At 48.4% G+C, this 84,715-nt stretch carries 69 protein-coding genes and 1 tRNA gene (1 of these 70 cut by a window edge); 21 read left to right on the plus strand and 49 right to left on the minus strand.

Features of this window, described 5'->3' with window-relative positions; all coding sequences use genetic code 11:
* On the plus strand, window positions 1-724 hold the 3' end of the coding sequence (gene dtpB, locus RSC70_RS04910) for a dipeptide/tripeptide permease DtpB (protein WP_063586198.1). Its footprint begins 755 nt before the window's first position; 724 of the gene's 1,479 nt are visible here — the last part of the coding sequence; the start codon falls outside the window, past its left edge; the stop codon is at window positions 722-724.
* A 223-nt stretch (window positions 725-947) separates the two neighbouring features.
* Window positions 948-2,291, plus strand: a complete 1,344-nt coding sequence (gene gdhA / locus RSC70_RS04915; RefSeq protein WP_282807575.1) for an NADP-specific glutamate dehydrogenase — start codon at window positions 948-950, stop codon at window positions 2,289-2,291.
* A gap of 167 nt (window positions 2,292-2,458) precedes the next feature.
* Here the strand turns inward: gdhA and ampC are convergent, their stop codons facing one another.
* Window positions 2,459-3,628 carry a class C beta-lactamase gene (ampC, locus tag RSC70_RS04920; RefSeq protein ID WP_234619221.1) on the minus strand — a complete coding sequence of 390 codons (1,170 nt, stop codon included), beginning with the start codon at window positions 3,626-3,628 and terminating at the stop codon, window positions 2,459-2,461.
* Between the two features lie 226 nt (window positions 3,629-3,854).
* Here ampC and RSC70_RS04925 point away from each other — a divergent pair, with 226 nt between their 5' ends.
* Entirely contained in the window at window positions 3,855-4,721 is an 867-nt protein-coding gene (locus RSC70_RS04925) for a LysR family transcriptional regulator (RefSeq protein ID WP_149227786.1), read from the plus strand.
* Between the two features lie 208 nt (window positions 4,722-4,929).
* Window positions 4,930-6,282, plus strand: a complete 1,353-nt coding sequence (gene gorA, locus RSC70_RS04930) for a glutathione-disulfide reductase (protein WP_046458419.1) — start codon at window positions 4,930-4,932, stop codon at window positions 6,280-6,282.
* 87 nt (window positions 6,283-6,369) lie between these two features.
* Here the strand turns inward: gorA and RSC70_RS04935 are convergent, their stop codons facing one another.
* Window positions 6,370-6,999 carry a response regulator transcription factor gene (locus RSC70_RS04935; RefSeq protein ID WP_046360043.1) on the minus strand — a complete coding sequence of 210 codons (630 nt, stop codon included), beginning with the start codon at window positions 6,997-6,999 and terminating at the stop codon, window positions 6,370-6,372.
* A gap of 750 nt (window positions 7,000-7,749) precedes the next feature.
* Window positions 7,750-8,646 (minus strand): LysR family transcriptional regulator, encoded by an 897-nt coding sequence (locus RSC70_RS04940; protein ID WP_043489704.1) that lies wholly within the window; start codon window positions 8,644-8,646, stop codon window positions 7,750-7,752.
* A gap of 556 nt (window positions 8,647-9,202) precedes the next feature.
* Between RSC70_RS04940 and yhjD the strand changes: the two genes are divergently transcribed.
* The gene (yhjD, locus tag RSC70_RS04945; RefSeq protein ID WP_040044445.1) at window positions 9,203-10,186 is read left to right on the plus strand and encodes an inner membrane protein YhjD; all 984 of its coding nucleotides are present in this window, start codon (window positions 9,203-9,205) and stop codon (window positions 10,184-10,186) included.
* Window positions 10,187-10,249: 63 nt separating this feature from the next.
* Here the strand turns inward: yhjD and RSC70_RS04950 are convergent, their stop codons facing one another.
* Window positions 10,250-11,143 carry a LysR family transcriptional regulator gene (locus RSC70_RS04950; RefSeq protein WP_063586194.1) on the minus strand — a complete coding sequence of 298 codons (894 nt, stop codon included), beginning with the start codon at window positions 11,141-11,143 and terminating at the stop codon, window positions 10,250-10,252.
* 153 nt (window positions 11,144-11,296) lie between these two features.
* On the opposite strand from RSC70_RS04950, the gene RSC70_RS04955 reads away from it, so the two are divergent.
* The 3 genes from RSC70_RS04955 (at window position 11,297) to RSC70_RS04965 (ending at window position 14,042) form a co-directional block, all read left to right on the plus strand.
* Window positions 11,297-12,466: an MFS transporter gene (locus RSC70_RS04955; RefSeq protein WP_025799500.1), complete on the plus strand. Its 1,170-nt coding sequence runs from the start codon at window positions 11,297-11,299 to the stop codon at window positions 12,464-12,466.
* A gap of 43 nt (window positions 12,467-12,509) precedes the next feature.
* The gene (locus tag RSC70_RS04960) at window positions 12,510-13,286 is read left to right on the plus strand and encodes a CDP-diacylglycerol diphosphatase (protein WP_332541910.1); all 777 of its coding nucleotides are present in this window, start codon (window positions 12,510-12,512) and stop codon (window positions 13,284-13,286) included.
* A gap of 105 nt (window positions 13,287-13,391) precedes the next feature.
* The gene (locus tag RSC70_RS04965) at window positions 13,392-14,042 is read left to right on the plus strand and encodes a DUF421 domain-containing protein (protein WP_040044481.1); all 651 of its coding nucleotides are present in this window, start codon (window positions 13,392-13,394) and stop codon (window positions 14,040-14,042) included.
* A gap of 41 nt (window positions 14,043-14,083) precedes the next feature.
* On the opposite strand, the gene RSC70_RS04970 is transcribed toward RSC70_RS04965, so the two are convergent.
* The 4 genes from RSC70_RS04970 to pdeH all read right to left on the minus strand — a co-directional run bounded on the left by RSC70_RS04970 (window position 14,084) and on the right by pdeH (window position 17,974).
* A complete protein-coding gene (locus RSC70_RS04970; protein WP_025799506.1) occupies window positions 14,084-14,332 on the minus strand; it encodes a GlsB/YeaQ/YmgE family stress response membrane protein in 249 nt (82 codons plus the stop codon).
* Between the two features lie 66 nt (window positions 14,333-14,398).
* The gene (locus RSC70_RS04975; protein ID WP_040044480.1) at window positions 14,399-14,911 is read right to left on the minus strand and encodes an E3 ubiquitin--protein ligase; all 513 of its coding nucleotides are present in this window, start codon (window positions 14,909-14,911) and stop codon (window positions 14,399-14,401) included.
* Window positions 14,912-15,025: 114 nt separating this feature from the next.
* Entirely contained in the window at window positions 15,026-17,077 is a 2,052-nt protein-coding gene (locus RSC70_RS04980; protein ID WP_332541875.1) for an AsmA family protein, read from the minus strand.
* A 114-nt stretch (window positions 17,078-17,191) separates the two neighbouring features.
* Entirely contained in the window at window positions 17,192-17,974 is a 783-nt protein-coding gene (pdeH, locus tag RSC70_RS04985; RefSeq protein ID WP_332541877.1) for a cyclic-guanylate-specific phosphodiesterase, read from the minus strand.
* A gap of 235 nt (window positions 17,975-18,209) precedes the next feature.
* On the opposite strand from pdeH, the gene RSC70_RS04990 reads away from it, so the two are divergent.
* Both RSC70_RS04990 and RSC70_RS04995 read left to right on the plus strand, forming a co-directional pair.
* Window positions 18,210-18,410: a 2-hydroxymuconate tautomerase family protein gene (locus RSC70_RS04990; protein ID WP_025799514.1), complete on the plus strand. Its 201-nt coding sequence runs from the start codon at window positions 18,210-18,212 to the stop codon at window positions 18,408-18,410.
* A gap of 352 nt (window positions 18,411-18,762) precedes the next feature.
* Window positions 18,763-19,707, plus strand: a complete 945-nt coding sequence (locus tag RSC70_RS04995; RefSeq protein WP_332541879.1) for a sugar kinase — start codon at window positions 18,763-18,765, stop codon at window positions 19,705-19,707.
* 81 nt (window positions 19,708-19,788) lie between these two features.
* Here the strand turns inward: RSC70_RS04995 and RSC70_RS05000 are convergent, their stop codons facing one another.
* The 9 genes from RSC70_RS05000 to bcsR all read right to left on the minus strand — a co-directional run bounded on the left by RSC70_RS05000 (window position 19,789) and on the right by bcsR (window position 36,200).
* Entirely contained in the window at window positions 19,789-21,327 is a 1,539-nt protein-coding gene (locus RSC70_RS05000) for a M16 family metallopeptidase (RefSeq protein WP_040044439.1), read from the minus strand.
* A 353-nt stretch (window positions 21,328-21,680) separates the two neighbouring features.
* A complete protein-coding gene (locus RSC70_RS05005; RefSeq protein WP_040044438.1) occupies window positions 21,681-22,964 on the minus strand; it encodes a dicarboxylate/amino acid:cation symporter in 1,284 nt (427 codons plus the stop codon).
* A 293-nt stretch (window positions 22,965-23,257) separates the two neighbouring features.
* Entirely contained in the window at window positions 23,258-25,267 is a 2,010-nt protein-coding gene (gene hmsP, locus RSC70_RS05010; protein ID WP_230599725.1) for a biofilm formation regulator HmsP, read from the minus strand.
* A 304-nt stretch (window positions 25,268-25,571) separates the two neighbouring features.
* Window positions 25,572-29,078 carry a cellulose synthase complex outer membrane protein BcsC gene (bcsC, locus tag RSC70_RS05015; RefSeq protein ID WP_332541880.1) on the minus strand — a complete coding sequence of 1,169 codons (3,507 nt, stop codon included), beginning with the start codon at window positions 29,076-29,078 and terminating at the stop codon, window positions 25,572-25,574.
* Window positions 29,051-30,235, minus strand: coding sequence for a cellulose synthase complex periplasmic endoglucanase BcsZ (gene bcsZ / locus RSC70_RS05020; RefSeq protein WP_332541882.1), 1,185 nt, complete (start codon window positions 30,233-30,235; stop codon window positions 29,051-29,053). The genes bcsC and bcsZ overlap by 28 nt, the downstream gene beginning before the upstream one ends.
* Window positions 30,235-32,541 (minus strand): cellulose biosynthesis cyclic di-GMP-binding regulatory protein BcsB, encoded by a 2,307-nt coding sequence (gene bcsB / locus RSC70_RS05025; RefSeq protein WP_332541911.1) that lies wholly within the window; start codon window positions 32,539-32,541, stop codon window positions 30,235-30,237. The genes bcsZ and bcsB overlap by 1 nt, the downstream gene beginning before the upstream one ends.
* A gap of 136 nt (window positions 32,542-32,677) precedes the next feature.
* A complete protein-coding gene (bcsA, locus tag RSC70_RS05030; RefSeq protein ID WP_063586185.1) occupies window positions 32,678-35,251 on the minus strand; it encodes a UDP-forming cellulose synthase catalytic subunit in 2,574 nt (857 codons plus the stop codon).
* Window positions 35,248-36,003 carry a cellulose biosynthesis protein BcsQ gene (gene bcsQ / locus RSC70_RS05035; RefSeq protein WP_040044435.1) on the minus strand — a complete coding sequence of 252 codons (756 nt, stop codon included), beginning with the start codon at window positions 36,001-36,003 and terminating at the stop codon, window positions 35,248-35,250. The genes bcsA and bcsQ overlap by 4 nt, the downstream gene beginning before the upstream one ends.
* Window positions 36,003-36,200 (minus strand): cellulose biosynthesis protein BcsR, encoded by a 198-nt coding sequence (gene bcsR, locus RSC70_RS05040; RefSeq protein WP_025799534.1) that lies wholly within the window; start codon window positions 36,198-36,200, stop codon window positions 36,003-36,005. The genes bcsQ and bcsR overlap by 1 nt, the downstream gene beginning before the upstream one ends.
* Window positions 36,201-36,489: 289 nt before the next feature.
* Between bcsR and bcsE the strand changes: the two genes are divergently transcribed.
* From bcsE to bcsG, 3 genes are read left to right on the plus strand one after another with little or no spacing between them, the layout of a single operon-like run.
* The gene (gene bcsE / locus RSC70_RS05045) at window positions 36,490-38,052 is read left to right on the plus strand and encodes a cellulose biosynthesis protein BcsE (protein ID WP_332541884.1); all 1,563 of its coding nucleotides are present in this window, start codon (window positions 36,490-36,492) and stop codon (window positions 38,050-38,052) included.
* Window positions 38,049-38,270 carry a cellulose biosynthesis protein BcsF gene (gene bcsF, locus RSC70_RS05050; RefSeq protein ID WP_040044433.1) on the plus strand — a complete coding sequence of 74 codons (222 nt, stop codon included), beginning with the start codon at window positions 38,049-38,051 and terminating at the stop codon, window positions 38,268-38,270. Before bcsE ends, bcsF begins: the two co-directional genes overlap by 4 nt.
* On the plus strand, window positions 38,257-39,924 hold the full coding sequence (bcsG, locus tag RSC70_RS05055; protein ID WP_332541886.1) for a cellulose biosynthesis protein BcsG: 1,668 nt from the start codon (window positions 38,257-38,259) through the stop codon (window positions 39,922-39,924). Before bcsF ends, bcsG begins: the two co-directional genes overlap by 14 nt.
* Before the next feature lie 440 nt (window positions 39,925-40,364).
* On the opposite strand, the gene dppF is transcribed toward bcsG, so the two are convergent.
* The 5 genes from dppF to dppA form a co-directional block, all read right to left on the minus strand.
* On the minus strand, window positions 40,365-41,372 hold the full coding sequence (gene dppF, locus RSC70_RS05060) for a dipeptide ABC transporter ATP-binding subunit DppF (protein ID WP_038502544.1): 1,008 nt from the start codon (window positions 41,370-41,372) through the stop codon (window positions 40,365-40,367).
* Window positions 41,369-42,349 (minus strand): dipeptide ABC transporter ATP-binding protein, encoded by a 981-nt coding sequence (gene dppD / locus RSC70_RS05065; RefSeq protein ID WP_040044431.1) that lies wholly within the window; start codon window positions 42,347-42,349, stop codon window positions 41,369-41,371. Before dppD ends, dppF begins: the two co-directional genes overlap by 4 nt.
* A gap of 69 nt (window positions 42,350-42,418) precedes the next feature.
* Window positions 42,419-43,324: a dipeptide ABC transporter permease DppC gene (gene dppC, locus RSC70_RS05070; RefSeq protein WP_040044430.1), complete on the minus strand. Its 906-nt coding sequence runs from the start codon at window positions 43,322-43,324 to the stop codon at window positions 42,419-42,421.
* Window positions 43,325-43,335: 11 nt separating this feature from the next.
* Window positions 43,336-44,355, minus strand: a complete 1,020-nt coding sequence (gene dppB, locus RSC70_RS05075) for a dipeptide ABC transporter permease DppB (RefSeq protein ID WP_040044429.1) — start codon at window positions 44,353-44,355, stop codon at window positions 43,336-43,338.
* A 164-nt stretch (window positions 44,356-44,519) separates the two neighbouring features.
* Entirely contained in the window at window positions 44,520-46,148 is a 1,629-nt protein-coding gene (gene dppA / locus RSC70_RS05080) for a dipeptide ABC transporter periplasmic-binding protein DppA (RefSeq protein WP_052439854.1), read from the minus strand.
* A 567-nt stretch (window positions 46,149-46,715) separates the two neighbouring features.
* Between dppA and RSC70_RS05085 the strand changes: the two genes are divergently transcribed.
* Entirely contained in the window at window positions 46,716-47,204 is a 489-nt protein-coding gene (locus tag RSC70_RS05085; RefSeq protein ID WP_282807565.1) for a YbaK/prolyl-tRNA synthetase associated domain-containing protein, read from the plus strand.
* Window positions 47,205-47,259: 55 nt separating this feature from the next.
* On the opposite strand, the gene RSC70_RS05090 is transcribed toward RSC70_RS05085, so the two are convergent.
* From RSC70_RS05090 to idi, 5 genes are all read right to left on the minus strand, one after another.
* Window positions 47,260-48,825: a methyl-accepting chemotaxis protein gene (locus RSC70_RS05090; protein ID WP_332541889.1), complete on the minus strand. Its 1,566-nt coding sequence runs from the start codon at window positions 48,823-48,825 to the stop codon at window positions 47,260-47,262.
* Window positions 48,826-49,077: 252 nt separating this feature from the next.
* Entirely contained in the window at window positions 49,078-50,745 is a 1,668-nt protein-coding gene (gene eptB / locus RSC70_RS05095; RefSeq protein ID WP_282807563.1) for a kdo(2)-lipid A phosphoethanolamine 7''-transferase, read from the minus strand.
* A gap of 243 nt (window positions 50,746-50,988) precedes the next feature.
* Window positions 50,989-51,852 (minus strand): pyrroline-5-carboxylate reductase, encoded by an 864-nt coding sequence (proC, locus tag RSC70_RS05100; RefSeq protein ID WP_332520894.1) that lies wholly within the window; start codon window positions 51,850-51,852, stop codon window positions 50,989-50,991.
* A gap of 169 nt (window positions 51,853-52,021) precedes the next feature.
* Window positions 52,022-52,279: a multiple stress resistance protein BhsA gene (gene bhsA / locus RSC70_RS05105; RefSeq protein ID WP_025799557.1), complete on the minus strand. Its 258-nt coding sequence runs from the start codon at window positions 52,277-52,279 to the stop codon at window positions 52,022-52,024.
* A gap of 320 nt (window positions 52,280-52,599) precedes the next feature.
* Window positions 52,600-53,109 (minus strand): isopentenyl-diphosphate Delta-isomerase, encoded by a 510-nt coding sequence (idi, locus tag RSC70_RS05110; RefSeq protein ID WP_130998342.1) that lies wholly within the window; start codon window positions 53,107-53,109, stop codon window positions 52,600-52,602.
* 129 nt (window positions 53,110-53,238) lie between these two features.
* Between idi and RSC70_RS05115 the strand changes: the two genes are divergently transcribed.
* A complete protein-coding gene (locus RSC70_RS05115) occupies window positions 53,239-53,652 on the plus strand; it encodes an ACT domain-containing protein (protein WP_063586180.1) in 414 nt (137 codons plus the stop codon).
* Between the two features lie 68 nt (window positions 53,653-53,720).
* Here the strand turns inward: RSC70_RS05115 and adiC are convergent, their stop codons facing one another.
* The 3 genes from adiC to adiA form a co-directional block, all read right to left on the minus strand.
* Window positions 53,721-55,082 carry an arginine/agmatine antiporter gene (gene adiC / locus RSC70_RS05120; protein WP_332541893.1) on the minus strand — a complete coding sequence of 454 codons (1,362 nt, stop codon included), beginning with the start codon at window positions 55,080-55,082 and terminating at the stop codon, window positions 53,721-53,723.
* Between the two features lie 355 nt (window positions 55,083-55,437).
* Window positions 55,438-56,199: an AraC family transcriptional regulator gene (locus tag RSC70_RS05125; protein ID WP_040044421.1), complete on the minus strand. Its 762-nt coding sequence runs from the start codon at window positions 56,197-56,199 to the stop codon at window positions 55,438-55,440.
* A gap of 323 nt (window positions 56,200-56,522) precedes the next feature.
* Window positions 56,523-58,793, minus strand: a complete 2,271-nt coding sequence (adiA, locus tag RSC70_RS05130) for an arginine decarboxylase (protein WP_332541912.1) — start codon at window positions 58,791-58,793, stop codon at window positions 56,523-56,525.
* Between the two features lie 655 nt (window positions 58,794-59,448).
* Between adiA and RSC70_RS05135 the strand changes: the two genes are divergently transcribed.
* Complete coding sequence (locus RSC70_RS05135) at window positions 59,449-60,003, plus strand: class IV adenylate cyclase (RefSeq protein WP_282807562.1); 555 nt, start codon at window positions 59,449-59,451, stop codon at window positions 60,001-60,003.
* A gap of 48 nt (window positions 60,004-60,051) precedes the next feature.
* On the opposite strand, the gene RSC70_RS05140 is transcribed toward RSC70_RS05135, so the two are convergent.
* From RSC70_RS05140 to tdcB, 5 genes are all read right to left on the minus strand, one after another.
* Window positions 60,052-60,480 carry a universal stress protein gene (locus RSC70_RS05140; RefSeq protein WP_040044473.1) on the minus strand — a complete coding sequence of 143 codons (429 nt, stop codon included), beginning with the start codon at window positions 60,478-60,480 and terminating at the stop codon, window positions 60,052-60,054.
* A gap of 163 nt (window positions 60,481-60,643) precedes the next feature.
* On the minus strand, window positions 60,644-62,938 hold the full coding sequence (pflB, locus tag RSC70_RS05145; protein WP_040044418.1) for a formate C-acetyltransferase: 2,295 nt from the start codon (window positions 62,936-62,938) through the stop codon (window positions 60,644-60,646).
* A 94-nt stretch (window positions 62,939-63,032) separates the two neighbouring features.
* Window positions 63,033-64,241 (minus strand): propionate kinase, encoded by a 1,209-nt coding sequence (gene tdcD, locus RSC70_RS05150; protein ID WP_282807561.1) that lies wholly within the window; start codon window positions 64,239-64,241, stop codon window positions 63,033-63,035.
* Between the two features lie 60 nt (window positions 64,242-64,301).
* Window positions 64,302-65,627 carry a threonine/serine transporter TdcC gene (gene tdcC, locus RSC70_RS05155; protein WP_040044416.1) on the minus strand — a complete coding sequence of 442 codons (1,326 nt, stop codon included), beginning with the start codon at window positions 65,625-65,627 and terminating at the stop codon, window positions 64,302-64,304.
* Window positions 65,628-65,718: 91 nt separating this feature from the next.
* A complete protein-coding gene (gene tdcB, locus RSC70_RS05160; protein WP_040044415.1) occupies window positions 65,719-66,711 on the minus strand; it encodes a bifunctional threonine ammonia-lyase/L-serine ammonia-lyase TdcB in 993 nt (330 codons plus the stop codon).
* Window positions 66,712-67,168: 457 nt separating this feature from the next.
* Here tdcB and RSC70_RS05165 point away from each other — a divergent pair, with 457 nt between their 5' ends.
* A complete protein-coding gene (locus RSC70_RS05165) occupies window positions 67,169-67,510 on the plus strand; it encodes a hypothetical protein (RefSeq protein WP_332541895.1) in 342 nt (113 codons plus the stop codon).
* Between the two features lie 40 nt (window positions 67,511-67,550).
* On the opposite strand, the gene RSC70_RS05170 is transcribed toward RSC70_RS05165, so the two are convergent.
* Window positions 67,551-68,150, minus strand: coding sequence for a DNA-3-methyladenine glycosylase (locus RSC70_RS05170; RefSeq protein ID WP_332541896.1), 600 nt, complete (start codon window positions 68,148-68,150; stop codon window positions 67,551-67,553).
* Window positions 68,151-68,422: 272 nt separating this feature from the next.
* Between RSC70_RS05170 and RSC70_RS05175 the strand changes: the two genes are divergently transcribed.
* On the plus strand, window positions 68,423-69,391 hold the full coding sequence (locus RSC70_RS05175) for a chemotaxis protein (protein WP_025799585.1): 969 nt from the start codon (window positions 68,423-68,425) through the stop codon (window positions 69,389-69,391).
* Between the two features lie 62 nt (window positions 69,392-69,453).
* Here the strand turns inward: RSC70_RS05175 and RSC70_RS05180 are convergent, their stop codons facing one another.
* From RSC70_RS05180 to RSC70_RS05230, 11 genes are all read right to left on the minus strand, one after another.
* A complete protein-coding gene (locus RSC70_RS05180) occupies window positions 69,454-69,651 on the minus strand; it encodes a hypothetical protein (protein WP_025799586.1) in 198 nt (65 codons plus the stop codon).
* A 42-nt stretch (window positions 69,652-69,693) separates the two neighbouring features.
* The gene (locus RSC70_RS05185) at window positions 69,694-70,023 is read right to left on the minus strand and encodes a DUF1622 domain-containing protein (protein WP_038502556.1); all 330 of its coding nucleotides are present in this window, start codon (window positions 70,021-70,023) and stop codon (window positions 69,694-69,696) included.
* Window positions 70,024-70,034: 11 nt separating this feature from the next.
* Window positions 70,035-71,105, minus strand: coding sequence for a linear amide C-N hydrolase (locus RSC70_RS05190; RefSeq protein ID WP_418910022.1), 1,071 nt, complete (start codon window positions 71,103-71,105; stop codon window positions 70,035-70,037).
* Between the two features lie 166 nt (window positions 71,106-71,271).
* A complete protein-coding gene (gene chbG / locus RSC70_RS05195; protein WP_332541897.1) occupies window positions 71,272-72,033 on the minus strand; it encodes a chitin disaccharide deacetylase in 762 nt (253 codons plus the stop codon).
* A gap of 45 nt (window positions 72,034-72,078) precedes the next feature.
* Window positions 72,079-73,422 (minus strand): 6-phospho-beta-glucosidase, encoded by a 1,344-nt coding sequence (locus RSC70_RS05200; protein WP_332541899.1) that lies wholly within the window; start codon window positions 73,420-73,422, stop codon window positions 72,079-72,081.
* Window positions 73,423-73,605: 183 nt separating this feature from the next.
* On the minus strand, window positions 73,606-74,442 hold the full coding sequence (gene chbR / locus RSC70_RS05205) for a transcriptional regulator ChbR (RefSeq protein WP_025799591.1): 837 nt from the start codon (window positions 74,440-74,442) through the stop codon (window positions 73,606-73,608).
* 14 nt (window positions 74,443-74,456) lie between these two features.
* Window positions 74,457-74,804, minus strand: coding sequence for a PTS N,N'-diacetylchitobiose transporter subunit IIA (gene chbA / locus RSC70_RS05210; protein WP_040044408.1), 348 nt, complete (start codon window positions 74,802-74,804; stop codon window positions 74,457-74,459).
* Window positions 74,805-74,866: 62 nt separating this feature from the next.
* The gene (gene chbC / locus RSC70_RS05215; RefSeq protein ID WP_282807557.1) at window positions 74,867-76,225 is read right to left on the minus strand and encodes a PTS N,N'-diacetylchitobiose transporter subunit IIC; all 1,359 of its coding nucleotides are present in this window, start codon (window positions 76,223-76,225) and stop codon (window positions 74,867-74,869) included.
* 123 nt (window positions 76,226-76,348) lie between these two features.
* Complete coding sequence (locus RSC70_RS05220; protein WP_025799598.1) at window positions 76,349-76,672, minus strand: PTS sugar transporter subunit IIB; 324 nt, start codon at window positions 76,670-76,672, stop codon at window positions 76,349-76,351.
* Between the two features lie 293 nt (window positions 76,673-76,965).
* Window positions 76,966-77,853 carry an SMP-30/gluconolactonase/LRE family protein gene (locus tag RSC70_RS05225; RefSeq protein ID WP_332541915.1) on the minus strand — a complete coding sequence of 296 codons (888 nt, stop codon included), beginning with the start codon at window positions 77,851-77,853 and terminating at the stop codon, window positions 76,966-76,968.
* Between the two features lie 127 nt (window positions 77,854-77,980).
* Window positions 77,981-78,075 (minus strand) — tRNA-Sec (locus tag RSC70_RS05230).
* A gap of 173 nt (window positions 78,076-78,248) precedes the next feature.
* Between RSC70_RS05230 and RSC70_RS05235 the strand changes: the two genes are divergently transcribed.
* The 3 genes from RSC70_RS05235 (at window position 78,249) to yicI (ending at window position 82,736) form a co-directional block, all read left to right on the plus strand.
* On the plus strand, window positions 78,249-78,824 hold the full coding sequence (locus tag RSC70_RS05235) for a DJ-1/PfpI family protein (RefSeq protein WP_061553234.1): 576 nt from the start codon (window positions 78,249-78,251) through the stop codon (window positions 78,822-78,824).
* A gap of 191 nt (window positions 78,825-79,015) precedes the next feature.
* Window positions 79,016-80,425, plus strand: coding sequence for a glycoside-pentoside-hexuronide family transporter (locus RSC70_RS05240; RefSeq protein ID WP_234619257.1), 1,410 nt, complete (start codon window positions 79,016-79,018; stop codon window positions 80,423-80,425).
* Window positions 80,412-82,736, plus strand: a complete 2,325-nt coding sequence (gene yicI, locus RSC70_RS05245) for an alpha-xylosidase (protein ID WP_332541903.1) — start codon at window positions 80,412-80,414, stop codon at window positions 82,734-82,736. The genes RSC70_RS05240 and yicI overlap by 14 nt, the downstream gene beginning before the upstream one ends.
* A 55-nt stretch (window positions 82,737-82,791) precedes the next feature.
* On the opposite strand, the gene RSC70_RS05250 is transcribed toward yicI, so the two are convergent.
* Window positions 82,792-83,961: a cyanate transporter gene (locus RSC70_RS05250; protein ID WP_234619265.1), complete on the minus strand. Its 1,170-nt coding sequence runs from the start codon at window positions 83,959-83,961 to the stop codon at window positions 82,792-82,794.
* Between the two features lie 23 nt (window positions 83,962-83,984).
* Complete coding sequence (locus RSC70_RS05255) at window positions 83,985-84,443, minus strand: nucleoside deaminase (RefSeq protein WP_046360014.1); 459 nt, start codon at window positions 84,441-84,443, stop codon at window positions 83,985-83,987.
* Between the last annotated feature and the right edge of the window lie 272 nt (window positions 84,444-84,715).

The raw sequence follows: 84,715 nt of genomic DNA on the forward strand, positions 1-84,715 counted from the left end.
CTTCTTCCGTGAAGCGTTTAAGCAGAACAAAAGCGACCGCAACCGCATGTACGTGGCTTTCGTTTTAATGATTGAAGCCGTGCTGTTTTATATTCTGTATGCCCAGATGCCTACCTCGCTGAACTTCTTTGCGATTAACAACGTACACCATGAAATCCTTGGTATCGCAATTAACCCAGTCAGCTTCCAGGCACTAAACCCATTCTGGGTGGTCGTTGCCAGCCCGATTTTGGCCTCACTCTATACGCGTTTCGGCGCTAAAGGCAAAGACCTGACTATGCCTGCTAAATTTACGCTGGGTATGTTCCTGTGCTCGCTGGGCTTCCTAACTGCCGCAGCGGCTGGACTCTGGTTTGCCGATGCGCAGGGGCTGACGTCTCCGTGGTTTATTGTGCTGGTTTATCTGTTCCAAAGTCTGGGTGAGCTGATGATCAGCGCCTTAGGTTTAGCAATGGTGGCTGCGCTGGTACCTCAATATTTGATGGGCTTCATTCTTGGGATGTGGTTCCTGACTCAGGCCGCCGCCTTCCTGCTTGGTGGCTATGTGGCAACCTTTACCGCCGTACCTGAAGGTATTAGCGATCCGCTGCAAACCCTGCCAATTTATACCGGCGTATTCAGCAAAATCGGCATCGCCACCTTTGTTATTGCCATCATTATGGCCGCGATGGTGCCATGGCTAAACCGCATGATGAATACCCAACCGGAAAGCCAAAAAGCATAAATACACGTCTTCTTGTCATTTCCCCTAACGCCTCCATCTGGAGGCGTTTTTATTTGCTACGTGATAATAAATCGCTTGATTAAAAGCCTATTCCCAGTGATATAGTCAAAAAGCAAACACAAAGCATAATTGCATTTATAACCATAAAAAACGCATAAAACATCAACCACACCCTCTAAATAATTCACGTGAAGGATTACAGGGGAATAAGGAGTACCAAACTATGGAGCAACTATTGTCTCTGGAAAACTTTCTCGCCAGCGTACAAAAACGCGATCCCAACCAACCCGAATTCTTGCAGGCCGTGCGAGAAGTAATGACCACCCTGTGGCCGTTTCTAGAGAAAAATCCACGCTATCGTGACGCCGCCCTGCTAGAACGCCTGATCGAGCCTGAACGTGTGATTCAGTTCCGCGTCACATGGGTTGACGATCGCGGGCAGGTTCAGGTCAACCGCGCATGGCGCGTACAGTTCAGCTCGGCCATTGGGCCATTTAAGGGCGGAATGCGCTTCCATCCTTCGGTTAATCTGTCGATCCTGAAATTCCTCGGCTTTGAGCAAACGTTTAAAAACGCGCTCACCACGCTGCCGATGGGTGGGGGTAAAGGCGGTAGCGATTTCAATCCAAAAGGAAAAAGCGACGGCGAAATCATGCGCTTCTGCCAAGCCTTAATGACTGAGCTTTACCGTCATTTAGGGGCCGACACCGACGTTCCCGCGGGTGATATCGGCGTGGGTGGACGAGAAGTGGGCTTTATGGCCGGCATGATGAAAAAGCTGTCGAACAACACCGCATGCGTATTCACCGGAAAAGGGCTGTCGTTTGGCGGCAGTTTAATCCGTCCTGAAGCGACGGGCTATGGCCTGGTCTACTTCACCGACGCCATGCTAAAACGCCATGGTTTAGGTTTTGAAGGAATGAAGGTCGCGGTATCAGGTTCGGGCAACGTGGCTCAATACGCCATCGAGAAAGCAATGGAACTGGGTGCGCGCGTCGTCACCGCTTCAGACTCTAACGGCACCGTGGTTGATGAAGCTGGCTTTACGCCGGAAAAACTGGCGCGTCTGTGCCAGATAAAATCTCAGCAGGATGGGCGCATTGCCGACTATGCCAAAGAGTTCGACCTCACCTATCTTGAAGGCCAGCAGCCTTGGGGCATCAGCGTTGATATCGCTCTGCCTTGCGCCACCCAGAACGAACTGGATGCACCAGCCGCACGTCAGTTGATCGCCAACGGAGTCAAAGCGGTGGCCGAAGGCGCAAATATGCCAACCACAATTGAAGCCACGGATCTCTTCCTTGAAGCGGGTGTTTTATTTGCGCCGGGTAAAGCGGCTAACGCCGGTGGCGTAGCAACATCTGGTTTAGAAATGGCGCAGAACGCGGCACGCATGGGTTGGAAGGCGGAGAAAGTGGATTTGCGCCTGCACCACATCATGCTAGATATTCACCAAGCCTGCGTGGAATATGGCGGTGAAGATAAACAAACAAACTATGTGCGCGGGGCGAATATTGCAGGATTCGTGAAAGTCGCCGATGCCATGCTGGCACAGGGCGTTTTATAAGTTTTGACAGAAGTTACCCCACCCCAGCCCTCCCCTTCGCAGGGGAGGGAGCCGAACGGTGCTCAATCAAAGATTCGAACTGCTAACGATCGATGCTGATTAGGTACTCGGCCTGCTCCACCCCCTGTCAAGGGGGAGGCTGGGAGGGGTTTGTACAACCGAACTGATTACTTCCCTTCCAACTCGCTTAAGATTTTATACGCCACCGTTACACGCTGATCGATAGAGTAGTTCTTGTTCGCCAGCATCACGATACCCATCTTTTTAGCTGGAACAAACGCGATATAGGCACCAAAACCATTGGTGGAACCGGTCTTGTTAATCCATACTTTTTCTTGCGGTGGCAACGGTGGAACAATCGGCGTAGCAACGCTTTTTGTCATCGCCATATCGTTACCTGTGAGCAGATCCGGCAGAGAAACCGGATATGGCAGCTGTTCCCACATCAGATCCTGCGTGATTTTGCCTGACTTAAAGTAACCGGTGTGCGTGTCGGTTAGCGCTTTTTGCAGCGTCGAATTTCCATCAAGTTTTAGTTGTCCCATATTGGCTTGCACGTAGCGGATCAGGTCACTCGCGTTAGTTCTAATGCCATACGCTTCGTTGCCCAAGACTTCCATATTAACGTGGATCGGCTCATTCTTTTTGTTGTAGCCCCAAGCATAATTTTCCGCTTGGTCTGCTGGAACATTAAGGTAGGTATGCGTCATACCCAACTTAGGAAGAAGCGTCTTCTCAATCGCGTCTTCGTAGGTCATTCCCATACTTTGCGCGGCAATCATGCCCAACAAACCGGTACCGATATTGGAATAAACACGGTGAGTCCCCGCAGGATCGGCAGGTTTCCACGCTTTCAGATAAGCCATCAACTGATCGGTATTTTTCACTTCTTCAGGCATGAACAGCGCTAAACCTGTGGTATGCGTTCCCGCATTCAGCACGCTGATGTGATCGAAACTACTGCCGCGCAGTTCTGGCACATAGTGGCTAATGCTTTTATCCAGCGATAATTTGCCGCTGACCTGTGCATAAGACGCCAGCGTCGCTGCAAAGGTTTTGCTCAACGAGCCAACTTCAAAAAGCGTGTTGTCCGTTACGGGTTGCTGTGGCTGTTTGGAGGCTAAGCCATAGTTATAAATATAATCTTTGCCGTTCAGCGTTACTGCCACCGACATGCCCGGAATATTGTTCTTCTGCATCAACGGCTGGATCAGGCTATCAACGGTGTCTTTAATTTTGGCCTGATCCATTTCTGACGCCATGGCGCCCTGAGCCGTTACCGCCAGACAGGTAATCACGGATAACAGCTTCAATGTGCTCTGCATTTTTTTACGCATATTAAATGACCTTTTAATCGGAGATATTTTGAATCTTGCACGCCTATCAGCATGCAAAAGAAAAAGTTTAGCGAAATAATCATTCACACGATGAGGCTATGGCACCACTACGCCAAACTCATCGTGGCGGCAGGAATATCCGCTATCACCCGTAGATTGACAAGCGAGATTAAATTCCCTTAGGGTAAAGAAAAACTTATAGCTAGCTTCATTAAGGGCCATCATCATGCGTTCCCATCTCCCGCTTAACGCGCTTCGCGCCTTTGAAGCCTCTGCCCGCCACCTTAGTTTTACTCGTGCTGGACTGGAGCTCAGCGTGACGCAGGCAGCCGTTAGCCAGCAAGTTCGAACTCTCGAGGCGCGGTTAGGAACGCAGCTGTTTAAACGCCTACCGCGAGGATTAGAACTCACCGATGAAGCTCATGTATTGATGCCGGTGCTTAGCGAAGCATTTAGCCAGATTGAGGCGGTGCTTAAACAGTTTGACGGCGGTCATTTCCATGAGGTGCTGACCGTCGCCGCGGTGGGCACCTTTGCCGTGGGCTGGCTGATGCCTCGTTTGCAAAGCTTTAACGCTGACCATCCCTTTGTTGAGCTTAGACTGCTCACCAATAACAATCTGGTTAATTTAGCCGGAGAGGGTTTAGATTTTGCCATACGCTTTGGTAACGGCATGTGGCCAGCGACCCATAACGTTCGGCTATTTGATGCCCCCCTCAGCGTACTGTGTGCTCCCAGCGTAGCTCAGCGATTAGAGCAGCCTCAAGATTTAGCCAAAGAAACGCTTATGCGCTCTTATCGAGCCGAAGAGTGGAACAACTGGTTTGTTGCGGCGGGTATTGAGCCAATAAGAATTAACGGGCCTATTTTTGATTCATCACGCCTGATGGTTGAAGCTGCCGTTCAAAATGGGGGCGTCGCGTTGGCTCCGGCCAAAATGTTCGAACACGAACTGCAAAATGGCATATTAGTGAGCCCCTTTGATATCAACGTTGAAATCGGCAGTTATTGGTTAACATGGCTAAAATCCAAACCGCTATCTCCCGCCATGCAGCAGTTTCAGCAATGGCTTGTGGCACAAGCCAACGAGTAGCGACGCCCAACGATTACCAACGCAAAACCGTGGCCTATCACAACCATAGACGCAACCTTTGCGGCAATAGCGTGAGTAGCGTTACACTCTAAGGCAATTTTCTCACTGGCAGTGATTAGCTTTGCACCGCCGGTATATACCCTAAATAATTCAAGTTGCATCGATGCGGCTTGAAGTATGACGGGTACACAACTCATGGAACTCCCTGATGACTAAACATTATGACTATCTCGCAATTGGCGGTGGCAGCGGCGGTATTGCTTCCATCAACCGTGCGGCCATGTATGGCCAAAAATGTGCGCTGGTTGAAGCCAAGTATCTGGGCGGCACCTGCGTAAACGTGGGTTGTGTGCCGAAAAAAGTAATGTGGCACGCCGCGCAAATCGCGGAAGCAATCCATTTGTATGGCCCTGATTATGGTTTTGATACCACGGTGAATAAGTTCGATTGGGGCAAACTGATCGAAAGCCGCACCGCCTATATCGACCGTATCCATCAGTCCTATGAACGTGGACTGGGCAACAATAAAGTTGACGTGATCCACGGCTTTGCCAAATTTATTGATGCGCATACCGTTGAAGTGAACGGCGAAACCATCACCGCCGATCATATCCTGATCGCAACCGGTGGCCGCCCTTCTCGCCCGAATATTCCAGGGGCAGAATACGGCATTAACTCCGATGGCTTCTTTGAGTTAGATGCACTGCCAAAACGCGTGGCAGTGGTCGGCGCTGGCTATATTGCCGTTGAAATTGCCGGTGTGCTGAATGGCTTGGGCTCTGAAACCCATCTGTTTGTGCGTAAACACGCGCCTCTGCGTACCTTTGACCCAATGATTGTTGAAGCGCTGGTTGAAGTGATGAACGCCGAAGGCCCGCAGCTGCACACCCAGTCGGTTCCAAAATCCGTGGTTAAAAATAGCGATGGTAGCCTCACGCTAACGCTGGAAAATGGCAAAACGTTTGAAGTTGACTGCCTGATTTGGGCCATTGGCCGTGAACCCGCTAACGACAATATCAACCTGAGCGCCGCGGGTGTCAAAACCAACGATAAAGGCTACATCACCGTTGATAAATATCAGAATACCAACGTAAAAGGCATTTATGCCGTTGGTGATAACACCGGTGCCGTTGAGCTAACACCGGTTGCCGTTGCTGCTGGCCGTCGTTTATCTGAGCGTTTGTTTAACAACAAGCCGGATGAGCATCTCGACTACAGCAATATTCCAACCGTAGTATTCAGCCATCCGCCAATTGGCACCGTTGGTTTGACTGAAGAGCAGGCGAAAGAGCAGCACGGCGAAGACAACGTGAAGGTGTACAAATCCTCCTTCACCGCAATGTATACCGCTGTGACTCAGCACCGCCAACCGTGCCGCATGAAGCTGGTATGTGCAGGTAAAGATGAGAAGATCGTTGGCATTCACGGTATTGGCTACGGCATGGATGAAATGCTACAGGGCTTTGCCGTTGCACTGAAAATGGGTGCAACCAAAAAAGACTTCGACAACACCGTAGCAATCCACCCAACAGGCTCGGAAGAGTTTGTGACCATGCGCTAATCATTGATAGCGCAGTAACAGAAAAGGCCGAAGATCTCTCTTCGGCCTTTTGTTTATCTTTCTCTCAGGCTTGATGTTATTGCACGATCACGAAATATCGTGAATAAAGCTCAAAAAGTCGCTTTTACGCAGCAAAGATAGACGTTCACGGAACTGACGCAGCTTGCTGTAGATCGACTTGTCCGCAGTATGTAGCTTGGCGGCGATACACTTCACACGCATGCCGCTCATCATGTCATCTAAGATCGTGAACGTTTCTTCAGTGACGCGACCCGGACCATTGGATGTCTGGAACGTATGCTGAACTTCTTGCGTCACAAAACGACCACCGCGCAGGACTTCCTGCACCGCTGATTCTACCGACTCAAGGGACGCTTTCTTGTTAATAAAACTTGCGTTATCAATGAGTCGAACGAAATTCAGCGTATGCTCTGCCTGATTCGATGTCCAAAATACGGTGCGATAAGCATCATACGAACGTAAACCGGCCAGAGTACGAACCACCTGAAAAATAGATTGATTCAAGCTGTCTAAATCAACCATAACAATTTTGGCTCTATCAGAATCAATCACAGCCCCTTGGCCTAGAGGTGCAATTTTCTTCAATAGGCTTTTTACTCCCGCAGCAAACATAGGATCGTCAGATAAAATAGCGATCACCGCGTTATCAATATTAATGACTTCAAGCTCAGATGATGATGTGGATAATGAATTCACTTTTTATTACCTTAAATATCATCGGCAACACCACTGCGGGGTATCTTGCCTAGTAGTACATCCTTGTGATAACTCCAATCCGACGCTATGCAGCTGCAATATAAAATCAAGCAGTCATGAGATAAGAACGCAATAGGATGATTTTCAATATCATCCACAAATACCAAATGAGTGCCTTTCACCCCCGTTACGTTTATTCAATCAAACGTAAACAGATAGAAAGTAAAGTGCATCGTAATTAGGGAGGACTAATAACCAAGACATCCTCAATGCAGAATAACAGCAAGCTGAATATGATTCGGTATATCTTGGGTACAAGTTAGGCAGAAAGAAGACTCTTAACAATAACCGTGGGCGGAAATGCCTTTTGCGCAAAACGAAATGTAGTCTTTTTGTGTCTGTCATGTAGGTGAACGAAAGCAAAAATCAGATTAATAAGATATAAAAAATCATTTAACTTCATTAACTTACTAAACATTTTTAACATGTGTTCGTTTTTTGATAGCTTTAAGACTATTCACAGCACAACTTCAGTTATGTTACCTAGATCACAAAAAAAGCACTAAATGTTCAGAGTAAAACGTGTATAGATATGCGATATTTTGCTTGCTAAACGCTAATAGTTCTCTATTGAAGAAATAAAAATGGATAACACTTTAGTTATCCATTTTTATATATGAACAAATAAATGTAATTTTAAGCTGAAAAAAGAATTTATAGGAATTAACTATCAGTTAATTCCTATTGTTTTTATTCGTGTAAAGCCCCAGCCTTAATTTTATTAATCAGGTTAACGATATTAACGTCCGTCGCTCGGCTCTTATGATAATGGGCATAAATGGTTCCCATCGGCTTTGCGTGTGGGAATTCGAGAACCTGCACATCAACCAATTTTTCAAATTCACGCGCAAAAGGTTGGCCACAAATCAGAATATAGTCTGTGGTAGCCGTCATCATCATCAAATTGAGTACCGAGGTGCTTGAATAAATAGGCGCTTTGTTATGCGGATTCAGCACAATGTTATCTTCAAACAAAGATGGCCACATCGTTGGGCTTAAATACTCTTCCCGCTCAAGCTCCTGTAAGCTAAATCCGGCTTTAATTCGCGGGTGATCCTTGCGGCACATTACCACCGGCACTAGATCGAAAAGCGGCACATTGGTTATCATCCAATCTGCATATTTTTGCGGTGTAAAGCTAATGTCGATTTTGCGGGTACGTAGCCGTGTGATGTCTTTGGTCAAATCACCGTCATGGGTTTCATTAGTTAGGGCGACATCGTCAAAAGGATACCCTTGATGCTGCAATATGCTCGTCAGGTAATATTCAAGCATCGGAGACAAGCTTAACTTTAAACGCGTCTGACGATTATCACCATTGCGCAGAGTAGTCGAAACACTCACCGCGCTCTGAATACTATTCAGAGCCAGCGCTAAATTGGGCGTAATGTTATAGGCCAGAGCGGTGGGTTCTAATCCTTTCTTCGTACGAATAAAAAGTGGATCGTTAAAACTATCACGCATTTTCTTGAGGGCACGACTAACCGACGCCGTTGAACTATTCAGCAGCTCTGCCGCTAAGGTGACACTGCGTGTATCCATCACCGTTAGAAAAATTCGGATAACGCTAACATCAATATCGAGCATGCCTTTACCTTGAATCGTTAGCTGAGGACGAATATAAATCAAAAACTATTTCCTATTCGTCTATACCCTAAATAATTTAAGTTGCTTGAAGGCTGCAAACCGGTAAATTCTTGTCGGCTCACCCAAGTCTGTGAATTGGTTGATTATGCATGACCAACACACATCTTACTAAGAGTTGAAAAATAGTAATTGAACGGTCTAATTATGCCATAACATACTGAATTGCACTCATTAAATAAAAAACCTGCTTCACAGATTCTTTGTTTAATTTTTAGCTTAACCCCGATATTACGCTCTATTTTTTCGTCATATTATGCAATCTATGTCGTAATTTACTCAGTTCGAGTTAAATTAGCAGAATATTCTTAATACTCACGGCTCAATGACGAAAAAAATGGCATTAAAAGCCATCAGAAAATATTTATTAACCTAGATTTTCTCTTCACCTATTTTGCCTTACAGCTCGACTCTGCTAGGATCTAGATTATTCGCCCATCCTGACGTGAGAAATTAAGCGCCTGAATTTGCCTATGTTCCCAAACGCAGACAGGTGAAAATGCTTATGCCAAAAGAATTAGACCACAAAAGCAGTAAAGCAACCGTCACCACCCAAGTGGCGAAAACGCTGGATAAAGCCAATGGCGTCATGGACTGGTTCAAAGCCATTCCCAGCGTGGCCCATGTTATCCGCGCAGTTGATCGTTTTAATGACCGACTGGGCAGTCAGTTCGGGGCAGCGATTACCTACTTTTCGTTTTTATCTCTTATCCCTATTTTGATGGTGTCGTTTGCCGCCGTCGGTTTTGTACTTGCCTCAAATCCCGATTTGCTTACTGAGTTGATTAACAAAATAGTCAGCAGTATCAGCGATCCCAACTTGGCGACGACCCTGAAAAATACCGTGAATACCGCCATCCAGCAGCGCACCACCGTGGGATTAACCGGTTTAGCCATTGCGCTCTATTCAGGTATTAGTTGGATGGGAAATCTGCGTGAGGCGATTCGCGCGCAGTCTCGAGAGGTTTGGGAGCGCAATCCACAGGATCAGGAAAAATTCTACTTCCGCTACCTGCGCGATTTTATCTCGCTAACGGGTCTAGTGATTGCGTTAATCGTTTCACTTTCTTTTACGTCTATCGCCGGTGCCGCGCAGGCTTCTATTGTTCGCGCCTTAGGTTTAGACGGCATTGAATGGTTACGCCCCGTAATGACGGCAATTGCGCTGTCTATTTCGATCATGGCTAACTATCTGTTGTTTCTTTGGATTTTCTTAGTATTGCCGCGTCATAAGCCAAAGAAAAAAGCGTTGCTCCGTGGAACCTTAATTGCGGCTATTGGCTTTGAAGTGATTAAATTTGTGATGACGTGGACGCTGCCTAGCCTTGCGCGTTCACCTTCTGGGGCGGCGTTTGGCTCGGTCATTGGTCTGATGGCTTTCTTCTATTTCTTCGCCCGCTTAACGCTATTTTGCGCCGCGTGGATTGCCACCGCTAACTATGACGGCGACACCACCGTCGAACGCAAAAAGCCGCAGCCATAAGTTATCCCACTCCAAGCTTCCCTCTGCAAAGGGGGAAGCTTGGCAGATATCTTAACCGCTCAGTCACTTGTGCAGCGGATATCTCTCCGCCAAAAAATCCAGAAAACAGCGAATACGTGCCGAAAGCTGACTATTTCGATAATACACCGCATGAATTGACTGATATGTCTCCAAGGTGTGCTCGGCAAGCACCTGTACCAAACGCCCTTCAGCGATATCCTGATGCGTCATAAAATCAGAAAGACATACAATACCCCGCCCGTTTATCGCCAAATGACGCAGCGTTTCACCGCTCGACGCTGCAATGTTAGGCGTAACGGAAAATGTCGCACACTGGCTCTGCTTAAGCGGCCACTGGTTAAGCGATTGTGGCTGGGTAAAGCCTAACAGCCGATGTTCACTCAGTTCTTCTACCCGCTCTGGAGTACCAAATTTTTGCAGGTATTCCGGCGCTGCCAGCACCTTCAATCCCGAACGCCCAATAGGACGCGCGTGCAGACTTGAGTCTTGCAGAGTCCCAATGCGGATCGCCACATCGGTGCGCTGTTCCAGCAAATCGATAATTTGGTCGCTGGTATTGAGTTCCAGATCAATCTCTGGAAACTGTGCGGTGAACTCTTCAATCAAAGGAACCACCACATGCAGCATAAACGGCGATGCGGCGTTTATACGCAGACGACCAGCCGGGCGATGCCGCTGCAAGGCCAACTGCTCTTCAGCTTCTTCAATCGCTTCAAGAATTGCACGGGCGCGCTCGAGAAAAATTCGCCCCTCTTCGGTTAAATCAATACGCCGCGTGGTGCGGTTAAGCAGCGTGGTTTCCAGCTTTTGTTCTAAGCGCCCTAGCGCACGGCTAATACCGCTAGGCGTTTGACCTAACTGCTCTGCGGCACCGGTCAGGCTTCCCGCATCGACAACGGCGACAAAAGCCACCAGCTCTTCGGTTGTTGTTTTCATTGTTGCTCACCAATCAATTATCTTGTGAGTATAGACCTATTTTTCTGCAAAAATAATCCGTGCAAACTCAGCGCCATCAATTATTCATACCCAAGAGATTTCAAACCCCGCTGTCTGTGGCTTGAAAGATGAAGAGGATAGGAGTTTGCAGTTATGCCATTAGCTCTGTTTGCACTGACCATCAGTGCGTTTGCCATCGGCACCACGGAGTTTGTTATCGTGGGCCTGATCCCAACTATCGCCGCAGATTTACAGGTTTCCCTGCCGTCTGCTGGCCTGCTTGTGAGTTTATATGCGCTCGGCGTTGCCATCGGCGCACCGGTGCTCACCGCGTTAACCGGCCGTATGCCGCGTAAAACGCTGCTGATTGGCCTGATGGTGCTGTTTACCCTCGGTAACCTGTTAGCGTGGAAAGCGCCCGGCTATATGTCGCTGATGACCGCTCGCGTACTGACCGGCTTAGCCCATGGGGTCTTTTTCTCTATAGGCTCAACGCTGGCCACCAGCCTAGTGCCGAAAGAAAAAGCCGCCAGCGCCATCGCGATTATGTTCACCGGTTTAACCGTGGCGTTAGTTACCGGCGTACCTTTAGGGACGTTCATTGGTCAACATTTCGGCTGGCATGAAACTTTCTTAGCGGTTTCTCTGCTGGGGATTATCGCCCTTATTGGTAGCCTGATTTTTGTCCCTAACGGTTTAAAACATACACCACCGGCGTCCATCGCTCGCCAGTTAACCATCTTAAAACAGCCACGCTTGTTGATGGTCTATGCGAAAACTGCATTGGGCTACGGCGGTAACTTTGTCGTCTTCACCTTCCTTGCGCCTATTTTGCAGCAGGTCAGTGGATTTAGCGCCAGTGCCGTAACGTGGGTAATGCTAATTTACGGAGTATCTGTGGCAGCAGGTAACCTGTGGGGTGGACGCTTAGCTGACCGCATGGGCCCAATCAAAGCACTACAAATTATTTTCTTACTGTTAGCCGCCGTACTTGCCGTGTTCAGCTTCACCGCACACAGCCCAGTGCTGGCCTTGATTACCGTGTTGTTCTGGGGTGCTGTCGCCTTTGGTAACGTCCCTGGTTTGCAGGTTTACGTAGTTCAGCAGGCAGAACGCTATGCCCCTCACGCCGTTGACGTAGCTTCTGGTTTGAACATCGCAGCATTTAACCTCGGCATCGCCGGTGGTGCATGGGTCGGCGGTATGATCGTTGAGAACTATGGCCTGATGGTGACACCGTGGGTTGGCGCAATTGTGGTTCTGCTCGCATTTGGTATGACTCGCTGGAGCGGCGCATTAGACAAACGGGCATGTGCTCAGTAAGGTAAGCGTCCTTTAGACGACTTTATTGGGAAGTATGGTAATGATGAGATTTCAGCGCAAAACAGGATTCATCGTACTGCTTGTTATTGTGCTCCTCGTCATTACCAGCTTCTTTTTCCTTCGGCCTTCGCATCCTGATGCACTGTGGAAAATTGTTAGCCAGCAGTGTGTTCCGCATCAGCAACAACGACAAAACCCAAGTCCCTGTGCCGAGGTCAACCTTGCACAGAGATTTGTGGTATTTAAAGACCGCAATGGCCCTCTGCAATATCTATTGATGCCAACCGCCAAGGTCACCGGCATTGAATCGCCCCTCTTGTTAAACCCACAGCAACCCAACTATTTTGCCGCCGCATGGCAACAGCGCGATTGGCTGTCAACGCGTTATGGCAAGCCAGTGCCGGATGACCTGCTGTCATTCACCATTAATTCTGAATATGGTCGAACGCAAAATCAGCTGCATATCCATATGTCCTGCACTAAACCCAAGGTACTTGCGCGGATTGCATCTTTGGCCCCCTCACTGTCATCACAATGGCAGCCGGTACAGATTGGGATCAATCACCACAGCTACTGGGCGCGAACGCTCGACAGAAACTCTCTGGGAAAAAACAGCCCGTTCATCCTGTTAGCCGAGGGCTTACCGCAGGCGCGGGAAAACATGGGAGCGTTTGGATTGGCATTGATCCCCAGTGCTGAGGGCAACTTTGTGCTGTTAGCAACCCAACGTGAATGGTGGCGATTGAATTTGGCCTCTATCGAGGAAATACAAGATCACAGCTGTGCAAGCCTGACTCCCCGCGTAAATAATCCTCAATAAACTTAAGCTCATCCGCAAGCTTTCTTGTATAAAAAGAAAGCTTCTGTTTTTATGATTAAGAAATATAAAGGTAATCTTATTGTTTTAATCGCTTTGGGAGGGCGTATGGAATACTACGGATACGTTTTGGTGAAATTTATTTTGGGATTCGCCATTGTCATTACGCATCTGAATTTTTCAGGTAAAACTCAGCTATCGCAAATGACGCCTGTTGATTTTATCGGCAACTTTGTATTAGGTGGCATTATTGGCGGCGTTATCTACAGCGATGCTATTCCTCTTTACCAATACATTATCGTGCTGCTCATCGGCGTAGGTTTAATCTCATTGCTGAATGCAATCAGTAAGCATGTCTATTTCTTTCGTTCAGTCACCATCGGCGATCCCATTCCTATCATTAAAAAGGGGCGTTTTCTGATGGAGAATATCCTGACTAAGAAAAACAAAATCGATATTTTAAACGTGTCATCGCAGCTACACGCTCAAGGTATTCATTCGTTCCAAGAAATCAACTATGCCCAAATAGAGCCAAGCGGACAGCTAACCGTAGTATGTGAAGGGGCTCAAATGCCGTCGATCATTCTCATGAAAGATGGGCGCTTACGTTCTTATGAGCTGAACCAAATAGAAAAAGACGAGGCATGGATAGAACAAGAACTAGAACGCTGCGGTATCAAAGCTGAAGACGTGTTTATCGCGGAATTTTGGGACGGGAAACTGATGTTTATTCTTCGTGATGGCGAAATCGTACGTTAACCCATAAAACATCGGGGCGGAAATCCGCCCCGAGAGTACATCTAGCTGCGGATCTTACGGTAGATAAACAACACCACCAGAGCACCAATAACGGCAACGATAAAGCTGCCAAAATTAAAGCCATCCACTCTACCGTAGCCAAAGAAGGTGCTGATATAGCCACCGACAACGGCACCCACAACCCCAAGGATCACGGTAACAATAAACCCACCGCCGTCTTTCCCCGGCATAATCCATTTAGCCAGAATACCGGCAATAAGACCGAAAATAATCCACGAAAGGATACCCATATACTCCCCCTAAATTTACTGATTAAAAATAATCTTACCCACACCTAAATTATAGTGCGCCTTACGCTACGGGTTGGCATTTGTCTTTGGCGTTTCATTTGACGCTGGAGCCGCACCATTCTGAGCCGGTGGGTTTTGCTTCATGCTGTCTTTAATCGCCTGAGTTTTGTTTTGAGCATCGGCGGAAAGATCGTTCGCACCGCTGATGGCGCTCTCTTTAATCGTCTTAGCCTGATCGATTATTTGATCGCTCTGCTGCTTGGCCTGCTGCTCTATGGATTTGGCCTTAGCTTTCGCATCATCCGTAAGGGCATCGGCGCGTTTTTCGGCCTCACTTTTAATCGCTTTAGCTTTATCGCTGAGCTGATCGGCCTGCACATCCGCTTCTTTCTTCAGCTCATTGGCTTTTTGCTTAGCGGCATCGGTAATTTGATCGGCCTTATTATCCGCAGCGTCTTTAATTTGTTCCGCGTTATCTTTTGCTTTATCAAGATTGGCATCAACTTTAGTGGAATCGTCACAACCCGCGACAACCAACCCAATAAAAGAAGCTAACAGGACTTTATTCCATACTTTCATCATCCGTTTTCCTTGATATCTGTGTGTATTAAAAATGAACAACACAATCATGTTGTTACACCCAGAAAGCATAGTATAAATTCTATGCCTCGCCAGTTATGGCGAGGCGATTGGCTATTTTTTCATCCCTTTCAGCATGCCGCCGCACTGATTAGAGTCCACATCGCTTGGTGAAATCAACGCCAGCAAAGCTGCTGCGGGTGCAACCACAGCGCCAAGCGCCACGGCAGCAACGCCGCGCGCAATCAGCGGCCCAGCTTTAACGCCCACATCAGGATGCTTGAATGTACCCTTCACATACAACGGTGAACGCAGGGTCAGAACCCGCATGCCTTTGCTTTCGGGATCGACAGACAAATCCATACGTTCGGTAGCCAAATTGACGTTACCCGAAATATTGATCACCGCATTTTCGGTGTCGAACACAAACAGGCGAGTTGCGGCTAAACCATTTTTAATGCCGATATCTGCTGCCGCGCAGTTGATCTTCACCTCATCATCACCAAACAGCTTACCCACCAGATAATTACCCACGTTCAGGCCTGCAATTTCCATCAGGTTGCGACTTATCACACCATCGTTGATTAGGAGACGTACATCACCGTTGCTGGTACCTAGCAAGTCAGCCACCGAGTTGCCCGTTCCGCTGATTTTGGCATCGCCGTTGAGCTGTCCTAAGCTACGGCGCATCGACTCAACGTTAGGCAACAGCTTTTGTAACTGGAAACCACGCGCATGCAAATCCGCCATACCGCGCATTGGCGTACGTTGTCCTTCCAAGCGAATTGTCGAATTCAAATTACCGCCAGCAACGCCAAAACGCAGCGGGTCCATTAACAACGTGCCATTGTTGAGCACCAAATGGGTGTAAAGATCGCTCAGCGGCAAGGACTCACCGTGTTCAATCCGTTTGGCGGTAAACTTAACGCCGGCATCCATCGTCGACCACTGCTTGGTATCAAATTTATCAGCGGGTAAAACTTTGTCAGACGGCTGTGTGGCTTTATCGCCTCGGTTCACCTTTTCCTGATTGGAATCGGCACCGATCAGCGGCGCTAAATCAGCAAAACGGAGCTGGTTAGACACCAGTTCACCGTTCAGTGAAGGACGTGGCTTGCTCACTTGATAGGTAAGGCTACCGTGAATATCACTATCGCCAATTTTACCGTTAAAGTTTTGATAGCGATAAATCGCGCCTTTAGCGCGTTTAAGCTCTGCGCTTAAATGGCCATCGGTGGAATAAGGCGGGGTATCAGGTAACACGATTCCTGTCAGTTTATGCAGCTGACTTAAGCTCTGGCCAGAGAATTGTAATCGTAGATCCAACGCACCTAAATTCAGCGGATCGCTGAGCGTTCCGGCAACTGCAACCCGTGTTTTGCCTGAACGTACATCGGCCTGGAGTGGGAATAAGCCGTCAGGATCGCGCAGCGCAAGCATCCCGCCTATTTTGCCGCTGCCCGAGAGCGATTCACCGTTGTACGTCCCATCGACTTTCCAGCCAAAGACATAATCAGGCGCTTTCTTACTGGCGACTTTTTTCGCCGCACCGCTGTTTCCCATCACCTCACTAAACGGCAACGGTTTCCCCAACGGATCGACGGTGGCTTTAAATTTTGCATGAGCGATCGCATCGTCATAGGCGATCACGCCCTGATCAAACACAATGTCATCGATCTTAAAAGACCACGCTGACTTTTGATCTTTCGCTTGATCGTCCGTTGATGAATTGGCGAGTTCAAACGTCCAGTTATTCTTACTATTCGCAAGCCTACGCAGCGAAGCATCTGGCTGTTTGAGTTTAATGCGGGGGATATAAACCTGCTTGCCGAGTAGCGCTAGCGGGGCGAGGCTGGCATCAACCCGTTCTAGCGTAACCATCGAGACCGCGGGGATCTCCGGCGGATTACCGAGCACAATATCTTCGGCGTGAATATGTGGCCAAGGCACCCAAGAGCGCCAACCCGTTTCATCGGTTGGGCGTGCCCAATCCACGCCAAGATCGCCTCGAATAGCGAACGGTCGATTAAGTTCTGTAGAGACTTTCTTATTGATCGTCGGCTTGAGGCGGTTCCAATCAAAGGTCATTACAAAGACAACGATCCCAACGATCAATACCACTAAGATCCCTGCTAACCAGCTAAATGCTTTTCCTGTTCTGGTCATGGCATATCCTAAATATTTAATCTAATTGATGATGTTTCCCACACATAACCATAGGTTAAATATTAAAGATATGCCCGTTTACGGGCAAAACAGAAGGCTTGCTACCCGTAAAAACTATTCGCGAAAGAACGTGGGTAACTGGTGCAGAGAGTCGAACCGATTTGGGCGAGAGAGGTAGAAACCCTGTGCAGCACAGGCCTCTGAACGTTTTACCAACATCCATTCCTGAGGGGTTTCAACGCCCTCGACAATAACGCCTTTGGTATAGCGACTCATCAGCGCCACTAATGCATAAAATAGCCGAACGCCCTCATGGCTTTCGCGTAAAAACGAGAACAGCGCGCGATCGAGTTTGACGAACTCATAGCGGCACTCCATCAGCGAAGAAAAATTGGCTAACCCGCTGCCGAAATCATCAAGCCATAAACGATGCACATCTTCTAGCGACTGAATGGGGATCGTCAGCGCCGCATATGCGTGTTCAACCATTTCAAAGCGCAAATACGGCATACTTTCCAGCAGCTTACGCGCTTCTGGCAATAGCTGAATAGACTGCAGCGTTTGTCCATCAACGTTCACAGATACCAACAAGTCGCGCTGCTGAATAAAGCTATGCCAATGCTGAATCAGTCGGAGCTGTTCCAACACCACATCTTCACGCAGCTCCTGTGAGATTTGCTCGAAGTAATCTTCAGGCGATAAGCGGCAATCAGGATTTTCAGGGTGGTAAACCGCTGTCAGCAATTCAATCGCTAATGGCACACCGCTGGTACAGTAAATAGGCTGGAAGGTATAGCTTCTCTGGCACTGGCTCCAGAAATTTAGCTCGCGGGTAGGCTCCAGTGCGGGCAACGTGGGCATAATCCACCCCGCCTCGATTGTCTTGCCAATTTTCATGTATCCACCATCCGCATACATCATGTGAGAACCACTTTCTTGCCCTTACGGACAATGAACAAAATCAGTTATCGGCAAGGATCCTTAAATCTTTATAGCCTAAATAATTCAAGTTACTTGAATGCGGCTAACGAATCAGCGGTAACCAAATAGCGGAGCTTGGCAAATGAGCTACGCTATTAATTCGTTTTATGGGAATTTATTAGCCTATTTTTTACACCAATGGAGTATCAAAATGCCTTTCGTTAATATCAAAATCACTCGTGAAGGTGCCACCACTGAACAAAAAGAAGCGCTGATTGCCGGTGTCACACAGTTACTGGTCGATACGATGGGAAAAAACCCGGCCACCACCGTGGTTATCATTGAGGAAGTCGAAACCGATAACTGGGGAATTGGCGGAAAAAGCGTGACCGAGCTGCGCAAGAAAAAGTAGCGTGCAGTAGTAAACAGTAACCTAATGCCGCCCACTTAAGCTCAATTTTAGGGGAAGTACACCGATGGGGTCGTAGCGGCGTAAGCCGCCGACAACTTTGCCTGGAGCAAAGTTGAACAACGCTTCGGCGTTGGCCCTTGAGGTGGAACACAAGGATGTGTTCCATAACGGCCCCGCGGGGTACTAGCCCCGTGTATCTCGATCGCCAAAACGGCATTACACAAAACACTCATTTTTAGATCCACATCATATAAAAATAGAACACTGTTTTATTTATATTGACGCTGAGTTTTCCAACGGGGAAACTAAGATAACTGCGTTTTTACGACCTCAATAAAACAGGCTTTCCTTCATGACCATTGCTTCACATTCCAATGCAAAAATTGCCGTCATCGGCGAATGTATGATTGAACTGTCGCAAAAAGGTGCGGATCTTTCCCGTGGCTTTGGTGGCGATACGCTGAATACCTCGGTTTATCTTTCACGTCAGGTGCCTGAAAATGAACTGGCCGTGCACTATGTCACCGCGTTAGGTACCGATACGTTCAGCAACGAAATGTTGGATGCGTGGCAGCGTGAAGGGGTAAAAACAGAGTTAACTCAGCGCTTAGATAACAAACTTCCTGGCCTCTACTTTATTGAAACCGACGCCAGCGGCGAGCGTACCTTTTACTACTGGCGTAACGATGCCGCAGCACGCTATTGGCTAGACGGCGAAAACGCCGATGCGATTTGTGACCAATTAGCCCAGTTTGATTATCTCTATCTCAGCGGAATTAGCCTCGCTATCCTCAACGACAATAGTCGTGAGCGCTTACTCACTTTATTAAAACGCTGTCGCGCCAAGGGGGGCAAAGTTATTTTTGATAATAACTACCGTCCACGTCTGTGGCAGAGCATCGAACAAACACAAGCAGCCTATACCGCCATGCTTGCCTGCACCGATATCGCCTTTTTAACGCTGGATGATGAAGATCTGCTGTGGGGACAAAAACCTGCAGATGAGGTCATTGCACGCACTCATGCGCTAGGCGTGAGCGAAGTGGTGATTAAGCGCGGTGCTGATTCTTGTATCGTTTCAGTCGACGGCCAAACCGTAGATGTCCCAGCGGTTAAACTACCAAAAGAAAAAGTAGTTGATACCACCGCAGCGGGTGACTCATTCAGCGCCGGTTATTTATCTGTTCGCCTGCTTGGCGGAACGCCAACCGCATCGGCACAGCGCGGACATCAAACCGCCAGCACCGTGATCCAATATCGTGGCGCTATCATCCCACAGGAAGCGATGCCTCGCTAATAACCTTTCGATCGATGCCCCATCCTTCCCCTTGATAAGGGAAAGGATGGGAAATCATACCGTTAACACTCTTCCTGAAATCTACTGGGCTGAAGTTGGCTCTTCTTTTGCCGCCGGATCAGCCTGTGGTGCAGTAGCCGAAGATGACGCATCTTCTGGCACTGCATCAGCGGCCGCCGAGGCATCTTCCATGTTCAATCCCATGGTAGTGTTGTAGACGTCACGTAACGCCTTCACGTTTTCCTCAGGTTCACCGCGCGGCTGACGCAAGATCAAAGTTGGTTCACGAGAAAGCTGGTTATGCAGTTCCTGATTCAAATCATCCAGAGACAGCGTCGCCAAGAAACTCTGACGCAGCTTTTGGTAGGTTTCAGGCGAAATATCCACCACACCGCTTTGCTGCGAACGCAAACGCTGGCTCATCAGAACATCGGTGTCGGTACGCGCATAAGTCGCAAACAGCTTGGTGAGCTGATCTTTCTTCTGCGCAATCATGGTGTCAAACTCTTGCTGCGTAACGCCGTCATCATGCACCGCAGACATTTCCGTAGCGATAAAGCTCAGCGCCTTATTCAGATTAGCCTGCGTAGTTGATAGATGGATGGCGCACTGAGAACGCTGATATTGCACCTGGCAATCAAACATCAGATTGACCGACCCTTTCAGATCGCTGTTTGCCAACACCTGCTGCAAATGGCTGAACAGCGCTTCGCGAGCAAAATCACTTTTCCAGTAACGCTGAAGAACCTGTGAATCACGGATTGGCTGCCAAGGCACATCCCACGTGATCGATAGCGTATCCTGCTGCGCATTCTCGGCAATCAGGTTAATTGGCGTAGTCGGCAGTGGAGCCAACGTTGGTAAGGTGGCTGGCGTTTCACGCTTGCCTTTCAAATCGGCAAAAGCCTTGTTGATCTGCTCGCTCAGAGAGCGGGAATCAACGTTACCGACCACGTAAAGCGTCATGGCGTCTGGCGTATACCACTGCTGATAAAAAGCCTTCAGCTGTTGAGTATCTACCGGACGGTTTGGCCCCTGACCCGGCTCATGCCCAAGCATCGTTGAGCCTTTGAGACGAAGACGCCATAACGGATCGTTGGCGTCAGAAGGCAGCGTCGCCACTAAATTTTCTGGGGATTGCAGGGCGCTAATCACCGTATTGCTATCAATATTCAGCTTGCCGGCGGTATTCGCCAACCACTGCAACGCTTCTTTCAGCAGCTCAGGGCGGTTATTCGGCAAGCTTAAATTGTATGCGGTGTAATCATAAGAGCTCACCGCCGGAGGTAACGGGCGCTGAGGATCGATACTCTGCTGCCAGAACGATTGGAGCTGGCTCGCAGTAAAGTTATCGCTATGCGTTAATGCTAAACGCGGCAACAAATGGGCAAACCCCACCTGCTGATTTGATTCTACAAGTGAGCCAGTGCTCACTATCATACGCAACTCAATCCGATCGGATGGGCGCTGTGGTGTGGCTAACAATTGCCATGAAAAACCATTATCCAGTTTTCCTTCCTGCCACGCGGGATCGGGCTGTAGTGCTTCAGAATGCACAGAGCTGCTGGCCGCTGCCAACAACAATCCACCAACCATGAGCCGAATTTTGGTGCCTTGCATGTGAACCCCTACTAAATACTGACAAAAATGTGCGAATTCCCCTGAGGAAGATAACCCATCTAGCCTGTAAAAACGGCTAACTCAACGCGATGAGTCAAGCATCGATTTTTAGACCACAAGAGTGGGATTATGTCACCCGACGGAGAGAAAAAAAGTTCTAAACAACATCGACACCAAACAACAAAAGGCTCAGGAAGGTCGCAAGTTAGGATCGCTCGCGCATCTGAAACCGAAAGTATGACGAATGAGTTGTTGTAGAAATGAATGGGCACATTATAAAGATGCCCCCGCTCGCATCAAGCGAATGGGGGCAATCCGTCATGTTCGGTAACAAAAACCGAGGAATAGGAGGGTTATAAGGTCTGTGTTTGGGCTGCGTTACGGTCTTTTTTACCTAAAACCGCTTTCATTTGTTTTTCATCTAGCTGGCGAACACGCTTCGCAACCACAATAGTGGCTACGCCGTTACCAATCAGATTCGTCAACGCACGCGCTTCTGACATAAAGCGGTCGATACCAAGAATCAGCGCCAAACCCGCTACCGGTAGATGCCCTACCGCTGAAATGGTCGCTGCCAGAACGATGAATCCACTTCCGGTTACACCTGCGGCCCCCTTCGATGACAGCAACAGAACCACCAGCAGGGTAATTTGATGCCAGATATCCATGTGCGAGTTGGTTGCCTGCGCAATAAACACCGCCGCCATGGTCAGGTAAATTGAGGTGCCATCAAGGTTAAAGGAGTATCCGGTGGGTATCACTAACCCCACTACCGATTTCTTACAGCCCACTTTCTCCATCTTATCCAGCATGCGCGGCAGCGCAGATTCAGATGAGGAGGTCCCTAATACAATCAGCAGTTCTTCTTTAATGTAGGCAATGAAGCGGAAAATACTGAATCCGGTGGCCTTGGCGATGGATCCCAGTACAAACACCACAAACAGTACGCAGGTGATATAGAAGCAGATAATTAACTGCCCCAGTTGCACCAACGTTCCGACGCCGTATTTACCAATGGTAAAGGCCATCGCACCGAATGCACCGATTGGAGCCAGTTTCATAATCATGTTAATGATACCGAAAATGACCTTCGAGAAGCTGTCGATGAAGTTAAACATCATCTGTCCTTTCTCGCCCAAATGATGCAGCGCGAAACCAAACATCACGGCAAACAGCAGAACCTGAAGGATATTCCCACTCGCAAACGCACCAATGACGCTGCCCGGAATAATATCCATGACGAAAGCAACCAAGCCCTGTTGGGCCGCCTGATCGGCATAGACCGCCACCGCTTTGGCATCCAACGCGGCAGGATCGACGTTCATACCCGCGCCCGGCTGGACAATGTTCACAATCACCAAGCCAATAATCAGGGCAATGGTACTCACCACTTCAAAGTAAAGCAGAGCAATTGCGCCGGTACGGCCAACAGCCTTCATGCTTTCCATACCAGCAATCCCAGTTACCACCGTACAGAAAATAACTGGGGCAATAATCATTTTGATCAGTTTAACGAATCCGTCGCCCAGAGGTTTCATCTGTGCGCCGAGGTCAGGGTAGAAATGGCCTAGTAATATCCCCAGAGAAATAGCTAATAACACCTGGAAATAGAGGCTTTTAAAGAGGTTTTTTTTCATATTTATACACTTCCTTATCGGGTACGCACGCATCAGATACAACGCACTAAAGGCAGGGGTTACACTCGGTACAACCATCCTTTATGACTCTGTACTGCGTTGGACGCAAAATAACACCGGCGTAACAATATGGAAATGCAATGTTGTAATTAGTAACCAAATTTTATCATTTTTATGAGCTGAAACGCATCAAACCCGCAACGAAAAAAGGGTTATCACTACAAAGGGAAGGGATTTTTATGGAAGGATGGCCAGCGAACTGGCCATAATCAGTTGTTTACTAAGCGTAATCTTTAGATAAGAAAATACTTTCTCTCAAATTCTTCCTGAGGTAACGCAGGAGAGAACCAGTAACCTTGCGCGTAGTAGATACCGTGTTCAAGCAGCCACTCGCATTGCGCATGAGATTCTACGCCCTCGGCCACTACGTCTAACGCCAGCACATCGGCAATAGACGCCACAATACGAACCAAAGCGTCATCGGCAGGGATCTGGTCGACAAAGTTTTTATCGATCTTAATGATATCCACCGGCAGATGTTGCAAGTAGTTCAAGCCAGCGTATCCCATACCAAAATCATCTAAAGCAATCTTGATACCGATTTTGCGCAAACGCGCCAACATCTCTGCGGCCTGCTCCATATTGCTGATATAAGCCGTTTCCGTTACCTCAAGATGCAGCATGTGCGGATCGAGTTGGTACTCTCGCAACATTTTTTCCAGCAGCTCAACGTAACTGAGATTAGCAATCTGAATACCTGAAACGTTCAGTGAAATCGGCACTCCGATATTCTGCTTTTGCCAAGCCGACAATATTTTCATCGACTCGCTAATCACCCATTCATCCAGCGCTTCGATGCCACCCACTTCTTCCGCCAGCGGGATAAATTCAGAAGGTAAAGTCAGTTCGCCGTCTTTGCGATTCCAGCGGATCAGCGCCTCTGCACCTGCCAAACGCCCTGTACGCAAGTCAATCTGCGGTTGAAGATAGAGGGAGAAGTCGCCTTGGGTGAGCGCGTTCATAATCTCAGTTTCTTTGGTTAACCGCTCTTTAGCCTTGCGTGCCAGCCTCGGTTCAAAGAACAGGATTTGGTTTTTGCCTTCACGCATCGCCATATTCATGGCTGAACTTGCCTGACTCAAGAGAAGTTCGGCCTCTTTCTTGGCATCCATCGTCTCTTCAGCATTTGGCTGATAAAACGATATCCCGATGCTGGCCGTAGGCCGTAGCGCCAACGTCTCTAAATCAAGCGGCTGGGTGATGGAATCCATCAGGTTTTTCGCCAAGAGCATCAGCGAATGCGGCCTTTCAACGTTACGCACCAGTACCACAAAGCGATCCTGATTAACCTGCGCCAGCATATCGGCTTCGCTCACACACTCTTTCAACCGGCTCACTAATGACGCCAGTAACGCATCGCGCTGTGTGGTGTCCAATACCCCCATCGCCTCTTGCAATGTGTTGATATTAATCACAACAATGCCGGAATTCTCTTTGCGGCAAACCAATAAATGCTGCTCCAGTAAAGGAGCAAACAGCGTCATATTAGGCAAATTAGTCAGAGGATTGCGCGTAGACATGCGGCTCATCACCTGATGAGCTTTCTCTAACGCCTGCTGATTACGATTATAGTTGCGCACCAACAAGCCCAGCTCATCATCCCCATGCGACGGAGGCGGCGTAAGCTGATGAAAATTAGGTGTATCAAGCGGCATGCTGCGCAACTCTTGCGCCAGCGCGCGCAACGGATACACCAGCAGCCGGTTCATACACCAACTGATGGCAACGGTAAGAATCAACGCCAGCAAAAGATAGGTCGATACCATGGTAGACAGCGTCGACAAAATAAACTGATAAATGCGGAACGAATCGGCCTGTAAAACCAAGTAAGACGACGGCTGTCGCGCCGCGATATTGTGTTCAATGCCGTAAAGCGGCATTGAAACCTGAACTGGCAGATCGAAAATCTTCATCACCGCTTCAGGTACGGCTCGCTCTTGAGGAAAACGTCCTTTTAGCGCCTGAAGCTCATTGGGCAACATCACGTCGGCACGGCTTAGAATGCCGATAGGGACTAAGCTATCGAGAATTTTTTGGGCTCTCACCGCGTCCATATTCAACATGGCTTCAGAAAGCGGCTCACGTACAGAATGGGCCAAATTCTCCAGTTGCTGGACGTAGTCCTCCTTACGCTGGTCCACAAAATGGAACAGCTGAATCACGACAAAAATACAAATCGTAATGAGCGCCACAACCGACACCATTGCCATTTGTTTGATCGTTAAGGAACGACTGACTCGCAAACTGTCTCTCCGATAACATCTAATTTAAACAATAAGAATCCAATACGCGGGGGATACTATTAGCTAAACCCCCCTTTGACCCAGCCAGAGTATACTTGATCACATCTGTTTTTAACCCTTAAGCCGAATTCTTTCACAAACAATTACACGCATTTAAGCATAATCGGGTGACGTCGATGCATTTTGCACCATTTTTAACGCCAAATTGAACTCAGTTCAATGCCGACAAAAAACAAAAAGGCCCGTCATGCATAGTACATGCGGGCCTTTTTAGCTTGATATAATCAAATTCGATATAGGATGATTACTTGAAATCAGCGTATGGCGTTAATGGCTGCGGTGGCAGATCCATATCACCTTGCCAGCCAGCCGCCGAATAGCGGACATAAATCAAACCGTGACTCGGGGTATAATCTTTCGCTTCCTGAATATCTACACCCGCACCGATAAACCAGTTCGAAGTCACTCGGCGCTCAACAATCGCTCGTAGGGTATAACCTACGCCGCTGCTGCTGCTGCCGCTATCCGTATCATATTTATCCGTGTATTTGTTGTTCGCTTTGTCCGGCGCAGGGATCAGACTTTTAATCGGGTAACGATCGACGGTGTCGGTTTTCGAATGCGACCAAGACACCGAACCACCCAATTCCCAAGACCAGTTTTCGGTACGTTGGCGATAGTTCACTGGTACACCAAAGGAAACGTATTCCTGCGGGCTATAGTAACCACCTTGCCCAAGCGTATATCCGCTCAAATCCTTATCGTAGTGCCAAATCATATTGCTCAGGCCTACGGTCACACGGCGGTTATTTTCGTTGATCAGCTTGTAATAGTACCCCGCCATCCAACGTACGCTGCTGTTATCAGCAACGTTTTTCCCTGTCAGTTGATCGGCGCTCAAATCAGCCCAAACACCATGCGCTTCGCCGCGATCGTAGCTGCCGCTGATCCCCAAACCGGTACGACGTACACCGCCCCATGTAATGCCAGTTTGATCGTCTTTTTGGCCACCGAACGCCAACAATGAACTTGATATCGGGCGACGATGAGCATTCACCGTCCAGCCAATATGGTTCCAGTCATTGCTATAACTCAGCCCACCGACCCAGTCCACCACGTCGAAGCCCATTGGGGTGGTACCGAAATCCCCTTCCCAATGGTCATTTTTCCAACCAGCGGAGAGACTCGCACCCGTTGAGTTTTGGCTATTACCGGGCTTACAGCCGTTAACGTAGCAGGTACCAAATTTCTCTTTGTAAGCCCCACCTTTAAAGGAACCCTCCTGCATATTTACCACATCGGTACGCAGGAACATCCGCCCATCGTAGAGCGGCGCATCCATCTGCAGCATGGTGGTATTAGCTGTTAAATCGGAGTAGCCACCGGTACCGCTAGAACTCGCATAGTCATGATCCAGCGTGACATTCACATCCTGCTGTCGATACAAATCAGCCGCATCGGAACGTACGCCACGCTTGAGCCAATCGTCTTTTTCATCGTTACGCGTTAGACGAGTGAAAGTATCGTTATCCTGTGGTTTGGTTGGCGCAATGCCAGAGGACACCATCGCATCACGGTAATAATCGAGCGCTTTATCGGGGTTCCCTTGCTTTTGTTCAAAGCGAGCCGCGTCGCGCATCACCAGCGCACCGTCCTGCCCAGGTTCTTTGGCCGCCTGCGGAGTAATACGATCAAAGATCGCCTGCGCTTTCGCCATATCCCCCACGGATGCCCAAGCCCCCGCCACGCGGCGTTCGGTATTCATGCTTGGCGCTTCGGTCGGTTTAACCTGCTGCAATGCCTGTAGCTGAGTGCGGGCTTGTTCAAGCTCACCTTGCGCAACGAAGGCTTCAATTTCGCCTAGATGAGCAGAATCATTATCGGGCTCGCGTTTTAGCACGTCGCGATAACCCGCCAGCGCCGCGTCATAATCTTCGCGCTCTAATGCCCAATCGGCGAGCGTTAAATCAACGCGTGTATTGGCTGGCTGTTGACGTAGGTAAGCAATCGCTTCGTCTTCATGCCCCGCATCACGCAGGTCTTGGGCTTTTTTGAGCGTTTCGCTGAAGTGCAAGCGGTCAGAAAGCTCACGGATATTGGCATCCCACTTCGCCTGTGGTAATCCATCAACCTGCGCTAATGCCGCCCGATCGCGATCGGTACCCGAAAGATAAAGCGCGTGTGCATAAACCTGCTGAGGATCGCCAGGAAGCTGCTGTGCTAAGGCATTGAAAGTGCGGTCGGCTTCGTCGGTGCGGCCAGCCGCATGTAGGTCTTTAGCAAGACGGTATGTCAGCCATACGTCATTGGGCGAAAGTTTCAGCGCCTGTTGTAGCTTATCTGCCGCTCCAGCCCACTGTTGTTGCTGTTCAAGAGCCTGTGCTTGCTGCTGCAAGACGTCACTTTGAATGCTGTTTATAGCACTCTGCATCGCCTTACGCTGGCTACGCGGCAACTGATCCAGATAGGCCATTGCCTTCTCGGGTGACTGGCGTTGGTAAATGTTCACTAACCCACGCACCGCGCTGCTGTTTGTTGAGTCGAGGCGCAGTGCCTGCTGATACAATCGCTCTGCACCCGCATCATCTTTACGTGCAACCGCGACATCAGCTAAACCAAGCACGGCATAGCTATCCGTATTATCGATCCCACGCGCCTGCTGATATTTTTGCTGCGCAACATCCAACTGATTGGCCTTCAGCGCTTTATCGCCAGACTGGATTGCCAACCAATACTGATTACTTTTAATTAAGCTGACCCACTTATCGCGGTCATATCCGGTTGGATCGGCTTTTAACGCACGTTGGAAATACTCTAACGCTTTTGCACGGTTATCCTGTCGCGCATAGGCCTGACCCAGCGCGCCTAGCACGTCGGAATCATTTGGGCTTGATGCCAATGCCTTCTGCAACTCAGGGATCGCCACCCCACCTTTTCCAGAGTCAACCATCGCCAAGCCGCGTGAGCGGGCAACAAAAGCAGGATCGGAGAGTAATTTTTGCTGATCGTCCAACTTCTTACGCGCTTCCACAGTGGAAGGATCTTGCGCGAAAATAACCAGATAACGCTGCAAAGCCGCAACGCTTTGTTCACCGACTGGAATACGGTTAATCTCAGCCATCCACAGATCTGCGGCGTCTCCGCGCGTGTTACTGTCCGCCGCCATTTTCTCTAGCACCGCATAAGCTTTCTGCGTTTGGTTAGTATCCAAAAGCATGCCTGCCAGCGCTTTGCGCAACTCACCATTACCCGGATTGGTTTGTCTCAACGCTTCCAGCTTGGCAATAACGTTGTTTTCTTGACCCGGCTGACGCGCAACAACGCGCAGATATTCCACCGCTAAATCAACGGTCGGCGGCGTACCTTCAAACAATTTATCATAAGCGGCCACCGCCTCAGGAACATGGCCTGCGGTCGCTAATAAACGCGCCTGCTGTAGCTGTTGACGGCCTTCCGGCGTCGTCAATGCCATATTCAGCTTGGCCTGCTTGTAGGCCTCTGAATTCGGTGCCTGCGCTTTCAATTTATCTAGCTGCTGTTGCGCAACCTGCTGATCGCCTTGACGCAACGCCAAGCGCATACGCGCCGCCATCACGTCGGGATTATTAGGATCCATCAGCTCTAAGCGATACAGCGATTGCGTGACCAAGTCATCACGGTGGCTGGCTTCGCCCACGCGAATTTGCTCGAGCAGCCACTGTTCAGGCGAAACCGCTGCATCTGCGGCAACGCCGGCACCAGACAGAGAGGCGAGAGATAAACCGATCGAGAGACTCAACCCGCTTAATGAGAAGTTGCGGTACTTGCGCATGTGCTGCTGTCCCAGTGAGGTAAAAGCTCACCTTTTAAATTAAAACGAAAACGTTGTTGGTCCCATCCTTGGCCAAAGAGCGTTAATACGTAGCTGTAATAAGCATCATTGCCCAGCGGATTATCTTGTACCCGTTGGCGCTGAACCGCTTGCGCATCAGAACCGGCAAGGAACGGCAGCAATGCCGCTGAAAAACCTGAATTGCCATACCCTGATGCTTTGCCCGTCGCAACATCGACTTTTTCTGGTGGATATCCAAGCTCGGCGGTCATCGCCGCCATTGGCTGCCACTGCTTAATCAACGCGGCTTTGTTAGGATCGTTATCGGCCATCATGCCCGCCCACAGATAAACACGGATCGCGTCATAGCCGCTGACGTTAGGCTTATCCGGCGTGGGTTCCCAGCCTTTGTCTTTACGCCAGTCTATCCAGTCTGGCACAAACCCTTTCGGTGAACTCTCCAGCAACAGACGCTGGTTATTCTTATGCAGCGCGGCCCAAGGCCCATGAAAACCCGCCATGCGAGCCATCAGCTGCGGCGGTAAATAGCTTGGGTTAACGGTCCATACCGGTGCATGCGCAAAACCGACGCGCCCTGGCAACAACATTTCGCCAAACCCTGGCAACTCAGCCACTTCCTCACGCGCGATACGCTGAAGCAGCAAAACACCTAGAGATTGATAGCTGCGCACCTTCCATAAACGGCCCGCTTCCATCAGCGAATAGGCAATCCACAGATCGGAATCCGAAGCCGAATTAGTGTCGAGAACGCCCCATTCCTGCTTGCCGTTTTTATCTTTCTCTTTCATACCCCATAGCCAAGCGGGTAAGCGAGCGCTCAGATCGCCCTGCGCTAAATTGTTCTGCGTCCATTGCAGAATATTTTCAAACGTAGGCCGGTCATTTGCGACCAGAGCGAAGAATAAGCCATAGCTTTGGCCTTCAGAGGTGGTAATTTTTTTCGGGCTGCTGGTGTCGATCACCCGCCCTTGTTCACTAATATAGTGCTGTTTGAACTGCTGCCACTCAGGCCAATCGCAACTAGCAGCGGCCTGAGTGCAAAAACTCAGCAGGAGCAGACACAGCGCAACCGCGCTGAATCTCGGCTCATGTCGTCCCCCTACACAGGGGGACTGAGTGAAAAACCTAAACATCATTAATCACGCTCATCAGGAGATAAACGGCGACGACGTAAGATCCGTAGCAGACGCCATAGCACGATGGCCAACAGCACGACGCTCACCGCTGATAACACGGCAACCAGAATCGGATGCGTCGAGAATACATGCCACAGACGTTCCCACCACGGCAGATGACCCACGTAGTAAACATCGCCCACGCGCAAACTGTTCACGCCAGACTCACGGATGACCACAACAGAACCTGACATTGAGGCTTTCTTACCGCTGTCGATCATCGCGTCATTAAGCAGGCTATAGCCACGTGGGCTGTCTGCCAGCAAAGCAACAATGCTACGCTGATCGTGATACGGAGACTGGAAGCCAATCACCGCAGCCATAGCACCTTCAGAGCGAATAGTCGTCTGAGAGTCAGGCTTCATCGCAGAGGCTTCTGGCATGATGGTATCGAGGTTTGGTCGACGCATCGGCATTTTGATCCAACTTTCCGTTGCATCCACCAGCAGGTCGATTTTGTCATCCTGTTTGAGTGCATCAGGAATTGAGCCAATCAGCAGCACATCGGTATCTTTATCTTTCACCTGTGCCCAATCATCGGTCAGCGATACATTCAGCGCAGGGAAACCGGTTTGAGCACCAATGCTGCCCAATGCGTTTAGCATGGCCGTGACTTGAGCCGGCGTAGATTGTTTACCCACAACCACTTCAGTTTCTGACAAATCGGCTAAGCGACTGAACGGGAAGCCGGCGTTGGCGAACGAACGTAAATCCGGCATCGCCATAAAGTGACGGTAGCCTGAGAAGTCGATGGTTGAAGTGCCGTCAATCGCCACCGTATTAGGAACTGGCTGTGAGGTCACACAGTTATCCACTGAACCGCCGGAAATGGGATTCGCGTAGTCAAAATCAAAGCGCAGCTGGTTACTTGCACCCAGTTTCAAGGCCGGAATAGCCACATCGGTATTTTTATCAATCAGCCCTTGGAACAGCGGCAAGCGCATCAACAATGCGCCTTTATCTTGCTCAGGCACCAGATTGAACGATTGAATAAACTGGTTGTTCAGGCTGATCCGCATGCGGGAGCCGTCTTCAGCCGCGGGCGACGTATAACGGTACTTCATACGCATATCAATGCCGGTACTGCGGATCAAGAACAGGTCTGGCGGCAAGTTTAGCGTCACGCTAATCGGCGACGGTTCTAAACCTGTCGATTGCAGCTGCTCTGCATAGGTCTGTAGCTCGGAGAACGTCATTGGGCGGTCGGTACGCACCCAGTTTGGCGCATCGTATGGCACGCGAGGTGCCAGCGTTTTAACGCCCTCTACCTCAACGCTATCACCACGGAACAGAATGTTACCCTGCGCAATACCGCGCACCGCCGTCATCAGGTCTTTATCATCACGACCCAACACCAGCAGCAATTTCACATACGGGTTATCTGGGCGACTGATCATCTCAACCACAGGCCCATTCACAGCCGGATAATCGCGCAGGAAATCAGGGCGCTTATCGTTGGTCGCAAATACTACGCCGTGTTTTTCCGGCAGCTGGTTAAACAGAACAGGGAAGTTTTGCCCACGCCACTGCGCTTTGCTACCAAACCAAGATGCCAGCACGCCCGCAGCGCGTTGTTCTGACAAGTTAGGCTGACCGGCAAAGACGATAGGCAGCGTTAGCGCACTATAATCGCGAGCATCAAAGAAAGGCTCAGGGAAATGCGACAAATCATTTTTCAGCGGCAACCCTTGGTAGGTCAGACTGATGGAGCTGTTTTTGCCCACATCCAGCCAGAGGGCGGTACTCGCTGGGTTCTCACAAACGGCACGATAGTGACCAACAAACTCCAGACGCACGCGGTTAAAGTCGCTGATGTAGCGAGAATCAATCGGTACCTGTGCGCTGTTTTTCTTACCCAACTGCTCTTTCGCAATCGGCAACACGCCCATGAGTTCATCGTTAAGAAAAACTTTTACCTGAGACTCTACGGGGAATAGCGCAGGCGACGGCGTAAACTCTAAGTTCAGCATCGCATTCGATACCACTTCATCGCTACGCACGCCAAATTCAAACTGTCCGGTAGGATCTACGCCGCGCAAATGCATACTGCCCGGTGCCGGTGCGATCTTAGCGAAGGTTAAGTTAACGTCACGCGTCGGGATCCCAACGACCTGAGGTGCTGGCGCGGCGGGATCGGTCAATGCGGTCGTAGCGGCATTTGTTGTCGCCACATTTTCTGGTTCGGTTACAGGAGACACCGGCTCAGCATGCACCAAGGTGCTAATACCCAATGCCACAGCAGTTAGCCAAAATATTTTTTTATTCATCGCATTATCATCATGTTGAGCCAATGTCTGAGTCACCACTTTACTCTTCGTATCTCATCGCCCAGAGTCTCCGCTGCGCCTTGAAATCGATGAATAAAGAAAAGTCCCGAAACGCTTATTATTTTTTCCTGCCTACTTAAGCTCTGCTCACCCCACGTGGAATAAACGAAACCGTCCACGCAACCAGAGTGGTAAATCCAACAAACACACTACGTAAAATCGGCGGTGCATAGTCGGCAAGGCTTTGGTATCCACGGAAGCCGAGTTTCAAAATATCCACCAAACTCTCTACCGGTTTGTCTTCTGCAAAACTGTCTTGCCACAGCGCCCAAGTATCTGCGCGGGCAAACGTACACTGAATAAACTCAATGTGCTGGGCTACGCTCATGTTATCCATACGCAAACCGGCTTTTTGTCCGAAGACTCGCGTAACCTTAGCTGGGAAGGAATATTCCTGCTGTCCACGCTTTAGCATCAGCGTAATGTTCTCACCATCCTGCAACACATTGCCTGAGCGTAGCTCAATTCCCACACCGCCATCAGAATAGTCACGCAGCGTACAAGGGAAAATATGGCCGTCTTTTCGCGCAATTGCGGCAGGCATCGCAATTTCGACACGGTGAGACTGGCGAACCTGCTTAGTTTCAACCGATACCGCCACGGCACCGCCTAAAATGACCATGTTGTAGAACACCCACACCATACTCATCGCCACCGTCCAGATTTCATCTTCTGGCCCGAATGACATGCGCCAAATTCCCAGTATCAGCCCGGCAAAGTTCAGCAGAACCAAAATCAGATACGGACGAGTAATTACCCAGTCGACGTGCTGATGCTCAACCAAGCCACCTTTAGCAGTAACGTTAAACTTCCCTTTATGCGGATTAAATAGCGCCACCGTAGTGGGACGTGCGATGTACCACGCCAGAACCGTTTCGTATATTTCACTCCAAAACGAATGGCGGTATTTGCCTTGGATTTTTGAGTTGGTCAGGCTGGAATGCACAATGTGTGGAATAACATACAAAGCGATAGCCAGCGCCGGAGCAAAAATGATGTAGGCGTGCATCAGTAAGAACGCCAACGGTGCGGTTAAGAAAATAAGCCGCGGGATACCCGATAAGAAATGCAGCATGGCGTTGGCATAACAAATACGCTGCGCCAGCTTCAAACCTTTGCCAAACAACGGGTTATCCAAACGGAAAATCTGCACCATGCCGCGCGCCCAGCGAATACGCTGACCAATATGCGCCGACAAACTCTCCGTGGCTAAACCCGCCGCCTGTGGAATTCGAATATAGGCCGACGTCCATCCACGACGGTGTAAACGCAAAGAGGTATGCGCATCTTCCGTCACGGTTTCAACGGCGATCCCGCCCACCTCATCCAACGCTGTGCGTCGTAATACGGCACAAGAGCCGCAGAAGAAGGTCGCATCCCACATATCGTTACCGTCTTGCAGCAAACCATAGAACAGAGTGCCTTCATTCGGCGTGCGACGGAAACGACCAAGGTTACGTTCAAAAGGATCGGGGGAGAAAAAGTGGTGCGGCGTCTGCATCATGCCGAGCTTTTTGTCTTTAAAGAACCAGCCCAGCGTTAACTGTAGGAATGAACGCGTTGGCACGTGGTCACAGTCAAAAATCGCTACAAACTCGCCGGTCGCCTGCTTCAGAGCGTTATTGATATTCCCAGCTTTAGCATGTTCATGCGTTGTACGAGCAATATATTTAACCCCTACCGTTTCCGCGAATTCACGAAACTCTTCGCGGCCACCGTCGTCCAACAGCCAGATATTCAGCTTTTCTTTCGGCCAGTCAATACCCAACGCCGCGTAGATCGTTGGTTTAACTACGCTCATATCTTCGTTGTAGGTTGGCACCATGATATCGATAGTCGGCCACGACTTAACGTCCTCCGGCATCGGTGCCGGTTGGCGATTAAGCGGCCAGATGGTTTGGAAATACCCCAGAACCAACACTACCCACGCATAGGTTTCTGCGGCCAACAACAACAGCCCGCAGATTAAACTGACCGGATCGTCCCAGTTTAGCGTTGAGGTATAGCGCCACCAGATATAACGGCAGGAAACGGTTAACGACAGCACAATCATCATCAGTGACGAGAACCGCCCAGGAATACGCCGCACCACCATGGCAATGCCCCACAGCAGCAGTACGAAAACAAACTGGGAACTTAAATCAAACGGCTGCGAGATACATAACAACGCGAGGATAGTAGAGAAAACGCACATCACGCCTAAAATAATACGCCGAACGCCCTGCCCTAAACGGTTAAAGGCCTCTTCAGACTCTTCCGCACCGTGTTCCTGTACTTTATCAGGCAGACTTTTCAGCCAGTCATGATAGCGATTGTGCAAACCTTTAAAACGCTCACCTAAGCCATAGTTTTTTACCGAGCGATGCGCTGAGAACACGATCAACCACAGGGACTGAATGGCATAACGAACGATATCTAACGGGCGTGGGCGCTGTGCATCAATATGGGGGAAAAGCGTGGTTTGCTGGCTACGGATCTGCTGCCAGCGCGGGGATTCCAGTTTTAGAAAGAACCATGCCATGGCCAACCAAAAACAGCCCAACGCCGCGCCTAAAGGGGAGGCCTCGTTATACTGGCGGTATTGACGATAGCGATCGGCCAACGCCTGACGCGCTGGCGTCATTAGAAACAGATCGAGTATCCATCTCATAACGCCGACCCATCAGCAACGTTGCCATCGGCATCAAAATGCAGCAAACACCAGTTAGCCAACGTCATAATTTCTTCGGTTGCCAGCGAGTGCGGGTAATACTCACCCACCGGTTGCTTGGCGGCGCTCGCCTCGGCCATCGCTTCGTCGCGGTGAATCACCATAGGCAACAGCGAAGGCAAACTTTGCAGCCATAGCTGATAAATATCTTCTTGCAGTTTACTGGTGGCGAGCAGCTGATTAGCGAGCAGGTACGTTCCCTGTGGCAACGCCTGCTGATGCAAACGCGTGTGGCAGTTGGTATCAGGAACAATAACGTTAATAACGCCATCGGCGAGAGAAGTGAAATGCTGTGTCAGCGGATGCATACCGTTTGGCACATCCAGCAAAATCCAGTTATAGCGGCCATTGGCACGCAATGCTGGAATGTTTTGCGCCCAGTGCGTCCAGCGATGTATGTCCGTGAAGAATTGCGCATGCTCATCGGCACTAATCTGTCCGAAAGGGAGAAAATCAAGCAGGTCGGTGTAACGCAGCGCCGCATCTTGCCAAGCCGTGCCATCAAATTCGGCACGCGCCCAACCGTTCGTGTGGGCGAAATCCGTATTGAAATGCATACGCAGCAAATTCGCAGGGGTGACGTCGATGACTAACACGGATTCGCCCAGTTGCTGCAATCCCCACGCTAACGCCGCGGTGATAGATGTGGTTCCCACACCTCCTCGCATTCCCTGCAAAGCAATAATTGCCATTACTTAGCGCTCCCTGCAAATTGCATCAGCTCCGCCAAAAGAGGCCAGCGGCGGATCACTTCATTCATATGTTCTTGCCTAGAGATATCTACATAGTCGATTTTAGGAATAGAAAATGCTTTGCTTAGGGCCGCAATATCATTTTGGAAAGTAAACGTAGGGCTATTCTCAATCGGATTATTTCTTTTATCATTCATTCTGCTATCCGTGAAAAATCGGCTATGGTTTATGATTATAGCTAGATAAAGAAAAGCTGTTGCTACAATATAATAGCGAGAACATATCAGTCTTAGTAATTTGTCGTGAATTATTTATAATGTTACATTCCTTTATGCTTTTTCGCTAGTAAACTGATGCTCCTGCAAATAAACGAAGTCACAGCAAAACAACGAGCAAAAGAATTTCGTGCAGCTAAGATAAATCTGTCCATTAGATAAAAACATCAGTTTTACTAGGTATAATCACATTCAGAGAAATTAAACTCTTATGGCGCTATCGTTTTCTCTTGGAGTTCATCAACTATGGGATGAGCTTCGCATTATGCAAGCTCCCGGCCTCTACTGGGTGAGCGCAGATCGCGAGGTTGATGCCAAAAGTTTTTGTCAGCAGGTTATCTCTAGCCAGCCAGCTGAAACACGCGCGGCGTTAATCAGCGTTAACCATCCTCCTCAGGATATCATCAGTGCCAACTACGCTCATGGCCCCGACAAGCTCCCTATCTATTCTCTGCCTGAAAATAAAAAAGCGTTATTCCAACTGACTGAAGATTTAATGCGCGGGTTGAACCCCAAAAATCGTCTGTTAGTGTTATTAACCCCTTCCAGTATTTGGGAACAGCTGCAACCTTATGAGCTAACCGACTGGATGAGAAATACTGCCCGCTGGTTGCGCCAACAAAACTGTACGTTATTGATTTTAGACTACGGAAAAAGCGCCAATAATCAAAGAGCAACGCTTCAGTCTCAACACCGTACGCTATGTGGCCTCGCGAGCCTACGATGGCTTCAGGATTTGCACCGTTATGACGTAGCGTATTGGTGTAACCAAAACGGTGTCACCGCGCAGCAAGACGTCAGCGTTTCTTTTGATGAGCAAGGCTGGCATGCGCAAGAAGATACGTCTCAGGCGCCACAACCGCGCAACGATGAACAGCTCTATCTAGCCCATAAAGGCGTGCTGGAAGGTGCTCCACCGCTGTCAGAAAATTGGCATCTGTTTGAGAGCAACCTAGCGCTATTTAATGCAGCCTATGCGGCACAAGCCTCAACGCTGGTGTTCCAGCTCTCGAACAGCGATCAGCTCGATGCTCTGGCGCGAAAAATTCATACTTTGCGCCGTCAGCGCGGCAAGATCATTAAGCTCGTTGTGCGTGAAAGCACCCCTTGCTTGCGTTTCAGCGATGAACGTTTGTTACTGGCCTGTGGTGCCAATCTGATTGTGCCGCATAATGCGCCGCTTTCACGCTGTTTGACCATGCTAGAAGGGATTCAGGGACAAACCTACCCACGCCATGTCCCTGCAGATATTAATCTGCTGATTGATGCAATGCGCCCGCTGAATTTGAAAGGGTATATTCCTTACAATCCTTTCTGCGAAACGTTGATGTCATTGATGAATAACGCATTATTACCAGAAGACAGCAAAGGAATTCTGGTGGCATTGCGCCCGGTGCCCGGACTTCGCGCCGAACAAGCTCTCACGCTATGCCGCGCTCGCCGCTTTGGTGATTTAGTCACTATTGATGAAAACCGGCTCACGCTGTTCCTTTCATCATGCAGAATCAATGACTTAGATGTTGCGCTTAAACACATATTTCCACTGCCGGTCGAAGAAGTTTTCTCCAACCGCATGGTTTGGTATCAAGACAAACTGATCATCATGGAACTGCAGCAGATGCAGCTTAATAAGCCATCAAACTGGCATCTTTCCGACCGGCTCGCGCCGTTGGTCGGCAATAAAAGCAGTCCGGTGGCCGAAGAGCGTCCACCTCGGCATTCACCGCAGCCAATCAGCTTATCTCTAGCCTTGGATCAGGAGCGTGCTGAATGATGAATGGGATGGATATACTGCAGCTTATCGTGCTTTGTGCGGTGATTTTGCTGCCATTAGGCTACTATTTGCGTAAAAAATTGCCGATGCTGCTTCAGTCAGTACGCCAAGTTTTATTTACGCCGCGCTATTTAAAATCCGAGGGGATCCTGCGGCGTAATACTCGTTTGCAACGTAACACTTCAGTCACGGTAGACCGTAAAAATGACCAAGAATAGTAATACCAAGAACAACATCGCGGACCTGTGGCACTACTGGCGTGGGCTAGGCGGTTGGAATTTCTATTTCCTACTTAAATTTGCCCTCTTGTGGTTTGGCTATCTCAACTTTGATGCACTTTCTAACCTGATTTTCCTCGCCTTTTTGCTTTTCCCGTTACCAAATGCCCGTTTGCACCGCTGGCGTAACTGGATTGCGATACCTATTGGTATTGGCCTGTTTTATCACGATACGTGGCTACCGGGTATCAACAGCATTATGAGTCAAGGCTCGCAGCTAGCGGGCTTCTCAGCGTCGTACCTTCTGGATTTGGTCAATCGCTTTATCAACTGGAAAATGATCGGTGCGGGCTTCGTAATGCTGGTCGGTTACCTGTTTATCTCACAGTGGATCCGCATAACGGTATTCGTGGTGGGTGCGCTCGTTTGGCTGAACGTGTTGCAAATAGCTGGCCCTGCTATCTCGTTAGTCCCTGATACTGCGAGTAATAACACCGCGACTGCACCGGCGGCAAACGCCAGCACGGGCTCTACGTCAGCCGCTGCAACAGGCGACCTGCCGGCACAAACGGCACCACCGGATAGCAAGAACTTGGCTGCTTATCTCGATGCCTTCTATGCCAGTGAAAAACAGCGCCAAACTCAGTTCCCAGCGGCGCTACCGACGGATGCACAACCCTTTGATTTGCTGATTATCAACATCTGTTCTTTAGCATGGTCTGACGTTGATTCCATTGGCTTACAGGATCATCCGCTGTGGAAACACTTCGATATCCTGTTCAAAAACTTTAACTCAGCCACCGCCTACAGTGGCCCAGCTTCAATTCGTTTATTACGCGCCAGTTGTGGACAGCCTTCGCATAAAGAACTTTATTCAGCCGCGGGGCAACAGTGCTATCTGATGGATAATTTAGCTAAGCTAGGCTTTGGTCAGAACCTGATTATGGACCACAGCGGTAAATTCGGTAACTACTTGGAAGACCTGCGTAAATATGCCGATTTGCAGCCACCGCTAGAGTCTCAGGCAGGGATTTCAAACGAGCTGACTTCCTTTGACGGCGAGCCCATCTTCAACGATCTCGAAGTGCTGCAACGCTGGGAGCAAACGGTTGAAAAATCAGGGGATGCGCGTACCGCAACCTTCTTTAACCTGATTCCACTGCACGATGGTAACCGAATGGTTGGCAGCAGTAAGGTTGCCGATTACAAACCTCGCGCTCAGAAACTGTTTGATCAGTTAGACACTTTCCTTACCCAGCTTGAGAAATCAAACCGTAAAATCATGGTTGTTGTTGTGCCTGAGCACGGTGCTGCCTTAGTTGGGGATAAAATGCAGATGTCTGGCCTACGTGATATCCCAAGCCCAAGCATCACTGACGTTCCCGTGGGCATCAAGTTTATCGGTATGAAAGCACCACAACCTACTGAAATCGTTGTCGATCAGCCAAGAAGCTATCTGGCACTTTCAGAACTGGTCGCTCGCTCCGTTGACGGTAAAATCTTCACCGAGGCAAGCGTAAACTGGCAGGATCTCTTGAAGGGATTGCCTCAAACCGCACCGGTTTCAGAGAACGATAATGCCATCGTTATTCAGTATCAGGGCAAGCCTTACATTCGCCTCAACGGCGGTGATTGGGTCCCTTACCCGCAATAATACACACTGTTAAATGGCTAAAAAGGCTCCCAAATGGGGGCCTTTTTTCTTACGTATATCTCTATAAAAAACATATTTATTCATTATGCCCATCTATGTTTACATATACAGGAAATATATCTTCCTCGAGTAGACGTTATTTTAATATGGATATTTTAATGCATCTTTAACCTAGCAATATATATCTGCAAATACACGTATCCTTAGAATAACGGCAACCGACAATTAAGGTTGGTATTATTAACATCCGTTAAGATATTTCTAATAAAGCAAAAGACTGCTATAGCGTTAGCAGACTAATACATCGGGTTTCTCTTTTTTTTGCATGCTAATAGTTACCTCCCGCACAGATTTACATATAAGAGTACGCCCATCCCATATACCTAAAAAAAAGAGCCTATATAGGCTCTTCAAATAAATATTTATATGGATAATCCGCTTTAGGCGCTCTGTGCAGCTTCATCCTGATCTACGGCAAAACAGGCAATAAGCTGATCGCCATACTGCTTAAGCTGTGGTTGTAGCTGCTTGCAGGTGCCAAACGCACGACTACAGCGAGCATTAAACGCACAGCCAGGAGGCGGATTCAACGGGCTCGGCAACTCGCCTGTCAGTTTGATACGCTCACGGCGCATATCGGGATTCAGGCGAGGCGTTGCCGACAGCAGCGCTTGGGTATAGGGGTGGCGTGGGTTATTGAACACCGCTTCCTTCGGCCCTTTTTCTACACAACGTCCCAAATACATCACGATGACCTCATCCGCAATATGCTCAACCACGGAGAGATCGTGAGAGATGAATACATAAGACAGCCCCATCTCCTGCTGCAAATCCATCATCAGGTTCAGAACCTGAGCGCGTACCGAAACATCTAGCGCAGAAACCGGTTCATCCGCAATCACAACGTCTGGGTTCAGCATCAGCCCACGCGCGATGGCAATACGTTGGCGCTGGCCACCAGAGAACATATGCGGGTAGCGATCGTAATGTTCGGTTTTCAACCCGACTTTCGCCATCATTGCCAACGCCTTTTCGCGCCGTTCGGCACCGCTAAGCTTGGTGTTAATGGTGAGAGGCTCTTCAAGAATTGCACCGACTTTCTTGCGCGGATTCAGCGAAGCATACGGGTTCTGGAAAACGATCTGGATTTTCTGGCGACGTAGCTTTTCCGCCGTGGCGTCCGGCTTTAATAAATCCTGCCCTTGGTAATACAGCTCACCGCCGGTAGGAATTTCAATCATGGTCAGCAAACGCCCCAGCGTGGATTTCCCACAGCCTGACTCACCCACTACCGCCAGCGTTTTGCCCCTTTCCAGCGTAAAAGAAACGCCGTCTAACGCTTTTACCAAACGTTCAGCGCCAAACATGCCCTTCTTCACCGGATAGTGTTTTTTCAGATCAATGGCCTGAAGCAGCGGTGCCTGTTTGTTCAATATTGCCTGACTCATAGTGTTGGCCTCCCCGCATCATCGAGCGGCGTGTGGCATTTCGCCTTACGTCCGTTGATATCCTTAAGTTCCGGTTCTACCTCACGGCACAAAGCCGTCGCATACGGGCAGCGTGGATTAAGCAAGCAGCCGTTAGGGCGATCATATTTGCCTGGAACAACGCCCGGCAGCGATGCTAAGCGCGCTTTATCGGCGGCAAACTCGGGCAATGCCCGCAGTAGAGCCTGCGTATACGGATGGCGTGGCGTGCGGAATATTTCCTGCGCCGTTCCGGCTTCAACCACCTGACCGGCATACATCACGATAATTTTATGCGCGGCTTCAGCTACCAGTGCTAAGTCATGCGTGATCAGCACCAGCGCCATGTTCTCTTTCTGCTGAAGATCCAGCAGCAGCTCAATAATTTGTGCCTGAATGGTGACGTCTAGCGCCGTGGTCGGTTCATCAGCAATCAACAGTTTTGGCCGACAGGCAATCGCCATCGCAATCATCACACGCTGGCTCATCCCACCGGACAACTGGTGCGGATACACATCCAAACGCGAGCCAGGATCGGGAATTCCTACCAGCGTTAACAGGTCGATGGCGCGCTGACGGCGCGTGCTTTTATTCCCGCCCTGATGCACCTTAAGCGCCTCCATAATCTGGAAGCCCACGGTATAGCAGGGATTCAGGCTGGTCATGGGATCCTGAAAAATCATGGCGACTTCCGCCCCCACGATTTGACGCCGCTCTTTCTCTGAAATTTTCTGTAAATCGATATTGTTAAAGCTCAGTCCGTTTGCCATCACGCGACCGGGAAAATCAATCAGCCCCATAATCGCCAGCGAACTCACTGATTTACCAGAGCCAGATTCCCCAACAATACCAATGACTTCACCCTGATTGACGCTGTAGCTGATACGATCTACGGCGCGAAACGGCGCGTTTTTTTCACCAAAGTGAACTGATAGCTCGTTAACTTCTAATAAAGCCATAATATTCTGCTCCCAAAAATCTACTGATGTTCTGTTGCCCAGTTTGCACTGGGCGATGTCAGTAGACTTTTACTGTTTCAAACGTGGGTCTAGCGCATCGCGCAACCCATCGCCCATCAGGTTAAATGCCAATACCGTCAGCAGGATCGCAAGGCCGGGGAAGGTCACAACCCACCACGCACTTTGCGCAAACTGCAATACGTCAGACAGCATGGTTCCCCACTCCGGCGTTGGCGGCTGTGCGCCCATACCGAGGAAACCCAGTGCCGCCATGTCGAGGATGGCATTCGAAAATCCTAACGACGCTTGCACGATCAAAGGCGCTAAACAGTTAGGCAGAATATTGATAAACATCTGGCGCATTGCACCTGCACCAGCCACGCGAGACGCGGTGACGTAGTCGCGGTTAACTTCCACCAGCACCGCCGCACGCGTCAAACGCACGTAATGCGGTAGGGCAACAAACGTCAATGCCAGCGAAGCATTAACGATTGAAGGGCCGAAGATAGCCACCAGCACTAAAGCCAACAGCAGGCTTGGCAACGCCAACATAATATCGACGACGCGCATAATGACGGCGTCAACCACGCCGCCGAAGTAACCCGCCAACAGGCCAAACACCACGCCGAGGATCAGCGACAAGACCACCACTAAACAGCCCACCAGCAACGACAGTCGCGCGCCATAAATCAGCCGCGATAGCACGTCACGGCCGACATCATCGGTACCGAGAATAAATTTCCAACTACCGCCGTCTTGCCAAACGGGTGGTTTAAGCAGCGCATCACGAAACTGCTCTGCGGGGAGATGCGGAGCCAACACATTGGCGCCGATCGCAAGAACTAACACGATAATGATATAAACCAACCCCACTACCGCGCCTTTGTTGCGCTTGAAGTAGTGCCAAAACTCCTGAAACGGCGTCATTGGTTTGGGCGCGCTCATTGCTGGGGACGTTGTTGTAACGTTAGACATCGTTGCGCCTCCTATTTCTTATGCCGAATGCGTGGATTGACGACGCCATACAGCACATCAACCAGCAGGTTGACCAAGATGATCATAATGGCCACCAACAGCACTCCGCCTTGCACCACAGGATAATCACGACGCTGCAATGCATCGATTAACCAACGGCCTAAGCCCGGCCAAGAGAAGATGGTTTCTGTCAGAATGGCACCCGCCAGTAACGTCCCTACCTGTAGACCAATCACCGTCACCACCGGCAGTAACGCATTACGCAGCGCATGCACAATGATCACTCGCATACGCCCTAATCCTTTGGCGCGCGCGGTGCGGATATAGTCTTCACTTAGCACTTCCAGCATGGAGGAACGCGTCATGCGCACAATCACCGCCAGCGGGATAGTACCCAGCACAATGGCAGGCAGGATCATATGCATGACCGCGTCTTTGAAATCGCCTGGCTCACCCCAAATAAGGGTATCTATCAGCATAAAGCCTGTGAGCGGTAAGCTATCATCAAGGAATACGCTGTCATCGATGCGCCCCGATACGGGCGTTAGATTGAGCTGCACCGACACCAGCATAATGAGCATGATCCCCCACCAAAAAATAGGCATGGAATAGCCCGTCAGCGAGATGCCTACTGCGGTATGGTCGAAAACGGAGCCGCGCTTCACCGCGGCTAATACGCCAACCGGTATACCCACGAGAATGGCAAACAGCATCGCGCAGATACCCAGCTCTAACGTGGCTTTGAAACGGGGCACAAACTCATCCCAAACCGGCGTGCGGCTTTTGAGTGAGGTGCCTAAATCACCGTGCAATACGTCTTTGACGTAGTGAAAATATTGTTGATACAGCGGTTTATCCAAGCCCATTTCCGTCATCATCTGAGCATGACGTTCGGCGGAGATCCCGCGCTCCCCTGCCATGATCGTGACCGGATCGCCGGGGATCATGTGAACAAAAGCAAACGTTAATAACGTTATGCCAATAAACGTTGGGATAACTAACCCCAAACGCCGGAGTATGAACTGCAACATATCCCGTACTCTCTATTTTTATGATGAAGCATTGCTCACAGTACAGCTACGACTAACAGAGACCCCACCCCAGCCCTCCCCTTCACAGAGGAGGGCGCAGATCGATAAAAATCACAATCGGCTCCTCCCCCTGACAAGGGGGAGGCTGGGAGGGTTAGCGGTAATTAGTCGAGAGACACCTGATCGAAGTGATGTTTACCCAATGGATCAACCACATAGCCTTTCACTTCTTTACGCACTGGCTCGTATACGGTGGAATGGGCAATGATCAGCGCAGGCGCTTGATCATGCATCACTACCTGAGCCTGCTTGTAAAGCTCGGTGCGTTTTTCGTGGTCGGATTCAGCACGTGCAGGCTGGATCAGATCTTCAAACGGCTTGTAGCACCATCTTGAGTAGTTAGAACCGTCTTTCGCCGACTGGCAGCTAAACAGCGTTGCGAAGAAGTTGTCTGGATCCCCATTGTCCCCAGTCCAACCCATCATCACGGTCTGGTGTTCACCGTCTTTCGCACGTTTCAGGTACTCGCCCCACTCATAGGTCACGATCTTGGCTTTCACACCGACTTTCGCCCAGTCAGCCTGAATCATCTCAGCCATACGGCGAGCGTTCGGGTTGTATGGACGCTGCACCGGCATTGCCCATAGGTCGATAGCAAAACCATCTGCCAGACCCGCTTCTTTCAGCAGTTCTTTAGCTTTAGCAGGGTCGTAAGCGTAATCGGTGATCTTGTCGTTGTAGCTCCACATGGTTGGTGGGATCAGGTTTTTCGCAGGCTGGCCCGCTTTCTGGTATACCGCGTCAATAATCGCTTCTTTGTTCACCGCCATGGTCAGCGCCTGACGCACTTTCACATTATCCAGCGGTTTTTTCTCGACGTTAAACGACAGATAGCCGACGTTCAGTCCCGGTTGCTCCATCAGAGTAATGGATTTGTCTTGTTTCATGCGGTCAATGTCAGCCGGATTTGGATAAGGCATCACCTGACACTCATTCTTTTGCAGTTTGGCATAACGCACGGATGCATCCGGCGTAATGGAGAAGACTAAGCGATCGATTTTAGGCTTAGGTCCCCAGTAATCTTTGAACGGTTTGTAGAGGATTTTGGAGTCTTTCTGGTATTGCACCAGCTGGAATGGCCCAGTACCCAGTGGCTCAAGGTCAATCTTCTCAGGTGTACCGGCTTTCATCATCGCATCGGCGTATTCCGCAGACAGAATAGAAGCGAAGTCCATCGCTAGGTCAGCCAAGAACGGCGATTCAGGACGTGTCAGCTCGAAGCGAACGGTGTTATCGTCCACTTTTTCCACTTTGCTAATCAGCTCGCCCAGTCCCATCCCTTGGAAGTACTCATAGGTACCGCCAGAGACTTTGTAGTACGGGTTTTTATCATCTTTCTGACGCATGAAGGAGAACACGATATCGTCAGCGTTCAGATCGCGCGTTGGTGTAAACAGCTTGCTGCCCTGCCACTTCACGCCTTTGCGCAGGTGGAAAGTATAGGTTTTGCCATCTGGGCTAATATCCCATTTTTCAGCTAAGCCGGGCTCAATCTCGGTAGTACCGGTTTTGAACTCAACCAAACGGTTGTAGATCGGCACCGAGCTGGCGTCGTAGGTGGTGCCCGAGGTGAACAGCTGCGGGTTAAAGCCCTCAGGTGAACCTTCTGAACAATAAACCAGAGTTTTTGCCTGCGCACCGGCGGCCAGCGCCAGAGCAACCAGACCAATCCCCAACTTCAGCGCACCAATTTTCTTTCCACGGTGGGTGGAGGTTTTCTTATGAGAAGACATAACGCTTGGCTCCGTAGTGTGATGTGTGTGTTCTGCCAGATCTATTTTTTTATAGGCGATCCGTGCAGCTTTGGCTGACAGCCAAGGATAGGTGCAACCCGCATGCCAAAGAGAACGATTCTTCGGGGCCACATTGGGTAGCACTCGGAAAGGGATCCCAGTGTTAATCACCCACCTTATGCATACCAATTTCGCAAGTGTTTAAGGTGACGTCAATATAACCAAACGTGATTTACAAGGACTGTGATATACAGCATACAAACATTAAAGAAACGTATTGATAACATTTACAGGATTAAAATTTATGCTACCACGCAAATATCAGCTCATTTCACCATGTAACAAATCTTTAATAGAGAATACAGCTGCCAAACTTGCTGAAAAAATTCTCGCTAAATGATGAATATCTGAACAATTGAGTTTGTGATCTGCGTTATCAACAGGAGGAAATGCTGTGATCCGAGGTCCGATGCCCTGTTTCAGGGAGCCATTTTGGCCACTTCGCATCAAGTCAGGGCAGGTACGATCGCGTTATGATGGTGAAAACCGAGACTCAGGAGAGATAGCATGTCGATAGCAACATTTTCACGTTTAACGGCTCTGCTTGATGAGCATCAGGCTCGTTATCGCGTTGTGGAACACCCTATGGCGGGGAAATCTGAAGAAGTGGCAAAAATTCGCGGCACGCAGCTTGGGCAAGGTGCCAAAGCGTTAGTCTGTCATGTGAAGGGAAACGGTATTAAGCAGCATGTTTTAGCCATACTACCCGCCGACCAACAGGCCGATCTCAGCGCGTTAGCGCACGACATCGGTGGTACGCGAGCCTCATTAGCCAGCCCAGTGGAAGTCGATGCGTTAACCGACTGCGTATTCGGCGCGATCCCGCCTTTTAGCTTCCACCCAGACTTGTTATTAGTAGCCGATCCGCTGTTATTCCAGCGCTTTGATGAATTGGCATTTAACGCCGGTACGCTTGAGCGTTCTCTAATCCTCAACACCCAAGACTATCAGCGCATCGCTCAACCTAAATTGGTCGCATTTATTCGCACCGAATAAGGCTCGCGAAAACCTCCCCTTGTCGCTTTAAAGAACAAAGGGAGGTTTATGACGATTATCCGTTCACCGTGAGCTTAAACACGCTCATGCTTTGCATCAGGTTCCCGCTTTGCTCCTCTAAAGAACCGGTCGCAGCGGCAGACTCTTCCACCAGCGCCGCATTTTGTTGCGCCACCTGATCCATCTGTGAAATCGCCTGATTCACCTGTTCAATACCGCGGCTTTGCTCGTGAGAAGCCTCAGAGATCTCACTCATCAGCGCCGTTACCTGACGAATCTCCTTGGCGATATCAGCCATGGTATCGCCCGCATTAGTCACCATTGATGAGCCCTCTTTCACCCGACGAGCAGAATCTTCAATCAGCGTTTTGATCTCTTTGGCCGATTGAGCACTCCGCTGCGCCAAGTTGCGCACTTCACCAGCCACCACCGCAAAACCGCGACCTTGTTCGCCCGCGCGAGCGGCTTCAACGGCGGCGTTTAAAGCAAGAATGTTGGTCTGGAAAGCAATACCGTCAATCACGCTGATAATGTCGGCAATTTTCTGGGAACTGGTCGAAATTCCCTGCATGCGAGCAATGGCTTCACTTACGATTTCAGCCCCTTTATCAGCGGTATGAGAAACATTCCCTGCCAGTTGATTCGCCTGCTCGGCGTTGTCCGCATTCTGTTTCACCGTGGCGGTCAACTGCTCCATACTGGCGGCGGTCTCCTCCAACGAGGCAGCTAATTCTTCCGTATGCTGCGATAAGTTCCTGTTGCCTACGGTCAGTTCTTTTGCCCCCACATCAACCTGCATACTGGCATCACGTACCTGACTCACCGTATCTGCCAGCGATGTTTGCATGGTGAGCACGCGCCGCCCCAGCTTGGCAATTTCTGATTTGCCTTCACTCTCAAGATCCTGAGACAAGTCGCCACTGGCAATCAAAGAAACATGCCCGTCTAAACTTTCCAATGGATTCAGGATGATTTTGCGCAGCGCAACCCAGCACAGCGCGCCAATCAGCAACGAAAATGCGAAAGACACACTGATAATAATCAGGTCACGTTGGTAATCATGTTGCGCATCCGATAATGCCTTTTGGCCAACTTCATCGGCGAAGCCACGAAAATCACGCAGGTCCTGATCAAAATTGGCAGATAAATTGCGCAACTGATCTTCTAATAATGCGTAATAAGCCGCGCTATCGTTGGTTTTCAGCGCCTGTAGCATAGGACGCAGCGCCTGATTGACGTAAATTTGGTAGGTATTTTCCAGTTCGGCGCTCAGTTGCGCACCACGCGGCGTCAGTTTTTTCAGATCGGTAAATTTCTGCATGGATGCATCAGCTTCACCGATCAATTTCTCCGCTCGCTGACGGCTATCATCTGCCGCCGCTAGTTTACCCATCTCCATTTGGCGAACAGATAATGCCCCCGCCGTACGAGCCCGTAGCGTGGCATTAAAGCTTGCTGCCAGTGGGCTCAGCTCTTCAGCCTGCACCTGATTCACAACGGCCAGTCTTTGATTTATTTGGCGAACAGATTGAATGCCGATAATACTGATCATCAGCAGCAATAACGTATAAACAAGCATGATGAGTGCCAGCCCACTACGGACTGTCAGGTGTTTACTCATAATAGTCGTATCCCTAGGAATGAAAGAGCCTGCAAAAGAAGACATCAGATGTGGTATCTCTCTCAGCCAGTACAAAATGCCTCTCTCTATGGAGAGTGAATAATGAACAGAGGGAACTGACTGAAGATTGATCAGTTTATCGGCATGCCTGAAGGGAACTTGAGAGAAAGTTAATGCGAATAAAGGCGCTTCTAGGAATAAAAAAGCCGAGAGGAAGAGTTCCTCTCGGCTCATCAAGACTAACTTATTGAATTAAAAATGACACCAGTTGTTGTTTTCATTAATTCCGCCATTTGGCGAGGTATAGCCTAAGCAACCCAGAATAGAGTCATACAGCTCAACGTGCCGGTGAGTCTGTCCCTGTTTTGCCTGCTTTTGTACCTGCTCAAACATTTTGGCATTGTTGCCTGAAGCCAAAAACTTATCCGATGCCCATACCATCAGCGGCACGCGGAACTGCTCTGGCGGAGCCATTTCACGCGGAGTGCCGTGGAAATGCTCATTATCACTGATCGACTCACCGTGATCAGAGGCATAAAACACCAAGGCTTTTTTATCTCGCACCTGATCAATCACGCTTTTAATCATGTTGTCAGTGTACAGAATGCTGTTGTCGTAGGAGTTCATCAACTGCTCTTTGGTGCAAGAGTCATCTACGCCCATGCACTCCGGTTTAAACTTCGCATAGCTACGCGGATAGCGCTGCGTATACAAATAGTGAGAGCCAGACGTGTGCAGTACGACTAAATGCTTACCGTTTGGATGCTTCTGCAATGAATTCTGTAGCTCTTCCACCAGCAGCATATCGTCGACCGGCTTCCCATCATTACGATGTTCTGCGGCGATCAGCTCACGGAATGAGAAGTTATCGGAGTCGGTATTGTTGTAGAACCAAATCTCACTTTGCATCGCAAAAAGCTCAGAACTGAATCCAAGCTGATGTAATACAGAGAAAATATTCTGTTCTTTCAGCGTACGCTGAGCGTTGTTTTCCGTTCCGCCTTCACGTACAAACATGCAGCGCAAGGAAAGTTTGGTTGATGTATCGCAGGACTCACCGCGGAATGCGGCCAGATTAGGCTCTTTTGCCAGCTGCGGCGTAGTATCACGCTCATAGCCCAGAATCCCCATATGATCCCAACGCGCCGTTTCACCGATAATGAACACGACATAGGTATCATCTATCCCTTCAGGCGCGACGTAAGAAAAATGATCCGCTGGATCAAATAAGTCGGCTTCATCCTGTCGCTCATCCAGCGCGGTGTAGCCATATAACCCAAACGCCGCCAGCCAATTTGATGGCAAGTAAGAGTGAGCCACCACGCCGCCATAGCTTGGCATATCAACGTTGTTTTTCTGGTCGATCTCTTTCTGGGCGGTACCCATTAAGTTTAATGGAACCCAGACCACGGCAACGATCAACGCCATCCCAACCAAGGATATGATTCTTTTGCCCGGTGTTTTTAGCTGCTCGAGCAACGTGTTACGCGCTGAACCCAACCAGATGATCGCCAAAGGAATAATGCTGGCGGCAACAAACCACAAAACAAATTTCCAGCCGACAACTTCGGAAAACAGACCCAAATCACCTGGGGAAAATACGGAAATAATGATGCCGTAGCCAATCACAACGTTAAATGCCGTCATGTAATAGCTTGCAGCCACGGATATTAGCGTGATGAGCGTAGCTGTAATTTTGAAGAACCAGCGCCCTCCCAGCGAAAACACTCTCAGGATAAAGAAGGTAAAGAGGAGAACAACCATGACCTCTAAACTTCCCGTTAACCATTTAGAAAAATGGAGCCCCTCTTTGACTTCATCAAAACGGCGTAAAAACACCGGAATATTAAGAAAAATACCAATATAAATCGCTAACAGCAGCGCCTGCATTGGTTGTGATAGCAATTTTATTTTTTGCATTACTTTCTGAAACCTTGTTGCTAACCCTAGAAAACATGAGACACACCGCATTCTAAATCGTTCAGATGCGGGAACGGAATTTACCAAGAAAGTTCTTAATCGGCGAGAGACTATTCAGCAGAAAAATATCGACACCAGCCTAACGGCCTATGGTGACGGACTTAGAGAAGGGATGACATGGGGATCGTCTGAGAAGATGCCCCATGACATGGGGCATCAAATAGAGGGGAAAGCGGGTAAAAATTAACGACGGCTCATCTCTTCTGATTTCGCCATACAGCTTTGCATCGCGTCCATCACGGCCGCACGCAGACCCTTTTGCTCTAACACTTTCACGGCTTCAATCGTGGTTCCCCCTGGAGAACACACCATATCTTTGAGCTCACCGGGGTGTTTACCGGTTTCCAGCACCATTTTGGCTGAGCCCATCACCGCCTGCGCGGCAAACTGATAAGCCTGAGCACGAGGCATTCCACCCAGCACTGCGGCATCAGCCATCGCTTCAATAAACATAAACACATAGGCAGGCGCTGAGCCACTCACGCCCACCACGGAATGGATTAGATATTCAGGAACAATAGCCGCCTTACCAAAACTGCTAAAAATTTCTACAATCAGCGCGCTTTCATCTTCGCTCATTTGCTTATTCGGCGTAATGGACGACATTCCCGCATTCACCAACGCCGGCGTATTCGGCATCACGCGCACCACTTTTTGCCCATCTTTCAGCGCAAATTCTAGCGTTTCTAGCGTGACACCTGCGGCAATGGAAACCACAATCGCGTTTGGCTTGAGCGATTCTCTGATTTCACCCAAAACATTCGCCATCATATTCGGCTTAACACCTACGATCAGAATATCAGCCTGCTTAGCGACTTCATCTGCACTGCTGGCGCCTTGGCTGCCAAACTCTTGGCTAATCGCCTCAACGCTCTGCGCGCTACGGTTATACACCGTGATATTTTCCGGTGAGACCAGTTTACTCGCAACCAGACCACCTAAAATCGCCTTGCCCATATTGCCACAGCCAATAAAACCGATTTTCTTATCCACGATGTTATTCCCCACAGTGCAGCCCTCCACGATAACGCCCGTTGTATCGAACATAATTTACATCTTCAGATGCGATTTCTTAGGCTACCACCAAAACAGTGAGAAAGGCATAACCTCTATCCTGAATCTAAAAAAACAAAAAGGCCTTTCCCATTGATTGGGAAAGGCCTTTTCTATACCGCTTCTGAACTACAGATACTGCACTCAGTATGACGAGTATCGATTATTTATACAGTTCAGCAGTAGCATGCATTTTGTTATTTCCAGAGGTGGAAATAATGCGATATGAAGATGCGCCAGCCTGTTCAGCTTTAGCCGCTACGCGAGCTTCCAAACCATCAAGGTTGGTTGCGCCGCTGACGGATACAACGCCCATTTTCTGCATATCAGAAGTTGGCTGAGAAGAGAGGTCTGCAGCAGTAGCAGCAAATGCGGTTGCAGAGAGTGCGAAAACTACAGCTAAATTTTTGATGATTTTCATAACGTTTACCTTTCTTTAAATTTTGTCGTTTTGAAAGGCGCCCGCCTTCCGATGACTAAAGAATAGATCGGTTAACGAAGAGTTATAATCGGATAGTTTTGAGCCTCTTATTCAATTTTTTTGAATGCAATTTAAGCAACTTTACGTATGAATTTTAATCCGATGAGAGAGAGACAAACGTAATATGCGATTTTTCAGAGAAAAGGCTTTTAAAACAAATAGTAATCTTGTTTTCAAGCTAGCCGACAAAAAAACACATATCCGACATTTCATTACAGACGGCATTTGTCAGGAAATATTCGTCAGCGCCATGCAAAACATCAGTCGAGATGTGCGATCACTTTCGGCAGACACAGCCTAAACCACGGCGTAAAACGTTCAGGCTCGAGCTGCATTTGCTCTAAGATTTCATCCACGGGATGATAAGCAAAAGCATCGGCCTCTTCTGCGTTAAGCTGTGGAACCACGTTGCTATGACCAATAAAAACATGTGCCAGCTCGTGTTCAGTTAGCCCCCCCCCAACGTCAAGGCAGTAACTCAGCTCAAAAGATTCATGCAGCGCACACGCCATTCCCATTTCTTGGTAGAGCCGACGCATCGCCGCTTCTTGAGTATCTTCACCGGGGAGTGGATGGCCGCAGCAGGTATTACTCCACTGGCCTCCGGCATGATATTTTCCCGCGGCTCGGCGCTGGATCAATAGCTCGTGATGATCATTAAAAACGTATACAGAGATGGCGCGATGCAAAAGCCCCTGCTGATGAACGGCGAGCTTTTCCATTCTGCCAATCGGCATATCGTTTTCATCAACCAGAATCACTTCAATCATGGCCTTCCCCTCTCTCATCGTGTTACAACGGACCTCTATTAGCATACCTAATTGCTGCAAACTTTTTTTAATTTAACGCCACATCGTTCGCCCGCTAATCTAGCGCCAAAATATTATGGAGATACGCATATGAGCGGCATTAAAGATATTACTCAACTTCTGGCTTCGATGGAGCCGACACTTAACACTCAAGCTTTCGTTTTTTGTACCAGCCAATCACTCACGCTGGAACAAGCCGCCGCGCTGAACCCGCAGGGGCTCTTTTGGGAAACCGAAGGGATCACGCTGATTTTAACTCGTGAAGATGCCCAAGCGGCTGGCTTCGATACCAGTTCAGACTTCCGTCAAATCACGCTTACGGTCCACTCTAGCCTTGAAGCCGTTGGGTTAACCGCAGCGATTGCGGCAGAGCTTGCTCAGGCGGGTATCAGCGCCAACGTTGTGGCCGCTTATTATCATGACCACATTTTTGTTCCTGCCGCCGATGCACAGCGCGCCCTAGCAGTTTTAACCCAGTTACAGCAGCGCAGTGCGCTAGCTTAAATAGACCAATAAAAAACCCGCAGAGGCGAAACCGCTGCGGGTGAATATCACGCGATAAAATTTTCAGTTCAGTTTTTTACCGATGCTTTTAACGAACCATCAGGATTCGTATTATCCAGCGGATATGGGTTTTTGTGTTGGCGGTTATAGTTCAAGGCATAAAGCGCCGTGATCACCATTAACACCACGAACGACCACATCACTTCCTGCGCACCGGAACCGACAACGGCCCAGATACAGTAGACAAACGCGATGCTGACAATCGCCAAATAAACAGGGCGAGCTTTACCGAAGTGACCGTGGCCTAGCAGCAGCAACGCCGCACAGGTATAAAGGTAAGGTACCAGCGTAAAGATCACGCTCACCGACGAAACCAGACCAAATTCTTTCGCCGCATTAGGCGAAATGCTGCCGAACTGACAAATTGTCATTAATACGCCAACAATCAGCAAACCTGCAACCGGCGTACCCGCCTTGTTAACTTTGGCGAAAATGGGTGGGAACAAGCCATCATCGGCCGCGGCCTTCGCCGTTTGACCGGCCAACAGCGTCCAACCACCTAATGAGCCCAAGCAGCCCGCAGCCGTGCAGAATGAAACCACTGCACCAGCCGTATTGCCTAACGCCATACGCGCCGCATCACCGAAAGGAGAAGCGGAAACACGCAGTGCCGCATTCGGGATCATCCCCATAATGGCGGTGGTGGATAATACGTAGCACACGGCGGCAATCAGCACCCCGCCAATGGTTGCAATCGGAACGTTACGCTTAGGGTTTTTAACCACGCCTGCCGCCACCGAGGCACTTTCCACCCCGATAAATGACCATAGCGTTACGCTCAAGGTGCTTTGGATAGCGCCAAATGTACCCTGACCGCTTACGTTCCACGCAGCCATGTAGGTTTCACTGTGGAACCAAAACCAGCCGAACACCGCAATCCCCACGATAGGTATCAATGCCAATACCGTCGCCACCGCCTGAACACGGGTGATCATCTGTGGCCCAACAATATTGAGCAATACAAAAATCCACAGAACGACAACACAGGTAATGGTCAGCACCATCGGATCTTTCAATATTGGGAAGAAATAGCTGAGGTAGCCAACACCAATCACCACCATCGCGATATTCCCCACCCAGCAGGCTAACCAATACAGCACGTTGGTTTGGTAACCGAGGAATGGGCCAAAAGAACGACGGGCATAAGCATAAGAACCGCCGGGACTGGGATCTAAAGACGACATCTTGGCATACACCATTGAAAGCGCTAATGCGCCAATGATTGTTACCAACCATCCGTAGATTGCAATTCCGCCGGTAGACGCTAAGTTTGCCGGTAATAAAAATACGCCGGAGCCCATAATATTTCCAGATACCATTAAGGTAACGGGAATGAGGCCAACTTTATGAGATTCAGAATCCGAAGACATAATCTAACCTTAAGCTAAATAGAATTTTTGGTAGAAATTATATTACTCTCAGAGTTAAATCATGGCAGTAGCAAACGGCTAACATCGCCATTTCCGGCATATTTTTAGCCAATGACATCTCAGCTAAAATAATATTTATAAAGATAAATAATTAAAAGATTACATAACTTTTCAAACATTATAAATGTATACCAAGCTGTCCCAATATAAATATATTCCTATATATTACCCAAGATGGTTCAAGTTGCATTTCGGCAGCAGTTCGACATTAATCAAGTAAACGATTTAGTAATCACTCTCAGCCAATAAAAAAGTAAACTTAGGCATTAAAAATATATTCAATAATAGTGAGATTCTATGCAATCATTTTATCTCTATGCTGGTGCACGTAGTTTAGCGGTGTTGTCCCGTAGTATTCCTTGAATACGGAGATAAAGTAGGAGGTGCTGCTATAGCCACATAGGGAAGAAACCTGAGAAATATTTTTATTAAAAACAATCAGTTGTTCAACGGCATAGCGCATTCTACAGTCAGTGATAATTTTACTGTAGGTGGTATCCTCATTTTTTAGTTTCTTTTTCAATGAGCTAGGACTTAAGCATAGGCAGCTGGCAACGGACGTTAGGCTCCACTCTTTGTGCATATTGCTTTGAATAATGCTGTAAACATTCGCGCTAAGATTGCTTCTAATTTCACGAATAAGAAACGGTATTAGATTGTTATTATTTAAGAAAATAGATAAAACGGTGAACGAAAGGCAACGGCTACGTTCTCGATCAACTTCACAACCTAAAGTATCTTGCGATAGGCGCACTGCTTCTTGGAAAATATGTGGTGTCTGGCAGCGTTCAATCATATAGCACGGTGTAGAACGCAGATTAGGGGACAGGGCGCTGATATCTTTTTTTAAGAAATGGATATAGTCCTTAATGACATCTTTATTCAAATATAATACTGCCGAGTCATCCAGTTCTGAAAAATCTATTACGTTATTTTTACATGAAATTAGCATCATGTGATTAGCTTTGAATGTAATTTCATTCTCAGAGTTAAAATTAACAGTGACATCTTTGCGTGTTAAAACGACAACGCAACCTTCGTTGTTACTGAGTTTCATGTTAAGACATCCTACAGACGTAAAGAATAAAATGCCGTTATTAAACGAGGCTTATCGACTAAAGTAATAAGGCATAAAAGAAAAAGTAATACATATGATGATTCTACGACCAGACACTAAAATACAGAGCTTTTCTAATTATTCAATATCGTTGGGATAAATACTGCCGTATCATTTTTTTTACGCAGAGTAATCGTACAATTACAGAATAAAAAATAAACATACAGGTATGAAAAAGCGCGGGATATACCCGCGCAAATACTACAAGAGAAACTGCTTTATCTTTTTTTGCTGTGGTGTCTTTGCTTCATCACCAACGAGGATTATTCCGTGCGTACACACATCACGTGATAAACACCGTTGATAATTTCAGTCCCTTCGGTTTCATGTTCAAAACCGGGGAATTCGTGGTCCCAAGCCTGCAGAGCTCGCAGATAACCGATCTGTGGACTCTCTTCACCGCCGAAACTTTCACCGGATAATAGCATTGGGATTCCTGGTGGGTAAGGAATGATGGAGTTGGCTGCAACACGGTTGACCAGACCGTCAATTGCAACCATCTCCACCTTATTCGCCACAATGGCTTGATACGCTGCACGCGGTGTCATCACCGCTTCTGGCAGGCCAGAATAAGCCGTATTCAGTTTAGCTCCTGGGTTATTTTTACGTAGATAGGCAAACATTTTGTCACCCAAATCACGCAAGCCTAGCTTGCCGTAGATTTCAGGCTGCTGCGCAACCAGATCGGGCAATACTGATGATAGCGGGGTATTGGCATCATAATGGCGTTTAAATGAGAGCAGCGTGTTGATAAGCGTGCCCCATTTACCTTTGGTAACGCCCATTGAGAACAGAAACATCACTTGGAAATCGGTAGTACGCGTCGGCACAATGCCATGACGGCTCAGCCATGCGGTTACCAACGCAGCGGGTACGCCCTTCTCTTGCAACTCGCCGTCATCACCCATGCCTGGAGCCAAAATACTGACCTTGATAGGGTCCAGCATGCTCCAGTTTTCAGGCAGATCTTTAAAGCCGTGCCAGTTATCTTCAGGATTCATCACCCAGCAGCTTTGTTCAGTTGCCAGAAGCTGAGCTGGCGCATCTTCAAATGCCATCTGCTTGCCGGTTGCCGGATCGGTAACAATTTCTTGGTTCCACGGTTTGAAGAACCAATCGCCATCCTGAGTAAACTCTTTATATAAACGCGCCATCGCCTGACGGAAGTCTACCGCCTCGTTGATCACTTCCTGCGTCAGAGAAAGACCGCTGTTGCCGTCCATCATTGATACCGCCACATCGTTAGAAGCGCAGATCGCATATAGTGGCGAAGTGGTGGCGTGCATCATGTACGCTTGGTTAAAGCGTGAAAAATCAACGGCACCGCGACCGTCGCGCACATGAATATAAGATGCCTGAGATAACGCATTGAGCAGTTTATGCGTTGAGTGGGTCGCAAACAGCGTTGGGCCTTCATGATTGCCAGGTTCCCCACGCATAGCGTGATGATCGCTATACATTGGGTTAAAGCGAGCATAACCATACCAAGCTTCATCAAAATGAATTCGGTCAGTGGTTTTTTCCAATAAATCCTGCGCATTTTTGGCGTTGTAGCACACACCATCATAAGTACAGTTGGTCACCACGCTATAAGAAGGACGCTGGCCCTGCTTGCTTTTACTCAGCGGGCTGTTGGCGATTTTTTCTTTAATCACTTCCGGCTGCATCTGCTGCGGATAAATTGGCCCGATAATCCCATAACGGTTACGGCTAGGCAGCATATAAACCGGTTTGGCACCGGTTAATATCAGCCCCTGTTCAATGGATTTATGACAGTTGCGGTCAATAACCACCACGTCATCTTCGGTCATACACGCCTGCATAATTGTGCGGTTTGAACCCGAAGTGCCCACCACCACCGAATACGAGTGATCCGCACCAAACACGCGTGCCGCATTCTTTTCGCTTTCACCGAATGCGCCGGTGTGGTCGAGCAAAGAGCCTAGCGAGGTGCGCTCAATCCCCATATCGGTGCGGAACAAGTTTTCACCGTAATAGTCGTGGTAAAAACGACCGGCTGGCGTTTTAGTAAAACCAACGCCGCCCTGATGGCCCGGCGCTGCCCATGAATATTCATGGACGTCGCTATATTTCATCAGCGCGGTCATCAATGGTGGCAGCAGTTGCTGATGATAACGGTTCATGGCAGCAACGGCGCGGCCTGCAATAAAATCAGCGGTGTCTTCAAGGATCCAAGCAAATTCATCGATTTGCTCCATCATCTCGCGGCTAAGTTCCTGAGTGGCTTTCTCTCTGTCACTCAGCAAAAAGACCGGCACATTCTCCTGCCGCTCATGCAGTTTATTAAGCAGTTGTTGAGCCAGCACGTGCTCGGCGGAGTCATCCATTCCACGGCTAAACATCAGACAATCTATCGCTTCATTAGCAGACAAAATGGCATAACCATCGTCAAATGAAGCGGCTTTGATCACCCCAACATTTTGACGGCTCAGCTCATCGGCCAAACGTTCAACGGCGGCACCCACATAGGTGTCTTGATGGAGAAATTCACTTTCAACAATTAATACTTTCATCATGTGTTTATCCTTACAGATAAATAAACATAACGTTTAGTCGCGCTGAGGATATTTAGCTATACCCAAAATAATTCGAGTTGCATTGAGACGGCAAGTGAACGAACCCCGATGAGCTTACTCAAGTAAGTGATTCGGGTGAGCGAACACGGCCAACAAAAATGCAGCTTGAAGTATGAAGGGTATATATTCTCAGAGCACTAAACCGCCATACAAAATAGAATGAGTCTTATTGTTAAACCTTATATAACGCATTAGTGGTTTATCCACTCTTTCCTTGGAATTAGTATTGCCCTTATTTATCAGCGTTGTAAAGTCAGGTGAAAAACACAAGAATTGCGATATAAGTCAATAAAAATCAATGAGATGAGTAAAAATAAAGAGTATAAAAAAACACATTTAGAGATATATTATGCACAACGATTTTATTTTTTTACCTTATAGTGATATTTATTTATTATCTTTGTCGAGGCTAAATTTACATTAAAAAAAATCGCTATCGTTCATCCACAAATCTTTACGATAATAGATATTTAGGTATCTTCATTATTTGTTTTTCTAAGCGAGGCACTTCACAAATAGCACTCACCAACGTCAGTGCAGTTGGCTACCGTGTTATCCTTCAGGACATCGTGTTATCTACATAAGACATCCTATGACGAGCGAACATTTTGCAGGAAAGTATGAGGCTGAGCTGAAATTTCATCTCAACGATCCCGCAGCCTTTCTCGAACGCATCACTTTGGCAGGAGCCGAACCCTTCCACCTCAATAATCGAGAGATCGATTGTTACTATGACCGCCCAACGTCAGAACACTCAGACTCAACGCTGAAAAAGAGCGGCATTAGTATGTGCATTCGGGAAATGCAGCCATCAGGCATTAAGCTATGGATCGTTAAAGGGCCAGACGCGTCTGAATGCGAAGCGATTAATATTGATGATTGTGAAAAAGTCGCCAGCATGGTGGAAAAACTCGGTTTTCAGCCCAGTTTGCGCATGGAAAAAAATCGCAGCATCTATTTCTTAGGCCGTTACCACATCACCTTCGATCATCTTCCTACTCTGGGCTATTTTGCCGAAATCGCCATCATGACCGACGACGAACAGGCGGTGCCAGACCTGCTCAATGATTTACGCCATCAAGCATTGGCATTAGGGCTTGAAGATTCGCAAAGGGAAATGCGTAGCTATCGGGAAATGATGACATGAGGTGTTATCTCATCCTCTCATCGAAGAGAGGATGAGTACATAGGCAACTTAACGGATCACCATCACATTGACTTTAGCATGACGCACAATGCCTGCCGCATTCGAACCCAACAGATAAGTTTTTACGCTTGGACGGTGCGAGCCAACAATGATGAGGTCAGCGCCCATTTCATCAGCCTGCTGCAATGCCTCATCACGCGGGGTACCAAAACGAATGGTGTAAGACATACGCTCAGCGGGCAAATCTACCCCCTGCATGAGCTCTCTAATTCTTTCTTCAGCATAGGTCACCGCTTTGTTTTCAAACTCTTTGATGCCAAAAGAGTATGCGGTAACGAAGGCCTGTGCATCGGGCAAAACATACAAAAAATGCACATCAGCATCTGACATTTTTGCCAAATACTCAACGTGACGCAGGGCGTTTTGAGTCAGAATATCCTCTTCAATATCTACCGGCACCAAAATGCTTTTATACATATTCATGACCTCTCCATGTAGAAAACTTATGAATAGAATAACCTTACCTAATTCACGGTGGAACCAGTTTAGGGTGGAACTGTGAGGCCAAACATGGCCCTTACCCCATAAAAAAAGCCCCGCAAACTTTTGCAGGGCTTTCGTTGGTTCACTTTCTCACGCGTTACAGTGAGCTAGTGAACGTCCTTGAGATCACATCTTGCTGTTGTTCACGCGTCAGCGCGTTAAAGCGCACCGCATAGCCTGATACCCTGATGGTTAAACTCGGATACTTATCTGGATTCTCAATCGCATCCAGCAGCATTTCACGGTTCATAACGTTCACGTTGAGATGCTGTCCGCCTTCAACGTCTTCCTCATGATGGAAATAGCCATCAATCAGACCAACCAGATTATTTTTACGGATAAACTCGTCTTTGCCTAACGCCCCTGGGACGATAGAGAAGGTATAGGAAATACCGTCTTTTGCGTATTTAAACGGCAGTTTCGCCACCGAGGTTAACGACGCTACCGCACCTTTACGATCGCGGCCGTGCATTGGGTTAGCTCCTGGGCCAAATGGCGTGCCTGCACGGCGTCCGTCCGGCGTATTCCCAGTTTTCTGCCCGTAAACCACGTTCGAGGTAATGGTCAGAATAGACTGCGTTGGCTCAGCATCTCGGTAAGTTGGCAGCTTCTGGATCTTCTTCATGAAGCGCTCAACCAAATCACAGGCAATATCATCGACACGATGGTCGTTGTTACCGAACTGCGGATATTCACCGTCGATAGCAAAGTCGATCGCCAACCCGTTTTCGTCACGAATTGGGCGCACTTTGGCATATTTGATAGCGGCGAGTGAGTCGGCGGCAACCGACAGCCCAGCGATACCACACGCCATGGTACGAACCACATCGCGGTCATGCAGCGCCATTAACGCAGCTTCATAGCTGTATTTATCGTGCATGTAGTGGATAACGTTCAACGCAGTGATGTACTGAACAGCCAGCCAATCCATAAACGAATCCAGGCTCGCCATGACTTTGTCGTAGTCCAAGACTTCATCTGTCATGGCCGGCACTTTCGGCCCAACCTGAATTTTCAGTTTTTCATCCACGCCGCCGTTGATGCAATACAGCAAGGTTTTTGCCAAGTTGGCGCGGGCACCAAAGAACTGCATCTGCTTGCCAACCACCATCGGGCTAACACAGCAGGCAATCGCATAATCATCACTGTCAAAGTCAGGACGCATCAAATCATCGTTTTCATACTGTAACGACGAGGTCGCAATAGACAGATTCGCAGCATAAGCTTTGAATGCTTTTGGCAAGCGTTCAGACCACAGGATTGTCAGGTTAGGCTCTGGTGATGGCCCCATGGTTTCCAGCGTGTTTAGATAACGGTAGGAGTTTTTGGTGACCAGCGTTCTGCCGTCTAAGCCCATCCCGCCGATAACTTCGGTTGCCCAGATTGGGTCGCCGGAGAACAACGTATCAAACTCAGGCGTACGTAAGAAACGCACCATGCGGATTTTCATAATGAAATGGTCAATCAGCTGCTGTGCTTCCTGCTCATTGATCACCCCATTTTTCAGATCGCGTTCGATATAAACGTCTAAGAACGTCGAAGTACGACCCAGCGACATCGCGCCGCCGTTCTGCGATTTCACCGCCGCCAAGTAGCCAAAATAGAGCCACTGAATTGCTTCCTGCGCGTTCTGTGCCGGACGAGAAATATCAAACCCGTATTTCGCCGCCATTTCCTGAATTTGCTTCAGCGCACGGCGCTGCTCGGCCAATTCTTCACGCTGGCGAATCACTTGCTCAAGCTGAATGCCTTTCTCCAATTTGCCCTGCAAATCAGCAAACTGTAATTCACGCTCGCGAATCAGATAACGGATACCATACAGAGCCACGCGGCGATAGTCGCCGATGATACGCCCACGGCCATAGCCGTCTGGCAAACCGGTTAAAACACCGGATTTACGGCAGCGCATCATTTCAGGTGAATAAACGTCAAACACGCCTTGGTTGTGTGTTTTACGAATGTCGGTGAAAAGATATTTAAAATTAGGGTCCAGCTTGCGATTGTAGGCTTCAAACGAGCTCTCAATCATATTGATGCCGCCAAACGGGAATAACGCACGTTTCAGCGGTTTCTCAGTTTGTAAGCCAACAATTTTTTCCAGATCTTGATGGATATATCCCGGCGCATGGGCGGTAATGGTTGTAGCAATATCATTATCAAAATCGACCGGTGCGTGAGTAGAGTTTTCAATCCGCACGCCTTCCATTACTTTTTCCCACAGCTTGGTGGTTGCTTCAGTTGCAGTCGAAAGGAAAGACTCATCGCCTTCATAAGGCGTATAGTTATTCTGAATAAAGTCTCTTACATTAATGCTACCTTTCCATTCTGTTCCTGCAAAACCATTCCACGCTTCGGTAAATATATTCTCAGTCACGTCCAGATCGATATTCATTATCAAGCTCCATGTACCATAGGTATCGCCCCTATTTAATTAGGGGCGAAAAGAGTATTTAGGCAGTATTTATTTAGAAAATAATTAAACTACGTTATGCGAATGCAATATGTTCAGCGGAGGAACTCACGCGAATAGCATCCAGCGCAATCATCTTTTCTTCATTGGTTGGGATCACAGCGGCGATAACTTTAGAATCAGGTGCCGTAATCACTTCAGCCTCTCCGGTGCGACGCAGATGATTTTTTGCTTCGTCGAGTTCAAGGCCGAATACCGCAAGATGCTGTAGCGTTAATTGGCGAATCAGCTCAGAGTTCTCACCAATCCCGCCGGTGAAAACAATGGCATCAAGCTTATTCAACGAGGCAGCGTGGCCACCGATATGGCGAGCTAAGCGATGCACAAAGACGTTAATCGCCAGCTGTGCGCCTTCATGCCCTTCTTCATACGCTTTTTGCAACACGCGCAGATCGCTTGAAAGCCCAGAAATACCTAACAGACCAGACTCTTTGTTCACCATGAACATTAAATCTTCTAACGTCTTGCCGGTTTTATCCGCCAGATATGCCAGTGCGCCAAAATCAACGTCACCGCTACGCGTTCCCATGACTAAGCCTTCCAGCGGAGTCATGCCCATAGACGTATCAACGCTTTGGCCATTTTGTACCGCACAGACCGATGCGCCGTTACCTAAGTGAGCGACAATAATCCCAGAGTTTTTTTCAGCTAAACCTAATTGCTCAATCGCCTGCTGTGCGACATAGCGATGAGAGGTTCCGTGGAAGCCATATCTTCTCACGCCATATTGTTTGAAATATTGCTGTGGAAGCGCATAGGTATAGGCTTCAGGTTTTAGAGTCTGGTGAAACGCGGTATCAAAAACAGCTACATGCGGTAATTCAGGGAATATATGGCGCGCAGCCATAATGCCCTCAAGGTTGGCATAATTATGTAAAGGTGCCAGAGATGAAACATTAGTAATTTCTTGCAATACTTCATCATTAATTAACGTCGCATCGCTAAATGCTTCTCCACCGTGGGCAATACGATGACCTACACACGAAATAGCGTCGCTGAGTTTTCTTTTTTCTAATTCTCTAACAATTGAATTCAATGCATCTTCATAACTACCGGTTTTTAAATTAATACTGATAGTTTTATCAATGGTCATTGAGGTATTTTCAATACCGACGTTATCAACAATGCCGGACATCATCACATCGCAGTTATTTCCTTGCATAACAGAGAATTTAATTGATGAAGATCCACAATTAATAACTAGCACTACAGATTTTGAAGACATAGATATACCTCACAGCTAACTCCCCAGAGAGGAGTTAGCTGTTATTCTTTAAAATTTAGATTAAATAAGTTTGTAGAAAATATTCAGAATAGTCAGCAGGCCAACGATGGTAACAAAGTAGTTTTCTGGCTTGCCTTTATATTTCGCCAACGCTGGCACTTTGCGAACCGCATACATCGGCAGCAGACACAGCAGGGAGGCAATGATTGGTGCGCCCATGGCTTCAATCAGGTCCAGAATGTTCGGGTTAACATAAGCCACTACCCAAGTAGAGCCCATGATGAAGAACATGCTGATCAGGTTCAGTTTGCCAGTTGAATACTTCTTCTTGTCGCCTTTACAAGCGAACTTAACAATCAGGCCATTCATCCCTTCCAGCGTTCCCAGATAGTGACCGAAGAACGATTTGAAGATAGCGACCAGAGCAATCAGTGACGCACCATATTCCAGTACGGTTGAGAAGGTAGACTTACCGCCAGCCATGCTTGAGAAGTGGTTTGCCAAATAAGAAAGAACCGGAATGTTTTGCGCTTTAGCGTCGGCCATCATCGCTGGAGATAGCGTAAACAGGCAGCTGAAGGCAAAGAACATCACCACGGCAACCATCAGCATACTCGCACGAGAGATGATTTTAGAGCAGCGGTCTTCGGTGAACTGCTTGCCAAACTCAGGCTCGTATTCTTCACGTTTTGATTCGACGAAAGAGGAAACGATAGGCGAGAAGTTAAAGGAGAACACCATGATGGCAATACCCAGCCACACGTTAACCAGAATGCCGTCGTGACCAAGCAGAGAGATGCTGCTGGTGCTAACTTGTTCAAATACAGACGCGTTCCAGTAAGGGATCAGCGACAGGGAAATCAGAACCAAGCTGGCGATGAATGGGAACACCAGGAAGCTCATTACCTTCACCATCAAATTCTTTCCGAAGAAGATGATGAAAGCCATGGCCATTAACAGAACCAGAGCGACGAGGCCACGGTTCAACGGCATTAACTGCAGCTGGTTTTCCCAGAATGTCATGAAGGTGTTGGTGATGGTGACACCATAAATCCATAACAGAGGGCAAATCGCGAAGAAGTACAGGAAGGTAATAATGACCCCGCCTGTTTTACCAAAGTGCTCTTCAACCGTGTCGGTAATGTTGCCTGTAATATTGCTACCAGACAGGCACAGGCGCGCTAATGCGCGGTGACATAAAAAGGCAATTGGGTAGGCCAGCACAAGCATGATCAGGATAGGGATCAAACCGCCAAAGCCTGCACGGATAGGGAAGAACAGAACCCCTGCGCCGATGGCGGTGCCAAATAATCCAAGAGTCCATGTGGTGTCCGATTTCCGCCACATAGTTCCCTGATTCGAATAGGTAACGCTGTCTGTCGTCATACTGTAATTCCTCACGGATTTGCCCTTTTTTGAGGCTACATCACTGTAACCTCAGCTAGGGTCTATACCCTGTCGGGTGTTTGCATAATTATTAGTGAACGTGATTCAGTCCCGTTATCTCTGATATTCTGGATAAATCAATATTCCCACCGGAAATAAGGCTAACGGTCTTTTTATTTTCGATATAGCCCTTGAGCTTACCGCTTAATATGGCCGCAGATGCCAATGCTCCAGCGCCTTCAGTCACGATCTTGTTTCGTTGGATAAGATCAATCATGCCGCGCTTAATTTCTTCTTCAGTGACTACCACAATGTCGGTTACCAGCTCTTTGACAATCTCATATGTCAGTTTACCTGGCGTCGACACGTCGCAACCGTCCGCAATTGTACCTGTTGTGCGGTGAGATAAAAATTGTCCTTCATGGAAAGATTTAGCCATTCCGTGAACGTTGACCGCTTGAACACCTATGATATTGATTGTTGGGTTAATTGATTTTAGTGCGATGGCGATACCGGAAATTAATCCCCCACCACCGATAGGGACAATAACGTTATCCACGTCATACAGATCTTCAAGGATTTCTAAACCGATAGTCCCTTGACCTGCAATCACTTTTTCATCGTCGTAAGGAGGAATAAAGATTCTATTTTCCAACTCAATTAATTCATGTGCTTTTGAGATGGTGTCGTTAAAGCTATTTCCGTGCAGAATAACTTCAGCAGAATAATCTGCCGTTGCGGCAACTTTAGAGCTTGGCGCAGTACAAGGCATAACAACTTTGCTGTCAATTCCCAGCATGGCACAAGACAGGGAAACGCCCTGCGCGTGGTTACCCGCGGAACAGGCAATCACGCCCTGCTCGCGTTCTTCTCTGGATAATGAAGCTAACTTATTAAAAGCACCGCGAATTTTAAAAGAACCGGTGCGTTGCATATTCTCAAATTTTAGATGGATGGTGCCGTTACAACGTTCACTGAGGTAGTTAGACTTAGGCATGCCTGTTTTATAGACGTGACCTTTTATCCTTTGTTGAGCCTCAATTATGTCGTTAAGCGTCACAGGTAGATTATTATATATCTTCATTTTCTCATCCCACAGATTATTTGACGCCTGCAGTATGATGAAATATTTCAGACTTGAATGTGATTGGCGTCGCGATAATTTAATTCATTATTTATTTTCTGATTTTCAAATTATGAAAAGTATTTCCATTTTAATTATTATATGAAGATTTAAAGAAAAAAATATTTTTGTATTCTTACAAATATAATTTAAGTGATATTAATGGATTGTTACTAATGTTGCAGATGCGTAGTTCGACACCCGATTATCAAGATGATAATAGGTAGATTAATTGTTAAGTTTCTAAATAAAGATTTAATTTTCACCCTTTAATAAATCACTTAGCATATTAATTAGCGATAGATGCCATTCTATCAACAAGTAAGGTTTATTTAATATGTGATCAAGATCGTTCTCTTTTATTTATATCTGTGTCTATAAATATAAAAGAACTGCCTTGGTTTTTCGGTACCCAAAAATGCAAATAGTTAATATAACGCTAGATATAATAAGCTCGATCACGGATATCCACTTTCCGTTTGAAATCTGCTCATATAACGAGCAACTTTACTTAAGAACAAAGCACAATCAGCGCTATGTCATCGCGCATGCCTATGATTTACCGGCCAATCTGACATGTCCAGTCTTTGATAATCACTGGGATCTCAAACATGACTACAAATTTGAGATCAAAACGACCAATGATTTACGAGATGCGTTGCTTATCGGCAACGTGATGGGGTGGTGGTCAGGCAATGAAATCCAGCTACTGCGGCAGCTCATTAGTGCAATGGGCCATTCACTGGTTATTGTAGATTAGATTTCTTTATTTTTTATAATGTTAGGTATTATTTTGCTATTTATTCATCAGTGAAACGCCAAAGGAAATCAACGGCTTCCTCTGCATAATCAATCCCAATACGCTTACTGGCGATGATTTTTTCCACCTGTTTTTTATGTGCATCAATCTGTTCACAAATATAAAGCCGATCGCCCAAAAGGGGCTCGTAATCAAACGTCCTATCAACGGCAATAGCACGGCAAAGCTTACCTGGGCCGTTAGATAAGTTTTTCAGCTGTGGTTTTGTTAGCTCAGCTAAAGGCTTGGCATAGCGGTTTCGCGCAGCTAACTCGATGCCTTGGACAATTTCGATACCCCGAATTAAAACCGCCGTTGCATCGTCAGCTTGCCCCGTTACGACGTTAAGGCAGTTATGCATGCCGTAGATAAAGTAAACGTGAGCTATGCCGCCAGCCTGAAAAAGCGGCTCATTTCTGACAGTTCGCTTGCCCCCATAGGCGTGGCTCGCTTTATCTATCGCGCTGTCATAGGCCTCCACTTCATTTATCCGCCCAATAATCTGCCCTTCTTCCTGCTCACGAACCAAATAACAGCCGATTAGCTGTTGGGCTACCGCAAGAGGCGCTTGAGAGTAAAAATCCAGCCCTAGCTTCTTCATATCTTTTACCTGCTTTAGGGTATATGCCAATAATGTATATGAAACTATTGAATAAATAGACTATGGAGCAAGCTATTTAGTGGTAAATTATGTGGTTCACTCCTTTTTTAAACGACCTAATACCGAAATATAAAAACACGGCTGACAAATCATTTTCCTACCCACTCTCTATTTTTCCTCATCTTTGCCGATAACCTTTATAACGCATTCACTTCGTGTTGTGGCCAGCATTGTTTATTACCAACACCTGCCGATTAACAATTGAGGTTTAGATGGATAGTTTTCAGAAAGATATCGATGAAAGGGCTAACCTAGCCTTATCCAACAAGTTCGAACTGTTACTGTTTCGGTTAGGAGCAAGCCAACACGACAGCAAATCAGAGCTTTACGGGATCAACGTTTTCAAGCTGCGCGAAATTGTGCCCATGCAAAAAATCAATCGTGCGGCGGGTATGGTTTCGCCGCTATTGGGGGTGGTGAATATCCGCGATCAGATTATGCCGGTTATCGACCTCCCAGCTGCGCTTGGCTGCACGCCTCAAACGGGCCTCAATCTACTTCTGATCACCGAGTATGCACGTAGCACGCAGGCTTTTGCCGTTGAGGCCGTCGATAATATTATTCGCCTAGATTGGAGCCAGGTTCATACCGCTGAAGCCGGTGTCAGCAGCCGTAATATCACCAGCATTGCCAGTATGGAAGATGAAAATGGCAATAAAGATCTGGCGCTGGTGCTCGATGTTGAGCAAATTCTTTACGACATTATCCCCTCTGGTCGTAACGTCGATGTGGCGGCGATTAAAGAGAAAAGCTTTGCCTTAAAACCCGGAGCCATTGCGATTGTGGCTGAAGATTCGAAGGTCGCCCGTTCGATGCTTGAACAAGGTCTAAAAGGCATGGGAATTCCTACGCAGATGCATACCACTGGCCTAGAAGCTTGGGAGAATATTCAGTCTATTGCCGCCGAAGCCAAAGCCGCCGGCCAATCAATCACTGACAGAATTGGGTTGGTATTAACAGATATCGAAATGCCTGAAATGGATGGCTTCACTCTGACGCGGAATATAAAAAACGAAGCCACGTTGAAACAGATCCCCGTGGTTATCCACTCATCGCTATCAGGCAGCGCAAACGAAGACCATGTACGTAAAGTTGGGGCTAATGGCTACGTTGCAAAATTCGATGTGGCTGAGCTTTCAGAAGTGATTCACAAAGCATTGGCTGATGTTGCGGGGAGTTAATCAGCTTGCAGCCAAACTCAATATGGGCAGCGCGGTTCGCGCCGCCCATAGATAAACCTAAACTAGATCTTCAAGGCTTTCTGGATAGCATCGGCTAAAGATTCGATATGTTTCTCTGCCGCTTGGAGTTGGTGGCTAACGCTGTTTCCATCATTGCTATCCGCCAAAGTGACTTTAATCAGCTCAAGCGCTGCGTTAACTGCGATAGTGCGCTGTTTCTGCTCACTTGAAACATGATCTGGGAAATAATTCTCTAACATAAACCGTCCTTATTTATTATCCAATAAATCATTAAACTCCTTTCACTTATTTTCTGCCGTTAGCTCTCTCGACAAAAAATAGTTCAAGAAGGTACGAATAACCGCAATAATCGCTAACTTCAGTAATTCATCGAGACTAGGGTTTATTGTCGTCGCCAGAATATCCGCGGCTAATTGAAACTCTAGCGCCAAGGCTAACCAGCTACCAAAGCGCGTTCTCATAATGTGGAAAATTGACTGGTTATTAAAATTAGGAATAACCGTCCACAGCGTTCTCACCAGCCCAATAAATACACATAAAACAGAGATAAGCTCTAAAAATGTCTGCAAGGTTTCAGACAAATAAATGATAATCTCTTTTATATGCTCCATTATTTTTAACCTTAATCCACAACAGCTGCTAAAAATTCAAAGGGTTTGGCTGGCTCAAAAGCGTGGGAAACTTCACCATTAAAATCAGCCATTTGGTTTACACCCAACGATAATTTTCGCACCGGTGACTCAGCAGAAAGATCGGCTTGTTTCAAATCAACCCAAAACGTACTCATCCCAACGGCGGACTCAAAATAGTAGAGCTTATTTTTTTGATCGGAAATTGTACGCCAGCGGGTTGAGGAAATATTCGGCTCTGCCTGTGAGGTGATACCAAAGGGCACCGACACTGAACGCATAACGCTCACTACGCTAGAAAGGGCTAGACGTGCTTCGTGATACTTAGGAATTGCATTAATGTAATATTTGGCACGGACGAAGCGATCTGCCGCACGATTGGTGCCAGGCAGCATAATATTACCGCCAATCCCTTCCCAATATTTATCAATTGCCAGTTGCTGATCGTAGGTCGGTGAGTTAGTGAGTATTTGATATTCAGGGCTATGGTGGATAACCAGTTTCCCATCGATATATTCAAAAATAGCACTATCACCGCTGGCATCAGACAACGCTAAATGAATGGTCGCTAAGCGCGGTTGGCCGGGAACATCGCCCGTGACCACCACAAATGGCTCAGACTGTAATTCTTTCACCGCTTCATCTACCGTGGCGAAATTATCCAACGCATACTGAGCCCATGCGGCCAGCGAAAGACTCGGCTTATCTTTAGAAGGTTTAGGATACTGCGACTCTGCCAGCCACAGCATATTGGCAACCAGCCCTTTTTCATTCATGCCATCGGTCGTAGCAATGTTGTAGGCCGCCGTCGTCACGCTGCCATACTTTGATACCCATTCCACAGAATGAGCGCCAGCATTGCCGTTACGCGCCATTCCACGCGGGAAGATCCACATATCGGAATGCAAATCTTCTTTCCAATCCATTGTGCGGCCAGTCATAACTAGCTTATCTTCACCCTGATATACCGCGCGGGTGCATGCTAAAGCGAGCTGGGGTGAAAATAACATCCCAACCGAACAAATGAGCAACGACGCTGCTGAAAGCAAAATATTTAAATGCATTGGCTATCACCTGGTTATTTTTTACCAGTGTAAGTAGTGATGGATAATTAAGCAAAAGATGCCCTGCATAAAACGTATTTTGTTTGGATAGTATTTATATTTCAGGAGTGGAGATTAGAGAGCGGGAAATAGCTTCCCGCCTGCGGATTTAATAGAGAGTAAATGACTAGAATAAATCTTGAAACGATCCCAACTTGAATCCCCGCTCCGCAATCGCTTTTTTTAGCGATTCAGATGTCAACACATCCAGCTCGGCCAAGCGCGGGTAGCAATATTTGCTGGTCAGCAGAGTGTTATCAATAAATGCAGGATGACACATAATCTCCAAAGAGCTATCGCCACGTTCTATGGCGCTATCTAGCGAACTCAGGAACAGCGCTTCGGTAATAGACTCACCATAAAAGCGACTGTCGAAGCCCTGTGTACTTTGTGCGCCGTGCAATTCCAGTTCGCTTTTGCGAACTTCATCACGGTCGATGCGCAAACCCACGCCCTTTTCTTTCGCAAAAGCCGCCACTATAGGAAAAATCTGCGGGAACATATGCACGTGGTGATGGCTATCGATATGAGTCGGCAGCCTGCCAAAAACGTCAATAAAGCGTTCGAATTGGCACTTTAGCTCTTGTTCAATTTCATCTAACGGCAGAGTTCCCTGTTCTGCCATTTCCCAGATCCATTTGCCCAATTCTCCATTGCGCGCCAAATTTAGCATCGGCGACAGCGGGCGTCCTAGCGTCAACGCAAAGTGCATTCCAACCGCTAGCCCAGGATTTTCAGCGCTCAGAGCAGCTGCATGCTCGACGCCTGCTGAGTTAACCAGTGCCGTGGTAGACGTCACTACGCCGTTTTTGAACGCCTCAATAATGCCGTAGTTTTGCGCTTTGCAAAGCCCAAAATCATCAGCGTTCACTATCAGTAATTTTTCCATAATCCCCTCAGAGAAACGCCTTCCCTTTACAGGGAAGGCGGTGGGTTATTTTAGTGCCGCGATAGTTTTTGCAAAGTTAGGCAGTAACGCTTCATGTGCCAACAGCATTTCACGTGCTAGAACCTCTGCATCTTTATCAGAATGAATCAGCGGGCTCAGGTTCATCGCCAACAGCACATCATTCAGTTCACCACTTATTGCGGCAGCACTGGCGGCAATTTCAAAGCCTTTGATGGTGTGAATCAACCCTAACACTTTGTCATCAAAGTGCGTCAAACGTGGATGCGGCGTGGCGCCATCGCGTCCAATGGTACAGGTCATTTCAACGGTCCAATCTGCCGGAATATTATCAATATGGCCATTGTGCGGGAAGTTAACGTATTGCTCAGTCTGCTTATCGTTGTAAATCGCGCTGATCACTTCGCACGCTGCATCGGAGTAATAAGCCCCACCGCGCAGCTCCAGCTCTTTTGGTTTTACATTCAGTTCAGGATTTTTATACAGATCAAAAAGCTGCTTCTCGACTTTTTGCACCACGCTTGCACGCGCGCCGCCTTTGTAGAATTCGCCCATTTCGATCGCTAGCATTTCTTTCTGCTTGAAGTAGTACAGCAGATAAGAACACGGCAGCAGCTTAAGGGAACGGATCAGACCTTCGCTAAACGGCAAATCGAAGATATTTTTTACCGAACCGGCGGTTAACGTACCGGAGGCTACGCCGTCAAGCAGCTCTTCAAAGCGGGATTCTCCGTTAACGATGACGTCTTTGATAAAGACCATATGGTTCAGGCCAAAGAGGTCAATCGACAAATCATCCTCTGGTGTCAGTTTCAGCACATCCTGAATGAACATTTTCATGCCAACGGGGATGTTACAGACACCAATGAATTTCTTGAATTTGGTATGGCGGAATACGGCTTCTGTGACCATACCCGCTGGGTTAGTAAAGTTAATCACCCACGCGTTCGGGCATATTTCTTCCACATCTTTAATGATGTCAAAAATAACCGGGATCGTACGCAGCCCTTTGAATAGACCGCCTGCACCGTTGGTTTCTTGGCCGAGATAGCCGTGGCTCAGTGGAACTCGCTCATCCAACTCACGTGCTTTAAGCTGGCCAACACGCAATTGCGTGGTAACAAAATCGGCATCTACCAATGCTTCACGGCGATCCAGCGTTTTATGCATAACAATCGGCACGCCTGCGCGCTCGACCATACGCTGGCAGAGGTCAAAAATAATATCCTGTTTCTCTTTACCGGCCTCAACGTCAACCAACCATAATTCGGTAATCGGCAATTCATTGTAACGTTTAATAAAACCTTCAAGTAATTCTGGGGTATAACTACTTCCGCCACCGATAGTAACGACTTTCAGTTTTTTACTCATAGGAGCTCCCGTACAATATCATTGCACTTCATATTAAATTAAGTGAGATATACCCATCACACATCAAATCACAGGTGCGCGTTTAAAAAACCAAAGTTTTTTCTGTCATTATCGTTATTAGGGTATATGTGAATGATTGAAGGCTGCCTTATAAGGAGCAGTCCACATTAATTCACACATAGTTTAGTTAATACTGCATAATTTCTTTCTATAGTTCTTCGGCGTAAACGATGTCAGCTTTTTAAAGTTTTTAATAAACATGCTCGGGCTGCTATAGCCGGAATCAAATGCAATATCCGCAACCGAGTAATTGGTTATTTCCAGCTGTTTCTTAGCAAAATCAATGCGTATCTCATTAATGATCTGCATTGGCGTTTTTCCATAGTGGCGCTGAGTGGCTCGAGTCAGATACTCCTGCGACTTTCCGGATAGCTCCACCATATTGGCTAAGGCCTTGTCACCAAACATCACCTTGTCATGCATTTTTTCTACCGCGTTCTTAAGCCAATCTGGCACGTCGGCGATAACTTCGGTTTCTCTATGATGACGTAAACGGTTTACGATATAGAACGTAACCACTTCAAGAAACTCATTAAATTCGCCGTTCCTAAAATTAAGAGAAGAAATAACGGACTCTATATACGTTAGGAACTCAGTTTTTATCTGATAAACCTGTGATGCCACAAATCGATTAGGCAACAAAAATAAATAATGCTGCTCGAAAAACGCTTTGCTAATTCCGACGTTTAATATTCTCGTCGCACCGAACTCATAAAAACTTTGGTGGTTCGACCCTAATGGGATAAAGACAAAGTCACCACGTTCTAACAACACCTTTTTCCCATTGATATTTTGGTAATATCGTCCGGTCAGCACCACCGTAAACTCGTAGTAATCGTGCTCATGCAGCCCTGAAATGCTTTCTACTTTGTTGTAGATAAACATGTGAAAATTCTGACCGTCGAAGAGCTGATTTTCACGTGCAGTCTTAATTTCCATGCTCAGTACCGATGGCTGCATAATAATTCTCTACGTTATTTTATTTTCTCATGAACCTCAATCAGTTCTGCAATCAGTTCACGAGCCAGCATCGATGTCATCAGGTGATCTTGCGCATGAACTAAAATCAGGCTGACTTTGGTTTTCCCTTCGCCCTGATCGCCTTCAATCAGCTTGGTTTGCACCAAATGCGCTTCATTCAGCGATAAGCGAGACTGATTCATCAACTCTTTGGCCTGTTCGAAGTCACCTTCTTTGGCCTTTTTCAGTGCGCCATAGGCCAAGCTGCGAGCCTGTCCAGAATTGATAATGAGCCCCATCACCACTTCTTCCAGATCCTGCAATTCCTCTTCGGTATCAACAATGTTTTCTAAATCAAACATTTTAACTCTCCATAACGGGGCCGTTAGCTGCGGGGAGGACGTTCTCCCCGCCAACGGTAAGATTAGAATTTCAATGCGTTCGCAATATCTTCTTCGCTTTCTTCTTCTTCAATTATCGCCTGAGCCTTGTTAGATAGGATAACGAAAGGCATATAGACCAGCGTTGAGACACCCAAGTTGAACAATGCGACTAACAGCGCAGCGATGCTGCCGTTACTGTTAAAGAATGCGCCCAATCCGGTAGGCATGGTCCACGGTGCAAGGTTAGTCACCGGAGGAATAATACCCATGCTGTATGCCGCCAGCGTGATTGCTGCCAGAATCGGCTGAATCAGCACGAACGGAATAAACATCACTGGGTTCATGATAATTGGCAAACCAAACAAGATCGGTTCGTTAATCTGGAAGATGCCTGACGGCAGCGCCAGCTTAGCCACTTGGCGGTGATCTGCACGGCGTGAGCCGATGAAGATAGCGATAATCAGACCCAACGTGGCCCCAGAACCCCCTAACAGAATGTAGGAGTCGAGCATTGGTTTAGCCCAGAAGTGGAAAGTTTTGCCCGCTGCAATCGCCGCTTCGACAGAACCGTATTGTTTGTACAGGTCGATGTTTTCCAGTGCCCAAGGCGTCATGATGCCGTTGTCTAACGCAGTCAGAGCTAAAGAACCGTGTACACCAAAGAACCACAACAGGGAGTTGAAAATAACGTAAGCCCAACCTACCACGCTGCCCATCGACGCCAGAGGCTTGGAGATGGAATCCATAATAATTTGGTGGAAGTTGTTGCCATATAATCCCAGCAGCCAAGAAATAACCCCGAAGATAGACAGGATAATAAAGCCCGGAATTAATGCGGAGAATGAGCGAGAAACAGAAGAAGGCACGCTATCTGGCAAGGTAATAACCCAATTTCTGCGAATAATAAACGCAAACATTTCGGCAACCACCAACCCGATAATCATACCGGAAATAATATTCGAGCCACCCAACCAGTTTGCGCCTACCGCATAGGCTTCACCAACGCTGTAAGGGGTTACGGTCATAAACGCCGCAACGGATAATAAACCGGCTGAAAGCGAGTCGACTTTACGCTCTTCGGCTAATGCCATCCCAATAAAGAAGGGCGCCATCAGAGACATTATCCCCAGCGTACCGTTATAAACGTTGCCGCCAATAACTTTTAATCCGTTGAGTGTTTCAATGGTTGAAGCATCTAAACGAATGCCGAGGGAATAAAAGAATGAACCGTCGCCAAAGCTTAAAAATACGTTATTGATTAAAACAAACATCGCTCCCGCTAGGGTCAGCGGCATTAACTTAATAAAGCCATTTTTAATGGCGTTAATGTGGGGTTGTTTACCTATTTTGACGGCAAAAGGAAGAAGTATCTTTTCAAGTGAATCAATGGTTTTACTCATTGGTATTTTCCTTTAATGCCGCCATTCGGCGGCCAGAATATGAAATTCGCTCTTTGACTGGATTTCTCTTTGACTTAAAAAATTCTTAATAAGAATTAAAATAAAAAATGACTAAAATAAAAATTACTGACTTGCTGCTGCTTTCTTGATCGCTGCAACCGCAGCTTTCAAAACACCTAACCCATCAATTTTGCCGTACATGACAGAATCAATCACTTCAACGGGTTTGCCCGGTAATAACTTTTGGATCTCTGGCTGCATGTACGCAATTTGTGGACCAAGCAGAACCAGATCCGCCACGCCGCCCTTCTCGCCAGCCAGTGTTTCAGGGAATGCTTCGATAATGACCGGTACTTCATATTTCTCTGCTTGTACCTTCATTTTAGAAACCAGCAGAGAGGTGGACATTCCGGCGGAACAAAATAAATAGATGACTTTCTTTTCCATTATGAAACCCTCATATCCTCTATAGATTGCAGACCTGACAACACCTGCGTTCTAACCGGTGAGAACTCATCTACTGCCAATCACCAAAAATGACGAGTTGTCCCTGTTTGAATCGAGTATACGACATCACTTTAGAGTGGGGTAATTCAGAACTAACAAAAATCGTCTCTCCTTGACTACTTCCTATGACCCTTTTCACATTCTGGGTAAATAATTCGCGGAAATAAATAAGATTAGAGTTATGCGCTGTAAGCATAACCCTACGAAAGAAAGCGCTCGGAGCCTGTTTAGGCTCAAAGCTCAGAGGCGGTGTTCTCTTTAAATCTAGGTTTGCTTAGGCCTGCGACTTCAGTCTTTATGGTGAAAAGCGCACCGGAAAGAGGACGCTCACCGATCTCTTCTTTAGTCATGTTTTCACGCGTTGTGGTCACAAACAGCGTTTTCATGTCAGCGCCACCGAAGCAGACCATTGTCGGACAGCGAACCGGTAACTTATGCTCTTCAAGCAACTCACCGTTAGGTGAAAAACGGGCGATACGATAGCCATCAAACAGCGCACTCCAGTAACAACCCTCGCTATCCATGGCCGCTCCGTCTGGTCGCCCATTGCCGCGAGGAAAAGTTTTCCACACTTCACGCAGCCCCGGATTTCCCTGCTCATCCAATGGAGTACGGTAAATCACGTGGTTAGGCGTGTCGCTGGTATACATCCAACGGTTATCAGCAGAAAACGCCAAGCCGTTGGCGCCGAGAATGTCACATTGCAGAACCGTTGCTTTCAGATCGGCATCGACACGACAAAGCAAAGCGCCGTTGTAATCACGCGGCGCCCAATAGGTACCGGCGTAAAAACGACCTTGCTGATCAGTACCGCCGTCGTTAAACCGCGCCAATACTGGATTATTCGGGTTATCACATACTTTGTGTGTCACTGAGCCGTGGCTATCGGTAAGGTAAATTCCCGTACGCATCGCAACAATAAACCCGCCTTGCTCACGCAGCGCAAAACAGCCTATTTCCTCAGGAAAATTAAGTTTCTGATGCTGACCTGTTGTTGGCTGATAGCTATGGATCTCTTTCTGCAGAATATCAGTCCAATAAAGCGTTTGGGTTTGTGCATCCCACGTCGGGCATTCGGGTAAAACACCCTGATAATCAAATAACGGTTCCAGCTTGTGCATCATCAGCGATCCTTATTGGGGGATTATCAACGCTGAGAGTATGCCGCATAGCAGTACAAATTGCCGTTATATGCTGAGGGATTATTGATGCTATTTTTGACGTGGATGGAGCTCAGAAGAGGCTAATTGGCGGAAGATCACAGGAGTCGAACCTGCCCGGGACCGCTGGCGGCCCCAACTGGATTTGAAGTCCAGCCGCCCCACCGGGGACGATGATCTTCCATTGGGAGATCTGAAGAGTCGGCGATTATACCCTGAAAAACCTCACGTGCTAAGTGGAAAATCCCAGTTTCGCGATGCGTTCTTCATAAATAAAACAACGTTTTATTTTAATAAACACAAGTTTGGTACCCTTTGCTGCATAAATAGCCGTCACCTTATTTGCAGGAGATACCATGTCTAAGAAAGTCGCTGTGCTACTGGCGAAAGGGTTTGAAGAAGCGGAAGCGATCATGACCATCGACGTTCTGCGTCGTCTGGACATCCACGTCACCACTTTGGCCTGTCAGGATATGTTGGAGCTCACCAGCTATCACAACATTCGCATGTTTGCCGATGTGCTTCTCGAACGCAGCATGGATGAAACCTTTGATGCCGTCGTTATTCCTGGTGGGCCAGAAGGAACCGTCAATCTAGCCGCCAATCCACTGGTTGTTGAATTCATCCGCCGCCACGACGCCGCAGGAAAATGGATTTGCCCTATCTGCTCTGCTGCCGCACGCGTTTTGGGCGGGAATAATCTTCTCAATGGCCGCCGCTATACTTGCTCAGGCGATCTGCATCAGGATGTTAAAGACGGCATCTACGTGGACGAAAAGATCGTCGAAGATGGCAATTTGCTCAGTGGGAAAGGCCTTGGCGTTGCTTTCGATTTTGCTTTCCACCTCGGCTGGAAACTCACCGGTGACGCAAGCAATGTTGATTTTCAGGTAGACCATATCTATTACGACTACTGGCGTACAAACGCCTAATGAATAGATGCAGTAAATATATTTACTGCATCGCATTCCCACATCTGATTCTTTAATTTCAAAACGGGTTATCTCGATCACATAAAACACAAAACATAATTTCAGAATGAAAAAACACAATGGTTAGCGGCTTATCCTTGCCCTAAGAATGGTGTATCGAATCTACGATGCGAACGCCTTCAGAGGGATATATGAGCAGCCACATTCTGTCAAAGCGAGAAAAAATCGGCTATGGCCTCGGCGATGCCGCAAGCCATATTATTTTTGACAACGTCATGTTCTACATGATGTTTTTTTATACGGATATTTTTGGCATTCCCGCTGGCTTCGTCGGCACCATGTTCCTGCTAGCCCGTGCGCTCGATGCGATTTCCGACCCTATTATGGGTTTAGTCGCTGACCGTACCCGCACACGCTGGGGTAAATTTCGGCCTTATGTACTGTTTGCCGCTATTCCATTCGGCATCGTCTGCATATTTGCCTATAGCACGCCGGAGCTCAGCCTAACCGGCAAAATGATTTATGCGGCCATCACTTACACCCTGCTGACGCTGATGTATACCGTCGTCAACATTCCGTACTGCGCGCTGGGCGGCGTGATTACCGCCGATCCGACTCAACGAATTTCTCTACAATCCTATCGTTTCGTATTGGCTACCGCGGGCGGTATGTTAAGCACCGTGCTCATGATGCCGCTGGTCAATTTTATTGGTAAAGGAGATCAGGCCTTCGGCTTTAAAGGCGGCATTGCGGTACTCGCCTTAGTGGCCGTTATCATGCTGGCGATCTGCTTCGCCACCACCAAAGAACGCATCAGCGATGAAGGCACAACGCAGGGCAGCATGCGTGAGGATCTACGCGATATCATTCGCAACGACCAATGGCGCATCGTTGGCCTGCTCACCATTTTGAATATCTTGGCCGTCTCGGTCCGCGGCGGCGCCATGATGTACTACGTCACCTATATTCTCGGCAACCCACTGGTGTTTACCTGGTTCCTCACCACCTATTGCGTAGGCAATTTGTTAGGCAGCGCAGCAGCCAAACCGCTAACCGACTGGAAATGCAAAGTCAGCGTATTCTGGTGGACCAACGCCCTTCTTGCCGTGCTCAGCATAGCGATGTTCTTTGTGCCCATTGGCGCCAATATCACTATGTTTATCTTCATCTTTATCATCGGCGTTTTACATCAGCTCGTCACCCCAATCCAGTGGGTGATGATGTCCGACACCGTTGATTACGGCGAATGGAAAGGCGGCAAACGCCTCACGGGGATTAGCTTTGCGGGCACGCTGTTCGTCTTAAAACTCGGGCTCGCCCTCGGCGGCGCGCTAATTGGCTGGATGCTGGCGGGAGCGGGATATCAATCGGGTGCCGCCACGCAAAACAGCGCCACAATAATGAGCATTATCGCCCTGTTCACGCTGGTTCCCGCCGCTTGCTATTTCCTGAGCGCGCTTATCGCCGCTCGCCTATATACCCTGCGTACGCCGTTCATCAACCGCATTTTAAAAGAGCTGGCCGATGGCGTGCGCCGTAACGAACACGCATTCAATCAAGATATGAAGACAGCAGAGGATTTAAGTCATGAAAATCAGTGACGGCAATTGGCTCATCCATGAAGGACTCAACCTCATCCACCCGTTATATGTGTTTGAAGTCGAGCAGCACGCCCGTGAAATGGTCATTTACGCCGCGCCGCGTGAAGCCAGCGCTCGCTCAGCGCAGCTGGATACCCCGCTGTTTACGCTACGTTTTTTCTCTCCGCAGGAGGGCATCATTGGTGTACACATTGCGCACTTTACCGGACGAATAGAGCGTGGGCCGCACTATCCTTTACATCATGCTACTGAACACCCCCTGCGGATGGAAAATACCGATGATTACGCCGCCCTGCACAGTGGCGATTTAAGCGTTCGGGTAACCAAAGGGGAAAACTGGGCACTGGATTTCCTGCGTCACAGCGAACGCATCACCGGCAGCGTGGCTAAATCCAACGGCTACATTCAAAATGCCAAAGATGGCAAAACGTATCTCTATGAACGTCTCGATCTCGGCGTGGGAGAAACCGTATATGGCCTCGGCGAACGCTTTACTGCTTTCGTCAAAAATGGGCAAAACGTAGAAACGTGGAACCGCGACGGCGGCACCAGCACCGAACAGGCCTATAAAAATATTCCGTTCTACCTGACCAATCGCGGCTATGGCGTGTTAGTAAATCACCCCGAATGTGTCTCGTTTGAAGTGGGTTCGGAAAAAGTCTCCAAGGTGCAATTCAGCGTTGAGGGCGAATATCTGGAATATTTGGTCTTTGACGGCCCAACGCCCAAACAGGTTCTAGACCGCTATACTCGCCTCACTGGCCGCCCAGCGCTACCGCCAGCGTGGTCATTTGGCCTTTGGCTTACCACCTCATTTACCACCAACTACGACGAAAAAACCGTTAACAGCTTTATCGACGGCATGACCGAACGCAATCTGCCGCTGCACGTATTCCATTTTGACTGCTTCTGGATGAAGGCATTTCAGTGGTGCGATTTCGAATGGGACCCTGAAACCTTCCCCGATCCGGAAGGCATGCTCAAACGCTTGAAAGCGCGCGGGCTAAAAATATGCGTGTGGATTAACCCTTACATCGGGCAAAAATCACCGCTGTTTAAACAGGGAATGGAGAAGGGATATCTGCTCAAACGCCCAACCGGCGACGTATGGCAATGGGATAAATGGCAACCGGGACAGGGCATCGTTGATTTCACCAATCCTGAAGCCTGCGACTGGTATGCAGGGCACCTCAAACGCTTAATTCACATGGGCGTTGACTGCTTTAAAACCGATTTTGGTGAGCGAATTCCAACCGACGTGGTATGGCACGACGGCTCCTGCCCACAAAAAATGCATAACCATTACGCCTTTATTTACAACAAGTTGGTGTATGAAGTTTTACAACAAGAGTCAGGTAAAGACGAAGCAGTGCTGTTTGCCCGCTCGGCGTCGGTCGGCGCGCAGCAGTTTCCGGTTCACTGGGGCGGCGACTGCTACGCCACCTATGAATCTATGGCGGAAAGCCTACGCGGCGGACTTTCTCTTGGATTGTCTGGTTTTGGTTTCTGGAGTCACGACATCGGTGGATTTGAAAATACGGCACCGGCACACGTCTATAAACGTTGGTGCGCCTTTGGCCTACTCTCCAGCCATAGCCGCCTACACGGCAGTAAATCCTACCGCGTACCGTGGGCGTATGACGATGAAGCCTGCGACGTGGTACGTTTCTTCACCGAGTGGAAATGCCGCCTGATGCCGTACCTCTACGCAACCTCTGCTCAGGCCGCCAAAACAGGTACGCCAGTGATGCGCGCGATGATGCTGGAATTCCCAGAAGATCCGGGCTGCGATTATCTGGATCGCCAATACATGTTGGGAGATTCGCTGCTGGTCGCGCCGGTATTTAGCGAAAACGGTGACGTCAGCGTCTATTTGCCATCGGGCCGCTGGACACATCTCTATACCAACCAAGAAGCCACCGGTGGCTGGCACCGAGAACGACACGGGTTCAACAGTTTGCCGCTGTACGTGCGCCCTAACAGCCTGATCGCTATCGGTAATAATAGCCAAAAACCTGATTATGACTACGCCGACGGTACCTGCTTCCATTTGTTTGCTTTAGAGGAAAATACCCAAGCGAAGGCCGTCATTCCGGCCGCCGATGGTGAAACTCAATTTACGCTTTGCGTGCAGCGTAAAGGCGATCGGTTGCTTGTTTCGAGCACCGGAAACGCCCAACGCTGGAGCCTATGCTTACGCAATATTCATCATGCGATAGCACAGGAAAGCAGCGCGGTGCATACGGGGGAAATGGGCGTCATCATCACGCCAACAGATGGGGTTAATAGCCTAACCATCACGCTCAAATAACATTACTTTGCTATAAAACAGACTGCCGCCAGCGCCTTAAACGCTGGCGGTTTTTTTAACGGTGTTCGGCGGCGGGCACAGCCCATTCTTGCGGATAGCGCGATGGAACAAAGCGCAGCGTCAGCAGCATTAAACCAACGACCAATAACGCGTGGAATACCCAATCCATCAGGAAGTTACCGCTGAGGCTACGCAACAATCCAGAAAGGTAGGGCGATAGGCCAGCCACGATAAAACCGATCCCCTGCATGAAGGCCACCAAACGGCCAGCAATCGCGGGCTGAGGCGAGTGATCGAGCGCCAACACCAAGCACAAAGGAAATGCGCCGCCGAGTCCAAATCCGCATACCATCGCCCATAGCACAGACATCTGCAAAGGCATCCAGATAAAACCACAGAACCCAATCAGTTGGAGCATTAACGCCACCAGCAGCAGCATTCGTCGATCCTGACGGCGCGCAAACATTGGCAGCATTAATGCCCCCGCCGCCTGCCCAACCGTCATCAACGCCAGCAAACTCCCGCTAAACTGCGCGCTGGAACCCAGCTGCATGTAGTAGGGCGGCAGCCATGCGATCAGGCTGGTGTACCCACCATTAATCAGCCCAAAATAGAGACCCAGCGTCCATGCGCGCGGGCTGATATGTAAGCGCAGCGGCTGTGCTGACACCGCGTGCTTTATTGGCTGCGCCAGCGTTTTGCTCTGCGGCCACCAGCCGATCAACGCAATTACAGCAGGTAATGCCCACCACGCCAAAGAGCGGTGCCAAACATCGCTGTGCTGCGCAAGCCACGGCGTTAGCGCGGCACCTAAACCGCCGCCGCCCATCAGCGCCGCCGACCACAACCCCATCACCAACGGCATACGCCGCTGAAATGAGCGTTTAATCACCGCAGGCATAACAGCCTGAATAATCCCGATACCAATCCCGCCCAGCAGTGCGCTGCTTAGCAACACGAGGCTTTGTGGAGCAAGCTCACGTAGCAGCGCACCGACGGCAATAGCCAGCAAACTCAGCGCCACGCTATTACGTTCACTGATATGGCGATCGACCCAGCCTCCCGCCAGCGCTAATACCCCCATCGCCACCACCGGCAAGGCGGTTAACAATGAAACGGCGGTAAAACTCATGCCGCTGGCTTCACGCAGCTGCGGCAATAATGGCCCGATAGAGGTAAGAAGCGGCCGCATATTTAGACCGATTAGCACCAAAACTAACAGCATCAAACCTTGTTTCTGTGTTTGGCTCATGACTGCTTTTGCGCCCAACGTTCATACAGCTTGCGACCATTTAGCTGTGGCAAATGGTGAATCGGTAAAGATTGTTGTTCTAACGGCAGCTGTAGTTGCTGATAAATAGCCGCAGTCGATAATTTATATTCTTCCCCATCCTGATTACCGTTGGCGAAATACACCGCCTTTACGCCGGTCAGATACATGGCGCTGAGGCACATCGGACAAGGCTGACCGCTCGCATACACCGTACAGTCACGCAGCGCGGCGCTCCCCAGATGAGCAGAAACCTCACGGATACCGTTTAGTTCGGCATGCGCCGTTGGATCGCCATTGAGATGAATGGTATTTACGGCCTCGGCAACAATCTCACCGTTACGCACAATCACCGCACCAAATGGACGCCCGCCCTGCTCAACGCTATCCGCCGCCAGCGCTAACGCACGCTGTAGATACTCATCATGAGAAGACATGTGTGACTCCTGTTAATAAAAAGTTAGCAGGGTAAGGTTATCTTGAATTGGGGGGGAGGAATAGTGCCTAGATGGTGATTTAGGGGGAGTTCGCTAGATTTATGGGTAAATGGGGGTAAGGTTTCGTTCGCCAAATTTATGGCTGAATGGGTGTAAGGTTTCGACCGCCAGATTTATGGCTAAATGGGTGTAAGGTTTCGACCGCCTATCCGTTGCAGCATTTACATATAGATTCCGTCGAAGGCGTCCGAGTCGGGTGCGCCAGCGCGCGC

The sequence above is a fragment of the Hafnia sp. genome (genome assembly GCF_036648275.1).
GTDB classification, from domain to species: domain Bacteria; phylum Pseudomonadota; class Gammaproteobacteria; order Enterobacterales; family Enterobacteriaceae; genus Hafnia; species Hafnia alvei.

Excerpts from the sequence above, each read along its gene's own strand:
- RSC70_RS05005 (WP_040044438.1), bottom strand. The coding sequence starts at position 22,964 with ATGAAAAAAAACCTCTTTAAAAGCCTCTATTTCCAGGTGTTATTAGCT.
- RSC70_RS05170 (WP_332541896.1), bottom strand. The coding sequence starts at position 68,150 with ATGAAGAAGCTAGGGCTGGATTTTTACTCTCAAGCGCCTCTTGCGGTA.
- bcsF (WP_040044433.1), top strand. The coding sequence starts at position 38,049 with ATGATGAATGGGATGGATATACTGCAGCTTATCGTGCTTTGTGCGGTG.
- RSC70_RS04995 (WP_332541879.1), top strand. The coding sequence starts at position 18,763 with ATGACCATTGCTTCACATTCCAATGCAAAAATTGCCGTCATCGGCGAA.
- bcsG (WP_332541886.1), top strand. The coding sequence starts at position 38,257 with ATGACCAAGAATAGTAATACCAAGAACAACATCGCGGACCTGTGGCAC.
- bcsZ (WP_332541882.1), bottom strand. The coding sequence starts at position 30,235 with ATGATGTTTAGGTTTTTCACTCAGTCCCCCTGTGTAGGGGGACGACAT.
- proC (WP_332520894.1), bottom strand. The coding sequence starts at position 51,852 with ATGTTCGATACAACGGGCGTTATCGTGGAGGGCTGCACTGTGGGGAAT.
- chbR (WP_025799591.1), bottom strand. The coding sequence starts at position 74,442 with ATGCAGCCATCGGTACTGAGCATGGAAATTAAGACTGCACGTGAAAAT.
- RSC70_RS05255 (WP_046360014.1), bottom strand. The coding sequence starts at position 84,443 with ATGTCTTCTCATGATGAGTATCTACAGCGTGCGTTAGCGCTGGCGGCG.
- bcsC (WP_332541880.1), bottom strand. The coding sequence starts at position 29,078 with ATGCGCAAGTACCGCAACTTCTCATTAAGCGGGTTGAGTCTCTCGATC.
- RSC70_RS04990 (WP_025799514.1), top strand. The coding sequence starts at position 18,210 with ATGCCTTTCGTTAATATCAAAATCACTCGTGAAGGTGCCACCACTGAA.
- RSC70_RS05000 (WP_040044439.1), bottom strand. The coding sequence starts at position 21,327 with ATGCAAGGCACCAAAATTCGGCTCATGGTTGGTGGATTGTTGTTGGCA.
- bhsA (WP_025799557.1), bottom strand. The coding sequence starts at position 52,279 with ATGAAAATCATCAAAAATTTAGCTGTAGTTTTCGCACTCTCTGCAACC.
- bcsE (WP_332541884.1), top strand. The coding sequence starts at position 36,490 with ATGGCGCTATCGTTTTCTCTTGGAGTTCATCAACTATGGGATGAGCTT.
- tdcD (WP_282807561.1), bottom strand. The coding sequence starts at position 64,241 with ATGTCTTCAAAATCTGTAGTGCTAGTTATTAATTGTGGATCTTCATCA.
- tdcB (WP_040044415.1), bottom strand. The coding sequence starts at position 66,711 with ATGAAGATATATAATAATCTACCTGTGACGCTTAACGACATAATTGAG.
- RSC70_RS04980 (WP_332541875.1), bottom strand. The coding sequence starts at position 17,077 with ATGACCAGAACAGGAAAAGCATTTAGCTGGTTAGCAGGGATCTTAGTG.
- yicI (WP_332541903.1), top strand. The coding sequence starts at position 80,412 with ATGAAAATCAGTGACGGCAATTGGCTCATCCATGAAGGACTCAACCTC.
- RSC70_RS05235 (WP_061553234.1), top strand. The coding sequence starts at position 78,249 with ATGTCTAAGAAAGTCGCTGTGCTACTGGCGAAAGGGTTTGAAGAAGCG.
- RSC70_RS04970 (WP_025799506.1), bottom strand. The coding sequence starts at position 14,332 with ATGGGTATCCTTTCGTGGATTATTTTCGGTCTTATTGCCGGTATTCTG.
- ampC (WP_234619221.1), bottom strand. The coding sequence starts at position 3,628 with ATGCGTAAAAAAATGCAGAGCACATTGAAGCTGTTATCCGTGATTACC.
- gdhA (WP_282807575.1), top strand. The coding sequence starts at position 948 with ATGGAGCAACTATTGTCTCTGGAAAACTTTCTCGCCAGCGTACAAAAA.
- bcsA (WP_063586185.1), bottom strand. The coding sequence starts at position 35,251 with ATGAGATGGATACTCGATCTGTTTCTAATGACGCCAGCGCGTCAGGCG.
- gorA (WP_046458419.1), top strand. The coding sequence starts at position 4,930 with ATGACTAAACATTATGACTATCTCGCAATTGGCGGTGGCAGCGGCGGT.
- RSC70_RS05185 (WP_038502556.1), bottom strand. The coding sequence starts at position 70,023 with ATGGAGCATATAAAAGAGATTATCATTTATTTGTCTGAAACCTTGCAG.
- pdeH (WP_332541877.1), bottom strand. The coding sequence starts at position 17,974 with ATGAAAATTGGCAAGACAATCGAGGCGGGGTGGATTATGCCCACGTTG.
- RSC70_RS05090 (WP_332541889.1), bottom strand. The coding sequence starts at position 48,825 with ATGAGTAAACACCTGACAGTCCGTAGTGGGCTGGCACTCATCATGCTT.
- bcsR (WP_025799534.1), bottom strand. The coding sequence starts at position 36,200 with ATGAATGATAAAAGAAATAATCCGATTGAGAATAGCCCTACGTTTACT.
- chbA (WP_040044408.1), bottom strand. The coding sequence starts at position 74,804 with ATGTTTGATTTAGAAAACATTGTTGATACCGAAGAGGAATTGCAGGAT.
- RSC70_RS05250 (WP_234619265.1), bottom strand. The coding sequence starts at position 83,961 with ATGCTGTTAGTTTTGGTGCTAATCGGTCTAAATATGCGGCCGCTTCTT.
- RSC70_RS05240 (WP_234619257.1), top strand. The coding sequence starts at position 79,016 with ATGAGCAGCCACATTCTGTCAAAGCGAGAAAAAATCGGCTATGGCCTC.
- RSC70_RS04960 (WP_332541910.1), top strand. The coding sequence starts at position 12,510 with ATGAGATTTCAGCGCAAAACAGGATTCATCGTACTGCTTGTTATTGTG.
- RSC70_RS04940 (WP_043489704.1), bottom strand. The coding sequence starts at position 8,646 with ATGCTCGATATTGATGTTAGCGTTATCCGAATTTTTCTAACGGTGATG.
- RSC70_RS04950 (WP_063586194.1), bottom strand. The coding sequence starts at position 11,143 with ATGAAAACAACAACCGAAGAGCTGGTGGCTTTTGTCGCCGTTGTCGAT.
- dppF (WP_038502544.1), bottom strand. The coding sequence starts at position 41,372 with ATGAGTCAGGCAATATTGAACAAACAGGCACCGCTGCTTCAGGCCATT.
- RSC70_RS05200 (WP_332541899.1), bottom strand. The coding sequence starts at position 73,422 with ATGAGTAAAAAACTGAAAGTCGTTACTATCGGTGGCGGAAGTAGTTAT.
- pflB (WP_040044418.1), bottom strand. The coding sequence starts at position 62,938 with ATGAATATCGATCTGGACGTGACTGAGAATATATTTACCGAAGCGTGG.
- bcsB (WP_332541911.1), bottom strand. The coding sequence starts at position 32,541 with ATGAATAAAAAAATATTTTGGCTAACTGCTGTGGCATTGGGTATTAGC.
- RSC70_RS04955 (WP_025799500.1), top strand. The coding sequence starts at position 11,297 with ATGCCATTAGCTCTGTTTGCACTGACCATCAGTGCGTTTGCCATCGGC.
- RSC70_RS05125 (WP_040044421.1), bottom strand. The coding sequence starts at position 56,199 with ATGAAACTCAGTAACAACGAAGGTTGCGTTGTCGTTTTAACACGCAAA.
- RSC70_RS05225 (WP_332541915.1), bottom strand. The coding sequence starts at position 77,853 with ATGCACAAGCTGGAACCGTTATTTGATTATCAGGGTGTTTTACCCGAA.
- tdcC (WP_040044416.1), bottom strand. The coding sequence starts at position 65,627 with ATGACGACAGACAGCGTTACCTATTCGAATCAGGGAACTATGTGGCGG.
- chbG (WP_332541897.1), bottom strand. The coding sequence starts at position 72,033 with ATGGAAAAATTACTGATAGTGAACGCTGATGATTTTGGGCTTTGCAAA.
- RSC70_RS05180 (WP_025799586.1), bottom strand. The coding sequence starts at position 69,651 with ATGTTAGAGAATTATTTCCCAGATCATGTTTCAAGTGAGCAGAAACAG.
- RSC70_RS04975 (WP_040044480.1), bottom strand. The coding sequence starts at position 14,911 with ATGAAAGTATGGAATAAAGTCCTGTTAGCTTCTTTTATTGGGTTGGTT.
- RSC70_RS04965 (WP_040044481.1), top strand. The coding sequence starts at position 13,392 with ATGGAATACTACGGATACGTTTTGGTGAAATTTATTTTGGGATTCGCC.
- dppD (WP_040044431.1), bottom strand. The coding sequence starts at position 42,349 with ATGGCTTTATTAGAAGTTAACGAGCTATCAGTTCACTTTGGTGAAAAA.
- RSC70_RS05220 (WP_025799598.1), bottom strand. The coding sequence starts at position 76,672 with ATGGAAAAGAAAGTCATCTATTTATTTTGTTCCGCCGGAATGTCCACC.
- chbC (WP_282807557.1), bottom strand. The coding sequence starts at position 76,225 with ATGAGTAAAACCATTGATTCACTTGAAAAGATACTTCTTCCTTTTGCC.
- RSC70_RS05190 (WP_418910022.1), bottom strand. The coding sequence starts at position 71,105 with ATGCATTTAAATATTTTGCTTTCAGCAGCGTCGTTGCTCATTTGTTCG.
- RSC70_RS05175 (WP_025799585.1), top strand. The coding sequence starts at position 68,423 with ATGGATAGTTTTCAGAAAGATATCGATGAAAGGGCTAACCTAGCCTTA.
- idi (WP_130998342.1), bottom strand. The coding sequence starts at position 53,109 with ATGATTGAAGTGATTCTGGTTGATGAAAACGATATGCCGATTGGCAGA.
- RSC70_RS05085 (WP_282807565.1), top strand. The coding sequence starts at position 46,716 with ATGTCGATAGCAACATTTTCACGTTTAACGGCTCTGCTTGATGAGCAT.
- adiA (WP_332541912.1), bottom strand. The coding sequence starts at position 58,793 with ATGAAAGTATTAATTGTTGAAAGTGAATTTCTCCATCAAGACACCTAT.
- adiC (WP_332541893.1), bottom strand. The coding sequence starts at position 55,082 with ATGTCTTCGGATTCTGAATCTCATAAAGTTGGCCTCATTCCCGTTACC.
- RSC70_RS05115 (WP_063586180.1), top strand. The coding sequence starts at position 53,239 with ATGAGCGGCATTAAAGATATTACTCAACTTCTGGCTTCGATGGAGCCG.
- RSC70_RS04925 (WP_149227786.1), top strand. The coding sequence starts at position 3,855 with ATGCGTTCCCATCTCCCGCTTAACGCGCTTCGCGCCTTTGAAGCCTCT.
- yhjD (WP_040044445.1), top strand. The coding sequence starts at position 9,203 with ATGCTTATGCCAAAAGAATTAGACCACAAAAGCAGTAAAGCAACCGTC.
- dppC (WP_040044430.1), bottom strand. The coding sequence starts at position 43,324 with ATGTCTAACGTTACAACAACGTCCCCAGCAATGAGCGCGCCCAAACCA.
- RSC70_RS05140 (WP_040044473.1), bottom strand. The coding sequence starts at position 60,480 with ATGTATAAAAGCATTTTGGTGCCGGTAGATATTGAAGAGGATATTCTG.
- RSC70_RS05135 (WP_282807562.1), top strand. The coding sequence starts at position 59,449 with ATGACGAGCGAACATTTTGCAGGAAAGTATGAGGCTGAGCTGAAATTT.
- dppA (WP_052439854.1), bottom strand. The coding sequence starts at position 46,148 with ATGTCTTCTCATAAGAAAACCTCCACCCACCGTGGAAAGAAAATTGGT.
- eptB (WP_282807563.1), bottom strand. The coding sequence starts at position 50,745 with ATGCAAAAAATAAAATTGCTATCACAACCAATGCAGGCGCTGCTGTTA.
- bcsQ (WP_040044435.1), bottom strand. The coding sequence starts at position 36,003 with ATGGCAATTATTGCTTTGCAGGGAATGCGAGGAGGTGTGGGAACCACA.
- dppB (WP_040044429.1), bottom strand. The coding sequence starts at position 44,355 with ATGTTGCAGTTCATACTCCGGCGTTTGGGGTTAGTTATCCCAACGTTT.
- RSC70_RS05165 (WP_332541895.1), top strand. The coding sequence starts at position 67,169 with ATGCAAATAGTTAATATAACGCTAGATATAATAAGCTCGATCACGGAT.